At 72.8% G+C, this 99,499-nt stretch carries 89 protein-coding genes (1 of these 89 only partly in view); 56 read left to right on the forward strand and 33 right to left on the reverse strand.

Annotated elements, in window-relative coordinates; genetic code table 11:
• Positions 1 to 178: the beginning of an SSI family serine proteinase inhibitor gene (locus tag V1633_RS02975; protein ID WP_331212562.1), read on the reverse strand. The gene continues 281 nt to the left of window position 1, outside the view; the window shows 178 of its 459 coding nt (coding positions 1-178); it begins with the start codon at positions 176 to 178; its stop codon lies beyond the left edge, outside the window.
• A 279-nt stretch (positions 179 to 457) separates the two neighbouring features.
• On the opposite strand from V1633_RS02975, the gene V1633_RS02980 reads away from it, so the two are divergent.
• The 3 genes from V1633_RS02980 (at position 458) to V1633_RS02990 (ending at position 2,189) form a co-directional block, all read left to right on the forward strand.
• Positions 458 to 1,057, forward strand: a complete 600-nt coding sequence (locus tag V1633_RS02980; protein ID WP_331212563.1) for a hypothetical protein — start codon at positions 458 to 460, stop codon at positions 1,055 to 1,057.
• 25 nt (positions 1,058 to 1,082) lie between these two features.
• Entirely contained in the window at positions 1,083 to 1,784 is a 702-nt protein-coding gene (locus tag V1633_RS02985) for an OmpA family protein (RefSeq protein WP_331212564.1), read from the forward strand.
• Between the two features lie 72 nt (positions 1,785 to 1,856).
• Positions 1,857 to 2,189 carry a putative quinol monooxygenase gene (locus tag V1633_RS02990; protein WP_331212565.1) on the forward strand — a complete coding sequence of 111 codons (333 nt, stop codon included), beginning with the start codon at positions 1,857 to 1,859 and terminating at the stop codon, positions 2,187 to 2,189.
• An 85-nt stretch (positions 2,190 to 2,274) separates the two neighbouring features.
• Here V1633_RS02990 and V1633_RS02995 read toward each other — a convergent pair whose 3' ends face one another.
• Both V1633_RS02995 and V1633_RS03000 read right to left on the reverse strand, forming a co-directional pair.
• Positions 2,275 to 3,105 carry a hypothetical protein gene (locus V1633_RS02995; RefSeq protein ID WP_331212566.1) on the reverse strand — a complete coding sequence of 277 codons (831 nt, stop codon included), beginning with the start codon at positions 3,103 to 3,105 and terminating at the stop codon, positions 2,275 to 2,277.
• Entirely contained in the window at positions 3,102 to 3,482 is a 381-nt protein-coding gene (locus V1633_RS03000; RefSeq protein WP_331212567.1) for a hypothetical protein, read from the reverse strand. Before V1633_RS03000 ends, V1633_RS02995 begins: the two co-directional genes overlap by 4 nt.
• A gap of 83 nt (positions 3,483 to 3,565) precedes the next feature.
• Between V1633_RS03000 and V1633_RS03005 the strand changes: the two genes are divergently transcribed.
• From V1633_RS03005 to V1633_RS03020, 4 genes are all read left to right on the forward strand, one after another.
• Complete coding sequence (locus V1633_RS03005) at positions 3,566 to 4,657, forward strand: tetratricopeptide repeat protein (RefSeq protein WP_331212568.1); 1,092 nt, start codon at positions 3,566 to 3,568, stop codon at positions 4,655 to 4,657.
• Positions 4,658 to 4,691: 34 nt separating this feature from the next.
• Positions 4,692 to 7,133 carry a CHAT domain-containing protein gene (locus tag V1633_RS03010; protein ID WP_331212569.1) on the forward strand — a complete coding sequence of 814 codons (2,442 nt, stop codon included), beginning with the start codon at positions 4,692 to 4,694 and terminating at the stop codon, positions 7,131 to 7,133.
• A gap of 122 nt (positions 7,134 to 7,255) precedes the next feature.
• Positions 7,256 to 8,128, forward strand: a complete 873-nt coding sequence (locus V1633_RS03015; RefSeq protein ID WP_331212570.1) for an LLM class F420-dependent oxidoreductase — start codon at positions 7,256 to 7,258, stop codon at positions 8,126 to 8,128.
• Positions 8,129 to 8,313: 185 nt separating this feature from the next.
• The gene (locus V1633_RS03020) at positions 8,314 to 8,697 is read left to right on the forward strand and encodes a hypothetical protein (RefSeq protein WP_331212571.1); all 384 of its coding nucleotides are present in this window, start codon (positions 8,314 to 8,316) and stop codon (positions 8,695 to 8,697) included.
• A 105-nt stretch (positions 8,698 to 8,802) separates the two neighbouring features.
• On the opposite strand, the gene V1633_RS03025 is transcribed toward V1633_RS03020, so the two are convergent.
• Positions 8,803 to 9,444 carry a TetR/AcrR family transcriptional regulator gene (locus tag V1633_RS03025; RefSeq protein WP_331212572.1) on the reverse strand — a complete coding sequence of 214 codons (642 nt, stop codon included), beginning with the start codon at positions 9,442 to 9,444 and terminating at the stop codon, positions 8,803 to 8,805.
• A gap of 153 nt (positions 9,445 to 9,597) precedes the next feature.
• On the opposite strand from V1633_RS03025, the gene V1633_RS03030 reads away from it, so the two are divergent.
• On the forward strand, positions 9,598 to 10,857 hold the full coding sequence (locus V1633_RS03030) for a DUF418 domain-containing protein (RefSeq protein ID WP_331212573.1): 1,260 nt from the start codon (positions 9,598 to 9,600) through the stop codon (positions 10,855 to 10,857).
• 162 nt (positions 10,858 to 11,019) lie between these two features.
• Positions 11,020 to 11,514 carry a nucleoside-diphosphate kinase gene (locus V1633_RS03035; protein WP_331212574.1) on the forward strand — a complete coding sequence of 165 codons (495 nt, stop codon included), beginning with the start codon at positions 11,020 to 11,022 and terminating at the stop codon, positions 11,512 to 11,514.
• Positions 11,515 to 11,678: 164 nt separating this feature from the next.
• Here the strand turns inward: V1633_RS03035 and V1633_RS03040 are convergent, their stop codons facing one another.
• From V1633_RS03040 to V1633_RS03055, 4 genes are all read right to left on the reverse strand, one after another.
• Positions 11,679 to 12,299, reverse strand: a complete 621-nt coding sequence (locus V1633_RS03040; RefSeq protein ID WP_331212575.1) for a GTP-binding protein — start codon at positions 12,297 to 12,299, stop codon at positions 11,679 to 11,681.
• Positions 12,280 to 12,666 (reverse strand): DUF742 domain-containing protein, encoded by a 387-nt coding sequence (locus V1633_RS03045; RefSeq protein WP_331212576.1) that lies wholly within the window; start codon positions 12,664 to 12,666, stop codon positions 12,280 to 12,282. Before V1633_RS03045 ends, V1633_RS03040 begins: the two co-directional genes overlap by 20 nt.
• A gap of 7 nt (positions 12,667 to 12,673) precedes the next feature.
• A complete protein-coding gene (locus tag V1633_RS03050; RefSeq protein WP_331212577.1) occupies positions 12,674 to 13,093 on the reverse strand; it encodes a roadblock/LC7 domain-containing protein in 420 nt (139 codons plus the stop codon).
• A gap of 72 nt (positions 13,094 to 13,165) precedes the next feature.
• Positions 13,166 to 15,790: a nitrate- and nitrite sensing domain-containing protein gene (locus tag V1633_RS03055; protein ID WP_331212578.1), complete on the reverse strand. Its 2,625-nt coding sequence runs from the start codon at positions 15,788 to 15,790 to the stop codon at positions 13,166 to 13,168.
• A gap of 468 nt (positions 15,791 to 16,258) precedes the next feature.
• Here V1633_RS03055 and V1633_RS03060 point away from each other — a divergent pair, with 468 nt between their 5' ends.
• Positions 16,259 to 16,930: a GNAT family N-acetyltransferase gene (locus V1633_RS03060; RefSeq protein WP_331212579.1), complete on the forward strand. Its 672-nt coding sequence runs from the start codon at positions 16,259 to 16,261 to the stop codon at positions 16,928 to 16,930.
• A 286-nt stretch (positions 16,931 to 17,216) separates the two neighbouring features.
• On the opposite strand, the gene V1633_RS03065 is transcribed toward V1633_RS03060, so the two are convergent.
• On the reverse strand, positions 17,217 to 18,776 hold the full coding sequence (locus tag V1633_RS03065; protein ID WP_407951954.1) for a glycoside hydrolase family 3 N-terminal domain-containing protein: 1,560 nt from the start codon (positions 18,774 to 18,776) through the stop codon (positions 17,217 to 17,219).
• Between the two features lie 183 nt (positions 18,777 to 18,959).
• Here V1633_RS03065 and V1633_RS03070 point away from each other — a divergent pair, with 183 nt between their 5' ends.
• Positions 18,960 to 20,135, forward strand: a complete 1,176-nt coding sequence (locus V1633_RS03070; protein WP_331212581.1) for an ROK family transcriptional regulator — start codon at positions 18,960 to 18,962, stop codon at positions 20,133 to 20,135.
• 224 nt (positions 20,136 to 20,359) lie between these two features.
• On the forward strand, positions 20,360 to 21,949 hold the full coding sequence (locus V1633_RS03075) for a golvesin C-terminal-like domain-containing protein (protein WP_331212582.1): 1,590 nt from the start codon (positions 20,360 to 20,362) through the stop codon (positions 21,947 to 21,949).
• Between the two features lie 63 nt (positions 21,950 to 22,012).
• On the opposite strand, the gene V1633_RS03080 is transcribed toward V1633_RS03075, so the two are convergent.
• Both V1633_RS03080 and V1633_RS03085 read right to left on the reverse strand, forming a co-directional pair.
• Positions 22,013 to 22,999 (reverse strand): ABC transporter permease subunit, encoded by a 987-nt coding sequence (locus V1633_RS03080; protein WP_331212583.1) that lies wholly within the window; start codon positions 22,997 to 22,999, stop codon positions 22,013 to 22,015.
• Entirely contained in the window at positions 22,996 to 24,024 is a 1,029-nt protein-coding gene (locus V1633_RS03085) for an ABC transporter ATP-binding protein (protein ID WP_331212584.1), read from the reverse strand. The genes V1633_RS03080 and V1633_RS03085 overlap by 4 nt, the downstream gene beginning before the upstream one ends.
• 152 nt (positions 24,025 to 24,176) lie before the next feature.
• On the opposite strand from V1633_RS03085, the gene V1633_RS03090 reads away from it, so the two are divergent.
• The gene (locus V1633_RS03090; RefSeq protein WP_331212661.1) at positions 24,177 to 24,974 is read left to right on the forward strand and encodes an ABC transporter ATP-binding protein; all 798 of its coding nucleotides are present in this window, start codon (positions 24,177 to 24,179) and stop codon (positions 24,972 to 24,974) included.
• Positions 24,975 to 25,049: 75 nt separating this feature from the next.
• Here V1633_RS03090 and V1633_RS03095 read toward each other — a convergent pair whose 3' ends face one another.
• Positions 25,050 to 26,033 carry an LLM class flavin-dependent oxidoreductase gene (locus tag V1633_RS03095; protein ID WP_331212585.1) on the reverse strand — a complete coding sequence of 328 codons (984 nt, stop codon included), beginning with the start codon at positions 26,031 to 26,033 and terminating at the stop codon, positions 25,050 to 25,052.
• A gap of 113 nt (positions 26,034 to 26,146) precedes the next feature.
• Here V1633_RS03095 and V1633_RS03100 point away from each other — a divergent pair, with 113 nt between their 5' ends.
• Both V1633_RS03100 and V1633_RS03105 read left to right on the forward strand, forming a co-directional pair.
• Entirely contained in the window at positions 26,147 to 27,055 is a 909-nt protein-coding gene (locus V1633_RS03100; RefSeq protein ID WP_331212662.1) for a ribokinase, read from the forward strand.
• Positions 27,056 to 27,077: 22 nt separating this feature from the next.
• Positions 27,078 to 27,488: a YccF domain-containing protein gene (locus V1633_RS03105; RefSeq protein WP_331212586.1), complete on the forward strand. Its 411-nt coding sequence runs from the start codon at positions 27,078 to 27,080 to the stop codon at positions 27,486 to 27,488.
• A 20-nt stretch (positions 27,489 to 27,508) separates the two neighbouring features.
• On the opposite strand, the gene V1633_RS03110 is transcribed toward V1633_RS03105, so the two are convergent.
• The 3 genes from V1633_RS03110 to V1633_RS03120 form a co-directional block, all read right to left on the reverse strand.
• Positions 27,509 to 28,768 (reverse strand): RNA polymerase sigma factor, encoded by a 1,260-nt coding sequence (locus tag V1633_RS03110; RefSeq protein ID WP_331212587.1) that lies wholly within the window; start codon positions 28,766 to 28,768, stop codon positions 27,509 to 27,511.
• A complete protein-coding gene (locus V1633_RS03115; RefSeq protein ID WP_331212588.1) occupies positions 28,749 to 29,123 on the reverse strand; it encodes a YciI family protein in 375 nt (124 codons plus the stop codon). Before V1633_RS03115 ends, V1633_RS03110 begins: the two co-directional genes overlap by 20 nt.
• A gap of 124 nt (positions 29,124 to 29,247) precedes the next feature.
• Complete coding sequence (locus tag V1633_RS03120) at positions 29,248 to 29,757, reverse strand: mycothiol transferase (RefSeq protein ID WP_331212589.1); 510 nt, start codon at positions 29,755 to 29,757, stop codon at positions 29,248 to 29,250.
• Between the two features lie 177 nt (positions 29,758 to 29,934).
• Here V1633_RS03120 and V1633_RS03125 point away from each other — a divergent pair, with 177 nt between their 5' ends.
• The 10 genes from V1633_RS03125 to V1633_RS03170 are packed head-to-tail and all read left to right on the forward strand — an operon-like array spanning position 29,935 to position 41,770.
• Positions 29,935 to 31,083 (forward strand): LacI family DNA-binding transcriptional regulator, encoded by a 1,149-nt coding sequence (locus V1633_RS03125; RefSeq protein WP_331212590.1) that lies wholly within the window; start codon positions 29,935 to 29,937, stop codon positions 31,081 to 31,083.
• Positions 31,083 to 32,018, forward strand: coding sequence for a carbohydrate ABC transporter permease (locus V1633_RS03130; protein ID WP_331212591.1), 936 nt, complete (start codon positions 31,083 to 31,085; stop codon positions 32,016 to 32,018). The genes V1633_RS03125 and V1633_RS03130 overlap by 1 nt, the downstream gene beginning before the upstream one ends.
• On the forward strand, positions 32,018 to 32,899 hold the full coding sequence (locus V1633_RS03135; protein ID WP_331212592.1) for a carbohydrate ABC transporter permease: 882 nt from the start codon (positions 32,018 to 32,020) through the stop codon (positions 32,897 to 32,899). The genes V1633_RS03130 and V1633_RS03135 overlap by 1 nt, the downstream gene beginning before the upstream one ends.
• A gap of 39 nt (positions 32,900 to 32,938) precedes the next feature.
• On the forward strand, positions 32,939 to 34,231 hold the full coding sequence (locus tag V1633_RS03140) for an ABC transporter substrate-binding protein (protein ID WP_331212593.1): 1,293 nt from the start codon (positions 32,939 to 32,941) through the stop codon (positions 34,229 to 34,231).
• Between the two features lie 2 nt (positions 34,232 to 34,233).
• On the forward strand, positions 34,234 to 35,367 hold the full coding sequence (locus V1633_RS03145) for an ADP-ribosylglycohydrolase family protein (RefSeq protein ID WP_331212594.1): 1,134 nt from the start codon (positions 34,234 to 34,236) through the stop codon (positions 35,365 to 35,367).
• On the forward strand, positions 35,364 to 36,779 hold the full coding sequence (locus V1633_RS03150) for an ADP-ribosylglycohydrolase family protein (protein WP_331212595.1): 1,416 nt from the start codon (positions 35,364 to 35,366) through the stop codon (positions 36,777 to 36,779). The genes V1633_RS03145 and V1633_RS03150 overlap by 4 nt, the downstream gene beginning before the upstream one ends.
• A complete protein-coding gene (locus tag V1633_RS03155; protein ID WP_331212596.1) occupies positions 36,776 to 37,744 on the forward strand; it encodes a ribokinase in 969 nt (322 codons plus the stop codon). Before V1633_RS03150 ends, V1633_RS03155 begins: the two co-directional genes overlap by 4 nt.
• Positions 37,741 to 39,735 (forward strand): SUMF1/EgtB/PvdO family nonheme iron enzyme, encoded by a 1,995-nt coding sequence (locus V1633_RS03160; protein ID WP_331212597.1) that lies wholly within the window; start codon positions 37,741 to 37,743, stop codon positions 39,733 to 39,735. Before V1633_RS03155 ends, V1633_RS03160 begins: the two co-directional genes overlap by 4 nt.
• On the forward strand, positions 39,732 to 40,952 hold the full coding sequence (locus V1633_RS03165; protein WP_331212598.1) for a CaiB/BaiF CoA transferase family protein: 1,221 nt from the start codon (positions 39,732 to 39,734) through the stop codon (positions 40,950 to 40,952). The genes V1633_RS03160 and V1633_RS03165 overlap by 4 nt, the downstream gene beginning before the upstream one ends.
• Positions 40,952 to 41,770: an HpcH/HpaI aldolase/citrate lyase family protein gene (locus tag V1633_RS03170; RefSeq protein WP_331212599.1), complete on the forward strand. Its 819-nt coding sequence runs from the start codon at positions 40,952 to 40,954 to the stop codon at positions 41,768 to 41,770. The genes V1633_RS03165 and V1633_RS03170 overlap by 1 nt, the downstream gene beginning before the upstream one ends.
• Positions 41,771 to 41,861: 91 nt before the next feature.
• Here V1633_RS03170 and V1633_RS03175 read toward each other — a convergent pair whose 3' ends face one another.
• The gene (locus V1633_RS03175; RefSeq protein WP_331212600.1) at positions 41,862 to 42,377 is read right to left on the reverse strand and encodes a hypothetical protein; all 516 of its coding nucleotides are present in this window, start codon (positions 42,375 to 42,377) and stop codon (positions 41,862 to 41,864) included.
• Between the two features lie 476 nt (positions 42,378 to 42,853).
• Here V1633_RS03175 and V1633_RS03180 point away from each other — a divergent pair, with 476 nt between their 5' ends.
• Together V1633_RS03180 and V1633_RS03185 are read left to right on the forward strand one after the other, a co-directional pair.
• Positions 42,854 to 44,056: a cytochrome P450 family protein gene (locus V1633_RS03180; RefSeq protein ID WP_331212601.1), complete on the forward strand. Its 1,203-nt coding sequence runs from the start codon at positions 42,854 to 42,856 to the stop codon at positions 44,054 to 44,056.
• Positions 44,057 to 44,194: 138 nt separating this feature from the next.
• Positions 44,195 to 45,415 (forward strand): cytochrome P450 family protein, encoded by a 1,221-nt coding sequence (locus tag V1633_RS03185; RefSeq protein WP_331212602.1) that lies wholly within the window; start codon positions 44,195 to 44,197, stop codon positions 45,413 to 45,415.
• 31 nt (positions 45,416 to 45,446) lie between these two features.
• Here V1633_RS03185 and V1633_RS03190 read toward each other — a convergent pair whose 3' ends face one another.
• The 6 genes from V1633_RS03190 to V1633_RS03215 form a co-directional block, all read right to left on the reverse strand.
• Positions 45,447 to 46,289: a hypothetical protein gene (locus V1633_RS03190; protein WP_331212603.1), complete on the reverse strand. Its 843-nt coding sequence runs from the start codon at positions 46,287 to 46,289 to the stop codon at positions 45,447 to 45,449.
• Positions 46,286 to 46,867, reverse strand: coding sequence for an RNA polymerase sigma factor (locus V1633_RS03195; protein WP_331212604.1), 582 nt, complete (start codon positions 46,865 to 46,867; stop codon positions 46,286 to 46,288). The genes V1633_RS03190 and V1633_RS03195 overlap by 4 nt, the downstream gene beginning before the upstream one ends.
• 52 nt (positions 46,868 to 46,919) lie before the next feature.
• Positions 46,920 to 47,405, reverse strand: coding sequence for a DUF6232 family protein (locus tag V1633_RS03200; protein ID WP_331212605.1), 486 nt, complete (start codon positions 47,403 to 47,405; stop codon positions 46,920 to 46,922).
• A gap of 53 nt (positions 47,406 to 47,458) precedes the next feature.
• Entirely contained in the window at positions 47,459 to 47,983 is a 525-nt protein-coding gene (locus tag V1633_RS03205; protein ID WP_331212606.1) for a hypothetical protein, read from the reverse strand.
• Positions 47,984 to 48,049: 66 nt separating this feature from the next.
• Entirely contained in the window at positions 48,050 to 49,339 is a 1,290-nt protein-coding gene (locus V1633_RS03210; protein WP_331212607.1) for an amidase domain-containing protein, read from the reverse strand.
• A 210-nt stretch (positions 49,340 to 49,549) separates the two neighbouring features.
• Positions 49,550 to 50,023, reverse strand: coding sequence for a DUF6232 family protein (locus tag V1633_RS03215; RefSeq protein WP_331212608.1), 474 nt, complete (start codon positions 50,021 to 50,023; stop codon positions 49,550 to 49,552).
• 310 nt (positions 50,024 to 50,333) lie between these two features.
• On the opposite strand from V1633_RS03215, the gene V1633_RS03220 reads away from it, so the two are divergent.
• Positions 50,334 to 51,107, forward strand: a complete 774-nt coding sequence (locus V1633_RS03220) for an enoyl-CoA hydratase/isomerase family protein (RefSeq protein ID WP_331212609.1) — start codon at positions 50,334 to 50,336, stop codon at positions 51,105 to 51,107.
• A gap of 42 nt (positions 51,108 to 51,149) precedes the next feature.
• Here V1633_RS03220 and V1633_RS03225 read toward each other — a convergent pair whose 3' ends face one another.
• The gene (locus tag V1633_RS03225; protein ID WP_331212610.1) at positions 51,150 to 52,118 is read right to left on the reverse strand and encodes a helix-turn-helix domain-containing protein; all 969 of its coding nucleotides are present in this window, start codon (positions 52,116 to 52,118) and stop codon (positions 51,150 to 51,152) included.
• Positions 52,119 to 52,319: 201 nt separating this feature from the next.
• On the opposite strand from V1633_RS03225, the gene V1633_RS03230 reads away from it, so the two are divergent.
• Together V1633_RS03230 and V1633_RS03235 are read left to right on the forward strand one after the other, a co-directional pair.
• Positions 52,320 to 56,219, forward strand: a complete 3,900-nt coding sequence (locus V1633_RS03230) for a carboxypeptidase regulatory-like domain-containing protein (protein ID WP_331212611.1) — start codon at positions 52,320 to 52,322, stop codon at positions 56,217 to 56,219.
• Between the two features lie 203 nt (positions 56,220 to 56,422).
• The gene (locus tag V1633_RS03235) at positions 56,423 to 58,042 is read left to right on the forward strand and encodes an acetolactate synthase (RefSeq protein ID WP_331212612.1); all 1,620 of its coding nucleotides are present in this window, start codon (positions 56,423 to 56,425) and stop codon (positions 58,040 to 58,042) included.
• 57 nt (positions 58,043 to 58,099) lie between these two features.
• On the opposite strand, the gene V1633_RS03240 is transcribed toward V1633_RS03235, so the two are convergent.
• Positions 58,100 to 59,035, reverse strand: a complete 936-nt coding sequence (locus V1633_RS03240; RefSeq protein ID WP_331212613.1) for an alpha/beta fold hydrolase — start codon at positions 59,033 to 59,035, stop codon at positions 58,100 to 58,102.
• Positions 59,036 to 59,309: 274 nt separating this feature from the next.
• Entirely contained in the window at positions 59,310 to 60,932 is a 1,623-nt protein-coding gene (locus V1633_RS03245) for a hypothetical protein (protein WP_331212614.1), read from the reverse strand.
• Positions 60,933 to 61,183: 251 nt separating this feature from the next.
• Here V1633_RS03245 and V1633_RS03250 point away from each other — a divergent pair, with 251 nt between their 5' ends.
• Both V1633_RS03250 and V1633_RS03255 read left to right on the forward strand, forming a co-directional pair.
• Positions 61,184 to 62,236: an ATP-binding cassette domain-containing protein gene (locus V1633_RS03250; RefSeq protein ID WP_331212615.1), complete on the forward strand. Its 1,053-nt coding sequence runs from the start codon at positions 61,184 to 61,186 to the stop codon at positions 62,234 to 62,236.
• Positions 62,233 to 63,039: an ABC transporter permease gene (locus tag V1633_RS03255; RefSeq protein ID WP_331212616.1), complete on the forward strand. Its 807-nt coding sequence runs from the start codon at positions 62,233 to 62,235 to the stop codon at positions 63,037 to 63,039. Before V1633_RS03250 ends, V1633_RS03255 begins: the two co-directional genes overlap by 4 nt.
• Positions 63,040 to 63,075: 36 nt before the next feature.
• On the opposite strand, the gene V1633_RS03260 is transcribed toward V1633_RS03255, so the two are convergent.
• From V1633_RS03260 to V1633_RS03275, 4 genes are all read right to left on the reverse strand, one after another.
• On the reverse strand, positions 63,076 to 66,345 hold the full coding sequence (locus tag V1633_RS03260; protein WP_331212617.1) for an AfsR/SARP family transcriptional regulator: 3,270 nt from the start codon (positions 66,343 to 66,345) through the stop codon (positions 63,076 to 63,078).
• Between the two features lie 81 nt (positions 66,346 to 66,426).
• Positions 66,427 to 66,855 carry a PLD nuclease N-terminal domain-containing protein gene (locus V1633_RS03265; RefSeq protein ID WP_331212618.1) on the reverse strand — a complete coding sequence of 143 codons (429 nt, stop codon included), beginning with the start codon at positions 66,853 to 66,855 and terminating at the stop codon, positions 66,427 to 66,429.
• A 27-nt stretch (positions 66,856 to 66,882) separates the two neighbouring features.
• The gene (locus V1633_RS03270) at positions 66,883 to 67,206 is read right to left on the reverse strand and encodes a DUF202 domain-containing protein (protein WP_331212619.1); all 324 of its coding nucleotides are present in this window, start codon (positions 67,204 to 67,206) and stop codon (positions 66,883 to 66,885) included.
• Positions 67,203 to 67,625, reverse strand: coding sequence for a YidH family protein (locus tag V1633_RS03275; RefSeq protein ID WP_331212620.1), 423 nt, complete (start codon positions 67,623 to 67,625; stop codon positions 67,203 to 67,205). The genes V1633_RS03270 and V1633_RS03275 overlap by 4 nt, the downstream gene beginning before the upstream one ends.
• A gap of 11 nt (positions 67,626 to 67,636) precedes the next feature.
• On the opposite strand from V1633_RS03275, the gene V1633_RS03280 reads away from it, so the two are divergent.
• From V1633_RS03280 to gatA, 13 genes are all read left to right on the forward strand, one after another.
• Positions 67,637 to 68,455: a GNAT family N-acetyltransferase gene (locus V1633_RS03280; protein ID WP_331212621.1), complete on the forward strand. Its 819-nt coding sequence runs from the start codon at positions 67,637 to 67,639 to the stop codon at positions 68,453 to 68,455.
• Entirely contained in the window at positions 68,452 to 68,856 is a 405-nt protein-coding gene (locus tag V1633_RS03285) for a hypothetical protein (RefSeq protein ID WP_331212622.1), read from the forward strand. Before V1633_RS03280 ends, V1633_RS03285 begins: the two co-directional genes overlap by 4 nt.
• 335 nt (positions 68,857 to 69,191) lie before the next feature.
• Complete coding sequence (locus V1633_RS03290) at positions 69,192 to 69,971, forward strand: electron transfer flavoprotein subunit beta/FixA family protein (protein WP_331212623.1); 780 nt, start codon at positions 69,192 to 69,194, stop codon at positions 69,969 to 69,971.
• 30 nt (positions 69,972 to 70,001) lie between these two features.
• Positions 70,002 to 70,967 carry an electron transfer flavoprotein subunit alpha/FixB family protein gene (locus tag V1633_RS03295; RefSeq protein ID WP_331212624.1) on the forward strand — a complete coding sequence of 322 codons (966 nt, stop codon included), beginning with the start codon at positions 70,002 to 70,004 and terminating at the stop codon, positions 70,965 to 70,967.
• A gap of 106 nt (positions 70,968 to 71,073) precedes the next feature.
• Positions 71,074 to 72,252, forward strand: coding sequence for a cysteine desulfurase family protein (locus V1633_RS03300; protein WP_331212625.1), 1,179 nt, complete (start codon positions 71,074 to 71,076; stop codon positions 72,250 to 72,252).
• 56 nt (positions 72,253 to 72,308) lie between these two features.
• The gene (mnmA, locus tag V1633_RS03305) at positions 72,309 to 73,418 is read left to right on the forward strand and encodes a tRNA 2-thiouridine(34) synthase MnmA (RefSeq protein WP_331212626.1); all 1,110 of its coding nucleotides are present in this window, start codon (positions 72,309 to 72,311) and stop codon (positions 73,416 to 73,418) included.
• Between the two features lie 103 nt (positions 73,419 to 73,521).
• Complete coding sequence (locus V1633_RS03310; protein ID WP_331212627.1) at positions 73,522 to 74,724, forward strand: low temperature requirement protein A; 1,203 nt, start codon at positions 73,522 to 73,524, stop codon at positions 74,722 to 74,724.
• A 79-nt stretch (positions 74,725 to 74,803) separates the two neighbouring features.
• Positions 74,804 to 75,829, forward strand: a complete 1,026-nt coding sequence (locus V1633_RS03315; RefSeq protein WP_331212663.1) for a methionine synthase — start codon at positions 74,804 to 74,806, stop codon at positions 75,827 to 75,829.
• Between the two features lie 38 nt (positions 75,830 to 75,867).
• Positions 75,868 to 76,236: a VOC family protein gene (locus tag V1633_RS03320; protein WP_331212664.1), complete on the forward strand. Its 369-nt coding sequence runs from the start codon at positions 75,868 to 75,870 to the stop codon at positions 76,234 to 76,236.
• A gap of 127 nt (positions 76,237 to 76,363) precedes the next feature.
• The gene (gene ligA, locus V1633_RS03325; RefSeq protein WP_331212628.1) at positions 76,364 to 78,496 is read left to right on the forward strand and encodes an NAD-dependent DNA ligase LigA; all 2,133 of its coding nucleotides are present in this window, start codon (positions 76,364 to 76,366) and stop codon (positions 78,494 to 78,496) included.
• Between the two features lie 181 nt (positions 78,497 to 78,677).
• Positions 78,678 to 81,053, forward strand: a complete 2,376-nt coding sequence (locus V1633_RS03330; RefSeq protein ID WP_331212629.1) for a putative bifunctional diguanylate cyclase/phosphodiesterase — start codon at positions 78,678 to 78,680, stop codon at positions 81,051 to 81,053.
• 144 nt (positions 81,054 to 81,197) lie between these two features.
• Positions 81,198 to 81,557, forward strand: coding sequence for an Asp-tRNA(Asn)/Glu-tRNA(Gln) amidotransferase subunit GatC (gene gatC, locus V1633_RS03335; RefSeq protein ID WP_331212630.1), 360 nt, complete (start codon positions 81,198 to 81,200; stop codon positions 81,555 to 81,557).
• 5 nt (positions 81,558 to 81,562) lie between these two features.
• Complete coding sequence (gene gatA, locus V1633_RS03340; protein ID WP_331212665.1) at positions 81,563 to 83,038, forward strand: Asp-tRNA(Asn)/Glu-tRNA(Gln) amidotransferase subunit GatA; 1,476 nt, start codon at positions 81,563 to 81,565, stop codon at positions 83,036 to 83,038.
• 22 nt (positions 83,039 to 83,060) lie between these two features.
• Here the strand turns inward: gatA and V1633_RS03345 are convergent, their stop codons facing one another.
• Positions 83,061 to 83,921 (reverse strand): AraC family transcriptional regulator, encoded by an 861-nt coding sequence (locus tag V1633_RS03345; RefSeq protein WP_331212631.1) that lies wholly within the window; start codon positions 83,919 to 83,921, stop codon positions 83,061 to 83,063.
• Positions 83,922 to 84,020: 99 nt separating this feature from the next.
• Between V1633_RS03345 and V1633_RS03350 the strand changes: the two genes are divergently transcribed.
• Together V1633_RS03350 and V1633_RS03355 are read left to right on the forward strand one after the other, a co-directional pair.
• Positions 84,021 to 85,442 (forward strand): pyridoxal phosphate-dependent decarboxylase family protein, encoded by a 1,422-nt coding sequence (locus tag V1633_RS03350; protein WP_407951950.1) that lies wholly within the window; start codon positions 84,021 to 84,023, stop codon positions 85,440 to 85,442.
• Positions 85,443 to 85,584: 142 nt separating this feature from the next.
• Positions 85,585 to 86,232 carry a GNAT family N-acetyltransferase gene (locus V1633_RS03355; protein WP_331212632.1) on the forward strand — a complete coding sequence of 216 codons (648 nt, stop codon included), beginning with the start codon at positions 85,585 to 85,587 and terminating at the stop codon, positions 86,230 to 86,232.
• Positions 86,233 to 86,238: 6 nt separating this feature from the next.
• Here the strand turns inward: V1633_RS03355 and V1633_RS03360 are convergent, their stop codons facing one another.
• Positions 86,239 to 87,078, reverse strand: coding sequence for a metallophosphoesterase (locus tag V1633_RS03360; RefSeq protein WP_331212633.1), 840 nt, complete (start codon positions 87,076 to 87,078; stop codon positions 86,239 to 86,241).
• Positions 87,079 to 87,418: 340 nt separating this feature from the next.
• On the opposite strand from V1633_RS03360, the gene V1633_RS03365 reads away from it, so the two are divergent.
• The 8 genes from V1633_RS03365 to gatB all read left to right on the forward strand — a co-directional run bounded on the left by V1633_RS03365 (position 87,419) and on the right by gatB (position 94,322).
• Entirely contained in the window at positions 87,419 to 87,739 is a 321-nt protein-coding gene (locus V1633_RS03365) for a hypothetical protein (RefSeq protein WP_331212634.1), read from the forward strand.
• 55 nt (positions 87,740 to 87,794) lie between these two features.
• A complete protein-coding gene (locus V1633_RS03370) occupies positions 87,795 to 88,721 on the forward strand; it encodes a WXG100 family type VII secretion target (protein WP_331212635.1) in 927 nt (308 codons plus the stop codon).
• A gap of 56 nt (positions 88,722 to 88,777) precedes the next feature.
• The gene (locus V1633_RS03375) at positions 88,778 to 89,104 is read left to right on the forward strand and encodes a YbaB/EbfC family nucleoid-associated protein (RefSeq protein ID WP_331212636.1); all 327 of its coding nucleotides are present in this window, start codon (positions 88,778 to 88,780) and stop codon (positions 89,102 to 89,104) included.
• A gap of 6 nt (positions 89,105 to 89,110) precedes the next feature.
• Positions 89,111 to 89,728 carry a hypothetical protein gene (locus V1633_RS03380; RefSeq protein WP_331212637.1) on the forward strand — a complete coding sequence of 206 codons (618 nt, stop codon included), beginning with the start codon at positions 89,111 to 89,113 and terminating at the stop codon, positions 89,726 to 89,728.
• 69 nt (positions 89,729 to 89,797) lie between these two features.
• The gene (locus V1633_RS03385) at positions 89,798 to 90,499 is read left to right on the forward strand and encodes a hypothetical protein (RefSeq protein WP_331212638.1); all 702 of its coding nucleotides are present in this window, start codon (positions 89,798 to 89,800) and stop codon (positions 90,497 to 90,499) included.
• A gap of 181 nt (positions 90,500 to 90,680) precedes the next feature.
• The gene (locus tag V1633_RS03390; RefSeq protein ID WP_331212639.1) at positions 90,681 to 91,949 is read left to right on the forward strand and encodes a sensor histidine kinase; all 1,269 of its coding nucleotides are present in this window, start codon (positions 90,681 to 90,683) and stop codon (positions 91,947 to 91,949) included.
• Positions 91,946 to 92,632, forward strand: coding sequence for a response regulator transcription factor (locus tag V1633_RS03395; protein WP_331212640.1), 687 nt, complete (start codon positions 91,946 to 91,948; stop codon positions 92,630 to 92,632). The genes V1633_RS03390 and V1633_RS03395 overlap by 4 nt, the downstream gene beginning before the upstream one ends.
• 184 nt (positions 92,633 to 92,816) lie before the next feature.
• Positions 92,817 to 94,322: an Asp-tRNA(Asn)/Glu-tRNA(Gln) amidotransferase subunit GatB gene (gene gatB / locus V1633_RS03400; protein ID WP_331212641.1), complete on the forward strand. Its 1,506-nt coding sequence runs from the start codon at positions 92,817 to 92,819 to the stop codon at positions 94,320 to 94,322.
• Positions 94,323 to 94,465: 143 nt separating this feature from the next.
• Here the strand turns inward: gatB and V1633_RS03405 are convergent, their stop codons facing one another.
• Positions 94,466 to 96,121, reverse strand: a complete 1,656-nt coding sequence (locus V1633_RS03405; RefSeq protein ID WP_331212642.1) for a metallophosphoesterase family protein — start codon at positions 96,119 to 96,121, stop codon at positions 94,466 to 94,468.
• Between the two features lie 58 nt (positions 96,122 to 96,179).
• Positions 96,180 to 97,370, reverse strand: a complete 1,191-nt coding sequence (locus V1633_RS03410; RefSeq protein WP_331212643.1) for a PQQ-dependent sugar dehydrogenase — start codon at positions 97,368 to 97,370, stop codon at positions 96,180 to 96,182.
• 250 nt (positions 97,371 to 97,620) lie between these two features.
• Here V1633_RS03410 and V1633_RS03415 point away from each other — a divergent pair, with 250 nt between their 5' ends.
• On the forward strand, positions 97,621 to 99,279 hold the full coding sequence (locus V1633_RS03415) for a hypothetical protein (protein ID WP_331212645.1): 1,659 nt from the start codon (positions 97,621 to 97,623) through the stop codon (positions 99,277 to 99,279).
• The last annotated feature ends 220 nt before the right edge of the window (positions 99,280 to 99,499 follow it).

Here is a 99,499-nt window from a genome sequence, read left to right on the forward strand (position 1 = left end):
CCGGCTCGGTCCGCTTGCTGGGGCCGGGGCCCTTGGGGGCGCCGATCACCACCTGGAGTGACGTGACCGCCGGGGCGGCCGGGTCGACGGTGCTGGCGCTGGCGGTGCCGGTGGGGAACCCGGCCACCACGCCGAGTCCCACGACGAGCGCGCCGAGGGCGGCAGCGAGCTTTCTCATCTCTCCTCCGCTCATTGATTTAGATCGATGCAAATACATTAACTCAGCGTTTCGGTAGCGTGTCGCCCCGTTTCGTGGCCGCCGCTGCCGTCGGCGGCCCAGCCGTCGTCGTGACCGTGGTGGTGGTCGTCGCCGTGGTGGTCGCCGCTGTCGGCTCCCCAGTTCGTGCCAACAGGAATTCGCTGGTCAGTAAGGGTGACCTGAGCCTGCCTAGGGTGAGTCCGGTCCGTTCCCGGGTGCCGGGGACCGACCGGCGAACCGAATCAGGGAGGAAAGCCCGTGCGTCTGTCCAGGATGGCCATCGTCGGCGTACTCGCGCTGGCCGTGCTGTCATCGACCGGATGTGGAATTTTCGGCGGCGCCGACGGGGCGAGCGGCTCCGGCTCGGGTTCCGCACCGGCCGGCGGTACGGCCGGCGGTGAACCGGAGCCGCTGGGTGGCATCATCGCCACCCGGGAGATCGAGGTCGAGGAGAGTGGCCGGATCGTCCCGGTCCGGGTCGAGCTCCACCAGCTCCGCCGCGACAACGGTTTTGTCACCGTCAACCTGCGGATGACCAACACCGGCCCGGAGGGCGGGCAGCGCTGGCAGGTCGCGGACGAGTTCGCCGGGGAGACGGTCGGCCACACCATGGCCGGGGTGTCGCTGGTCGACCGGAAGAACCGCAAGCAGTATCTGGTCGCCCGGGTCGACAACCCCGGGGCCGGCCAGAACAACCAGGAGCAGTACCTCTGCTCCGCCGACCTCGCCGGGGTGTTCGTCCAGCCCGGTCAGTCGGTCCAGCTGTACGCCGTCTTCGGTGCCCCGCCGGACGAGGTCCGGGCGGTCGACATCGTGGTGCCGAACGTGCCGGTCTTCGAAAATGTCCCGCTCGGCTGACCGGCGGGCCGGGCGCCCGCCGATCGTGGCACGACCGGCCCCGACCCGGATCGCGGTGCTCGTCGGTGCGGTGCTCGCGATCGAGGTGGCGGTGACCTGCCTCGCCCCGACACCCGCCCACGCGGAGCCGACCGGCCCGGCGTCGACCGGTCCGGGCGGCCTGGTCCTCGCCCGCGCGGAGCCGACCGGCCCGGCGTCACCCGCCAGGGTCGTGCCCGGGCCCGAGCTGCCCGCCGGTGCGCAGGTGGTCGCTCCGGTCGTCGACCTCGCCGTGCCGGCCGTCGGCCTGGCCGCCCCGACCCGGGACATCTACGTGCAGAGCGGTGACCTGGACGGGAACAACCGCGAGGCGGAAACCGACCAACGCGTCGAGCTGACGCTCAACGCCGACGTGCTCTTCCGATTCGGCAGCGACGCGCTGTCGCAGGCGGCCCGGGAACGGCTCACCACGATCGCCGAGCGGCTCCGGACCCAGGCCAGGGGAACGGTGCGGATCGACGGCCACACCGACGCGATCGGCGACGACGCGTCGAACCGGGAACTGTCCCGACGGCGCGCCGAGGCGGTCCGGGACGTGCTCCGCGAGGCGCTGGCCGGTACGGCGCTCGATTTCGAGGTGCACGGGCACGGCGAGAGCCGCCCGGTGGCGCCGAACGTCCGGGACGGCCGGGACAACCCGGCGGGTCGGGCGCGGAACCGGCGGGTCGAGATCCGCTTCGACCGGTGACCGGCCGACCTCACTAGGCTCGGCGGGCGTGACCTGGTCACGTCGCGCGACACGTCGTACGAGGAGAACCTGATGATCTTCATTACCGCGAAGTTCCGAGTGCTGCCGGAGTACGCCGACCGGTGGCCCGAGATCGCCGCCGAGTTCACCGCGGCGACCCAGGCCGAACCCGGCTGCCTCTGGTTCGAGTGGTCCCGCAGCGTGACCGACCCGACCGAGTACGTCCTGGTCGAGGCGTTCCGGGACGGCGACGCCGGTGCCGCCCACGTGCGGTCGGAGCACTTCCGGACGGCGCAGCGGACACTGCCGCCGCACCTGGCCGAGACGCCCCGGATCGTGAACACCACGATCCCGCAGGACGACTGGTCGGAACTCGGCGAGATGGCCGTACCCGAGCGGAACTGAGGTCGTACCCGGCCAGGCGGAGCCGGGCGAGCGACAGGGGCCCCTTCCGGTACCGGAGATGACAGGGAGGGGCCCCTGGCACACCTCAGCCGCCCTTGTGCAGGCGGTCGTCGATCAGGGCGGCCTCCTCCGGGCTGGGCGTGCCGCCCGCGACCGGGACGCCCAGTGCCGAGGCGAGGTCCCGCCAGTGGAGGTCGATCGCCGACTCGACCAGCAGGGCGAGTTCGTCCAGCGCCACCCGCGCCCGACGGACGGCGACGAACATCAGCGCTCCGCCGATCACGGCGCCGGGCCACCAGCCGGCGCCGAGCAGGAGGTACAGCACGGACCAGCCGCCGAGCACCGCGGCGGCGTCGAACCGGCCCCGCGCGTTGCCGACCGGGGCGTGCACCTCGTCGCCGGTGAGCAACCAGACGCGGGGCCAGACCAGGGTGGCGCTGATCCGGTACTGCGCCTGGATCCGGGCCTCGACCAGGCGCAGCCGGTCGCCCATCCAGGTGGGCCGGTGCGGCAGGTACGCCCGTACCGACTCGATGCCGTGTCGCCGGGCGGTGGCCAGCGAGCGCTGGTAGCGGGACCAGCGCCGTTGCCGTAGCCCCAGCCGGGCCGGGAGCAGGTGCCGTTCGCGTAACCAGAACCGTTGGAGCAGGGTCCCCAGGCCGCGGGCGGTGACGCCGAGCAGGCCCGCCGACCCGACGGCGAGAGCGACCTCCACCACCCACCGGACGGGCTGACCGCGCCGCCGGGACACCGCACGTTCGACGGCGGTGACCAGGGCGTCCAGGTCCAGTGCCTGGGCATGGCCCAGGACGATCCCGCACCCGCCGAGCAGCAGCAGGAGGGCGCCGGGCAGCAGGACGCTGACGATCCAGCGGGAGGCGATCCGGTTGCTGATCTCGGTGAGCAGGCCGATCATCGCCGGTCCGGCGTCATCGGCGCGTCGAAGGCCGCGCAGTCGGGCGGGTGTCCCTGCGGATCGCGGCCGGCCGTGCGGCCGCAACGACCCACCGGGCACCGGTAGCTCCCGGTGCCGACCGGTCCGACCGGGGACGGTCCGGGAAGTCCGGCCATCGCGACACCGCCCGGCTCCGACCAGGTACGCCAGGTGGCGGGATCCGCTGTCGCCAGCCACTTCCGGTACGCCGACAGAACCGAGCCGCCGGAACGGACCCGGGCGACGTCCCGGTCGAGCCGCCCCGCCGCGCCGGCCCTGGCCGCCTCCGCCCGCAACGCCGGCAGGTTCTCGCACCACAGACCGAGCGCCTCGTCCTCGCTGGTCACCGATCCGTCCACTGTGTCTCCCGTCCGCCGTCGACCGCCGTGCACCTCCGGATCGGACCATGGTGGCAGACCTGGACAGCGACTAGCATCAACGCGTGGACCGCCGACGGGACGCGCCGCTGCGCGAGCTGCGCGCCCGGCTCGACCGGTTCCTGGCCACCGGGGACGTGGCCGGGTTGTCCGGCCCCGACGTGGACGCGCTGGTCATCGCCGTGAGCACGGAGACCACCGGTGACTCCGCCGACTTCCTCGACGTGGTACTGCTCCTCGGCTGGCTCCGGCTGGGCAGCGAAGGGCTGCTGGCGCCGGGGGCGCCGTTGCCCGACCTGCCCACCACGGCCCAGCTGCTGGCGCCGGTCTACCGCACCGCGCCGCAGAGCCTGCCGACGCTGCTGCTGGTCACCGTGGGACTGCTCACCGGTCAGCCGAACTACGACGCGCCGCAGCGGCTCTTCGGCAGGGCGGTCAACCTGATGACCCACGGCCGGACCACCGGTGACGTGGTGGCGGTGAGCCAGGCGATCAACCTGTTCCTCGACGCGGTCGAGGCGTCGCCCGTCGACAGCGCCGACCGCGCCGGCATCCTGAGCAACGTCTGCCTCGGCTGGCTCACCGTGTACGAGCTCACCAACGACCGGTCCGCTCTCGACCACGCGGTCCGTACCGGGGAGGAGGCGGCCCAGGCACTTCTGTCCACGTCGGAGCACCGGGCCGAGACGCTGAACAACCTCGCCGTCGCCCTGCGTATCCGGACCCACCACACCGGCGACCACGGTGACCTGGACCGGGCCGTCGCACTCTTCGCGGAGTCGGTCGCACGGACCGCACCGGACGACGCCGAACGGGCCGTCCGGCAGAACAACCTCGGGATCGCGTTGGGGGTCCGGTTCGAGCGCCTCGGCCAGCCCGGCGATCTCGACCAAGCGATCACCGCGCTCCAGCAGGCGCTCGACGGCACCGGCCCGCACCGGGCGCAGCGGCCGGGGTTCGCCGGCGACCTCGCCTACCACCACTGGGTCCGCTACCAGCACACCGGTGACCGGACCAGCCTGGACCGGGCCGCCGAACTGTTCGAGGTGGCCGCCACGTCCCGGGACGACGGGTTCCGGCAGCGCGCCCGGGCCTACCTCGACGCCGTCCGGCAGGAGCAGACCAACCACCCGGGCCCGTCCCGGCACCGGCCGTGAGGGTCGGCCGCTGGCCGCGCAGGAGCGGGTACCGGTGACCCCGGCGGAGCGGGAGGACCTGATCAGACAGGCCGAGCAGGCGTACGGAGCGGCGCTCGACAGCGACCTGCCCGACCGGTACCTCCGGGCGGTCGAGGCGCTGCGCCGGGCCCTGACGGTCACCCCGATCGGGCATCCGGACGGCGTCTGGTGCCGGTTGTCCCTGGCCGCCGCCCTGGAGACGGTGTTCCTGCACGCCGCCGAACCGGCCGCGCTGCACGACGCGGTCGCCCTGCTGGACGAGGTGGCGGCGGCACTGCCCAGCGGCGACCCCGAGCGGGCGGTCGCCCTCGCCAATCTCAGCGGCGCGCTGGGCCGACGGTACGGCTACCTCGGCGAGCCCGGCGACCTCACCCGGGCGATCGACCTGGTCCGGGAGGTGCTGGCCGCCCGGCCCTACGACGCCGCACTGCTGGCGAACCTCTGTGTGCTGCTCACCAGGAAGGGTGACCTCGACGAGGCCGTCGACGTCGGCACCCGGGCGGTCGAGTTCGCCCCGCCCGGCACCGTGCAGCGGATCGGCGGGCTGGTCAACCTCGGCCTGGCACGGCGGCACCGGTACCTGCTCCGAGGTGACGTCGAGGACGTCGACGCCGCGATCGACCTGCTCCAAGAGGCGTTGGACCTGACCCCCGGAGAGACGTCCGACCGGGCCACCATTCTCGGCTCCCTGGTCGACGCCTGGCGGGACCGGTTCGGGGCCCGTGGTGACCGGGCCGACATCGACCGGGCGGTCGACGCCGGTCGCCTGCTCGCCCGACTCGGTCCACAGTTCGCCCAGCGGGCCGCCGACTTCCGTACGTCGCTCGGTATCTGCCTGCGGATCCGGGCCGACGCCTACGACCGTCCCGAGGACCTGACCGAGGCGTTGACCCACTGGCGTACCGCCGCCACCTCGACCGGGCCGGTCCGGATGCGCATGATCGCCGCCACGCTGGCCGCGCTCACCCAGAGCGAACGGGGGCGGTTGGCCGAGTCCGTCGAGGACCACGCCACCGCGATCGGGTTGCTGCCGCTGCTCACCTGGCGGGGACTGGACCGGACCGGCCGGGAGAAACTGCTCGGCGAGTATCCGGGGCTGGCACCGGCCGCCGCCGCGTCGGCGATCGCGGCCGGATCGCCCGAACGCGCCGTCGAACTGCTGGAACAGGGGCGCGCGGTGCTGTGGCGCCAACTGCTCGACGCCCGGACCGATCTCACCGCCCTGCGGCAGGCCCACCCCGACCTGGCCACCCGACTCGACCAGGTCCGGCGGCGGCTCGACGATCCGGCGCAGGACGCCGACGAACGCCGTCGGCTGGCCGACGAGTGGGAGCATCTGCTGACCCGGGTCCGGGGGCTGGACGGGTTCGCGCGCTTCCTGCTGCCGACGCCGTACCCCGAACTCGCCGAGGGTGCCGAGGGCGGCCCGGTGGTGATCGTCAATGTCAGTCAGGCCCGCTGCGACGCCCTGGTGGTGATCGGATCCGGGGTACGGGTGATTCCGCTGCCCGCGCTGACCTGGCGGGACGCCGCAGACCGGACGGTGGCCTGCCTGACCGCCGTCGACCGGCTGGTCCGGACCGGAGACCCGACGGCCCGGCAGGCGGTGTTCGCCTGCCTGGAGTGGATGTGGGACAGCTTCGCCCGGGACATCCTGACGGTGCTCGGCCACACCGGCACGCCGGTCGGGCGGTGGCCGAGACTCTGGTGGTCGCCGACCGGGCCGCTCAGCGCCCTGCCGGTGCACGCCGCCGGCTACCACGATCCCGAAGACGGTGCGGGCGGCGAGAGTGTGCTGGACCGGGTCGTGTCGTCGTACACGCCGAGCCTCGGCGCGCTCAGGCACGCCCGGCGCCCCGGCGGCACCCCGGTGGCGGGGCGGCTGCTCGTCACCGCGCTCCCGGACGCACCGCCGTACCTGCCGGCGGCGGGACCGGTCCGGCACGCCCGTACCGAGGTCGACCTGCTGGTGTCGGGGTTTCCGGGACCGTGCGACACGCTCGTCGGAGCGGAGGCCACCACCACGGAGGTCCTCCGTGCGCTGCCGGAGCATCCGTACGTCCACTTCGCCTGCCACGGCGGGCAGAACCTCTCCGAACCCGGAAGCAGCGCCCTCTACCTGTACGACAAGCCGCTCCGGCTCGCCGATCTGGTCCGACTCGACCTCGGCGCGGCCGAACTCGCGGTGCTCTCGGCCTGCGAGACGGCCCGTGGGCGGGTGGACCTGCTCGACGAGGCGAGCCACCTCGGCGCCGCGTTCCACCTGGCGGGGTACCGGCAGGTGGTCGCCACGCTATGGCCGGTGGCCGACCAGATCGCCCCGGAGATCGCCGCCGCGGTCTGCCAGGATCCCCGGGACGCCGCGCGGGTTGTCCACCGCTGCCTCCGTGACCTGCGGCGGCGGTACCCGGACGACCCGATGACCTGGGCCTCGTACCTGCATCTCGGTCGGTGACCGGGCCTGAAGCCGGCCGACGGATGACCCGGTGTACGGGTTCGTGCTGGTCTAGGGTGGTTACGGTCGCCCTCGCCGGTTCACCGGCCGGTGGGTGGCGGCGGAAGGAGCGCCGGACAGCCATGCAACTCGGTCTGCAGATTCCCAACTTCACCTGGCCGAACGGCCCGGCCGGACTCGGCGCCGACCTCGCCGCCGTCGCCCGTACGGCAGACCAGGTCGGCTTCGGCTACCTTGCGGTGATGGACCACTTCTTCCAGATCCGTGGAGTGGGTCCGAGCGAGGCGGAGATGCTGGAGGCGTACAGCACGCTCGGCTTCCTCGCCGCGCACACCGAGCGGGCCACCCTGCTGACCCTGATCACCGGGGTGCACCACCGGCCGCCCGGGCTGCTCGCCAAGACCCTGACCACCCTGGACGTCCTGTCCGGCGGGCGGATGATGGTCGGCATCGGGGCCGGCTGGAACGAGGAGGAGTCGCGCGGTCTCGGTTTCCCGTTCCCGCCACTGGCCGAGCGGTACGAACTGCTCGAGGAGACGCTGCGTTACCTGCTGCAGATGTGGTCGGACGACGACGGCCCGTTCGTCGGCCGTCACGTCCGGGCGGACCGCCTGCTCAACTCCCCACCCCCGCTGACCACACCGCACCCGCCGATCATGATCGGCGGTGGGGGAGAGAAGAAGACGCTGCGGCTGGTGGCGAGGTACGCCCAGGCGTGCAACCTGTTCAACACTCCGGAACTGGAGCACAAGCTCGACGTACTGCGGCGGCACTGCGAGGCCGAGGGTCGGGACTACAACTCGATCACCAAGACCGTGTACCAGTTGCTGGACGTCGGGGACAACGGGGAGAAGACCGGCGAGTTGGTCGAGGAACTTCACCGGCTGCACGATCTCGGTTTCGAGATGGCCATCGGTGCCGTACCGCAGTTGCCCCGGCTGGACGTCCTGGAGCGGATCGGCACCGACGTCATCCCGGTGGTCAGGCAGTTCTAGCCGCCGACGGTCGGCGCCGGTACGGCAGGTCGCGCGACCCCGACGGAGCCGAGGCAACCTCTCGTTTTGCCTTCCGCCGGTCGGTCACGGTGGCAACATCACCTGGTGGAAGGGCACCTCGGAACACCTGGCAGGGGTGCCCCGGCCGCGCCGACCCGGCCCGGCCGGAGGGGAAGGAGACCGCCATGGGCGACATGCGCAGCGGCAGCACCACGAACGACCTGGCCGGCGTCACCGCCACGGACCGGTCCAGTGCGCCCGGCCTGGAACGGGCCGGCGCTCCGGAGGCGGCTGCCCGCTCCGGTTCCAAAACCGGGGCGTTCGGCCAGCGGCTCCGGGGCCGGCCGGTACCGCTGGCGGCAGCGGCGGCTGTCGCGGCGGTGGCCGGCGTGGTGGTCGAGCGCCGGCGGCGGAAAGCCGCCCGGCAGCGGGCCGAGGGCTGGAACGTCGACCGGCTGATCCGGTTGGCCCGCCCGGTGGCCCCGTGGTGGTCAGCGGCGGCCGGCTCGGTACGCCGTGTCTCGGGGTCCCGGTTCGCCCAGAACGCGATGCGCCGGGGACGTTCCTGACCCGGACGTCAGGGGCGCCCACCTCGTGGGCGTGTACGCCGGCACCGCGACCGGCGCGCGGATGGCCGAGACGGTGGTACCCGCCGGCCCGCCGGTCGGCCCGGGTCAGCGGGATCCCGTCGGCTCCGCCGGACGAGGTGGCGGCCGGACCCCGACCGCCGGCAGGATCGCCTGGTCGACGATGGCCGCGAGGAGTCGCCGGTCCGGTAGTTGGCCGTGGTCCGTGGCGTGCTTGAGCACCAGGGCCTCCCCGATGTCGGACACCACCGGGGTTATCAGGGTCGGGTCGAGCTGCCCCCGAGCCGCGTAGTGCAGCAGCACGGTACGGGTGAAGGTGCCGCCCCGGGCGTCGAAGACCCGGGTGTAGAGCGCGTCGACCAGGTCCGGGTGGCGATGCCGTTCCATCATGATCATGACTACCGCGTTGGCTGCCGGCGTGGTCATCCAGGCGACGAGCTGTTCCAGGGCGCGGATCAGATCGCCGCGCAGGTCGTCCGCTCCCGGGGTCGGGGCCTCCTGCGGGTGCGCGTCGTGCAGCGCGTCCAGCAGCAGTTCCCGAGGTGAGGGCCAGCGTCGGTACAGCGAGGTCTTGGCGGTCGCCGCCCGCTTCGCGATGCCCTCCATGGTGAGGCCGCCGACCCCCACCTCGGCCACCTCGGCCAGCACCGCCTCGTGGATGGCCCGGATCAACTCCGCCCCGCGTCGCCGGCCTCGTCCGGCCGCCCCGCCGGGCTCGTTCTCGCGCATGCTGACTCCCGCCGAAGAAACGCTTGCGTATCTTAATGAGCTGCGTTTAGATACGAGTGCGTAGCTTATTTGCTGCTCTTCTTCCGGCGATTGTGCCGGGCGGCCGTCAGACGGCGGCCGCCGAGCCGACCCTTCAGCAGAACGGGGTGGACCATGTCCAGAACCGCCAGTCGCGCGGCGCGGGAGGCGCCACCGACCGCGCAGCCGGCCACGCCACCGACCGTGCCACCGACCGACCGGTCCGGGCCGGTCGTCCGGTCCCTCGCCCCGGACCTCGCCCGGGGAACGATGTTGCTGCTCATCGCCCTGGCCCACGCCCACATGTACCGCTACGGCGAACCGACCGGGTTCCGTGGCTACGCCCTCGACGGCAGCCCGGCCGACCAGGTCGTCGCCCTGCTCCAGGTGCTCTTCGTGGACGGTCGCGCCCTGCCCATGTTCGCCGCGCTCTTCGGGTACAGCCTGGTCCGGCTGGCCGACCGGCGCGCCGCCGCCGGCGAGGACTGGCCGCAGGTACGGGCCCTGCTACGGCGACGCAGCCGGTGGCTGATCGCCTTCGGCCTGGTCCACGCGCTGCTGCTGTTCTTCGGCGACATCCTGGCCACCTACGGGCTGCTCGGACTGCTCCTGGTCGGCATGCTGCGCGCCCGGGACCGTACCCTGCTCCGGGTCGCCGGCCTCTGGACGCTGGTCTTCATGGCCGTCGCCGTCGTACCGCCGTTCGGCGTCATCGAGAACGGGTCGACGCCGCTGCCGACCGGGGTCGAGTCCCCGGTCGAGGCACTCGGCGCCCGGCTGCTCACCTGGACGTTCCTGACCCCGATGCTGGCCCTGGACGTGGTCACGCCACTGCTGCTCGGCATCTGGGCGGCCCGCCGCCGACTGCTCGACGAGCCGGGCCGGCATCGCGCCCTGCTGCGCCGGACCGCCCTGATCGGCATCTCGGTAACCGTGCTCGGCGGCGCCCCGCTGGCCCTCATCGACGCCGGGATCTGGACCGGCTGGACGGCGGCCACCGCCGTACCGGCGTACGTCCTGCACAGCCTGACCGGGATCGCCGGCGGGCTCGGCTACGCCGCGCTGGCCGGACTCGTCGCGCGCCGGAGAGCCGCCGCACCCGGCCGGGTGGTCACCGCGCTCGCCGCCTGCGGACAGCGCTCGCTCACCTGCTACCTGCTCCAGTCGGTGGCCTTCGTGCTGATCTTCGTCCCGTACCTCGGCGGGCTCGGTGGACGGATCGGCGACGCGGGCGCCTCGGCGGTCGCGGTCGGGGTCTGGCTCGGCACCGTGCTGCTCGCCGACGCGATGCGCCGCGCGCACTGGCGTGGCCCGGCCGAGGTGCTGCTGCGCCGGCTCAGCTACCGGTCCGGACGCCCGGCCGGGGAGCGGGAACGGGCCACCGTGCCCGGCTGAGCCCCGCCGGTCGGTGGTCGGTGGCACCGGGACGCCGGATCGGGGCCGACTACTATCGTGATCTCAGCGGCCCGTCGCCGGAGCGTGCGAGGGCCGGATCTCGGGGCAGCCGGACGATCCAACTCGTCAGGGCCCGACCAGTTGATCGAGGAAGGGGCCACGGTGGCGGCCACAGAACGTACTCTTGTCCTGCTCAAACCCGACGCGGTCGCGCGAGGCCTGACCGGGCGCCTGGTGCAGCGGTTCGAGGACGCCGGCCTGAAGATCGTCGGCCTGAAGATGAAGCACATGGACGCGGACTTCACCCGGAAGCACTACTTCGACCTCGAGGAGCGCTTCGGCAAGGGTGTGTACGACGCCACCGCCACCTACATGCAGCAGGGGCCGGTCATCGCCCTGCTGCTGGAGGGGGTCGACGCGGTGGCCAACGTCCGCCGGATGATCGGTACGACCTTCCCGGCCCAGGCCGCGCCGGGCACCATCCGGGGCGACTTCGCGCACATGTCGAAGACGTACGCCGAGGGCACCGGCAAGGCCATCGCCAACCTGGTCCACGCCTCGGGCAGCGTCGACGAGGCGAAGTACGAGGCGCAGCTGTGGTTCGCCGACGAGGAGCAGTTCGACTACCAGACCCTCGCCGAGCGGTACGTCTTCTAGCCCGGAACCAGGCGGGGGGGGGGCGCGCCCCCCCCCCCCCCCGGGGGGGGGGGGGGCGGGGCCGCCCCCCCCCCCCGCGCCCCGGGGGGGGATCGTCTTAAGCCCCGTCACCCCGGGGGGGGCCCGGGCCCCCCCCCCCCGGGGGGGGGCCCCCCGGGCCGGCGTCAGCCGACGGAGGTCCGCCGGGTGGTCCGGTGACTGCGCATCGCGTGTTGGAGGACCGCGATCAGCACATCCTTGCCGGACTCGCGCTCCCGGGCGTCGCAGAGCAGCACCGGTACGCCCGGATCCAGGCTCAGCGCCTGCTTGACCTCGTCGAGCTGGTACCGGCGGGCCCCCTCGAAACAGTTCACCGCGACGATGAACGGTGTGCCGTGCTTCTCGAAGTAGTCGACGGACGGAAAACAGTCGGCCAGCCGTCGGGTGTCGGCGAGTACCACCGCGCCGATCGCGCCCAGTGACAGTTCGTCCCAGACGAACCAGAACCGGTCCTGCCCGGGGGTGCCGAACAGGTACAGCACCAGGTTCTCGTTGATGGTGATCCGGCCGAAGTCCATCGCCACGGTCGTGGTGTTCTTTGCCTCGACCCCGGAAAGGTCGTCGACGCTGACCCCCTCCTCGGTGAGGACCTCCTCGGTCCGCAGCGGCCGGGTCTCGCTGACCGCGCCGACCAACGTCGTCTTGCCGGCCCCGAACCCGCCCGCGATCAAGATCTTGACCGCGGTCGGTACCGCCTCGTCGGACACCCCGGGCCCGTCCTGCCGGTCAGAGTGCGCGTAGCCCATTTATCACCTGTTCAAAGATGCGGTCGTCGGTCAGGACCGGCGTCGGTCGTGGCTCGACGACCCGGACGATGTGCCGTTCGAGCAGGTCGCCGAGGAGCACCCGGACGGTGCCGAGCGGTAGATCCAGATGCGCGGCGACCTCGGCGACCGAGAGCCGCCGCTGGCAGAGCGTCACGATCGCCAGGTGTTCCGGACCGAGCCCGATGTCCCGGCCGGTGACCCGGCGTACCGCGGTCACCTGGGAGATCAGGTCGAACCTGCCGGTCACCGGCCGGGCTCTGCCCCGGGTCACCGCGTACGGCCGCACCACCGGGCCGGCCTGTTCGTCGACCCAGTGCACCTCGGGAGGATCCTCCGGGGCGGTCATGTGGCTGTCATGGTCGGTCGGCCGGTTGCTCGGCCGACCGGCTGGTCGAGGCGAGGTACTTGCCGGCCCGGGTCACCAGCATCGCCATCTCGTACGCGATCAGGCCGACGTCGGCGTCCTCCTCGGCCAGTACGGCCAGACAGGCACCGTGTCCGGCGGCGGTGACGAACAGGAACGCCGAGCGCCACTCGATGATGGTCTGCTGCACCGGACCGCCACCGAACCGCTTGCCGGCACCCCGGGCCAGACTCTGTACGCCGGACGCCACCGCGGCCAGGTGTTCGGCGTCGTCCCGTTCGAATCCCCGCGACGAGGCCATCAGCAGGCCGTCGACGGAGAGCAGGATCGCGTGCTGGGCCTGTTTGACCCGGCCGACCAGGTCGTCGAGCAACCAGGTCAGGTCGAGGTTCGACGCTGTCTTGTGCACGGGTTGACTGTCCCTCTCTTTACCGGTTGTATCGCTGTCCCCGCCACCCGGGTGGGTCGGCTCCGGGTGGAATCAGTGCGGAGGGGCTCCGTCGTCCGGCGGACGGGCCGCGTCGGTGCGCCCGCGTCGGGTGCCCGACTGGTAGGAGCTCATCATCCGGCGGATCTCCTCGGGAGAGCGCGGTTCCTCGTCCTCCGCCGGCTCCGGCTCGGCCTGCTGTTCGCTGTGCCGAAGCGCCGGAGCGAGGTTCGCCTGGCGTACCCGGATGGGCAGCCCGGACGGGGTCAGGCTGGCGTCCGTCTGGTCCCCCGACCGGGCCGTCGACTCCGGCCGGCCGGGCGGCTCGGTACCGACGGGCGGCGGGACGACGGCGGGGCGGGGCGCCGCGAGGTCGGCGGCGGACGACCGGACCGAGGTCGTGCCGGTGGACAGGGTGGGGCCGCCCGTCGGCGGGGTGGTCGAGCCACCCGGTGGGTTCGCCGGGCGGCGGGCCGGTCCTCCCGCGTCGGGTGTGCCCAGGTCGTGGTCCGGATACCGGCCCGGGTCCTGCTCCGGGACGTGCCGCCGTTCCTGTCGGGGAATCCGCGTCGGCTCCCGCCACAGGCCCGGCGTCTCCGGTCCGTCCGCCGCCGCCCGGTCCTGGCCGCCCGGTCCGATCGGCCGCCGGACCCCTCCGCCGGACCCCGGGGCGGTGCCGCCGCCGGGCACTCCGGCCGGGCTCACCGTCCCGGCCGGCTCGGGGCCGCCGAGGGCGCGGACGGTACCGGCGCCACCGACGAGCTGCCGGCTCGACAGGGCTTCGCCGGACACCTCACCGGCCCCCTCGCCGGGCCGGTCGCTGACCAGGCTCAGCGGAATGAGCACCACGGCGGTGGTGCCGCCGTACGGCGACTCCTTTAGCCGGACCTTCACCCCGTGCCGCTCGCTGAGCCGGCTGACGACGTACAGGCCGAGTTGGGCCGCGCCGGCGAGGCTGAACTCGTACTCGCTGGCGATCCGGTCGTTGGCGGCGGCCCGGTCCTCGGCGCTCATGCCGAGCCCACGGTCCTCGATCTCCACGGCGTAGCCGTTCGCGACCAGTTGGCCGCTGACCTGGACCGCGGTGTGTGGTGGCGAGAACGACAGGGCGTTCTCGATCAGCTCGGCCAGCAGGTGGATCACGTCACCGACCGCCCGCCCGGCGAGTTCGACCGGGCCGGCGGGGAGCACCGTCACCCGGGTGTAGTCCTCGACCTCGGCGGCCGCGCCGCGCAGTACGTCGATCATGGGCACGTTACGCCGCCAGGCCCGGCCCGGGGTGGCACCGGAGAGCACGATGAGGTTCTCCGCGTTGCGCCGCATCCGGGTGGCCAGGTGGTCGACCCGGAACAGGTCCTCAAGCTCGTCCGGGTCGTTCTCCCGGCGCTCCATCGAGTCGAGCAGGGTGAGCTGTCGGTGCAGCAGTGCCTGGGTACGCCGGGCCAGGCTGAGGAAGATGTCCCGTACGCTGCGGCGCAGCTCGGCCTGCTCCACGGCGGTCCGGATCGCGGTGGCCTGGGCGACGTTGAACGCCTGCGCCACCTGCCCGATCTCGTCCTTCCCGGCCGCGATCGGCGGTGCCTCCGCGTCGACGTCCACCGACTCGCCGTGCCCGAGTCGGGCCACCAGGTCGGGCAGCCGGTCGTTGGCGAGTCGCAGCGCCGCGAGACGGAGCTGTTCGAGCTGCCGTACCAGCGACCGGGCGGTGTTCACCGAGATGATCACGGCGATCAGACCGAGGACGGCCGCGATCAGCATCCGGACGATGGTCCCGATCGCGCCCGGGGTCGCCGCCCGGACCACCTCGTCGCCACCGGCGATCTGCAGGCGTTGCAGGTCGGCCAGGGCCGGATCGATGGTGGCCCGCCACTGTTCCGCCGGGACGGCGGGACGGCCGCCGGGGCGCCCCCCGGAGACGATACGGTCCTCGGTCGCGTGCAGTTGGGCGGTCGGCCCCTGGGCCACCGCCTGGCGGTACCGGTCCTGGTCGGCCCGGGGCAGTTCGGCCATCGCGCTGTCGGCCAACATCCGGCGCATGCCGATCAGCTGGACGACCCGGGCGTGCTCGGCGGCGGTGAGCCGGTCGGCGGCGTACGCCCCGGTGAGGATCGCGTCCGTCTGGGACGCCAGCTCACGGGCGTTGCTGAACCGGATCAGGTTCTCCACCCGCCGGTCGATGTCGCCGGCGTCGAGGTTGCCCAGCGAGCCGTAGATCCGGTAGATCGTCTCGATGTTGGTGTTGTAGGTCTGCACCGCGGTCGCCCGGTCCACACTCCGGTTGTCGACCGCGGCCCGGCTGCCGGCCAGGGCGTCCAGTGTGGTGAGTGACTCGGCGACCCGCCGCTCCAACTCCGGTCGGGCCGCCAACTCGGCCCACCAGCTCTGTGCCCGCTCCCGGAAGTGCGCCAGGTCCGCGTCGACCGCGCGGCGTGCCTCGGCCAGCCGGTCGGGTGCGGACGGCTCCGGGCTGCCCAGGTGGGCGAGGGTGAGTCGGCGCTCCTCCTGGAGGTGCAGGATCAGGGGCTCCGTCGGCGCGTAGACCCGGGCCTCGAGGGTCTGCACCCACAGCAGGTTCAGCCCGTCCCGAAGGGTGACCCACGCGCCGAACGCCCAGAGCCCGGTCAGCGTGACCAGCAGGGCGACTACCTTGGTACGCAGGCGCGAAGAGCGAAGGCTCATTACACCGTCCCGTGCCGGTCGAAAACGGCTCACCGGCGAATCGGCGGCCATGGCTGTGTCGTGGGGTGCGGTGGCGTGCGGCACGACGATGGGCCCCGGCCGAGCGCATCCACGATCATTGAGTTCCCGGCGCACGCTAGCAGCGCCCGGTGTCCGCCTCAACCCTGGTTTGCGCGGAGATCACCGGATTGCCCCACCGGGGGCGGGCTGGCCTGCGGCTCAGTGAAAAATGGGAATTCATTTCACCCCTCCGGTTCACCGTGGGGTCGTCCAAGTCCAATGAGGAGAATCGTCCGAGCGGCACCGGTGTTCCGCCGCTCGTGCCGATCGGTCGGGGTCGGGCCACCGCGGTGCCCGTCCGCGTCGTGCCGGTCTGGATAGGCTGACCGGTGTCGGCCGGCCGACACCGCAGGCGCGCGTCCCGGCGCCGGGCCGCCGGCCGCGCTCCGGGGGAGGGGTGATGGACGGATGCTCGACCGGCGCCTGCACCACCATCTGGTGACCTGGCTGGGACAGTGGCCAGCCGGACAACCGGTGGACGTGGTCGGTTCCGAACGACGTACCCAGCCGGGCTGGGACGGCGCGACGTACCCGGTGATCGGGGTCGGCACCGCCACCGGGGTTGTGCTCTCCGTACCTCCGGATCGCGCCGCCGCCGTCCGGGCGCTGGGTCGGCCGTCGATGACGGAACTGCTGTCCCGGTTGCCCGACGTGCTCGACCTGCCCGGCTGGACGGGCTACCGGGCGGTGTTCCGCTACACGCTGGCGCCCGCGCCGACCGCCGACTGCGGCGAGTGGGTGGCGGCCGACGACCCGGTGTTGCCGGCCTGGCTGCGGCCCTTCGGCGGGGAGGTGCTCATCGCCCGGGCCGAGGACGGCGGGTACGCCGCCGGGGTCGGGGTGAAGCGCCACGACGGGCACGGCCACGAGCTGGCCGTCGGCACCGAGCCGGCGTACCGGGGGCGGGGGCTGGCCCGGCGGCTGGTGGCCCAGGCCGCCCGGCGGGTACTGGACGAGGGGGCGGTACCGACCTACCTGCACGCCACCGACAACCTCGGCTCGGCGCGGGTCGCCGAGGCCGCCGGCTTTTCCGACCGGGGCTGGTCGGTCTACGGGCTCGCCGAGAAGGACGGGTCCTGAACCGGGCGCGCCGACGACGCGCCGAGCCGCCGGTCGCCGGAGGTGACCTCCCGCGGGGCGGGGGCCCGGCGGGGGCACGGCCCGCGGCCGCGCCCCCCCCGGGGGGGGGGGGCCCGGGGGGGCCCCCCCCCCCGCGTCCTCTCCCAGGCCGAGGTCTCGTACCGAGACGATGGCGGGCCACGACGTGGCACCCGCATCCTGCCGGTAACGCTACGTAGCGTTGTTGTTGCTTACAAGCGTGCGGGAGCATGGTGCGAACTGCCCGTTCGGTCGACTTGACCGGGATTCAGCCGGTGAGGCCGAGTACCTCGGCGGCGGCCCGGCCGTTGGCGTGGCTGGCGCCGTACGTGGTGACGAAGGCCCGTACCCCGGCCGGCCGCCAGGTCGACGGCCAGCCCATCTCGACGACCGTGACCGGGTGCGCGCCGGCCAGTGACTCGACAAGAGCCGGACCGCCCGGCAGTTGGTGCAGACGTCGGCCGACCAGCACGATCGGTCGGTCACCGGCCTGTGCGCGCAGGGCCGCGGCATCGGCCTCGGCGACCACCACCCGGAGCTGCTCGGTGCCGTTCAGGTGTGGTCCGAGTCCCCACGGGACCCGACCCTCGGCGAGGGTGGCGGCGGAGAGGAGTTGCACCACGAGCGGCCTGTCGAGCCCGGTCAGGGCTCCTTCGACCCGTACGGCGCGGCGCGCGGCGGCGTAGCCGAGCTCGTCCGGTACCGGGGCGGCGGCCCGGCGCGGTGCGACCGGGATCGACGAGGTGGCCTGGCCGGGTGGGACGGTGGCAGAGACCGGGACGGTGGTCTCGGCCGGCGGGGTGGCGTCGACCGGCAGGGCCGCGGCGAGCGCGGCGGTCCGGGTCCAGGCGGCGAGCGTGGCGGCCCGTTCGGCGGCCTGCTCGACCCGGCCCACCGCGAGTCGGCCGTCGCGCAGCGCGGCCACGATCTCGGCGGCCACCTCCTCGACCAGTGCCGCGTCGACCTTGGCGCCGATGCAGAGCAGGTCGGCGCCGGCAGCGAGCGCGTGCACGGCGGCCGGCCCGATTCCGCCGGCGGCGACGGCCGCGCCCTTCATCTCCAGCGCGTCGGTGAGCACGGCACCGGTGAAGCCGTACTCGGTGCGGAGCAGGTCGACCAGGACGGCCCGGCTGAAGGTGGCCGGAGCGTCGCCGGTGAGCACGGGTACCCGGATGTGCGCGGTCATGATCACCTTGGCGTCCGCGGCGACCACCGCCGCGAACGGCGGCAGGTCGCGTTTCCGCAGCACGTCGACCGGGACGTCCACGGTCGGCAGTTCCAGATGGGAGTCGGCGACCGTGGCGCCGTGGCCGGGGAAGTGCTTGGCGCAGGCGGCCACTCCGGCCGCCTGCAGGCCCGCGACCGCCGCGCCGGCGTGTGCGGCGACCCGGCCGGGATCGGCGCCGAAGGACCGGGTACCGATGATCGGGTTGTCGTCGGCAGTGTTGACGTCCACGGTGGGGGCGAGGTTGACGGTGACGCCGACGGCCCGGAGTTCGGTGCCGATCGAGTGGTAGACCCGCCGGGTCAGCGTCGGGTCGTCGACCACGCCGAGCGCGGCGTTGCCGGGGTACGGGCTGCCGGTGGCGTGCGCCAGCCGCGTGACGTCACCGCCCTCCTCGTCGATCGCGACCAGTACGTCGGGCCGGGCGTCGCGCAGCGCGGCGGTGGCGGCCGCGACCTGGTCGGGGTGGTCGACGTTCCGACCGAAGAGGGTGTGGCCGGCGAGGCCCTCGCCGACCAGGTCGAGTGCCCAGCCCGGCGGGGTGGTGCCGGGGAAGGCGGCGAGCAGGGTCCGCAGCGCGAGTCGGCGGAGTGCTGGATCGATGGGCACGGTTCCCCCTTTGGTCCCTTCTCCGAGGCCGAGTGTCGCACCGGGGAGAGCCGTCCCGGGGCCGAGTGGCACCGGATCGGCTTACCGCCGTGGGATCGTCGGCCCATTACGCTACGTCTACTCACCCGAAGGTTAGCCTGTTGATTAAGAAAGTTTCTTAAAGTAAGAGGACACCGTATGGCCAGCACCCGGTTGCCCGGAACCCCCCGCCTGCTCCGCGCGCTCAACGACCGTGCGGCGCTGGAGCTGCTGCTCACGAGGGGTCCGCTCACCCGCGCCCAGCTGGGTGAGTTGACGGGGCTGTCCAAGGTCACCGCCTCCCAGCTGGTGGAACGGCTGGAGGAGCGGGGACTGGTCGCCCGGGTCGGCGAACAGGCCGGCGGGCGGGGTCCGAACGCGCAGCTCTACGCCGTACGGCCGGGCACCGCGCACGTGGTCGGGGTGGACGTGGGGCCGGACCGGGTGGTGGCCGCGTGCGCCGACATCACCGGTGAGGTGCGGGCCCGGGTGGAACAGTCCACCCGGGACACCGACGACCCGGTCGGCGTCGTGCACAACGCCGTGGTGCGGGCGGCGACCGAGGCGCAGGCGGAACTCGGCACGGTACGTCGGGTGGTGCTCGGCACCCCCGGCCTGGTCGACCCGGGCACCGGGGACATCACCTTCGCGTTCAACCTGCCCCGCTGGCACCGCGGCCTGCTGGCCGCGCTCCGCGAGGACCTGCACACCCCGGTGCACTTCGAGAACGACGTCAACCTGGCCGCGGTCGCCGAGGCGGAGTCCGGCGCGGCCCGGGGGGTCGACGACTTCGTGCTCGTCTGGCTCGGGGTCGGCATCGGTCTGGCCATCGTGCTGAACGGGCGACTGCACCACGGCAGTACCGGCGCGGCCGGTGAGATCGGCTACCTGCCGGTGCCCGGCGTACCCATTCCCCGGGACGCCGCCCGCCGGGCGAAGCCGGCCTTCGGACAGCTGGCCGGCTCGGACGCGGTCCGCTCGGTGGCCCGGGAGCACGGCTTCCGCGCCGCTTCGGGGGCGGACGCGCTGCGGGCCGCGATCGCGGCGGGCACCGCCGGCGGCCCGGTGCTCGACGAGGTGGCCCGCCGCCTCGCGCTCGGGGTGGCCAGCAGTTGCGTGGTGCTCGACCCGCCGCTGGTGGTGCTGGCCGGCGAGGTGGGTCAGGCCGGCGGCACCGCGCTGGCCGAACGGGTGCAGCACGAGGTCGCCGCCATCACGCTGGTCACGCCGAGGGTGGTGCCGACCGAGCTGACCGAGGAGCCGGTGCTGCGCGGCGCGTTGCGGGTCGCGCTCGACGCGGTCCGGGACGAGGTGTTCGGCTCCACCGTCGGCTGACCGTCGTCCCGCCGCCGGCCGCCGGACCGCCGCGACCTGCCTCCCGGTGACGTCGGCGCAGGTCAACACTGCCGTACGGGTGGATCCACGTCGGCACGGCATGTAGATAGTTTTCACCAATCGTGAGTGCGTTGCAATCTCTCGACATAGAAGATTGTGAGGCTATACCGTACGGCCAACCGGCGCCCCCACCCCCAGGGCGTCATCACTCGGGAGGAGTGACGGTGACCGTTCGGTACCCCCAGCCGCGCCTGAGCCAGCTGCTCGGCGCCACACTGATCGTCTCCCTCGCCATCGGCCTGACCAGCCCGTCAGTCAGCGCCGCCCCGGCGACCGACAGCCTCGCCAGCACCGACACACCCGCCGCCGCCGGCCCACTGGCGACCGCCTTCGACCGGGCGGCGGCCCGGTACGGCGTACCCCGTGACCTGCTGGTGGCGGTCGGCTACGCCGAGACGCACCTGGACGGCCACGCCGGGGCGCCCAGCGCCTCCAACGGGTACGGCGTCATGCACCTGGCCAGCAACCCGAAGGTCCGCACCCTGGACGAGGCGGCCCGGCTGACCGGGCTCGACCCGACGACCCTGCGCACCGACACCGCCGCCAACGTCACCGGAGCGGCCGCCGTGCTGCGGTCGTACGCCGACCAGGCCGGGCTGACCGCCACTCAGCGCGCCGACCTCGACCACTGGTACGCCACGGTCGTCCGGTACGGCGGAGCCAGCACCCCGACCGTCGCCCGGCTCTACGCGGACACCGTCTTCGACCTGCTCGGCACCGGGTTCGACGCGACCACCAGCGGTGGACCGGTCCGGGTCGCGCCCCGCAAGGTCGCCCCGGAGCGGGGTGCCCTGGCCGCCGTCGCCCCGCTCGGTGCGGGCAGCGGCGACGGCGTCGGCGTGATGAGCACCGACTACGGCCCCGCCGCCTGGGCACCGGCGCACGCGGAGAACTACACCGTCTCCAGCCGGGAGTCGGCGTACCCGATCAACTACGTGGTGATCCACGTGACCCAGGGCTCGTACGCCGGCACCATCAGCTGGTTCCAGAACCCGGCGTCCAACGTGAGCGCGCACTACACGATCCGCTCCTCCGACGGCGCGGTGACCCAGTCGGTCCGGGAGAAGGACATCGGGTACCACGCCGGCAACTGGACGTACAACACCCAGTCGATCGGCATCGAGCACGAGGGGTACGTCAACCAGCCCTCCTGGTTCACCGACGCGATGTACCGCTCCTCGGCCGCGCTGACCCGGCACCTCTGCGACCGGTACGGCATCCCGAAGGACCGCAGCCGGATCATCGGGCACAACCAGGTGCCGGGCGCCACCCACACCGACCCGGGACCGAACTGGAACTGGACCTACTACATGCAGCTGGTCACCGGATCGACCCCGCCGCCGAGCTGGTCGGTCACGGTGGACAACACCACCTCGGGGGCGTTCACCGCCAGCGCCAACTGGGGTACGTCCACGTACTCCTCGCAGCGGCACGGCGCCGACTACCGGTTCGCCGACCCGGTCGAGGCGAGCGACCCGGCCTGGTACCGGGCGAACATCCCGACCACCGCGAGCTACCGGGTCGAGGCGTGGTACCCGGACGACCCGGGCTACAACAGCTCGGCGCCCTACATCATCGTCACCCCGAGCGGTAACCAGACCGTCTACGTCGACCAGCGGTCCGGCGGTGGCGGGTGGCGCAACCTCGGCACCTTCACCCTGGCCGCCGGCGACGGCAACAAGGTGGGAGTGAGCCGCTGGACCGGCGGCACCGGCCTGGTGATCGCCGACGCGATCCGGATCAGCCGCGTCTGACCAGGTGCAAGGAAGGGCCCCTTCCTATCGTTTTCGGTGGTACAAGGGGCCCTTCCTCACACCTCAGGCCAGGTCGCGACGCCGGAAGTTGGCGAACGCGGCGCCGGCCACCGCCACCACGAGGAGCAGCAGTACGGCCAGCCCGGTCGGCCACCCGATGGTGTAGAACGGGTCGCAGGACTCCTGCCCCGGCAGCATGTGGCAGTCGGTGGCCCGGTAGAGACGCACTTTGCCGGTGACCCAGGCGAACAGGTAGGTGCTCAACATCAGGTCGTCCGGCCGCGCCGCGCCGATGATGTGCAACACGATCCGCAGCCCGCCCTCCCACACCACGACGTACGCGGCCGCGACGCCGAGCGCCGCCGAGGTGTGCCGGCCCAGGGTGGCAATGGCGAAGCCGAGCACGGTCACCATCAGCACCAGCAGCAGACCCCGGGTGAGCAGGAGGAGCAGGTCGGCCCAGAACGCGGCGTTCGGCGTGCCGGGCATGCCGCGTACCTGCCCGACCAGCCGGAAGGCGCCGAGGTAGACAGTGGAGGCGACCAGCGAGAGCCCGAGTACCGCGCCGAGCAGGGTGCCGAGTTTGCTGCCGAGCACCAGCAGCCGTTGTGGCCGCCACAGCAGCAGGTTGGTCATCCCGCCCGAGGTGAGGTCCGCGCCGATGTAGGAGGCGCCGACCAGGAAGCCGAAGAGACAGAGGAACGCGATGAGGAAGTACAGCAGATCGGTGATCTGACGGTCGAAGACGAAGACCCCGGGGAGGTGGTCCGACGCGTCGATCAGGGCCGGGTCGAGACCCTTGCAGTGGTCCTCGCGTACGGCCGCACCGGGCCTGCCGGCGCCGACACACTGGTCGTACCAGACCTGCGCCTCCTGGCGCCGCTCCTCGGCCAGCACCTCGGCCTGCTGCACCTCCTCCACACTGGGCTGGCGTGAGCTGGCCAGGGTGGCGGTGAGGGTGACGGTGAACGCGGTGACCAGCAGCACCAGCATCAGCTGGACGAACCGGCGCGCGGCGAGTCGGCCGATCTCGGCCCGGACCAGGTTCACCGGTGCGCTCCTTCGTCTGTCTGGTCGTCGGCGGTGACGGTGACCGCGAGCGGATCGTCCCCGGTGGGCCCGGGCAGCGTCGACTCGTCGACCTGGCGCGGCACGCCGGGTACGGGCCGGGTACCGGTCAGCTCCAGGAAGGCGCTCTCCAGGTCGGGGGTGAGCGGGGTCAGCTCGCGTACCCAGAGGTCCTGCTCGCCGAGGAGCTGGCTGAGCCGGGCCGGGTCCTCCACCCCGCCAACGACCAGCTGGTCGGGAAGCCTGCTGACGGTCAGGCCGGCCGCCGTCAGGACCTCGACGGCCCGGTCCTGGTCGGCGACCCGGACCCGGAACTCGCCGTGGTCGAAGCCGGCGAGCACCTCTTCGACCGGGCCGGCGGCCACCCGGCGGCCCTGCGAGATGATCGTCACATGGTCACAGATCTGCTCGATCTCGGCCAGGATGTGGCTGGAGACCAGCACGGTCACCCCGGCGGCGGCGAGGTCGCGCATCAGGTCACGCATCTCCCGGATGCCGGCCGGGTCCAGGCCGTTGGCCGGCTCGTCGAGGATCAGCAGCTCCGGCCCCTTCAGCAGGGCGGAGGCCACCGCCAGTCGCTGTCGCATGCCGAGCGAGTACGTCCTGACCCGCTCGTCGCCCCGGTCGCGTAACCCGACCTGCTCCAGCACCTCGTCGACCCGGTTCCTCGGCACGCCACCGGCGACGGCCAGCAGGTACAGGGTGCGCCAGCCGGTGAAGTTGCCGAAGAACTGGGGACTCTCCACAATGGCCCCGAACCGGGGGGCCACCGCCGGCAGTCGCTGCGGGGTCGGCTCGCCGAACAGGGCCATCCGGCCGAAGTCCGGCCGGACCAGACCGAGCAGGGTCCGGAGCGTGGTGGTCTTGCCGGAACCGTTCGGCCCCAGGAAGCCGTGCACCTGACCGGCCTCCACCAGCATGTCGAAGCCGTCGAGGGCGATCCGTCGACCGTGGCGCAGGCTCGTGAACGACTTGCGTAAACCGGCGATCTCGATCACCGCTGACACCGCACACCTCCGTACGCCGTGACGTCGGACACGGCGTCCCACCCTAAGGTCCGGACGGCGCCCGTGGGGGGCACCGTGGTGCGTGGTTGGATGGCAGGGTGCGTGAAGAGCCCGTTTCCCTCTCCAACGGTGGCCAGACCGCCGGTGCCGACGTGTCACCGCTGAGCCCGGACGTGGTGATCGACCTTCACCGGGTCGGGGTGCAACGCTCCGGCAACCCGCTGCTGAAGGACGTGACCTGGCGGGTGACGGCCGACGAACGCTGGGTCGTACTCGGCCCGAACGGCGCGGGCAAGACGACACTGCTGAACCTGGCGTCCGGCCGGCTGCACCCGACGACCGGGGTGGTGCACGCGCTCGGTGAGCGGATCGGCCGTACCGACCTGGCGGAACTGCGTACCCGGATCGGGGTGACCACGGCGGCGCTGGCCGAGCGGATCCCCGCCGAGGAGCGGGTCCGGGACGTGGTGCTGACCGCGGCCTGGTCGGTGGTGGGTCGCTGGCGCGAGCAGTACGACGCGATGGACGAGGCGCGTGCCGTCGCGCTGCTCGACCAGCTCGGTGTGGCCGGCCTGGCCGAGCGCACGTACGGGACCCTGTCCGAGGGGGAGCGGAAGCGGACGCAGATCGCCCGCGCCCTGATGACCGACCCGGAGCTGCTGCTGCTCGACGAGCCGGCGGCCGGACTGGACCTGGGCGGTCGGGAGGACCTGGTCGCCCGGCTGGCCGAGCTGGCCCACGACGACGAGGCTCCGGCGATGGTGCTGGTCACCCACCACGTGGAGGAGATCCCGCCGGGCTTCACCCACGCGCTGCTGCTCCGCGAGGGCGGCGTCGTGGCGCAGGGGCCGGTCGCGGAGACGATCACCGGGGAGTACCTGTCGAAGACCTTCGGTCTGCCGCTCGTCGTCGACCGGGCCGGGGACCGGTTCGCCGCCCGGGCCGCCTGACCGCCTGACCGCCCCGGCTCAGCCGGTTAGGAAGGGGCCCTTCTACAACAGAAAACGATAAGAAGGGGCCCTTCCTTACACCGTCGCGGCGCGCAGCATCGGGAGCAGCGACTCCGCCGCCAGGGTGATCTGGGCGACCGCCAACGCGGCGTCCCGGGGCGGGATGAAGACCACCGCGTCCGCGCTGGCGTCCCGGAGCCGGGCCACCGCCGCCGCGCACTGCTCCGCGCTGCCGGCCGCGGCGAACCGCTCCAGCCAGTGTTCCGGCAGTGCCTCGGCGAGCGCGGCGACGCCGGGCGACGCGGCCAGCAGCGCGGTGAACTCCTCCACCAGCTCGACATCGGCCGGGGAGAGCGGCCCGCCGTCGACGAACCGGGCGGCGATCTCGCCGCGGGCACTGGCCCGGCCGTCGTCGAAGTCCAGGTGGGCGTAGACGGTGAGCCGGTGGTCGTCGGTCCGGCCGGCCTCCCGGCGCCCCTCGTCGATCAGGCGCCGGGCCCAGCGTACGTAGTCAGGACTGGCACACTCGGCCAGGATGGTGCCGTCCGCCACCCGCCCGGAGAGCCGCAGCGAGTGGGCGTTGCGGACCCCGGTCGCGATCGGAGGCGGCGAATCGGGCGGAAACTCCAGGGCCACCTGGGCGAGGTGGGCGTGCCGGCCGGCCACGGAGACGGTCTCGCCGGCGAGCAGCGCGCGTACCGCCGACACGGTCTCGCCGAGCACCGCCAGCGGGGACGGATGGTCGGCGCCGACCTGGCGTACCCAGTCCGGCATGCCGTGCCCGAAACCGGGCAGGATCCGGCCCGGGAAGAGGCGGGCGAGGTTGGCCAGCTCCATCGCGGCCAGCGCCGGGTTGCGGAACGCCGCCGGCAGGATGCCGATGCCGATCCTCAGGTTCTCGGTCGCCGCCGCGGCCACGGCGGCGGTGGAGATCGCGCCGCCGAAGAAGCAGTCCTCCACCACCCACAGCTCGTCGTACCCCAGCCGTTCCACCAGCCGGGCGTACGCCGGCAGTTGCTCCGGCGGCGTGTCGCAGCGGTACATGACCCCGATCGGCATCTGACCCATATGGTGCAGCCTGCCAGACGGGGCCGGCAGCGGCCCGCTCTAGACTCGATCATTCGCCGGATCGGGAGGTGTCGGTGGAACGGCAACGGCCACGGGTGGTGGTCATGGGCAGCGCCAACATGGACCTGGTGGTGACGACCGGGGTCCTGCCGAAGCCTGGGGAGACCGTCTTCGGCAGCGACTTCGTGATGGTCGCCGGAGGAAAGGGCGCCAACCAGGCGATCGCGGCCAGCCGGGCGGGCGGCGACGGGGCGCTGCTCGGGGCCATCGGCTCCGACTCGTTCGGGGTGACGCTGAAGGCCCGGATCGCCGCCGCCGGGGTCGACACCGAACGGGTCCGGGTGGTGTACGGCGCCTCGGGTGTGGCGGTCATCACGGTGGACGCCGACGGGGAGAACACCATCGTGGTGACCCCGGCCGCCAACTCGGCCCTTGTCGGGCTGAGCGACGGTGAACTGACCGCGGTCCGGGAGGCGGACGTCCTGGTCGCGCAGTTGGAGATCCCGGTCGGCACGGTGACCGAGGCGGCCCGGGCCGCCCGGGAGGGCGGGACCAGGGTGCTGCTCAACGCGGCCCCGCCGCAGCCGGTCCCGACCGAACTGCTCGACCTGGTGGACCTGCTGGTGGTCAACGAGGCGGAGGCGCGGGCGATCACCGGGCAGGGCCGGGAGAACCCGGAGTCGCTGCTCGACGTCGTACCGCGCGCGGTGCTGACCCTGGGCCGGCACGGCGCCTGGTACGGCGAGCGGGACGGCATCAGGATGCACGTACCGGCGGTCAAGGTCGACCTCGTCGACTCCACCGCCGCCGGGGACGCGTTCACCGGCGCCCTGGCGGTCGCCTGGGGCGAGGGGCGGGACCTGGTCGACGCGGTGCACTGGGCGGCCGCGGCCGGCGCCGCCTGCGCCCGCAAGCTCGGTGCCTCGGTGGCGTTGCCGCTCCGGTCGGAGATCGACGAACTCTACGTACCACCGAAGAGGCCCGGTGCGGGCGGCGGCCCGCCGACCGCTTGATCCCGGGGCGCACCATGGGGGCATGGTGCGATTCGTCCTCAATCTCCTCTGGCTGATCTTCGGCAGCGGCATCGCGCTCGCGATCGGGTACGGCATCGCGGCGCTGATCTGTTTCGTGCTGGTGGTGACCATCCCGTTCGGGGTCGCCGCGCTGCGGCTGGCGTACTACTCGCTCTGGCCGTTCGGACGGACCCTGGTGGCCAAGCCCGGCGCCGGCCTCGGCTCGGGGCTGGCGAACGTGCTCTGGGTGGTCCTGGCCGGCTGGTGGCTCGCCCTGGCCCACATCGTCGCCGGTGCGACGCTCTGCCTGACCATCATCGGGATCCCCTTCGGCATCGCGAACTTCAAGCTGGTGCCGGCGGCGTTCTGGCCGCTCGGCCGGGAGGTGGTGGAGGTCGACGACCTGCGGCGGCCGGGCACGACCACGGTCTGAGCGTGCCGGTCGGCGGCGTCTCAGCCGTCGGCCAGGGCGGCTCGGCCGCGCCGGAGGAAGTCCCGCTCGACGGTGTTGCCGGTCAGGTCGGCGGCGGTGTCGTACGCCCGCGCGGCCTCGGCGGTGCGGCCGAGGCGGCGGAGCAGGTCGGCCCGGACGGCGTGGAACAGGTGGTACCTGTCGAGCGCGAGCCCGTCGACCAGGGCGAGCGCCGGACCCGGTCCGTCTACCTCGGCGACCGCCACCGCACGGTTGAGCGCCACCACCGGGCCGGGGACGAGTGCCAGCAGGTGGTCGTAGAGCCGTACGATCTGCGCCCAGTCCGTGTCGGCGGCGGTCCGCGCGTCGGTGTGCACCGCCTGGATCGCCGCCTGCAGCTGGTACGGCCCGGGCCGGTCCCGGCGCAGGCACTGTCGGACGATCCGGTGCCCCTCGGCGACCAGTTGCCGGTTCCAGCGCCGACGGTCCTGGTCGGCCAGTCGCACCAGGGCGCCGTGCGGGTCGGTCCGGCTCGGCCGGCGTGCCTCGACCAGCAGCATCAGCGCGAGCAGCCCGAGCACCTCGGGCTCGTCCGGCATCAGTTCGGCGAGCAGCCGACCGAGCCGGATCGCCTCGGCGCCGAGGTCCTCGCGGGCCAGCCGGTCACCGGAGGTCGCCGTGTAGCCCTCGTTGAAGATGAGGTAGACGACGGCCAGCACCGTCCGGAGCCGGTCCGGCAGTTCCGCCTCGGCCGGAACCCGGTACGGGATGCGCGCCGCCTGGATCTTGCCTTTGGCCCGGACCAGCCGTTGGGCCATGGTCGACTCGGGTACCAGGAAGGCGTGCGCGATCTGCGCGGTGCTGAGGCCGCCGAGCAGACGCAGGGTCAGCGCCACCTGGGCGGCGGGGGAGAGCGCGGGATGGCAGCAGGTGAAGATCAGGCGGAGTCGGTCGTCGCGCACGGGATCCTCCTCGGCGGGCGGCGGTTCGGCGGCGTGCGGCGGGGCGGACCGGAGGTTCTCCCGGTGGAGCCGGTCGGTCGCCCGGTTCCGGGCCGCCTCCCGGCGGAGCCGGTCGATCGCCCGGTTCCGGGCGGTGGTGATGATCCAGCCGGCCGGGCTCGGCGGTGCGCCGTTCTCCGGCCACTGCCGTAGCGCGGTGACGAACGCGTCCTGGACCGCGTCCTCGGCCACCGTGATGTCACCGAGGACGCGGACCAGGACGGCGACCGCGCGGCCGTACTCCGCGCGGAACACCCGTTCGACCTCGTCGACGGAGGTGTCAGGTCGCGGCCGGGTCACAGCTGTCGGCCTCGTCGGCCAGCGGCCGTACCTCGATCGGCAGCAGGCCGATCGCCTCCGCGAGTCGGCGCCCCCACACCAGCGCCGCGTCCAGGTCGGGCGCCCGGACGACGGTGAAACCGCCGAGGTGTTCCTTGCCCTCCGCGTACGGGCCGTCGGTCATCAGCACGTCGCCGTTGTCCATCCGGAGCACCGTCGCGGTGCTCGGCGGATGCAGCCCGCCGCTGAACACCCAGGCCCCGGCGGCCTTCATCTCCTGGTTCAGGACCGCCAGCCGTTCCATGATCGGGTCCAGGATCTCCGGTCCCGGCGGGTCGCCGTCGCCCTGGTAGATGCTGAGCAGGTACTGCGGCACAGCAGGCTCCTTCGGTCGTCGGCCGCCGGCACCGCACCGGCGGCCTCTCACCCTCTGTACGAACGAGGGCGGCTCGGATCGACACGTCCCGGCCGGAATTTTCTCCGGCGTCGTGTCCCGCCGGTCACTCGCCGACCGGGCCGCCGGCCAGTTCGGTCACCACGTCGAGATGCCCCAGGTGGCGGGCGTACTCCTGGAGCAGGTGGAAGAGCACGCGTTCCAGCGGTGGCGGTTGCGCCCCGTCCCAGCGGGGGCCGGGAGCGCCCCGGGTGGACAGGTGGTTGGCCTCCACCACCGAGCGGGTGTGCGCGCCCTGGGTGCGCAGTGCGTCGAGCAGACTCTCCCGGGTCTCCTCCGGTGCCACGTACCAGCGGTCGTCGCGGCGGTCGGCCCACGGGTCGCCGACGTCCCGGCCCTGGAAACCCCACTCGATCCAGCGGAGCTCGACGTGCCGCAGGTGTTTGACCAGTTCCAGCGGCGTCCATCCGGAGGAGAGTCGACTGCGGCGCAGTTCGGCGTCGGGGAGGGCGGAGACCTTGGTCGCCACGGTCTCCCGGAAGTAGTCGAGGTAGCGCAGGAACACCTCGGTGCGCCCGGCCGCCGGGATGGTGGGTTCGGGAAACGGCATTGTCATCCCGCCAGTATCGGAGCCGTCGAACCGGCTCGTCCCGTACGTGCCGCACTGTGCGCAGGCCCGGGTAATGCCGGCTGAACTGCGGAGAAACATTTTCGTAACGAGGTCTTGACGCCTCGCTGACCTGGGAGCAGACTCCCTGGAAACGTTTACAAGTCAGGGGTGGAGGTTCGGTGCATGGGTCGTAAACGTTTACAGCCCACCGCCGACGGCCGGCCGACCGTCCACACGGTGGCCGCCCGGGCCGGCGTCTCGATCGCCTCCGCCTCGCGCGTGCTCAACGGGGTCGGCGGCAGCCCGGAGACCGTCCGCAAGGTCCGCGAGGCCGCGGCCGAGGTCGGCTACGTGCCGAACGCGATCGCCCGGTCGTTGCAGTCGCAGCGCACCGGTCTGGTCGCCCTCGCGGTCGCGGACATCGGCAACCCGGTCTACGTGGCGATGATGCGGGCCGTCGAGGCCGTGGTCGCGGCCAGCGGCCGACAACTGCTGGTGCACGCCACCGGTGGCGACGTCGCGGGCGAGATCTCGCTGCTACGGCGACTGGCCCACCGGTACGTGGACGGCATGATCGTTTCGCCGATCCGGATCACCGACCACCACCTGGAGGCGATGGTGGTCAGCCCGGTGCCGGTGGTGGTGGTCGGCCAACTGCCCGACGACGCGCCGGTCGACAACGTCCGTACCGACTCCCGGGCCGGTGTCGGACTCGCCGTCGACCACCTGCTCGCCGCCGGCCGACGGCGGATCGGCTTCCTGAACGGTCCACTCGACACCGTCCCGGGCGCGGTCCGGGACGCCGGGTTCCGCGCCGCACTGGCCAGCCACGGCATCACCGTCGACGAGAACCTGATCGAGGTCGGCGACTTCCAGTACGCCGCCGGCCGCGCCGCCGCCACCCGGCTGCTCGCCCGGGCCGAACCCGACGCGCTGCTCTGCGCCAACGACCTGATCGCGGTCGGCGCGCTGCACGCACTGCTCAGCGAGGACCGGCGGGTGCCGCAGGACGTGGCACTGGTCGGGATGGACGACACCGAACTGGCCCAGATGGCCTTTCCGCAGCTCTCCAGCGTCTCGCTCGGCTCCGCGGACCGGGGACGCCGGGCGGCCGAACTGCTGCTGGAGCGGATCGCCGAGCCCGACCTCCCGCCCCGACGCGCACACGTCGCGCCGAGTCTGGTGGTCCGCGCCTCCAGCACCCCGGGCGGAACTCCACGGCCGGCCGCACCGAGCCAGCCGGGCGACCCGGTACCGGCACCGGGCCGGACCGCCGGGCTCGCCCGGGCCGCCGGCACGGAACCCGTCACGGCGCCGACGGAGGTGATCTGATGACCACCCTGACCGAGCGACCGGAGGTCGACCAGACCGGCGGGCGGCGCGCGTCCCGGCGCGGGCGCTCCGACCGTACGACCGTCTACCTGCTGCTGCTCCCGTCGCTGCTGCCGGTCCTCATCCTCTCCGTCTTCCCGCTGCTGCGCGGCATCTACCTCGGTTTCACCGACGCCCGCGCCGGACGGAACGTCGAGATCAGCTTCACCGGCCTGGCCAACTACCGGGAACTGCTGCACGACGGGCTGTTCTGGAGTTCGTTCCGGATCGGCCTGCTCTGGGCCTTCTCGGTCACCGTGCTGCAGTTCCTGCTCGCCCTCGGGCTGGCCCTGCTGCTCAACCAGCGGTTGCGGTTCCGTGGGGTGGCCCGGGTGCTGGCCGTGGTCCCCTGGGCGATGCCGCCGGTGGTGGTCGGCATCCTCTGGCGGCTCGTCTACCACCCCGACGCCGGGCTGCTCAACGAGTTCCTGCACCGGATCGGCGCGGACGCGCTCCGGACCACCTGGCTCGGCGACTTCAGCACCGCACTGCCAGCGGTGATCATCGTCGGGGTCTGGGCCGGGATGCCGCAGACCACCGTCGTACTCCTGGCGGGGTTGCAGGGGGTGCCGCGCGAGCTGCACGAGGCGGCCGAGATGGACGGCGCCAACGCCTGGCAGCGGTTCCGCGGCGTCACGCTGCCCTCGTTGATGCCGGTGATCGTCGCGATCACCTCGCTGGACTTCATCTGGAACTTCAACTCGTTCGGCCTGGTCTACGTGCTCACCGCCGGCGGACCGGGCGGCAAGACGATGCTGCCGATGCTCTTCGCCTACGAGGAGGCGTTCCGGTACGGCAACTACGGCTACGCCGCCGCCCTCGGCAACGTGATGGTGGTGATCGTCGTGGCACTGCTCGCGGTCTACCTGCGCCGCCGACTCAGGGAGGCGAACTGATGACGGCCAACCCCACCCTGACCGGGGCGGCATCGAGGCGGAACCGGAAGCGCCGCAACCGGGTCGGCCGGGGACTGCAGTACCTGGCGCTGACCGGATACCTGGTCTTCCTGGCCTTCCCGCTGGTGTGGCTGCTCTCCACCTCGTTCAAGCCGCCGCGCGAACTGGTCAAACTGCACCCGACGCTGATCCCGGACCACCCGACGCTGGCCAACTTCGTGCAGGCCTTCACCGAGCAGGAACTCGGCCGGGCGGCCTGGAACAGCCTCCAGGTCTCGCTCGCCTCGGCGGCGATCACGGTGCTGATCGCGACCCCGGCGTCGTACGCCCTGGCCCGGTTCCGGACCCGGCTCGGCACCGTCGCCCTCGGCTGGGTGCTGCTCTCCCAGCTCTTCCCGTTCGTCCTGCTGATCATCCCGATCTTCCTGGTGCTGCGGCAGGTCGGGCTGGCCAACACGCACGCCGGGCTGGTGCTGATCTACGTCGTGTGGGCACTGCCGTTCGCGCTCTGGATGCTCCAGGGCTTCGTCCGGAACATCCCCCGCGAACTGGAGGAGGCCGCCTCGGTCGACGGTGCCAGCCGGTTGCAGACGCTGCGCCGGGTGATCTTCCCGCTGCTGACGCCGGGCCTGGTCGCGACCGCGCTGTTCGCCTTCATCTCCGCCTGGAACGAGTTCTTCTTCGCCCTGGTGCTGATCAAAACGCCGGAACTGGCGACCCTGCCGGTCGCGCTGGCCCGGTTCGTCGGCATCGAGGGCACCGCCCGGCTCGGCCCGCTCGCCGCGGGTTCCCTGCTCGCCACCCTGCCGAGCCTGGTCTTCTTCGCCTTCATGCAGCGCCGGCTGGCCTCCGGGTCGCTCGCCGGGGCGGTGAAGGGATGAGCACCCCACCACCACCCACCCACCAGGAGGTATGCCCCCATGCTTCATAGCCTCACCCGGCGGCGGGTCCTCGCCGTCGCACTCGCCGGGGTCGTGGGCCTCGGCACGCTCGCCGGCTGCGGCAGCGGCGGTGACGACGAGAGCTCCGGCCCGGTCAAACTGCGGTTCCTCAGCCTGGCCTGGCAGAAGGAGTCGCTGCAGGCCAACAAGGACCTGGTCGCCAAGTGGAACGCCGAGCACCCGGACATCCAGGTCGAGTACGTCCAGGGCGACTGGAACTCCGTACACGACCAGTTGCTGACCTCGTTCGAGGGCGGCGACGCCCCGGACATCGTGCACTACGAGGCGGCCTCGATCGGCGAGTTCAGCAAGCAGGGCTACCTGGCCGACCTCTCCGGGCTGCTCTCCGACGACTTCAAGGGCCAGATCGACAAGGGCGTCTGGGACACCGCGACCTTCGACGGCAAGGTCACCGGCGTGCCGTTCCTGCTGGAGTCGCAGGTGGTCATCGCGAACAAGAAGCTGCTCGACGGTGCCGGGATCACGGTGCCGCCGGCCGACGGCGGCTGGACCTGGGACGAGTTCCAGACCAACGCGCAGAAGCTGACCCAGCCGGGCCGGTACGGCGTCGCCTGGGCACTGAAGTCACCGACGAACCGGGTGCTGAACCTGGCGCTGAACTTCGACGGCAAGTACTTCTACACCGACGGCGGGAAGACCGAGGTCCGGATCGGGGCCCCGGAGACGGAGGTCCCGAAGCGGATCCACGGCATGCTCTACACCGCGAAGTCCGCCGCGCCGGAGGCGTTGGGGATGAGCGGCGCCGACACCCTGCCGGGCTTCTTCGCCGGCAAGTACGCGATGATCCCCGGCTCGGTCTCGCTGCGCCAGCAGATGGTGGAGCAGGCGCCGAAGGACTTCGAGTGGGTGACGCTGCCACCGGTCAGGGGGCTCTCCGCCAACCAGGCCGCCAACCCGCAGACGCTGTCGGTCTCGGCCGACTCGGCGCACCCGAAGGAGGCGGCCCAGTTCCTGGAGTTCTTCCTCAACCCGACCAACATGGCGCAGTTGGCGAAGGGCGACTGGCTGGTGCCAACCGGTAGGCAGGCGAACGAGGAACTGGTCAGGGCGACCAGCGGCAAGCAGGGCTGGGACGTCGCCGCGGACAGCGCCAGGGACCTGACGGCGGCACCGTTCCAGATGGTCGACGGCTACCCGGAGTGGAAGACCAAGTACGCCACCCCGGCGCTGCAGCAGTACTTCGCAAACAAGATCACGCTCGACCAGCTCGCCACGCAGCTGGTCGACGGTGGGAAGCAGGTCCTGAGGTAACCATGGAACTCTTGCTCGACAAGTCGGTCGGCTGCCTGGTCGGCGCCGCGGTGGGCGATGCCCTCGGCGGTGCCACGGAAACGGCGCTGCCCGAGCAGATCCGGGCCCGGTACGGCGGCTGGGTGGAGGGGATCGTGCCACCGTTCCACGCCGACTGGGCCACCGCACGGCCGCTGGCGCCGTACCACAAGGGCGACGGGCACATCACCGACGACACGTTGATGACCCACGCACTGGTGCGGGCGTACCTGCGCAAGCGGGACCACCTCGACGCGTACGACGTGGCGGAACTGCTGGTACCCGACCTGATCGAGCGGGTGGTTTACATCCCGGACCTGGAGCGGGAGGGGGTGACCTTCCACCGGCTCGCCGCCGCGGAGCGGTGGCTGGTCACCCGCCTGCACCACGCACACGTCGACCCGAGGGAGGGCGGCGTCGGCAACATCGTCAACTGTGGTGCCGCGATGTACATGGCCCCGGTCGGCGTGGTGAACGCCGGCGACCCGGCCGCCGCGTACGCCGAGGCGGTGGAGATCGCCGGCGCGCACCAGCACAGCTACGGGCGGGAGGCGGCGGCGGTCTTCGCCGCCGCGGTGGCCGCCGCGATGGCGCCCGGAGCGGCGGTCGGCGACGTGCTGGCCGCCGTGCTGGACCTGGCCCGGGACGGCACCCGGGCGGCGATCGCCGCCGTGGTCAAGCAGGCCGAGGGGTACGCCGACTGGCGCGACGCCATCGCCCCGCTGCGCGCCGCGATGGCGCCGTACGACACGGTGGGGGAGGAGTACCGCAACCCGGGGCTCGGGGCGCGGCGACCCAGCCGCCTGCACGCGATCGAGGAACTGCCGGTGGCCCTCGGCATGCTGGTGGTGGCCCGGGGTGACCTGCGACAGGCGGTGCTCGGGTCGGTCAACTACGGCCGGGACGCGGACTCGACGGCCACCATGGCCGGGGCGATCGCCGGCGCGCTCGGCGGTGCCGCGGCGGTACCGGCCGAGTGGTCCGAGGTGGTCGCCGAGCAGTCCCGGACCGATCTGGTCGAGCCGGCCCGACAGCTCGCCGGGGTGGCGACGGAAATCTTCGCACAGGACCGGGAGCGGTTCGACCGGCGCGCCGAGCGCTTCGCCGGGCTGGCATGAACGGGACCCCGACATACGGGACCGGGGCGGCGGCCGGTGCGGCGGCGCCGATGCGGCTGACCTGGGTGCAGCCGGAGGACCTGCTGCCGCACGAGCTGGCGGCCAGCGCGGACGAGGGCCGGGACGTGTCGGCGATCGCCGCGCGCTGGGCGGCCGCCGGCGGGTCGACGGTGCCGCCGGCCAGCGGGGCATCGGCGGTGCCGGCCGGGCCGGAGCTGCGGCGCCTGGCGGCGGAACTGCTCGACAGCTGTGCCGCGCTGCCGGACCCGGACCCGGCGACGGAGCCGCAGTCGCTCGTCGACATCCGGGCCACCTGGCCGACGGAGTCCGGCCTGCCCACCGGGGCGCCGGAGCCGGACCGGCTGCACGGTGCCTGGCTCGGCCGGGCGGTCGGCTGCCTGCTCGGCAAGCCGGTGGAGAAGATCCCCCGGGAGGGGATCCGGGAGATCCTCACCGCGACCGGGCGGTGGCCGCTGCGCGGCTACTTCACCGCCGCCGGGCTGCCGGTCGAGGTGGCGGCCCGCTGGCCGTGGAACCGGCGCAGCGCGGTGCACAGCCTCGCCGAGAACATCAACGGCATGCCCGAGGACGACGACCTGAACTTCGCCCTGCTGGCGCTGCGGATCCTGGAGACCCGGGGGCCGGAGTTCAGCAGCGTGGACGTGGCCCAGGCGTGGCTGGACTGGCTGCCCGGCGGGCGGGTCTTCACCGCCGAACGGGTGGCGTACCGCAACCTGCTGCTCGGGCTGACCCCGCCGGAGACGGCACGGCGGCACAACCCGTTCCGGGAGTGGATCGGTGCGCAGATCCGTACCGACGTCTACGGCTGGGTCAACCCGGGCCGGCCGGACCGGGCGGCGGAACTGGCGTACCGGGACGCGGCGCTGAGCCACGTCCGGTCCGGGGTGTACGGGGCGCTCTGGGTGGCGGCGATGACCTCCGCCGCCGTGGTCGCCGCCGACGTGGAGACGGTCCTCGACGCGGGCGAGTCGGTACTGCCCCCGGGCAGCCGGTTCACGACCGCGGTCCGGGAGGCCCGGGCGCTGGGCGCGGCCGCTTCCGGCGACGACGACTGGGAGTCGGTGCTGGACGCGCTGTACGCCCGACACGGCCACCTGCACTGGGTGCACGTCCGGAACAACGCCGCCCTGGTCGCCGCCGCCCTGGCGTACGGTCGGGGCGATCTGGTCCGATCGATCTGCGCGGTGGTCAGCGGCGGCTGGGACACCGACTCGACCGGTGCCACGGTCGGCTCGGTCACCGGCGCGTTGACCGGGGCGGCCGGCCTGCCGGCGGAGTGGACCGCACCGCTGCGGGGACGGCTGCACAGCAGCATCGCCGGCTTCGACGGCATCAGCTTCGTCGAACTGGCCGAACGGACCCGACGACTGAGCAGCGAGGAGAATCTGTGATGGATGCCCGAGTTGTGGTGGTCGGCAGTACGAACCTGGACCTGGTGGTGACCGCGCCGAGCCTGCCCCGACCCGGGGAGACGGTGCTGGGCAACGGATTCAGCACCGTACCCGGGGGCAAGGGTGCGAACCAGGCGGTGGCCGCCGCCCGGGCCGGTGCCCGGTGCGCCTTTGTCGGGGCGGTCGGGCAGGACGGTTTCGCCGACCAGCTGCGGGCCAGTCTCGCGGACGCGGGGGTGGACGTACGGCGGCTGCGCAGTGTGCCGGGGCCGTCCGGGGTGGCGTTGATCGCGGTCGACGCCGCTGCCGAGAACCTGATCGTGGTGGCGCCCGGCGCCAACGGGGAACTGACCAGCCTTGCCGACCCGGACCGGGCGGCGGTGGAGGCGGCGGACGTGCTGCTCGCCCAACTGGAGGTGCCGATCGAGGCGGTGATCCAGGCGGCCGGCTGGGCGCGTACCGCCGGTACCACCGTGGTGCTGAACGCGGCGCCGGCCCGACGGCTGCCGGCCGAGCTGCTCGACGTGGTCGACCTGCTGGTGGTGAACCAGGTGGAGGCGGCGGTGATCGCCGGCGCCGACGACGGTGTCGGGCTGGACGGCCTGATGGAGGCGCTGCTCGACCTGGTGCCCCGGGCGGTGGTGACGCTCGGCGCCCGGGGGGTGCGGTACGCGGACCGGCTCGGGCTGCGGTTGTCGGTGCCGTCGCCGACGGTGGAGGCGGTCGACACCACCGCGGCCGGGGACGCCTTCACCGGCGCCCTGGCGGTGGCCTGGGCGGAACGCGGCGGGCCGGTCGACGCGGCGGCGGTGACGGCGGCGCTGGCCTGGGCCTGTGCGGCCGGAGCCGCCTGTGCCCGACGGCCGGGTGCCTCCACCGCACTGCCGACCCGGGACGAGATCGACGAGCTTTTCGCCCAGGCCTGTCCGCAGGCGTCGGCGACCGGCGGAGGAGCGGCGGCATGAGCGAGCGGGTTCCCGTCGCCTTCAACCCGTACGTGCCGAGGCCGATCGACCTGCCGACGGCGGTACCACTGGAACCGGAGGCGGACCTGTCGGTGCTGGACGAGGCGAAGATCTTCGCCGCCCCCGACGACCCGGCGGACTGGCCGGCCTGGCGTGACCGGATCACCCGCTGGCGGGCCGAGGCGCGGCGTCGGCTGGACTACGACGGCCGGCACTACGACGAGATCGCCGGGGACGACTTCAGCGTCTGCCTGGCCTGGCTCTGGGACGAGACGCTCTACGACCACGAGCGGGGGATCTTCACCGTCGACGCGTTCCTGGCGGCGGCGGAACGGGACTTCGGCGGCTTCGACGGGGTGGTGCTCTGGCACGCGTACCCGGTGATCGGGTTGGACGAGCGCAATCAGTTCGACTTCTACCGCCAGGTCCCGGAGCTGCCGGAGGTGGTCCGGACCTTCCAGGCGCGCGGGGTACGGGTCTTCGTCGACTACAACCCGTGGGACGTCGGGACCCGGCGCGAGCCGGGATCGGACGCCGAGGAGGTGGCCGCACTCGCCGGCTGGCTCGGGGTGGACGGGATCTTCCTGGACACCCTCAAGGAAGGGGCCGGCGAACTGCGAAAGAGCCTGGACACGGCCCGTCCGGGTCTGGTCCTGGAGGGCGAGTCGCGGGTGCCGCTGGCCCGGATCGCCGACCACGCGATGTCCTGGGCGCAGTGGTTCGCCGACTCGACCGTGCCCGGGGTGCTCCGGGCGAAGTGGTTCGAGCGCCGGCACATGCTGCACCACACCCGGCGCTGGCACCGCAGCCACCTGGACGAACTGCACTCGGCCTGGTTGAACGGGGCCGGCGTGCTGGTCTGGGAGAGCGTCTTCGGGGTGTGGGTCGGCTGGAACGACCGGGACCGGGCCGTGCTGCGGGCGATGCGCCGGGTGCAGCGCAGCCACGCCGTTTGGTTCCGCTCCGAGGACTGGACACCGCTCGCCGACCACGCCGGCAACGGGGTGTACGCCTCCCGCTGGACGCACGACGGCACCACCCTGTGGACGGTCGTCAACCGGGGTGACCACCATCAGGAGATCTGGCTGGAGAAGTCGGCGACCCGGCCCGGGCACCGGCTCCACGACCTGGTCACCGGAACCCCGCTGACCGAGGAGCGGCGGTCCGACGGCCGGTGGGCGGTCCGTGGCTTCCCGCTGCCGCCGGGTGGGATCGCGGCGGTGGCCGAGGTTCCGGACGGGCGGCCCGTGCCGACGTACGAACCGCCGGTCGGGGAGCCGGACTTCCCGGCCCGGGCGGCGGTGCGGATCCCCGCGCCGGTGGTACGGCGGGACGACGTACCGGCCGGGATGGTGGCGGTCGACGGCGGGCGGCGGGAGTTGCTGGTCCGGTACCGGCTCCGGGAGACCGGACTGTACGGCGAGGCGCCGTACGTCGACGAGTGGAAGCCGCTGCCACCGAGGCTGCACCAGTCGGTGACCCAACGTCGTACCGTCCACCTCGGACGGTTCGCGATCGCCGAGCGGGAGGTGACCAACGCCGAGTACGCCGAGTTCGTCCAGGCCAGCGGCTACCGCCCGGTCCGCCCCGAACGCTGGCCCTGGGCGGACGGCGGCGCCGGTTGGGGTGCCGCCGACGCGCCGGCCACCCACCTGGAGTTGGCCGACGCCCGGGCGTACGCGGCCTGGGCCGGGTTGCGGCTGCCGACCGAGGACGAGTGGCAGGTCGCCGCCGAGGCGGGACTGCTGCACCGGGCCGAGCCGCTGGTGTGGAACCTGACCGAGAGCGAGCACACCGACGGGCGTACCCGGTTCCTGATCCTCAAGGGCGGTGCGGCGTACCGGGCCGAGGGTTCGGACTGGTATCTCGACGGCGGTCCGCAGCCGCCGGAGATGTCGGTCAAGCTGTTGCCGCTCGGCGCCGGCCTCACCCGTTCGCCGTCGATCGGCTTCCGCTGCGCCGTCGACCTGCCGGAAGGAGGCGGCGCATGACCGCCGAGTCCGCCGTGCCGGCCGGGGTGACGCCCGCCGCGCTGGCCGGGGTGAAGGTGGTCGAACTCGCCACCCTGTTCGCCGGCCCGCTCGCCACCGCCTTCCTCGGCGACTTCGGTGCCGAGGTGGTCAAGGTCGAGCACCCGGCGAAGCCGGACCCGTCCCGGGGACACGGGCCGGCGAAGGACGGGATCGGACTCTGGTGGAAGGTGCTCGGCCGCAACAAGCGAACGGTCACCGCGAACCTCGGTGACCCGGCCGGGGCGGAGGTGCTGCGCCGGCTGGTCGCCGACGCCGACGTCCTGGTGGAGAACTTCCGGCCCGGCACCCTGGAACGGTGGGGGATCGGGCCGGCGGAACTCCACGCGGTCAACCCCCGCCTGGTGATCGCCCGGATCAGCGGCTTCGGTCAGGTCGGCCCGTACGCCAGGCGGCCCGGGTTCGGCACCCTCGCCGAGGCGATGAGTGGCTTCGCCGCCGCCACCGGTGAACCGGACGGACCGCCGACCCTGCCGCCGTTCGGGCTCGCCGACTCGGTGACCGCACTGGCGACCGCGTACGCGGTGATGCTGGCGCTGCGGTCCCGGGACGTCAGCGGGGTCGGGCAGGTGGTCGACCTGGCGATCATCGAGCCGATCATGGCGATGCTCGGACCGCAGGTCACCTGGTACGACCAGCTGGGTTACCTGCAGCCCCGACTCGGCAACCGGTCGAACAACAACGCGCCCCGGAACACCTACCGGTGTGCCGACGGTCGCTGGGTGGCGGTCTCGACCAGCGCCCAGAGCATCGCCGAACGGGTGGTACGACTGGTCGGCCGGCCGGAACTGGTCGACGAGCCGTGGTTCGGCACCGGCAGCGGCCGGGCCGCGCACGCCGACGTGCTCGACGCCGCCGTCGGGGCCTGGGTCGGCGCCCGGGACCGCGACGAGGTGGTGGCCGCGTTCGAGAAGGCCGAGGCGGCGGTGGCGCCGATCTACGACGTCCGGGACATCCTGGCCGACCCGCAGTACGCCGCGCTCGGCACCGTGGTCTCGGTGCCGGACGCCGACCTCGGGCCGATCCGGATGCAGAACGTGCCGTTCCGGATGTCGGCGACGCCGGGCCGGATCCGGCACACCGGGCGGCGGCACGGGCAGGACACCGACGAGGTGCTGGCCGGGCTCGGCTTCACCGCCGAGGAGATCGCCGCACTGCGCGCGGGGGGTGCGATCTGATGCCGCTGACCATGCTCTACGTGCCCGGTGACCGACCGGACCGGTTCGACAAGGCGGTCGGCTCCGGTGCCGACGCGGTCATCCTCGACCTGGAGGACGCGGTGGTGGCGGCCCGGAAGGCGTACGCCCGCGACGCGGTCGCCGAGTTCGTCGGCAGCACCCACCGGGTGCCGGTGCACGTCCGGGTCAACGAGCTGACCGGCCCGGACGTCGGCGCCGACCTCGACGCGGTCGCCGGGGCACCGGGACTGGCCGGGCTGCGGCTGCCGAAGGTGGAGTCGGCCGGGTCGGTCCGTCGGGTCGCCGGGCGGGCGTCGGTGCCACTGCATCCGCTGGTCGAGTCGGCGGTCGGCGTCGAGCGGGCGTACGAGATCGCGACCGCCGGTCCGACGGTGGCCTCGCTCGGGCTCGGCGAAGCCGACCTGCGCTCCGATCTCGGGGTGACCGTCGAGGAGGGCCTGACCTGGGTGCGGGGCCGGATCGTGGTGGCCGCCCGGGCCGCCGGCCTGCCGCCGCCGATGCTGCCGGTGTACGCCAACGTCACCGACCTGGCCGGGCTCGCCGAGTCGTGCGCGCTCGGGCGACGGCTCGGATTTGTCGGCCGGACCGCGCTCCATCCCCGGCAGTTGCCGGTGATCGTCGAGGCGTTCCGGCCCGCCGAGGCGGAGGTGTCGCGGGCCCGCGAGCTGCTGGACGCGGTGGCCGAGGCGCAGACCCGGGACTCCGGCACGGTGGTGCTGCCGGACGGCCGGTTCGCCGACCGGGCGATGGTGGCGGCTGCCCGCCGTACCGTCGAACTGGCCGACCGGTACGCGTAGCGGTCGGGACGGGGGCAGTGGTCCGCCCGTCCGGGACGCCCGAGAAGGCCGGTGGGTCGTAGCGTCAGACTCAATCCGTGTCGAGGCGTTGTCAGGTACGGCCGGCGATCGGCACCGAGGTCTCGGCACTGAGTGGCCGGCCGGCGGCGTCGAGCGGCGTGACGAGAAGTGCCGGCTCGGTCGGCCCGGCGACGTGACCTGGCACGAGGAACCTCCGGTCGTACAGGCGCGCCCGTACGGTGGCGCCGTCGTGGGTTCGGACCGAGACCGCGTGGGCGTCGGTCACCGGTACGTCGCCGAGGAAACCGCCGAGAACCTCGTCGACCGTGTACCGGTCGACGTCACCCCAGGCACTGACCGCGCCCGCGTGTCGGCCGTCGACCAGGCTCTCGACGCTCCATGCGGACGGTGCGGTCCAGAGCCGCAGGGTGCGGTCGCCACCCAGGGCCACGGTCTCCGCGGCGACGAATCCGGCGGTCGGCCGCCACGGCTCCGGTGGTGGGGGCGACTCGTAGGAGCCGAAACGTACGACCGCCACGAGCGCCAGGGCGACAGCCGTGAGCCCGACAAAGCTCCGGAGGTTCGAACGGACCACGTCACCGTCCACGCTGCGATTCTCGCCGCCTCAGGCAACTCGGCGCCCGTCGCGCGCCGATCGGTGGAGTCGCGGCTCGTGACATCGACGCGCCACGCCTCGCCCGGATGGCTCGGACTGATCTCCCGACCTGGATGGCCGCCGGCCGGACTGCCAGGTCGCGACGGCGACGGTTGATTGACGGACATCACCGGACGCCGATCCGCCAACTTCGTCGAGCGGACTGCGTCGCGCTGTACCGCAGCACGGTCGCGCCGCGATGTGTCCCGGCACTGGACCGGCAAGACCCGTACCGAATCCGTGCCTGTGGATGTGGATTGACCGGCCGTCGGCTCCCGCTCGACGCCGGCACCTGTCGGGCCGGTATCGACAGGCGGGGTGGCCGAGGTCGAGGATGGACGGGCAGTGGTTACCGGTCCCGACGGAGGACGGTGGGGGCGAGGCCCGGGCCGGGCCGGGTGGCCGGTGCCAGGAAACGGGGGAGGACCGTGTCGACCACAGCCGCCGCCGACCCGTTCGGGTCCGCGAAGGAACTGCACGAGGTGCTGGCCAGGCTGCGCCGGGAGAGCCCGGTGACGGAGATGCCGTTGCCGAACGGGGCCACCGCCTGGCTGGTCACCCGTTACGAGGACGCGCAGCGCGCGCTGGGTGATCCCCGGTTGAGCAAGGCGGTCTCGGCCAGCGGGGTGAACTACCGCAACCTGGTACCGCCGGAAGTGGGGGAGGCGGTGACCCGGCACATGCTGGCCACCGATCCGCCGGACCACACCCGGCTGCGCCGCCTGGTCTCCAGCGCCTTCACCGCCCGCCGGACCGCCGCGCTGCGGCCCTGGATCGAGGAGCTGGCCGAACGGCTGCTGGACGAGATGGCCGGCGCCGAGCAGGTGGACCTGCTGGACGCGTACGCCTATCCGCTGCCCATCCAGGTGCTCTGCCAACTGCTCGGTGTACCCGTCGAGGAGCAGGCGGACTTCCGCGGCTGGGTGAGTGCGATCGTCGCCGGGCCGATGGACGTCCGGGCCTGGCCACCGGCGATCACCGCGATGGTCGGCTACATCGGCGAGTTGCTGGAACGCAAGCGACGCCAGCCCGGGGACGACCTGCTCTCCGCCCTGCTCGCGGTCCGGGACGAGGGCGACCGGCTGACCGACGACGAGTTGACCTCGATGGTCTACCTGCTGCTGATCGCCGGCCACGAGACGACCGCCAACCTGATCGCCAACGGCATGCTGGTGCTGCTCGCCGAACCGGACCGCTGGGCGCGGGTGGTGGCGGCGCCGGAGCTGCTGCCCGGGGTGATCGAGGAACTGCTGCGCTACGAAGGGCCGGTACAGGCGGCGAGTTTCCGTACCACGCTGGAGCCGGTCGAGTTGGGCGGGCAGCTCATCCCGGCCGGTGCCTCGGTACTGGTCTCGCTCGCCTCGGCGAACCGCGACCCGGCCCGGTACGCCGAGGCGGACCAGCTCGTGCTGAACCGTCCGGCGGTGCCGAACCTGGCCTTCGGACACGGTATCCACTACTGCCTCGGCGCGCCGCTGGCCCGGCTGGAGGCACAGGTCGCGTTCCGCGCGCTGGCCCGCCGGTTCCCGGGAATCCGGCTCGCGATCCCGGTCGACGAGGTTGTCTGGCGGCCCAGCCTGCTCATCCGGTGCCTGACCGGGCTTCCGGTCACCCTGAACGGCACACGCTGAGTAGTCGACAGGGTTGCGGGACGTAAAATTCGACATCGACAAACGCGACCGGATGTCGGAAGGATGGACGGGTGCCGGCACGGCGACCCGCGTGAGGCCGGAGCCGGAACGCCACCGACAGCAGAGCGGGGGAAAGCCGTGACGACCGTACCCGTCAGCAATCCGTTCGTCGCCGGCTGGGACCTGCACGAGGTGCTGGGCACATTACGTCGGGACAGCCCGGTGATCGAGATGGCCATGCCGACCGGGAGGACCGCCTGGTTGGTCACCCGGTACGAGGACGCACAGCGGGCGTTGAGCGACCCCCGGTTGAGCAAGGGCATCTCGCCGGCCGGTGGGGTGGAGTACCGGACGTTGGTCTCCGAGGACGTCGAGCGGGCGTTGACCCGGCACATGCTGGCCACCGACCCGCCGGACCACACCCGGCTGCGCCGGCTGGTCGCCGGGCCCTTCGCGCCGCGCCGGGTGGCCGCGATGCGGCCCTGGATCGAGAGGATCGCCGAGCGCCTGCTGGACGACATCCCCGGCGACGCCGAAATCGACCTGCTCGACGCGTACGCGGCGCCGCTGCCGATCCAGGTGATCTGCGAGATGCTCGGCGTCCCGCCGGAGGACCAGTCCGCCTTCCGGGGCTGGGTCACCGCGATCCTCGCCGGCCCGATGAACCTGGCCGACTGGCCGGCCGCCGTGCGGGCCATGGTCACCTACATCCGGGACCTACTCGCGGTGAAGCGGGAGCGCCCCGGCGACGACATGCTCTCCGACCTGCTCGCGGTCCGGGACGAGGGTGACCGGCTCAGCGACGACGAGTTGACCTCGATGGTCTACCTGCTGCTGATCGCGGGGCACGAGACGACCACCAACCTGATCGCCAACGGCATGCTGGTGCTGCTGTCGGAGCCGGAGCGTTGGACGCGGGTGGTGGCGGCGCCGGAGCTGCTGCCCGGGATCATCGAGGAGTTGCTGCGCTACGAGGGGCCGGTGCAGAGTTCGACGTTCCGTACCGCGGTGGAGCCGGTCGAGATCGGCGGTCAGGTGATCCCGGCCGGCGCGACGGTGGTGGTCTCGCTGTCGTCGGCGAACCGTGACGGCGCGCGCTTCCCCGATCCGGACCGGCTCGTCCTGGACCGGCCGGTCATCCCGAACCTGGCGTTCGGGCACGGCATCCACTACTGCCTCGGCGCGCCGCTGGCCCGGTTGGAGGGGCAGGTCGCCTTCGCCGCGCTGGCCCGCCGGTTCCCCGGGATGCGGCTGGCGGTGCCGCCCGACCAGCTGGTCTGGCGGCCCAGCGTACTGATCCGGGGGCTGCACGCCCTGCCGGTCCTGCCGGGTGGAGCCGGACAGCCCGATCAGCCGTGACCCGTTGACACTTCGGGCCGACCCGCCCTGCTCAGTACCCCCAGGGTTCCGCCGGGTGGCAGTCCGGGCCGGCTTTGCCGTAGACGACGTTGCCGTTCGGGTCGGTGTAGCAGCGGTCCTCGCTGCGCCAGTCGAAGAGCAGTTGTCGGGCGATCTCCCGTCCCTCGTGGTCGTAACCGACCAGTTCGGCCCGGCTGGTCACATCCCCGCGGCTCACCAGGCCGAAGGTGCCGTTGGCCAGCCGCGCCGTGGTGTGGCGACCGTCGCCGTGCTCCAGCACCAGCCGGTGCACCCGGCCACTGACCCGGCCGCTCACCGCCACCTCGCCACTGCGGAGCTCGCTGGAGGTGAGCATCATCTGTTGGACCAGGCCGGGCAACCAGTCCCTGGTCCGCCAGTCCGGCTCGCTGCCGACGCCGCCGCTGAACTCCCGGCCGGGGGTCAGGTCGACGCTGCACTCGAAGTACGCCGACTCGGTCAGGAACAGCATCACGGAGTGGTGGGACCGTTGGGCGGCCACCGCGAGGTCGTCCGTGGTGATCGGAATCCGGTGGATCTCGTCGTTCTGCTCCAGGCACCACTCGGTGGCCCGTCGCAGCGTCGGGGAGAGTTCGTCCGCCCCCATCGCCAGCACGGTCGACGCGCTGTTGTCGTCCCGGATCGTCGGCAGCACCGTCAGACCGGCCGCGACGAGGGCGGCCGCCGCGACGACGAGCACCGGTCGTCGTACCCGGGCGGCGACGGGACCGCGCGACCACGGCAGCCCGGCCCGGCCCTCCGGGGGACTGACCGACGCCACCAGGTCGGCGCGCATCCGGGCTGCCCGGCCGCGCGGCAGGTCCCGTTCGGCAGGCGGGTCGAGGATCGTGTTCATCGTTCTGCCTCCTTGTCGTCGTCACACAACAGGCCGGTCAGCCGGGCCCGGGCCCGACTCACCCGCGACCGCACCGCCACCTCGCTGATCCCGAGCACCGTGGCCGCCTCCCGGTACGACACGCCGGACCAGAGGCACAGCGCCACGGCCTCCCGTTCGGCCCGGGGCAGCCGGCGTACGGCGGCCAGGATCTGTTTCATCCGTCGTTCGTCGTCGAGCCGCCCGGCGACCTCGTCGGCCGGGTCCTCGCCGACGTCCCGCTCGGGCGGCATCCGGCGCAGCAGCGCCCGCCACCGTCGCGCCGACCGCCACTCCGTCCGGACGGTGTTGGTGGCCACCACCAGCAGCCAGGGCAGTGCGGAACCGTCGACCAGTCGGGCCTCGCCCCGGCGCCGCCAGGCGACCATGAACGTCGACTGGGTGACGTCCTCGGCGGTCGCCCACGAGCCGGTGAGCCGGAAGGCGTGGTTGTAGACCGTCCGGGCGTACCGGTCGAAGAGTCGGCCGAAGGCGGCCGGGTCGCCGGTCTCGGAGGCTGACCACAGCTCCTGGTCCGGCGGTTGCATCTGGATGGTCACGTTCAACTATGGCCGGCGGGGCCCGACCTGTTGCGGATCCGGACCGAACCGGTCAGCGATCTGCTCCGTGCTGCTCGATGGCGCGTTGCACGGCCCGGTAGATCTGGCCGAACCGGAGCGCGTCGGAGGTCCGGACCAGCATGAGTTCGTGACCGTGGCACTGCACCCAGAGTTCCTGCACCCGGACGCCCCGCTCGTAGGAGCGGTCCAGCCAGCCGAGCGGCAGTTCCAGGAACGGCGTCAGCGCGAACGCGCCGACCACGCAGGCGGCCAGGATCAACGCGGCGAGCTGCCACTGCCCCCGGTCGTGCGCCGAATAGGCGAGGGAGAGTACGCAGATCATCGCGACCAGCGGCGGAATCGAGAAGAGGAAGATGAGGACGCCCCGCCCGAGCAGCCGGGACCGGGTCCGGGCGGTGCCGGGTCCACGGACGTGCCAGACGTACGTCACCTCGGCGATCGGCACCGCGTGCCCGTTGGCGTGAATGGCGGCCGAGGTTACGCGTACCGTGTCGTCCCGGTAATAGAGCGTCACCATTCCAGCAAAGCCTGCCTGTCAACCGTTGTCGAAGGGCTGGGTGGCGGCGCGGCTCACACCTCGTCCAGGACCGTGGCGGCAGCCGGGGCGCTCCGTCCGCCCTTGCAGATCCGGACGACGCCCTCCGGCACGGGGGACAGCAGAGCGTTGGCGCCGGTGATGTCGTAGCCGGGCAGCGGCGCGCCGTCGACCGTGGTCGGCCGATCGTGCGGCCGGGCGAAGACCACCAGGACGGTGCCGACGCCGAGCAGGTCGTTCTCGGTGGGAGTGTCCACTCCGGGCCAGACCACCACCCGCTCCGGCACGCCGGCACCGGCGAGCGTCCCGTCCACCCGGGCGACCAGGCCCCGGGTGGTGGTCACCCCGTCGGTGATGAGCGGCTGCTCCTCGATCGTCGCCCGGAACACCGCCGCCGCCCGGGAGGCGTGCTCCCGGACGGCGGCGGCGGTGGGCGTCGGACACTGCTCGCCACCCTGGGGTGCGGCCCCGGTGAACCCGCAGGCGGTGAGGGAGGCAGCGGTGACGAGTGTGACGGAGGCGGCCGCGACGGCCGGTGCTACGCGTAGACCGGAAGACATCTCGGCCGCCTCCCTCGTCCCATTCGGAAATGGTGAGTGTGATTGTTCAGATGGTAGACCGCTGTCTCAGGTACGCGCGGCCCAGTACGGGCCGTCGTGCTGGGAGATGATGTCCCAGAACGGTTTGTCCTCGGTGTCGTCGCTGTGGTAGCTGAGCAGTGGCCAGCCATCCGTCCCGCGGCCGGTCACCATCATGGTGTGGTCGGGAGAATCGGTTTCCCCGTATCCGTCGATCTCCAACTGCATGACATCGGAAATGAGCAGATCATCGAGGTACGGCATGAAGGTCACCCGGCCGCCGTAGTTGTTCTCGTAGATGTTCCAGTTCGTCGCCCCGCCCCAGGTGTAGGAGTGGATCGGGGTGCAGTCGTTGCAGCGCCAGTACCAGACGTCGTAGTCGTCGTGGTTCCAGAGCACCGCCGGGTAGTCCTCGGAGCCGGCCTCGGCGTACCGGCCGGTCCAGAGGGCCCAGGAGATGAACGTCGTGCAGTCGTTGGTGTCCCGGGTGTAGGTGACCGGGTTGTCCCTCGCGTAGAAGAGGGCGAAGTCGACCATCGCCTGGTAGTTGTAGGGCGGGCCCTCGCCGCCCATCGGCTGCGCCACACGGTCGGGTGCGGGCAGCGGTCGGTCGGCGGGGCGGCCGATGGCGCTCGTCGCGCCGACCCGCTCGGTCTTGTCCGGAGTGGCGCGTTCCGCGTCAGCGGCCGGGACCCGGCGGTTGGCCAGCTTGGTGGCGTCCCCGGCGGCCAGGGCCGTCCGGTTGGCGGCCAGCGAGGCGCGCATGGTGGTGATCCGTTCGGCGATCTCGGCCCGGCGGACCGCCTCCGGGATCCGGGTGACCCGGGTGAGCTGCGCCGCGCTGAACTCGCTCGCCGGGTTTAGCGCGGTGATGTCCGCCAGTCGCCAGCTCTGGTCGACCAGGAGGTACCGCACCTGGTGCCGGGCGGTGTACTGGTATTCCTGCGCCGAACCGGCGTACCGGTAGGTGGTCTCCTCCACCACCTCGGCGCTACGTCGGGTACCGCTGCCGGCGCTCGACACGACGGTGACCGAGGTGTCCACGGAGGTGAACTCGGCGCCGGCGAGTCGCCGGGCATAGTCCCGGTCGGCCTGGACGGCCTGCCGGGCGGCGAGCGTGCCGGCCGCGCTCGGCGCGACCGCCGGTCGGGCGCCGGCCAGCGCCCGGCTCTGGGCGGCCCCGGAGAGCAGGGCCGCGTTCTCGGTGACGAGTACGCCTTCGGCGATACCCGCCAGTTCGGCCGTGGACGGTACCGCGGCGAGCGCTGACGTTGGTGTGAGCAGCACCGCGAAGGCAAGGGTCGCCCCAGCGGCCAGAATGCGCGCGGGTGTGCGCATCGCTAGCATCAAACCTCCCCAGGTTTGTTTTTGGAGTGGCTCGATACTAGCGACGAATATCGATCGTCGACCCACTCCCGGAGGAGGTCGTCGCTGTTAGATGAACGACATTCGCAATACTTGAGATGACCTTGCCGACTTGCTACCGGTCCCGCTCGGACAATCCAGTAACGACAATGGGGAGGCGTGGAAACAGTTTCGGTGCCGGGATTATCGGCGACCCGAGCGGACTGTTCGCTGGTCCACGGCCCGCTCCAGCGCCCGGTAGATCTGCCCGAACCGCAACGCGTCGCCGGTGCTGAGCAGCCGGACCGGTCCGCCCCGCCACTGGGCCCAGATCTCCAACTGGTGGCTGCCCCGGTCGTAACTGCGGTCGACCCGGTCGAGCAGGAAGTCGGCGACCGGGGCGGCGGCCAGTCCGACCAGGACGGAGACCCCGACGATGCCGACCGTGACGGCGAGTGGGGTGTGCAGCCGTACCGCGACCAGCAGACCGAGCGCGGCGGCGACCAGCGGGCCGGCGAGGGCCGCGAGCAGCGCGCCGCGACCGGCGAGGGCACCCCAGCGCCGTCCGGCCCGGACGTGCCACACCCGGTTGATCTCCCGGAGCGGGTACGCCCGACCCGCCACCCGGACCGCCTCCGAGGTGATCCGGACCTGACGGTCGTTGTAGTACGTGGTCATCGCCGTCCCGCCTCGACCAGTTCGACGTGGTGGTGTTGAACGCGGTGCACCTCAACCTGGGAATCCTCGACCCGGTGAGGCTGCACCGTGGTGAATCCCGTACGCGCAGTCAAAGTTACCCTGCCCGGGACAGCGCGAATCCCGGCCCGGGCGGGCCTACCCCCGGACCACCCGTTCGGGTTTCACCCCGGGGTGGGCCGAGCGGCCACCGGCGTGGTCCGGGGTTCGCCCGTGCCGGACGGGCTGGTTGGCCCGGCCGTGTCGAACGCCCGTTAGGGTGAGCCTCGCGACTTCGACGTGGAGGTGGGCGGTGGGCGACTTCGTCCGGGTGGAGATCAACGAGGGCATCGGCACGGTCCGGTTGGACCGGCCACCGATGAACGCCCTGAACACCCAGGTCCAGGAGGAGCTGCGGGAGGCGGGCGGCATCGTCGCCGCCGATCCCGAGGTCCGGGCGGTCATCGTGTACGGCGGCGAAAAGGTTTTCGCGGCCGGCGCGGACATCAAGGAGATGGCCGACATGTCCTACGTGGACATGGCGCAGCGGGCGGCCGACCTGTCCAGTGCCCTCGGCGCGTTCGCCCGGATCCCGAAGCCGGTGGTCGCGGCGATCACCGGATACGCCCTCGGCGGCGGCTGCGAACTCGCGCTGGCCTGTGACTGGCGGGTGGTCGCCGAGGACGCCAAGCTCGGCCAGCCCGAGATCCGACTCGGCATCATCCCCGGTGCGGGTGGCACCCAGCGGCTGGCCCGACTGGTCGGCCCGGCCCGGGCCAAGGAGCTGATCATGTCGGGGCGGATGGTCGACGCGGCCGAGGCGCTGCGGATCGGTCTCGCCGACCGGGTGGTCCCCGCCGACCAGGTGTACGCCGAGGCGGTCGCCATGGTGAAGCCGTACGTCACCGGTCCGGCCCAGGCCCTGCGGGCGGCGAAGCTGGCGGTCGACGGTGGACTGGAGATGGATCTCGCCTCCGGGCTGGCCTGGGAGAGCCAGCTCTTCGCGGCACTGTTCGCCACCGACGACCGCCGGGAGGGGATGGCCGCCTTCGTGGCGAAGCGCAAACCGGACTTCACCGGCCGCTGAGCGCCCGACCGCTCGCGCTGCCCTCGACAGTGCGTGGCCGGGTCAGACCCAGCCGCGGCGTACCGCCTCCATGCCGGCCTGGAACCGGCTCTCGGCGCCGACCAGCGCCATGATCCGGTGCACGTGCCGGTGCACGGTCCGTACGCTCCAGCCCAGCGTGCGGGCGATCGTCTCGTCGGTGGCCCCGCCGGCCAGCAGACCGACCAGTTCGGCGTCCCGCCCGGAGAGGCGGTCGGGTGGGTCCTCCCCGGCCCGGTTGACCGCGACCGCCCGCTCCCAGAGCGCCTCGAACAGTTCACTCACCGCGTCCAGCAGCGACGACGGGTGCACCAGGTAGGCGGCGTCGGTCAGCTGCCCGTCGGCCATCACCGGAATGAGCGCGAGCCGGTCGTCGCAGAGCATCATCTTCATCGGCACGTTGCTGGCCACCCGGGCCCGCTCGCCGTTCTGGATGCCGCGCCAGATCTCCGCCATCCGCCCGGGGATGGCCAGCGCCGACCGGTCGTAGACCACCCGGTAGGTCAGGCCGCGGTCGGTGAGCTGCTGGTTCTCCTCCGGATTGCCGCGCACCGGATTGTCCAGGTAGGGCGGCCGGTCCAGACCCCTGATCTGGGTCCGCGCCTCGCGCTGCAACCGGACGAGGGTGGCCCGGAGGTTCGCCGCGCCCTCGACCACCTCGACGAGTTCGGCGGGGTGGCGACCGGTCGCCTCCCGGCGCCGGACCTCCTCGGCCAGCCGCTCGGCGTGCGTACGCAGGCGCAGCAGGTCACGCTCCTGGTCGGCGATCAGGAGGGTGGCGACCTGGTCCGGTGGCGTGGCCGCGTACCGGGCGGGACGGCCGGGCAGCCGGCTGGCCAGACCGCGGTCGACCAGGCGGCCGAGCGTACGGGTCAGCTGGGCCCGGGAGAGCGCGACATCGCCGAGGAGATCACCGAGGACCGCCTGCCGGCGCCGGGTCAGCGCCTCGTAGACGAGCGCCTCGGGCTCGGACACTCCGACCGCATGCCACATCCGAACCCTCCGTCAGGAACCGGCCAGCTGTCCGGAACATGAACGCACCAGGACATTGTCCGGCCCTTCCGGCGCATGCCAAGATCGCCACCCAATACGTGCCGAGTTCGTGTCAGGGATCACGTACGACCTGGCGACGGGCGCGTCCGTGGCCTCAACGGCGAGGCCGTCCCGTCGTCCCTCTTGGCAAGGAGTCCCTGGATGCGCGTGCCCTCACGACTGGGCGTCCGCTTACCCGTCGCACTCGTCACGGTGGCGCTGCTCGCCGCCTCGCTGGCCGGCACCCCGGCGCAGGCGGATCCAGGGACGGCGCCGAACACGCCGGCCCCGACCTGGGCGCCCCGGCACTACCAGCCGGCCGGCTGCAACACCGCCGAGAAGACCGAGGCCGGCCAGGACGGCCCGTGGGCCCGGTGCTTCGCGGTCGGTCTCTCCACCCCGGACGGTCAACGGGGTCAGGTGCTCTCCGGACCGCCGGAGGGCGCGCTCGGGCCGGCCGACATCAGGTCCGCCTACCAACTGCCCGACGGCGGCGCCGGACAGACCGTCGCCATCGTCGGCGCCTTCGGATACGCCGCCGCCGAGGCCGACCTGGCGGTGTTCCGCGCCCACTACGGGCTGCCGCCGTGCACCACCGCCAACGGCTGCTTCCGGGCGGTGGACCAGGCCGGCGGGACGAACTACCCGGCCGAGGACCCGGACTGGTCGATCGAGACCGCGCTGGACCTCGACGCCGTCTCGGCGGCCTGCCCCGCCTGCGACATCCTGCTCGTCCAGGCCGACAACAACGCCATCGGCAACCTCGGCCGGGCCGTCGACACCGCGGCCCGGCTCGGCGCGGTCGCCATCTCCAACTCGTACGGCGTCGCCGGTGAGATGGCCTTCCAGAACCTCTACCACGCCCACTACGACCACCCGGGCGTCGCCATCACGGTGGCCAGCGGCGACATCGGCAACGTGCAGAGTTTCCCGGCCACCCATCCGGACGTGGTGGCGGTCGGCGGCACGTTGCTGACCCGTGACTCGTCCCCGCGCGGCTGGACCGAGACCGCCTGGGAGAACGCGGGCAGCGGCTGCTCCGCCCTGGAGGCCCGGCCGGCGTACCAGGCCGACATCGACACACACTGCGGGGACAAGCGGGCCACCGCCGACATCTCCGCCACCGCCGCACCGGAGTCCGGGCTCGCCGTCTACAACACCCTCGGCCAGGACGGCTGGGCACAGTGGGGTGGCACCTCACTGGCCGCCCCGCTGCTCGCGGCGATGTACGCCTTGGCCGGCGACCCGCTGCCGGGGACGTACCCGGTGACGTACCCGTACCGCGAGGACAGGGCGGCCGGGCTCTCCGACGTCACCGAGGGCACGAACGGCTTCTGCGGCGACCTGCTCTGCACCGCCGGTCCCGGCTGGGACGGGCCGACCGGACTGGGCACCCCGCTCGGCGTCTCGGCACTGACCCTCGGCGCGACCGGGCAGCTCACCGGCACCGTCACCAGCGCCAGGAACCCGCACGGCCGGAAGCACGGCGGGGTCGACGGGGTGACCGTCACCGCCACCGACGACACAGGGGCCACGTACCACGCGGTCACCGACGAGCGCGGCCGTTACCGCCTGGTCCTGCCGGCCGGCGGGTACGACGTGGTGGCCGCCGAGTTCGGTTACCAGGCGCCGACGCCGGTACGGATCACCGTCGGCGCCGGTGGGGACGTCCGGCGTGACCTCGCCCTGACCGCGCTCGCGACCCGTACCGTGACCGGCACGGTCACCGACGCCTCCGGTCACGGCTGGCCGGTCTACGCCAGGGTCGCCATCGACGGTTATCCGGGAGCGCCGGTCTTCACCGACCCGTACACCGGCCGTTACCAGGTCGAACTTCCGGTCGGAGCCAGCTACACCCTGCGGGTGTCCCCGGTCGACATGCCGGGGTACCTGACCGGCACGGTCACCGCCACGGTCGACGCCCGGCCCGGCGACGTGCGGCGGGACGTGCGGCTCGCCATCGACGCCACGTCCTGCACCGCCCCCGGGTACGTCTGGCGCCACCAGGGCGTCGGCGCGGACTTCACCGGCTGGGCCGGCGGGCCGCAGGACGGCTGGCGGGTCACCGACGACTCCGGCAGCGGCCAGACGTGGCGTTTCGACAACCCCGGCGGCAAGGACAACATGACCGGCGGCGACGGGGCGTTCGCCACCGTCGACACCTGGGCGCAGTCGGGCCGGATCGACTCGACGCTGGTCAGCCCGGCGGTGGATCTGCGGGACGTGCCGGAGCCGGTGATCGGGTTCGACAGCGACTACGCCGCCTCCAACTTCGGCTCGCAGAGCGGGGGCATCGAACTCAGCCTGGACAACGGGGCGACCTGGAGCCAGGTCTTCCAGCTCGCCGGCGCCGACGTCCGGGGGCACGTGGAGATCCCGGTCCCGCAGGCGGCCGGCCGGTCCGGGGTGCAGGTGCGGTTCCGCTACCAGGGTGAGCTCGCCAACTGGTGGCAGCTGGACAACGTCGTCGTGGGCCGTCGGACGTGCGCCGTCGTACCCGGCGGGCTCGTCGCCGGGCAGGTCCGCGACGACAACACCGGTGCGGCGCTGGTCGGGGCCACCGTCGCCGCCGCCGGTCCGGCGGGGCGGGCGACCAGCTTCGACACCTCCGTCGACACCAACCTCGACGACGGCTTCTACTGGCTCTTCGCCGAGGGCGACGGAACGGTTCCGATGACCGTGACCGGCCTGCGCTACGCCGACGCCACGGCGAAGGTCCGGGTCGACCCCGACCGGGTCGTCCGCCGGGACTGGAGTCTGCGGGCCGGCCGGCTGGCCGTCCACACCTCCGACCTGTCGTTCTCCGTCCGGGCCGGTCGCGGCACCTCCCGCCAGGTCCGGCTCAGCAACGACGGTGACCGGCCGCTGCGGGTCAGCCTGGTCGAACAGGATCGCGGCTTCACCCCGGCCGGGGCGGCCACCGCCGGCGGCGACACGGCCCGCTCGTCCGCACCGACACCACCGCAGCCGGCGGCGGACGGCACCGCCTGGGTGGACCTGCCCGACCTGCCGATGCCGGTGGTCGACGGTGTGGTCGCCGACAACGACGGCACGGTGTACGCGGTCGGCGGCGACTCCTACGGCTACTTCATGAAGGAGGGGTACGTCCTCGACCCGCAGGCCCGGACCTGGAACCGCCTCGCCGACCTGCCCGAGGCACGGGCCGGCGCGGTCGGCGGCTTCGTCGACGGCAAGCTGTACGTCGTCGGCGGCCTGGGCCCGGTGGGCGGACCGACGTCCACCACGTACGCCTACGACCCGACCACCGACCGGTGGTCCCGCCGGGCCGACCTGCCCACCCCGACGGAGAGCGCCGCGGCGGCGTCGATCGACGGCAGCCTGTACGTGGTCGCCGGTTGTCCGACCGTAGAGTGCCAGCCGGCGAGCACCCGGGTGTACCGCTACGACCCGGCCGCCGACCGTTGGACCCGGCTGGCCGACTATCCGAAGCCGGTCTCCTACTTCGCCTGCGGTGCCGCCGGTACCGGGCTGGTCTGCGCGGGCGGACTGGAGACGGTGCACGAGTCCGGCCGCTACGTCGACGTCCCCACGAACGAGGTCTTCCGGTACTTCGCCGACTCGGACACCTGGGTGCCGACGACCCGGCTGAACCTGTCGACCTACGGCATGGCGTACGCCAGCGTCGGCGGCAACCTGCGGATCATCGGCGGCGTCAGCGCGGACGAGATCAGTCACCAGGTGCTGGAGTTCAACGCCGACACCGGGGTCTGGTCGCACCTGCCGGACGCCCGGAACGCCCGGAGCCGGGGCGGCGCCGCGTGCGGCATGTACCAGGTCGGCGGCCTGGTGGACGGCGCCACGATGACCACGTCCGCACAGCAGTTGCCGGACTCCGGCTCCTGCGTACGGGGCACGGACGTGTCGTGGCTGTCCACCGACCGGACCGAGTTGACCATCCCGGCCGGGCGGTCGGTCACCGTCATGGTCACCGTCGCCGTCCCGGCCGTCGCCGGGCACGGCGAGTACGAGGCACGGCTGGCGTTCGACACGGACACCCCGTACCGGACCGAGCCGCTGGCGGTGGTGATGAGGCTCCGCTGAACCACCTCCGCTGACCGCGCCCGTCCGGTGGGTGGACCCCCACCGGACGGGCGCGGCCGTTCTCCGGGCGGAAGCGTTCGCGTTGCCCTCCCGGGCTCACCGGTGGCGGCCTGCCCGGCTGTACCGGCCGGTAACCGGCCGGTAGCCTGTGACCCCCGGCACCCCTCGGGTGCCGCCCGGACGGCACGGACGAGGGGAGCGACATGACGGAGCGGATCGAGGGCCACGGCGGCGAACTGGCGCTCGCGGCGGTGCGCGGGTACGGCGTACAGGAGATGTTCACCCTCTCCGGCGGGCACGTCTTCCCGCTCTACGACGCCGCGCACCGTACCGGGTTCCCGATCTACGACGTCCGGCACGAACAGTCCGCCGTCTTCGCCGCCGAGGCGGTCGCCAAACTGCAGCGTCGCCCCGGGCTCGCGGTACTCACCGCCGGCCCCGGCGTCACCAACGGCATCTCCGGGCTGACCAGTGCCTACTTCAACGCCTCGCCGGTGCTGGTGCTCGGCGGTCGGGCGCCCGGCTTCCGCTGGGGCGCGGGCAGCCTGCAGGAGATCGACCACGTGCCGCTGGTCGCCCCGGTGACCAAGCACGCCGCCACCGTGCACAGCCCCGACGAGGTGGTCGGCGCGGTCGCGGGTGCCCTGGATATCGCGCTCACTCCGCACCGGGGCCCGGTCTTCCTCGACCTGCCGCTCGAAGTGATCTTCTCGACCGGGGAGGCCGACCCGGTGGCGCCGGCCGTGCCCGTGCTGGAACCGGACCCGGACGAGGTGGCCAGCGCCGCCCGGCTGATCGCCGGGGCGCAGCGCCCCGTCCTGATCGCCGGCTCCGACGTGTACGGCGGTGACGCCGTCGGGGCGCTGCGGGCCGCCGCCGAGGCACTGCGGGTACCGGTCTTCACCAACGGCATGGGCCGGGGCGCGCTGCCACCCGGACACCCGCTCAACTTCGCCAAGGCCCGGCGGGTCGCGCTCGCCGGTGCCGACGTGGTGGTGGTCGTCGGCACCCCGCTCGACTTCCGGCTCGGCTTCGGCGACTTCGGCGACGCGACGGTGGTGCACGTCGTCGACGCGCCCAGCCAACGGGCCCGGCACGTCGAGCCGGCCGTCAGCCCCGCCGGTGACCTGCGGCTGATCCTGACCGCGTTCGCCGACCACACCGGCGACCGGGCCGACCACGAGTCGTGGATCGCCGACCTGCGGGCCGCCGAGGACGCCGCCCGGGCCAAGGACGCGGCGGCGATGGCCGCCGAGACCGACCCGATCAAACCCGCCCGGGTCTACGGCGAACTGCGTCGGGTCCTCGCCCCGGACGCGGTCACCATCGGCGACGGCGGCGACTTCGTCTCGTACGCCGGCCGTTACCTCGAACCCGCGCAGCCCGGTACCTGGCTCGACCCCGGCCCTTATGGCTGCCTCGGCACCGGCATGGGGTACGCGATGGGCGCCCGGGTCAGCTACCCGGACCGGCAGGTCTGTGTGTTGATGGGCGACGGCGCGGCCGGCTTCTCGCTGATGGACGTCGAGTCGCTGGTCCGGCAGCGGTTGCCGGTCGTGATCGTGGTCGGCAACAACGGAATCTGGGGCCTGGAGAAGCACCCGATGAACGCCATGTACGGCTACGACGTCGCCGCCGACCTGCAACCGGAACTCCGGTACGACCAGGTGGTGACCGCGCTCGGCGGGGCCGGGGAGACCGTGGCGAAGGCGGCCGACCTCGGGCCGGCCCTGGAACGGGCCTTCGACGCCGGGGTGCCGTACCTGGTCAACGTGCTCACCGACCCGACCGACGCGTACCCGCGTTCGTCCAACCTGGCCTGACAGCGCCGCGGCACCCGGCCCGGCGGGCGCACCTTCGCCCGCCGGACCGGGTGTCGGTCAGCTCGGCGGCACCGGGTGCGGCGGGGGCAGGAAACCGTCGACCGCGCGTCGGAACGCGGCCGGCTGTTCCACCCACGGGTGGTGCCCGCACCGTTCGATCACCACCGCCTCACCGGCCGGGAAGAGCTTCGCCAGGGCGACCACCGGTGCGAGTCCGGCGCTGCAGTCCTCGGCCCCGGCGACCACCAGGACCGGGGCGGTGACGTCGGCGAGTCGCTCCGCCAGGTCCGGTGGCGGCTCCACGCTGAAGTACGCCCGGTTCGCCGAATAGCTGTACCGCGCGGTGGCGGCGTGGGCCCGTTCCGTCTCGCCCCAGCGGGCGTAGGCCAGCGGTGCCACCCGCTGCTGCCAGGCGTTGAACCCGGTGTCGTCGAGGACCTCCGGGCCGGCCTCCCAGGCGGCGACGGCGGCGTCGAAGACCGGGTCCCCCCGCCGCCTGTCGCGCATCTCCCCGGTGTCGGAGGGTTCGTCGACCAGATGGCCGGCGGGCGGCGTGACCAGCACCATGCCGGCGAGGTGCCGGGGAAACCGCACCGCGTAGCTGATCGCCAGTCGGGTGGCGGCCGAGTGCCCGAGCAGGAGCAGCCGGTCGAGACCGAGGTGCAGCCGGAGCCGTTCCAGGTCCTCGGCCTGCCGCCAGTAAGAGGCCAGTTCGACGGACGCGGGCAGCGGGGACCGTCCCACGCCGCGCAGGTGCGGCACGATCAGTCGCCGCTGATCGCCCAGCCCGGCCAGGTCGCCGAGATAGTCGGGATGCAGCGCCGCGCCGCCGGCGAGCGCGATGACCGGCAGTCGGCCAGGGTCCGCCTCGTCACCGCGTCGCTCGTCGTCCTGGTGGTCGTCGTCGAGCTGCCCGCTGTCGCGGTGCCGGTCGTCATGGTGCCGCTCGTCGTAGTGGAGGGTCGCTCCGTCGGAGCCGGTGAAGGTGGGCATGTCGTCGCCTTTCGGGATGCCTCGCGGGCGCTCCCGACGGCCACCGTCAGCGGGGCCGTTCAGCCGTGGGGGGAGGGGAGCACCCGGCCGGATACAGCGGTAATGGGTCTCACCTCCTGAGGTCGTACGTGGGCACGGCGGACCCGAACCTACCAGACCGCCGGTCCGCCCGGGAGGACTCCGGGTCAGCAGGACCCCTCCGCTGCCGAGGCGATAGGAAGGGGCCCTTTCTCTACAAAAAGCGATAGGAAGGGGCCCTTCCTTACCGGGCTGCTCAGCGGCCTGGGCCGAAGCGTTCCGATGACCAGAACCAGTCGTCGGGCGGGGCGTCGGTGGCCGACGCGGGGGTGATCGTCAGGTTGCTGACCTGGAGCGGCGGTGTCGGGTCGGTACCGCTGTCGGGGTGGGGATCCGCGAGGGCGGAACGCTGCCGGGGCGGCCCGGCGGCGAGCAGCGGAACCAGCAGGATGCCGAGGACGAGCGGGGCGGCCATGTAGCGGGCCGCCTGCGCGTTGTTGACGACCATGACGGAGAGTTGGTTGCCGAGACTCAGCGCGGCGAGGACCAGCACCGCCCGCTCCCGCCGTTGCCAGGCCAGCAAGCCGACGAACAGGTACGCCAGGTAGGCCCAGGTCGCCCCGCGCCACAGCAGCCACTCCGGACCACTGACCCGGTTGGTGAGGGTGTCCGCCAGCCGGGCGGCGCGTTCACTGACCGGCTGGCTGAAGGCCACCGTCCGTACCTCGGCGGCGTGGAACCGTGGATCCCGCTCCAGATAGATCGGCAACGCCCAGGCCGTCGGGTTGCCGGTCAGCATCCCGGCCGGGGTGGGCCGCCAGGCGACCGAGGCCCGGCACAGCCGCGCCTCCAGCACCGTGCCGGGTGCCCGGCGTACCAGCCGCCACCAGGCGGCGAGCAGTTCCGTCCGGCGGGTCGTGGCGGCCTGACGGTCGAAGTCCGGACTGTAGACCGTCGGATCGACCGTGTAGCAGTTCGCCGAGTTCCGCCAGTGCGTCAGCGGGGCCACCGTCGCCATCAGCGCGGTGTCGGCGGCCGGGAAGTCCTGCGGGCCGGCGTCGTAGCCGACCGCGAGATCGGCGAGGAACGACTCGTAGGCGACGATCGACCCGCTGTCCCGGACGCCGAGGGCGGGCAGCAGCGCCCAGTTGGCGAGCAGCGCGATGGTGGCCGCCAACACCCCGGCCAGCAGTACCCGCAGCGCGGTACCGCGGACCAGTACGGCGACCAGCCCGGTGACGATCACCGCGACCAGGAAGCCGTTCTGCCGGAACAGGCAGACCAGGGTCAGTTCGACCAGCAGGGCACCGAGCAGCCCCCGGGGCGGTGCGGTGCCGCCGGTCGTACGCCGCCGGTCGACCAGCCGGGCCAGGGTGCCGAGCAGGAAGACGTGACAGATGACAAACGGCACGTCCTTCCAGACGCAGACGACAAACGTGCCGACCGGTGGCAGCAGGACGACCGCGACCGCCGCCGTGGCCCAGCCCCAGGCCGGGCCGCCGATACGGCGCAGCCCGGTGACCGCGTACGTCAGACCGGCCGCCAGGCCGAAGCCCTGGGCCAGGGTCAGCGCGCCCACCCCACCGGTGAGCTGGACCGACAGCCAGACCAGCCCGGTGTAGGCGACCGGATGGTGGGTGTTCCAGTTGCCGGTGGTCGCCTGCCAGACGTGGTCGAGGGAGTCCGGACTGAACAGTCCCGGATAGCGGGCCGCCCACCAGAACAGCAGCACCGCCTGGACCAGCAGGTACGTGCCGACACCGAACGGCATCCGGGGCAGTTGGCGTCGTCGCGGGCCGCGTCGTCGCTCCGCCCGGGTCTCCGACCCCGTCGGCCCGTTCGACGGCCGGACCGGTCCGGCGACCACCTCGTGCGCCATCGCGCCCTCTCCTTCGCCTCGGGCGCCGGGAGGCGCGCCGAACAGCGGTACGAGGGGTGCACCGATGGGCCATGGTATGGCCGCCGCCACACCCGGGTCCGCGGAATGTCCGACTCCCGCCGGATTCCGGACCGGGTAACCCACCGGAACCCGTCCTGTCAGGCGGATGTCAGCGCGGTTCGTCCGGTGTCAGCGCCGGGTCAGCCCAGCCGTTCAGGGTGGAGGCCACGGAAACCGATGGGAGAACGTTCATGAGTCACGCCATCCGCGCCGAGGGGTTGGTCAAACGTTTCGGCGCGACCACGGCGCTCGCCGGAGTGGACCTGGCGGTCCGCACCGGCACCGTCTTCGGCCTGCTCGGTCCGAACGGCGCGGGCAAGACCACCACCGTACGGGTGCTCGCCACCCTGCTCCGCCCGGACGCGGGCACCGCCACCGTCGGCGGGTACGACATCCACCGGGAGGCGCACCAGGTCCGCCAGACCATCGGTCTCACCGGCCAGTACGCCTCGGTCGACGAGACCCTCACCGGGGCGGAGAACCTGCTGCTGATCGGCCGACTGCTCGGCATGTCCCGAACCGACGCCCGGGCCCGGGCCCGGCAGCTGCTCGCCGACTTCCATCTCGCCGACGCGGCGGACCGGGCCGCGAAGACGTACTCCGGGGGGATGCGACGGCGGCTGGACCTGGCGGCGAGTCTGGTCGGCCGGCCCCGGCTGCTCTTCCTGGACGAGCCGACCACCGGGCTCGACCCACGCAGCCGTACCGAGCTGTGGGGGATCGTCCGGGACCTGGTCGACTCGGGGGTGACGGTGCTGCTCACCACCCAGTACCTGGAGGAGGCGGACCAGCTCGCCGACGAGGTCGCGGTGGTCGACCACGGGCGGGTGATCGCGCACGGCCCGCCGGAGGAGCTGAAGGCCCGGGTCGGCGGGCAGACCCTGGTGGTACGCCCCGACGACCCGGCCGACGTGCCGGTGCTGCTGGCGGTGCTCCGCGAGGTCACCGGTGCCGAGCCGCAGCTGGCCCAGCAGACCGCGACCGTGGCGGTGAACGGTGGGGACATCCTGCCCGCGGTGGTCCGCCGGCTGGACGAGGCCGAGGTGACCGTCGCCGAACTCGCGCTGCGCGGCGCCAGCCTGGACGAGGTCTTCCTGTCGCTGACCGGTCACCGCGCCGAGGAACCGGACGACGGGCAGCACGACGACCGGGACGACCACCGGGCCGGTGGCACGCGCGGCGGGGACCCGGAACCACAGGGGTCGGGCCCGCGTGGGAACCAGTTGGAAGGAACGTTGGCATGACCACCTTGACGACGGCGACCGCGCTGCCCAACCACCGGGTGGGTCCGCTGGCCGGGCTGCGGCACACCATGACCCTGGCCTGGCGGAGCCTGGTGCAGATCAAACACAATCCGATGGAGCTGATCGACCTCAGCATCCAGCCGCTGATGTTCGTGCTGCTCTTCACGTACGTCTTCGGCGGGGCCATCGCGAACAGTCCGGGCGAGTACCTGCGGTTCATGCTGCCCGGCATCGTGGTGCAGAACGCCCTCTTCGCCACCCTGACCACCGGTTTCGGGCTCAACATGGACCTGACCAAGGGCTTCTTCGACCGGCTCCGAGCGCTGCCGATCGCCCGGTGGGCGCCGTTGGCCGGCCGGATCCTCGCGGACACCGTCAAACAGGCCTGGTCGATCGCGCTGCTGCTCGGGGTCGGGGTGATCCTCGGCTTCCGGGTCGGCACCGGGGTGTTCGGCCTGCTCGGCGCGGTGGCTCTGCTGCTCGCCTTCACCCTGGCCGCGTCCTGGCTGTCGGTGCTGGTCGGGGTCCTGGCCAGCGATCCGGAGAAGGTGCAGGTGTTCGGTTTCGTGGTGATCTTCCCGCTGACCTTCACCAGCAACGCCTTCGTACCGACCGAGAGCATGCCGGGCTGGCTGCAGGCCTGGGTGAAGGTCAACCCGGTCACCACCCTCGCCGACGCGCTGCGGGGGCTGCTGGTCTCCGGCCCGGAGGCGCGGCCGATCGTCACCTCGCTGCTCTGGGCACTCGGGATCGTGGTGGTCTTCGCCCCGCTGGCGGTCCGGGCGGTGCGGCGCCGGGTCTGACCCGTCGGCGCCGCCCGGCCCCTGCCGTACCCGTGGTCAGCCGTCGAGCTGGTTCCGGACCAGATCCGGCAGCGCGGCGGGGGTGACGTCGCTGTTCCGGCCGTGGCTGAACGCCTCGGCGAAGTCCGCCTCCCCGAGCGCCTCGCGGGCGGTCGACTCGACGCGTACGCCGTCGACGCTGGACAGGTCGGCGCCACCCCGGAGGGCGTACGCCGCCCCGAGCAGCAGGGCGGCGGCGGTCGGCCGGCCGACACGCAGCGCCAGGTCGGCGCAGCCGACCAGCACGGTGGCCAGCACCGGGGCGTCGTAGAACTTCAGCGCGCAGACCAGCGCCTGTTCGTGGTGCTTCCGGGCCGTCGGGAGGTCGTCGAGCATGCCGTCCAGGTAGCCGTTCGACGAGGCGAGCATCGCCCGCCACTGCGGGGCCATGGTGCGTTCGGTGATCAGGTCGCCCGCCTGCGTCAGCCGCCGCCGCGCCCCGTCGAGGTCACCGCCGAAGCGGAGCAGTTCGGCGTACATGTGCGCGACGGCGGCCCGGCATTCGGCGTTGCCGATCCGCTCGGCCCGCCGGTCGGCGTCGGCGAGCAGCGTGAACGCCTGGTCGTGGTCGCCGAGCCGCCACCGGTCGTGCGCCAGCGCGGCCTGCATCACCGGCAGGTCCTCGGCGGCGCCGACCACGCGCATCAGTTCCAGTGCCTCGGTACGCAGGTCGGCGGCCCGGGCCGGGTCGCCGCGCCGGCTGGCCAGGTCGCCGAGCGTGGCCAGGGTGTACGCGGCACCCCAGCGTTCCCCGATGGACCGGAAACCGTCGAGCGCGGCCCGGATGTCGGCTTCCGCGGTGTCCAGGGACCGGCCGAAGTTGAGTTCGTGGTGGGCGTGGAACATCCGGTTGACCGCCCGGACCCAGGGGTCCGGATCGGCGAAGCCGGCGACCAGTACGTCCACCGCCGCCGCCGCCGGATTCACGTGGAAGACCACGGAGATCGGTTGGATCAGGCGCAGCAGCGGCTCGTCGGCCTCGTGCCCCTGGGCGGTCCGGACGGCCCGGGCCAGCCACTGCCCGCCCTCGGTGAACCCGCCGATGCTGAGCAGGTTCATCGCGGCCATCAGCTGGGCGACGCCGAGCTGTTCGGCGGGCACCCGGTCGACGTCCGGCAGGGCGAGCGCGGGCATGGCCAGTTCCACCGCCTCGATCCGCAGGCCCTGCGTCCACCAGTACCAGCCGAGGGCCGCGACGAGCCCGACCGACAGGCGGGCGTCGCCGACACCGACCGCCCAGCGCAGCGCGGCATGCAGGTTGTCGTGCTCGGCGTTCAGCCAGCCGAGCCAGCGCAGCTGGTCCGCCCGGCGCAACCCCTTGTCGGCCCGGCCGGCGACGGTCAGGAAGTCGACGGCGTGGCTGCGGCGTACCGCCTCCGCCTCGCCCGCCTCGGCCAGCCGGCGCAGCCCGTACTCCCGGATGGTCTCCAGCATCCGGTAGCGCGGCTCGCCGTCGCCACCCACCACCACCAACGACTTGTCCACCAGCGCCGCCATCCGGTCGAGTACGTCGTCCGGGTGCAACGCCGGGGTGAGCCCGTCGGCGGCGCAGACCCGTTCGACGGCGTCGAGGGTGGCGCCGCCGCTGAACACCGCCAACCGACGCCACAGTGCCCGCTCGGCGTCGTCGAGCAGGTCCCAGCTCCAGTCGAAGATCGCGCGCAGCGTCTGGTGCCGGGGCAGTGCCGTGCGGCTGCCGCCGGTGAGCAGCCGGAACCGGTCGTCGAGCCGGGCCGCGACCTGGGTCGGGGTCATGCTCCGCAGCCGGGCGGCGGCCAGTTCGATGGCGAGCGGCATGCCGTCGAGGGAGCGGCAGATCTGGACCACCGGACCGACGTTCCCGGTGTTGACGGTGAAGTCGGGGCGTACCGCGCGTGCCCGGTCGGCGAGCAGCCGCACCGCCGGGTACGTCAGCGCGGTGTCCGGGTCCGCGTCCGGCGGCGGCAGCGGGAGCGAGTCGACCGGGCAGAGCGTCTCGCCGGTGATGCCCAGCGGCTCCCGGCTGGTGGCCAGCACCCGCAGCCGTGGACAGGCGGCGAGCAGCCGGTCGGCGAGCCGGGCGGCGGCGTCGACGAGGTGCTCGCAGTTGTCCAGCATCAGCAGCATCCGCCGGGTGCCGATGGCGGCGGCGAGCCGGTCGACCGGAGGCGTCTCGGGCGTACCGACCCGGTTGCGCGCGGCGGCCAGCAGGCCCGGTTCCCGCAGGCCGAGCACCTGGAGCACGGTCTGCGGCAGCTCGGCGCCGTCGGTGACCGGGGCGAGTTCGACCAGCCATCCGCCGTCCGGCACCTGACCGAGCAGGGTACGTGCCGACTCGATCGCCAGTCGCGTCTTGCCCGCGCCGCCCGGACCGGTGAGGGTGACCAGCCGTGAGCCGGCGAGGAGCCCGCTGACCCGTTCGATCTCCGGTCCCCGGCCGACAAAACTGGTCAGCGGGGTGGGCAGGTTGTGCGCCGGGGTCGGCGACACCGCGCCGGGCGGGGTCGGGACCGTCGTGCCGTCGGGGTCGCGGCCGGCGGCGGCCGGGCGTCGGGGCGGCGCCGCGTCGCGGAGCAGTTCCAGGTGCAGGGCGGCGATCTCCGCCGACGGCTCGGCGCCGAGGGTTTCGGCGAGGGTGCCGCGCAGCCGGGCGTACGCGGTCAGCGCCTCGGCGGTCCGGCCGGTGTCCCGCAGTGCCCGGATCAGCTGTCCGGCGAACCGTTCCCGGAGTGGGTGGGCCGCGACCAGGGCCCGCAGCTCCGGTACCAGGGCAGCGGCCTCACCGGCGGCGAGCTGGGCCTCGACCCGCTGCTCGGTGGCGGTGAGCCGCAGTTCGTCGAGGCGGGCCGCCGGGGCGCGGGCGAAGTCGGCGTCCGCCACGTCGGCCAGCGCGGGCCCCCGCCAGAGCCGCAGCGCGTCCGCCAGCACGGTCGCCGCGCCGGGCGGATCGGATGCCAGCAGCGCCCGGCCGGTGTCGACCAGGTGCTCGAACCGGGCGACGTCCACCGCGGTCGGATCGACGGCCAGCCGGTAGCCGGTCGGATGCGACTCGACCGGGACGCCGGGTACCGTCCGCCGCAGCCGGGAGACCAGCGCTTGCAGCGCGTTGGCCGCGCCGGCCGGAGGCGTGCCCTCCCAGAGGCCGTCGACCAGTCGGCCGGTGTCGACGATCCGGCCGGGCTCCAGCGCGAGCAGGATCAGCAGCCGGCGCAGTCGGGCGCCACCCACCGTCACCGGTGCCCCGGTGTCGGCGGTCACCTCGAGCGGGCCGAGTACGGCGATCTGCACGTCGTAGATTGTGCCTGGCCGGGTCGGGTCGGCCGGACCGATACGGGTCCGGCCCGGCGCGGGTCGGACCGGTGCCCGGGGTCAGCTTTCCGGCTTGTCGGGCTCTCGGGGCGGGTCGCCGGCCTCCCGGCGGCGAAGTTCCTCTTCCCGGCGCCGCAGGTCCTGCTCCCAACGGTCGAACATCTCGCGGTCCCGCTTCGTCCGGTTCTCGTCCAGCGACCGCAGGAACTCGGGGTCGTCGTCCGGGGCGACCTGGCGGCGTCCACGCCCGACCCCACCGCCGCCCGGCCGGATGCCGCCGGAACTGCCGGCGCTGCCGGGTGCGGGGCGCGGCCGACCGGCGACGAACCAGGCGATCGAGCCGACCAGCGGGAAGAAGAGGATGATCAGGACCCAGGCGATCCGGGGAAGTGCCCGGATCTCGTCCTCCTCCGCCGAGAGGCAGCTGATCAGAGCGACGACGGCCAGGATGAGTTGCCCGATGGCGAGGAGCGCGTAGAGGCGGACCATGTGGCCATGATGACTCACCCGGTCCGCTCAGCGCACCGGCGTCAGCACGAGCAGCACTCCGAGTACCGCGAATCCGGCCGCGACCAGGGCGGTCAGCGGCAGGGTACGCCCGGCGCCGGGTGTCCGGCCGCCGTGTCGGGGCACGGTACCGACCAGTACGGCGAGCCAGCCGAGCGCGGCCAGCGCGACGATCACCGCACCGACGGTGCCCCGGGTCAGGGCCAGCCGGGCGGCGAGCACCGCGACCACGGTGACCGCCAGGGCGGTACGCCGCCACGCCAGCCGGGTCCGTTCCCGGGCCAGCCCGGCGTCCCGCTGGGGGCTGTCCCGGGCACCCGCGCCGCCGGTCACCGGCGCCGCACCGCCTGGACCAGCACGGCGACGACGAGCAGGACGGCGCCGAGGCCGACCAGCAGGGCGAGCAGTGCCGGAAAGCGGGAGGCGGGCAGTTCCTCGCCGAGCCGGATGGCGCGTTCGGTCCGGGCCCAGCGGTCGACGGCGCGGACCGCGACCGCTCCACCGAGCAGCAGCAGCGCGACCGCGAGCGCCTCGCGCAGATGCGCCACCGGCATCGGGGGCAGGAACTGTGCGACCGCGAGGCCGCCGGCGACCAGCGCCAGTCCGGTACGCAGCCAGGCCAGGAACGTCCGTTCGTTGGCGAGCGAGAAGCGGTAGTCGGGGGTCTGGCCCACGTCGCGTAGTTCCTGTGGATCGAACCACCGTCTGATCGCCCGCAGCACGATCACGATTATCCGGTGGACGTGCGGCATAGCCTGGTCTGGTGACTGATCTCGACCCTGATCTGCTGCTCACCGCGTACGACACCCAGCTGCGGGCCCGGCTTCCGGAGCCGGTTCCGGAGGGGGTGACGGTGGACCGGGACGGCCCACTGCTGCGGACCCAGGGACTGGACCGGGGTGGTTTCCTCACCTACCAGCACCTGGACGGACTGCGCGGTGCGGAGTTGGACGAGCTGATCCTGCGGCAGCGGGACCACTTCGCCGCACTGGGCCAGCAGGTGGAGTGGAAGCTGCACGGCCACGACGAGCCGGCCGACCTGCCGGAGCGGTTGCGGGCCGCCGGGTTCGTGCCGGAGGAGCAGGAGACCGTCGTGATCGGTCCGGTCGCGCCGCTGGCGGCGACGCTGCCGGTCCCGCCGGAGGGCGTACGCCTGCGTGAGGTGACCGCCCGGGCGGACCTGGACCGGATCGGTGAGTTCAAGTCGGTGATCTGGGGCGGGGAGGGCGGCTGGCTGGCCGACGCGCTGTCCCGGGAACTCGCCGCCGGCGCGGAACTGGACCAGCCGCCACTGACCGTGGTGGTCGCCGAGACCGACGAGGGTGAGCTGGTCAGTGCCGCCTGGGTGCGGTACGTGTCCGGGACCCGGTTCGCCACGCTGTGGGGCGGGGCGACCCTGCCGCAGTGGCGGCGTCGGGGGATCTACCGGGCGCTGGTCGCCTACCGGGCGCGGTTGGCAGAGGCGCGGGGGTTCAGTCTGTTGCAGGTGGACGCCTCGGACGACAGTCGGCCGATCCTGGGGCGGCTCGGCTTCGTCGCGGTCACCACCACCACCCCGTACGTCTACACTCCCAAACCGTGACGCAGACGCTGACCGACGAGGAACGGGCGGACCTGAAGCGGGCCGCCTTCGGCGCGGTCTTCCTGGTGTCCAACGCCGAACCGGGCGCGCTGTCGATGATCAAGGAGAGCATCGCCGCGTCGAACGCCTTCGCCGACGCCACCGGGCTGGTCCAGGAGGTGCTCACCACCGGTGCTGTGCCACGGTTGCCGAGCGGGCCGGACGACGTCCGCGCGACGGTGCTGCCCGGTCTGCGTCGGGCGATGGAGATCCTGCGGGTGAAGGCGCCGGACGAGGCGACCGGTTACCGCGCGACGGTGCTGGGTGCCACCGAGGAGGTGGCCCGGGCGCACGAGGGGATCAGCCCGAACGAGGCGGCGGTGATCGCGAGCATCCGGGACGCCCTCGATTCCGTCAGCTGACCTTTTGCGGGGCGGGCCCGCTGTCGGTTCTGCGGGCCGTCGCCCCGCCCGCCGTCGGCTCACTCGCCGTCGACCGACCCGCTGTCGGCCGACCTGGGCCGGTTGTGGGTCGGGAGTGCGACGGGCGGTGAGCCGCGTCACTTCGGGAGGTTCCGGAAGACTATGCTACTTGCGGGTAACATAGCCGCGTGGACAGCGTCGTGCCGTGGGCGGGAACGCTGGTCGTCCGCGATGGCTGACCGATCGTTAAGGTAACGGGAGGGCGCCCGGACCCACCGGGCGGCAACGTCGCAGACGGCGGGGATCGCCATCAACAGGAGGGTCGTCGAAGCGCGATGAACATCGTCGTACTCGTCAAGCAGGTGCCCGATTCGAGCATGGACCGCAACCTGCGCAGTGACGACAACACCGTCGACCGGGGGTCGGCAAGCAACGTCATCAACGAGATGGACGAGTACGCCATCGAGGAGGCGTTGCGGATCGGGGAGACGCACGGCGGCGAGGTGACCGTCCTGACCATGGGACCGGCCCAGGCCACCGAGTCGATCCGTAAGGCGTTGCAGCTCGGCGCCGACAAGGCGGTGCACGTGCTGGACGACGCGCTCGCCGGCTCCTGCGCGGTGACCACCTCCAGGGTGCTCGCCGCCGCGCTCGGCCAGCTCAACCCGGACCTGGTGCTCTGCGGCGCCGAGTCGACCGACGGCCGGGTCCAGGTGATGCCGCACATGCTCGCCGAACGACTCGGTGTCGCGGCACTGACCGGCGCCCGCAAGCTGACGATCGACGGCGGCACGCTGACCGTGGAGCGGCAGACCGAGGAGGGCTACGAGGTCGTCACCGCCGCCACGCCGGCCATCGTCTCGGTCTGGGACACCATCAACGAGGTCCGCCTCGCATCGTTCAAGGGCATCATGGCCGCCAAGAAGAAGCCGGTGCAGACCCTCGCCCTGGCCGACCTCGGGGTACCGGCGGCCGAGGTCGGCGCCGCCGGCGCGACCACCGAGGTCCTGGCACACCACCGCCGCCCGCCGCGTTCGGTCGGGCAGCGGATCGACGACGACGGCACCGGCGGCGTCAAGCTGGTCGAGTTCCTCGCCACCGAGAAGTTCGTGTGAGCGGGCTGGAGAGACAGGAGAGGAATGGCCATGGCTGAGGTACTTGTCGTCGTCGAAGCCACCCGGGAGTTCGGCGTCAAGAAGGTCACGCTCGAACTGCTCACCCTCGCCCGCCAACTCGGCAGCCCGTCCGCCGTGGTGCTCGGCGGCCCCGGCGCCGTGGCCGCGCTCGCCGGGCCGCTCGGCGAGTACGGCGCGGAGAAGATCTACGCGGCCGAGCACGAGGAGATCGACGGCCACCTGGTCGCCCCCAAGGCGACCGTGCTGGCCGACCTGGTCCGCCGGGTGCAGCCGGCCGCCGTGCTGCTCGCCTCCAGTCAGGAGGGCAAGGAGATCGCCGGCCGACTCGCGGTCAAGCTGGACAACGGCCTGCTCACCGACGTGTCGGAGCTGACCGCCGAGGGACACGCGACCCAGGTCGTCTTCGCCGGCTCGACCATCGTCACCTCCCGGGTCACCCGGGGGCTGCCGCTGGCGACCCTGCGCCCCAACTCGGTCACCCCGGCTCCGGCACCCGTCGCGACCACGCCCGCCGTCGAGCAGCTCGACGTTGTCCTCGGCGAGGCCGACAAGCTGGTCCGGGTGGTGGAGCGGGTGGCCGAACAGAAGGGCAGCCGGCCGGAGCTGACCGAGGCGTCCGTGGTGGTCTCCGGCGGTCGCGGGGTCGGCAACGCGGACAACTTCAAGCTGGTCGAGGAACTCGCCGATCTGCTCGGCGGTGCGGTCGGCGCGTCCCGGGCCGCGGTCGACTCCGGCTTCTACCCGCACCAGTTCCAGGTCGGGCAGACCGGCAAGACGGTCTCCCCGCAGCTCTACGTCGCTCTCGGCATCTCCGGCGCCATCCAGCACCGGGCCGGTATGCAGACCTCGAAGACGATCGTCGCGGTCAACAAGGACCCCGAGGCGCCGATCTTCGAACTGGCCGATTTCGGCGTGGTGGGCGACCTGTTCAAGGTCGTACCGCAGGCCGCCGAGGAGATCCGTAAGCGCCGGTGACCCGTGCCGTGCCGGTGCTTCCGGCGGAGTCGGTCGGACCACCGGCACAGTGGTCCGACCGGCCGGCCGAACCGGTCGTTCCGGACCTGGCACTAGGCTGGACGCGATGACATACCTGGATCACGCGGCGACCACTCCGATGCTGGACGAGGCACTGAAGGCGTACGTCGCGACCGCGCGCGAGGTCGGCAACCCGTCGTCGCTGCACGCCGCCGGGCGATGTGCCCGCCGCCGGGTCGAGGAGTCCCGGGAGCGGGTGGCCGCCGTACTGGGCGCCCGGCCCTCCGAGGTCATCTTCACCGGCGGCGGTACGGAGAGCGACAACCTCGCGGTCAAGGGCATCTTCTGGGCGCGGCGGGCCGCCGACCCGGCCCGGATCCGGGTGGTCGCGAGCGCCATCGAACACCACGCGGTACTCGACCCGGTGGACTGGCTGGCCCGGCACGAGGGCGCGACCCCGAGCTGGTTGCCGGTCGACGGCACCGGCCGGCTCGACCCGGACCAGCTGGCGGCCGTACTCGACGAACACGGCGCCGAGGTGACACTGGTCTCGGCGATGTGGGCGAACAACGAGGTCGGCACGGTCCAGCCGATCGCCGCGCTCGCCGAGGTCGCCGCAGCGTACGACATCCCGTTCCACACCGACGCGGTCCAGGCGGTCGGCCAGGTGCCGGTCGACTTCGCCGCCAGCGGGGTGGCGGCGCTCACCGTCACCGGTCACAAGCTCGGCGGGCCGGTCGGGGTCGGCGCGCTGCTGTTGGGCCGTGACGTGGCCGCGACCCCGGTGCTGCACGGCGGCGGGCAGGAGCGGGACGTCCGCTCCGGCACCCTCGACGCGCCGGGGATCGTCGCCTTCGCCGCCGCGGTCGAGGCCGCGGTGAAGACCCAGCAGGAGTACGCCGCCCGGGTCGCGGCGCTCCGCGACGACCTGGTCGCCCGGGTCCGGCAGGCGGTGCCGGAGGCGATCTACAACGGCGCCCCGACCGACCGGCTGCCCGGCAACGCCCACTTCTCGTTCCCCGGCTGCGAGGGCGACGCCCTGCTGCTCCTGCTCGACGCGCAGGGGATCGCCTGTTCGACCGGATCCGCCTGCTCGGCCGGGGTGGCCCAGCCGTCGCACGTGCTGCTCGCGATGGGCGCGGAGGACGACCGGGCCCGGTCGTCGCTGCGGTTCTCCCTCGGTCACACCTCGACCGCGCAGGACGTCGACGCGTTGGTCGCCGCCCTGCCCGGCGCCGTGGAGCGGGCCCGCCGGGCCGGTGCGATCAAGTCCGCCCGGAGCTGACGCCGGGAATATCCCGCTGGTCGGGCCGGCTACCCTCGGAGCATGGAGGTGGACCGGTGAGGGTGTTGGCAGCCATGTCCGGCGGGGTGGACTCGGCGGTCGCCGCCGCGCGCGCGGCGGAGGCCGGGCACGACGTGACGGGCGTGCACCTGGCGCTGTCCCGTAACCCGCAGACCTATCGCACCGGGGCGCGCGGCTGCTGCACGCTGGAGGACTCCCGGGACGCCCGGCGTGCCGCCGACGTGATCGGCATTCCGTTCTACGTCTGGGACATGGCCGACCGGTTCCACGACGACGTGGTGGAGACCTTCGTCGCCGAGTACGCGGCGGGTCGTACCCCGAATCCGTGCCTGCGCTGCAACGAGAAGATCAAGTTCGCCGCGGTGCTGGACCGGGCCGTCGCCCTCGGCTTCGACGCGGTGGTCACCGGGCACCACGCCCGGCTCGGCCCGGACGGGTTGCTGCGCCGCAGCGTCGACGAGGCCAAGGACCAGTCGTACGTGCTGGCGGTGCTGACCCGCGAGCAGCTGGACCGGTCGATGTTCCCGCTCGGCGACTCGACCAAGGCCGAGGTACGCGCGGAGGCGGCCCGGCGTGGCCTCGCGGTGGCCGACAAACCGGACTCGCACGACATCTGCTTCATCGCCGACGGCGACACCCGGGGCTTCCTCGCCGACCGGCTCGGCGAGGCCCCCGGCGACGTCGTCGACGCCCGGACCGGTGCCGTCGTCGGCACCCACAGCGGCGCGTACGCCTACACCGTCGGCCAGCGCAAGGGGCTGGCGCTCGGGGTACCCGCCCCGGACGGCCGGCCCCGGTACGTGCTCTCGATCACCCCGAAGACCAACACGGTGACCGTCGGGCCGGCCGAGGCGCTGGAGGTCTCCACCGTCGGCGCCGAGCGCCCGGTCTGGACCGGGGGACCGGCGCCGACCGGCCCGCTCGACTGCCTGGTGCAGTTGCGGGCGCACGGCCAGGTCGTACCGGCCACGGTCAGCCTCGGCGCCGGGACGCTCCGGGCCGAGCTGCACAGCCCGGTCCGGGGGGTGGCGGCCGGCCAGGCGATCGTGGCGTACCGGCCGGACCCGGACGGTGACGTCGTGCTCGGCTCGGCCACCATCAGCGACACCGTCGCCACCGCTCAGGCTCCGGTCGCCACCGGCTGAGCGTCCCGCCCCGTCCCGCCGGCCATCCCTGCCATATCCGGAGCCTCCGGGTGGTCCCGCGTGATACGACTAGCGGGACAAACCACGCGAGGCGGGCGAACTGGTGGCAGGTCAGCGGCCGGGACGGCTCCTGCGGCGGCGGGAGCACCCGCAGGAGCCGTCCTTCCTGGAACTCTTCTTCGACCTGGCCTTCGTCATCTCGTTCACCATGCTGTCGGCGCGACTGGTCCACGACCTCGATTGGCTGAACGGCGTACACACCGCGGCCCTGTTCGTCGCGATCTGGTGGCTCTGGGTGACAACCGCCTGGTCCACCGACTGGTTCAATCCGCACGAACCGCTGATCCGGGGGCTGGTCCTCGCGGTGATGTTCGCGGTGCTGCTGATGACCGGCGCCGTACCGGAGGCGTTCGACGAGCACGGCGTCCTCTTCGCCGGTACGTACGCCGCCGTCCACCTGGGCCGGGCCGCCCTGCTGATTCCGCTCCTGCGAGGGCATCCGGCGCAGCGGCGCACGATGGTTGTCGCCGTCTGGTTCGGCGTCTCCGCCGTTCCGCTGATGATCGGCGCCTTCCTGCCCGACGAGGCCCGGCTGGCCCTCTGGCTGACCGCGATCGCGCTCGACTACGGCGTGGCCGTGCTGGGCTGGCCGCTGCCGCTGCTGGGGCGGTTGGAGAGCGAGCACCTGCAGGTGGTCGGCGTACACCTGGCCGAGCGCTACCAGCAGATCTTCATCGTGGCGCTCGGGGAGATCTTCCTGGTCACCGGGATGGCGTACGCCCAGCAGGGCCTGGACATGCTGCGTACGGTCGCCCTCGCGATGGCGTTCCTCAACGCCGGCCTGCTGCTCTGGATCTACTTCGTGCCGTCGGCCAACCGGCTCGGCCCGGCGCTCGAACGCAACCGGCCCCGAGTGGTGGTGTACGCGGCATACTGCCACGCCGTCATGGTCGGGGCGGTCGTGCTCACCGCCGTCGGCGCGGAGGTGACGCTCGACCATCCGCTCGGGGAGGTCAACGCCGCCTGGTCGGTCGCGATCGTGGGCGGGGCCGCCCTGTACCTCGGCGGTCGGGTGCTGCTCGGCGCCCTGGTGTACGAGCTGTTCCCCTGGCGCAGCCTGACCGGCATGGTCGTGCTGCTCGCCGCCCTGCCCGGGTTCGTCCGGTTGCCCCCGCTGGCGGTGCTCACCGCGGTGAACGTGGTGCTGCTCGTGGTCATCGTCGCGTACCACTACGGCGTCGTGCGGCCCGCCGCCAACGTCGACAGCGCGGACGCCCGGCGTCGACCGGAGCCGGAGCGCCCGTGACAGCCACGCCGACGTCGACCCGTACGCCGGCCGGCGCGGGTGCCGGGGCTAGCCTGCCGGGGTGACCGATGAGCAGCGAGTGGTTGAGGAACAGCGGACGACCGACGAGCGGCGGTGGCCGTGGCCGGCCGGCGCCGCGACCGGCATCGGGTCGATGCCGGGTACCGACATCACCGAGGCCCAGCGGATCGTGCTGGGTGAACTGGCCCTGCCCCATCTGCCCGAACTGCCCGGCCGGGGACCGGGCGCCGACCTGATCGGCCGAGGTGCCGCCCTGCTCGTCGACCTTCCGGTCGAGTTGTACGCCGGCCGTTGGCGGATCGCCGGCGGCCCCGGCCGGGACCTGCGTCGGGCCCTCGACCTCTGGGAACGCGACCTCGACGAGATGACGGAGCAGGCCGGCGAGTTCACCGGCACCTTCAAGATCCAGGCGGCCGGTCCGCTCACCCTGGCGGCCGGGATCGAACTGCCGATCGGGGGCTGGATGCTCCGCGACCCGGGTGCCGTCCGGGACCTCACCGGCTCGCTCGCCGACGGCCTGCGGGAACACGTGGCGCAGGTGCGTCGGCGGCTGCCCCGGGCCACCGTGGTGCTGCAACTCGACGAGCCGTCGCTGCCGGCCGTACTCGCCGGGCGGATCGCGACCGAGAGCGGGTTGGGGGCGTACCGGCCGGTCGAGTCGGCCACCGCGACCGGGCTGCTCGATACCGTCATCTCCGCCGTCGGGGTGCCGGTCGTGCTGCACTGCTGCGCGCCGGACGTACCGCTGGACCTGGTCCGGGCGGCCGGAGCGGCCGGCGTCGCGCTCGACCTGGGTCTGGTCGGCAACCGGCTCGACCCGCTCGGTGAGGCGATCGACGCGGGCCTCGGGCTCTTCGCCGGCGCCGCGCCGACGCTACCGCCGCCGGCCGGTCGGGCACCGTCGTCGGCCCAGGTCGCCGACCGGGTACGACAGCTCTGGGACAAGCTCGGTTTTCCGCGTGCCCAGCTCGCCGAACAGGTGGTGGTCACCCCGGCCTGCGGCCTCGCCGGCGCCACCGACGAGTACGCCCGGGCGGTGCTGACCGCATGCCGGGACGCCGGACGCCGACTCGCCGAGGAGTGAGGTTTGCCCTGTCGCACGATTCGGGCAATATGGCCGACATGATCGGACAACTGCGCAGCGTAGTGATCGACTGTCCGGACACCCGGGCTCTGGCCAACTTCTACGCCGAGCTGCTCGGCCTGCCGCTGACGTACGACGGTGGCGACGACGACGAGTGGATCGTGCTCGGCGGCGGTCCCGGCCAGCCCCGACTCGCCTTCCAGCGGGCGCGCGGGCTGCGGGAGCCGCACTGGCCCGACCCGGACCGGCCGCAGCAGTTCCACCTCGACGTCACCGTCGAGGACATCGAGGAGGCCGAGGCGAAGGTGCTGAAGATTGGCGCCACCCGGCTGCCGGGCGAGGGCGAGGGTTTCCGGGTCTACGCCGATCCGGTCGGGCACCCGTTCTGCCTCTGCTGGGACGACTGACCGGCGGGGCAGGGCACCGACATCGGCCGGGGCTGACTGGTGGCCGGCGCGGATTGTCGACCGGGGGCGCTGTTCCGGTCGGTGCCGCCGGTTACGGTTGCGGGGTAGCCGATCACGGAGGTCGACGGTGTCCGAGGAAGCCATTCCGCAGCAGGTCAGCCCGGAGGAGGCGGCGGCTGCCGGCGAGGAACCGACGGCTGCGGCGCGGGAGCGGCACAACACGCTGAGCGTCGAGATCACCGACCACCAGTACCGCTACTACGTGCTCGACGCGCCGACGATCCCGGACGCGGAGTTCGACATCCTGCTGCGGGAGCTGGAGGCGCTGGAGGAGCGGTACCCGGCGCTGCGTACCCCGGACTCACCCACCCAGCGGGTCGGCGGGACGTTCTCCACGTTGTTCACCCCGGTGTCGCACGCCGAACGGATGATGTCCCTGGACAACGCCTTCACCCAGGAGGAGCTGGAAGCCTGGGTGGAGCGGGTGGGGCGGGACGCGGGCGGTCCGGTCGGCTACCTGTGCGAGCTGAAGGTCGACGGCCTGGCGATCAACCTGACCTACGAGCGGGGACGGCTGGTCCGGGCGGCCACCCGGGGGGACGGGCGGACCGGGGAGGACGTCACCGCCAACGTACGGACCATCCGGGAGGTGCCGGAGCGGCTGGCCGAGGGCCCCGAGACCGCGCCCGAGCTGCTGGAGGTCCGGGGTGAGATCTACTTCCCGGTCGAGGCGTTCGCCGACCTGAACGCCGGGCTCGTCGAGCAGGGCAGGGCGCCCTTCGCCAACCCCCGGAACGCGGCGGCCGGCAGCCTGCGGCAGAAGGATCCCCGGGTCACCGCGAGCCGGCCACTGCGGATGGTCGTGCACGGGCTGGGCGCCCGGGACGGTTTCCAGCCGGCCACCCAGTCCGAGGCGTACGAGACGATGCGGGCCTGGGGCCTGCCGACCAGCGACCGGTGGCGGGTGGTGCCGGACCTGGCCGGCATCCGGGGGTACGTCGAGCACTACGCGAAACACCGGCACGACGTCGAGCACGAGATCGACGGTGTCGTGGTCAAGGTCGACCCGGTGGCGATCCAGGGCCGGCTGGGCTCGACGAGCCGGGCGCCGCGCTGGGCGATCGCCTTCAAGTACCCGCCGGAGGAGGTGAACACCCGGCTGCTCGACATCGACGTCAACGTGGGCCGTACCGGGCGGGTTACCCCGTTCGCGGTGCTCGAACCGGTCCGGGTGGCCGGTTCCACGGTCGCGCTGGCCACCCTGCACAACGCGCGTGAGGTGGAGCGCAAGGGCGTACTGATCGGCGACACGGTGGTGATCCGCAAGGCCGGCGACGTGATCCCGGAGGTGCTCGGGCCGGTGGTGGAGTTGCGCCCGGCCGACGCCCGGCGTTTCGAGATGCCGACCCGTTGCCCGTCCTGCGGTACGGCACTGGCCCCGGCCAAGGAGAGCGATGTCGACATCCGCTGCCCGAACTCCCGGACCTGCCCGGCCCAGGTGCGGGAGCGGATCGTCCACCTCGGCAGCCGGGACGGGTTGGACGTGGAGGTGCTGGGCGAGAAGGCGACGGTCGCGCTGCTCGACTCCGGGGTGGTCGCCGACGAGGGGGACCTGTTCGACCTGGACGAGGAGGGGTTGACCCAGGTGCCGTTCTTCGTCAAGAAGGACGGCACGCTGAGCACGAACGCCGGGAAGATGCTGAACAGTCTCGCCGAGGCGAAGGAACGACCACTCTGGCGGGTGCTGGTGGCGCTGTCGATCCGGCACGTGGGTCCGACCGCCGCCCAGGCGTTGGCCCGGGAGTTCGGTTCGGTGGCGGCGATCGAGGCGGCCAGCGAGGAGGAACTGTCCGCGGTGGAGGGTGTCGGCCCGACGATCGCAGAGAGCCTGCGGGAGTGGCTGACCGTCGACTGGCACCGGGAGGTGCTGGCCAAGTGGGCCGACGCCGGGGTACGGATGGCCGAGGAGCGGGTCGACTCGGGGCCCCGGCCGTTGGAGGGGGTGACGGTGGTGGTGACCGGCACGCTGGCGGCGTACTCCCGGGACCGGGCGGCGGAGGAGGTGCAGGCCCGGGGCGGCAAGCTCAGCGGCTCGGTGTCGAAGAAGACCGACTTCGTGGTGGTCGGGGACAACCCCGGATCGAAGGCGGAGAAGGCGGCGGCGCTGAAAGTGCCTATTCTCGATGAGGCCGGCTTCCGGACGCTGCTCGAGGAAGGACCGGAAGCGGCGGGTAGGGTTGTCATTGGTGACAATGAGTGATTGCAATATCAGCTCTGCGTTAACAAGGGCGGCGGTTGAGATGCGGCGTATTTCAAGTTAGTCACGACTAGACCCGATTCGCGTCTGTCGCCCCCCACGCGAACCGGGTCAGGGCGTTTCATGGGAGGCGCACCGCGCGGCAGTCGGCCGCGCGCCTGGACCGAGAGGCTCGGGAGGTCCCATGGAGGCCGCCGCGCTGCGGAACTCCGTCCCTCCTGGTCGGACGGCACCGTTCTTCGGCTTCGTCGGGACCGTGGTCGCGCTGGCCGTGGTGGTCAGCGTCGCGCCGCTTGCCGCCCTGCCCGCGCAACTGCCCCGGCTGCCGCTCGCGTTCTGGCTGATGGCGGCCCTCGCCGTCGCCTTCGACGCCCGTCCGTTCAGTCCGCACGCCGCGCGGCAGAACCTGGCCGTCTTCCCGTCGATCTGCTTCACCTTCGCGATCACCCTGGAATGGGGCCTCGGCCCGGCGATCGCGGTGCAGGCCGCCGCCGTCGTCGCCTCCGGGCTGCGGATGCGGTACGCGGTCTGGCGGACCGTCTTCAACATCGCCCAGTACGCCTGCGCCCTGGCCGCCGCCGACCTGGTGCTCCGGCTCACGCCCGGCCAGCGACCCGGTACGGCGGAACATCTGCGGCTGCTCGACGTCGCGTTTCTCGTCGGGGCCGGGACCGCGTGGCTGGCCGTCAACCACGGTCTGGTCGCCAGCGCGATCCGGCTCCGCTTCGGTGGCCGGTGGTGGACCCGGGTACGCCAGGGCCTCGGGTTCGAACTGCTCGCCACCGGCTCCCTGCTGCTGCTCGGCCCGGTACTGGTCGCGGCGGCCCGGACCAGCGCGGCGCTGATCCCGATGCTGGTGGTGCCGCTCTACGCGGTCTCCCGGATGGCCCGGCTCTCCGCCGAGCGGGAGCAGTTGGCCCGGCTCGACCCGCTGACCGGGCTGGCGAACCGGAAGGCCCTCCTGGACGAGGTGACCGCCCAGGTCGCGGTGCACGCCGAGCTGGCCGGCAAGGACGCCCCGGGCGGGCGCCGACTCGCCCTGCTGCTGCTCGACCTCGACCGGTTCAAGCACGTCAACGACGCGCTCGGGCACACCGTCGGTGACCGGCTGCTGGTCGAGGTGACCCGACGCCTCCTCCCCGTGGTACGCCCCCAGGACGTCATCGCCCGGCTCGGCGGCGACGAGTTCGCGATCGTCGCGACTCGGCTGGACGGCGTCGACGACGCCCGCCGGCTCGCCGACCAGGTAGTGGGGGCGCTGGCCGAGCCGGTGCCGCTCGACGGGCTGCCGCTCGACGTCGGCGGTTCGATCGGTATCGCGCTCTACCCCGAGCACGGGTCGGACTTCGCCACCCTGATGCGGCACGCCGACGTCGCGATGTACGAGGCGAAACACCGGGGCGACCCGGTCGCGGTCTACGTCGCCGAATCCGACCACAACTCGGCGGAGCGGCTGAGCCTCCTCGCCGACCTGCGTCGGGTGCTGGAGACCGGCGGCGCGAGCGGGGCCGGCGCACGGACCGACGGGACCGACGGGGCCACCGGCGCGGACGACAACACCGCGGCCGGTCCGGACGACAACCCCGCCGACGGCACCGGCGCCGCCTCGGACGTCGGCGACATCACCCTCTACTACCAGCCGCAGGTCAGTATCGACACCGGCGAGGTGGTGGGGGTGGAGGCGCTGCTGCGGTGGCGGCACCCCCGGCGCGGGATGGTCGACCCGGAGGAGCTGATCCGGGTCGCCGAGCAGAGCGCGGTGATGCGGCTGCTGACCCGGCGGGTCGTCGACGACGTGCTGGAGCAGCTCGCCAAGTGGTCGGCCGCCGGCATCGAACTGCGGGCCGCGGTCAACGTCAGCGTCCGCGACCTGCACACCGGGGAGATCGCCGACCAGATCGCCGAGGGCCTCGCCCGCTACGGCCTGCCGCCGTCCCGGCTGCAGTTGGAGATGACCGAGGGGGCGCTGATGGCCGACCCCCGCCGGGTGCTGGCCACCATCTCCCGGCTGCACCGGATCGGGGTGGCGATCGCCCTCGACGACTTCGGCACCGGGTACTCGTCGATGCAGCACCTCCGGCGGCTGCCGCTGGCCGAGGTGAAGGTCGACCGCTCCTTCGTCCTCGGCATGGTGGCCGACGCCGACGACGCGGCGATCGTCCGATCGGTGATCGAGCTGGCCGGTGCGCTCGGGCTGCGGGTCGTCGCCGAAGGGGTGGAGGACGAGCGGACCTGGCGACTGCTGCACGCGGCCGGCTGCGACGTCGCACAGGGCTGGTTCTTCGCCCGACCGATGCCGGCGGAGGATCTGGTCACCTGGTTGGCCCGGTACCGGCCGGTCCGTCCCGGTGCCGGCCCGGCGCGGCCGGAGCAGCGTCCGGCCGCCCCGTCCCGCCAGGTGGAGGCGGTCGTCCGGACCGAACCGACGACGTCCGGTGCGGTCCGGGCCGGTTCGGTGGGCGAGTCGGCTGCGCTGGGTCGGCCCGGTCCGGTCGGCGAGTCGGCGGGCGTGCCGGAGCCGGCCGAGGCGGCGGCACGACTGCATCCCAGCGTCGAGTGAGCCGGCCGGCGGGCTTCGGGGGAGTCGGAGGCGGCGGCGCTCCGGGTCACAAATAGACTCGCTCAGGTCACGGCGCGCGTGTCAGGCTGCGCCACGGAGAGCACGGCGCGAGCCGCGTAGACGTTAGGCATGAAGGGGGCACGGATGTCCGCCATCTCCCGCGAGGAGGTCGCGCACCTGGCGCGACTGTCGCGGCTCGCCGTCACCGAGGAGGAACTGGCGACCTTCGCCGGCCAACTCGACGTGATCCTTCAGGCCGTCGCCCGGGTCGGTGAGGTGGCCGCGGCGGACATTCCGCCCACGTCGCACTCGGTGCCGCTGACCAACGTGCTCCGTGACGACGTCGTGGTGCCCGGCCTGACCCGGGAGGAGGCGCTCTCCGGGGCGCCGGACCGCGAGGACGACCGGTTCCGGGTGCCCCGGATCCTGGACGAGGACGAGCCACCCAGCCCACGTGGCGAGGGGTCGGCGGAGGCCGCGTCCGGTTCGGCAGGGAAGGCGTGAGCACGATGTCCGACGTGACCAGGATGACCGCTACCGAGATCGCCGCCCTCGTCGCCAATGGCGAGGCGTCCGCGGTCGAGGTGACCCAGGCCCACCTCGACCGGATCGCGGCGGTCGACGACCGCGTACACGCGTTCCTGCACGTCGACGCCGACGGGGCGCTGGAGGCGGCCCGGGCCGTCGACGCCCGCCGGGCGGCCGGCGAGGAGCTGGGGCCGCTCGCCGGGGTGCCGGTGGCGGTCAAGGACGTACTCACCACCAAGGGCGTGCCGACCACGGTCGGATCGAAGATCCTGGAGGGCTGGCGCCCGCCGTACGACGCGACCATCGTGCAGCGGCTGCGCGCGGCCGGCACGGTGATGCTCGGCAAGACCAACATGGACGAGTTCGCGATGGGCTCCTCCACCGAATACTCGGCGTACGGGCCGACCAGCAACCCGTGGGACCTGACCCGGATCCCGGGCGGCTCCGGAGGCGGTAGCTCCGCCGCGCTGGCCGCGTACGAGGCGCCGCTGGCGATCGGCTCCGACACCGGCGGCTCGATCCGGCAGCCCGGCGCGGTCACCGGCACCGTCGGCGCCAAGCCGACCTACGGCGGCACCTCCCGGTACGGCCTGGTCGCGTTCTCGTCCTCGCTCGACACCCCCGGCCCGTGTGCCCGGAACGTGCTCGACGCGGCACTGCTGCACGAGGCGATCGGCGGGCACGACTGGCGGGACTCCACCTCGATCCCGCAGCCGGTGCCGGACGTGGTCGCCGCCGCCCGGGCCGGCGCCTCCGGTGACCTGACCGGGGTGCGGCTCGGCCTGGTCACCGAGTTCTCCGGCGAGGGCGCCGAGCCGGGCGTGATGGCCGCCTTCCGGGACGCCGTCGACGCGCTGGCCAAGCTCGGTGCCGAGGTCGTCGAGGTCTCCTGCCCGCACTTCCAGTACGCGCTGCCGGCGTACTACCTGATCTCGCCGAGTGAGTGCTCCTCGAACCTGGCCCGGTTCGACGGGGTGCGGTTCGGGCTGCGGGTCGGCGACGACGGCGTGCACTCGCTGGAGGAGGTCATGTCGCTGACCCGGGACGCCGGCTTCGGCCCCGAGGTCAAGCGGCGGATCATGCTCGGCACGTACGCCCTGTCGTCGGGGTACTACGACGCCTACTACGGGCAGGCGCAGAAGGTCCGTACCCTGATCACCCGGGACTTCACCGCCGCGTTCGAGCAGGTCGACGTCCTCATCTCGCCGACCACCCCGTTCGTCGCGTTCCCGTTCGGGTCGCGTACCTCCGACCCGTACCAGATGTACCTGGCCGACCTGTTCACCATCCCGACCAACCTGTACGGCGGTCCGGGCATCTCGGTGCCGTGCGGACTGTCGGACGGGCTGCCGGTCGGGTTGCAGGTCATGGCCCCGACCATGGCGGACGACCGGATGTACCGGGTCGCCGCCGCCCTGGAGTCGGCGGTCGGCATCCTCACCCCGCCGCAGCTGTAACCGTCGGCGACCGGCTGGTACGTCAGGTGTCGGTGTCCCTGACGTACCGGCCGGGAGTCAGGCCCAGGATCCGCTTGAAGTGCCGGGTCAGGTGCGACTGGTCGTAGAAGCCCGAAACCGTGGCGACCTCGGCGATCGGCAGTCCCGCCCGGAGCAGGGACCTGGCCCGCCAGACCCGGACCTGTGCCTGGTAGGCGTGTGGCGTCACGCCCACCGCCTGCCGGAAGACCCGACACAGGTGGTACGGGCTGAGCCCGGCGACCCGGGCCAGGGTCCGCAGGCTGACGTTCTCGGCCGCGTGTTCCCGCAGGTACTCCGTGCTGACCGCCACCGCCTGGCGTTCCCGGCCCGGCGGCCGGGGTGACCAGGTGCCGACCGCGTACCGGCTGACCAGCAGGACGAGGGTCCGGGCCAGTCGGGACTCCCGTTCGAGCGGGCTCGAACCGGGCAGCTCGGACAGCTGGTGGAAGCGGCGCAGGTGGGCCGCGACCTCCGGGTCCCGCACGACGTCGCCGCCGAATTCGGGCACCGGGGGCAGCACGCCGGGGAACTCCGCGACGATGCCGCGGACGAGCTCCGGGCCGGGGTAGACGGCGCGGTACGTCCACGATTCGTCGGCCGGGGGACCGCCGGAGTGGACCTCCTCCGGGTTGAGCGCGATCAGGTCGCCCGGGCCGATCACGTGGCTGTCGCCCCGGTACCTGGGCGTGGCGACGCCGCCTTCGGTGAGGGCGAGGAAGAACTCCTCGTGCGCGTGTGGCCGGAAGTCGAACTCGGTGAGCGTCGCCCGGAACAGTTCCACGCCGCCGAGATCGCCGGCCCACCACATCCGTGCGTCGTGGGCCTCCCGGTGCTCCGGCGAGGGGCCGGCGACGTCCGCCACCGACCGAATGTAGCCGGGAGCAATTCCGTCCAAGACCCCGACGGCGGCCCGACCCTAGCGTCCTGGTCGGAGTGTCCGTCGACGTCGGAGGAACACATGGTGGCGAAGCAGGACGGCCCGACCGGCCCGTCGGCCGGTGTGGTCGAGGAGCTGTTGAACCGGACGGCGCGGATCGCGACCGACTGGCTGGCCTCGCTCGACCGGCGGCCGGTCGGGGAGTCGGCGAGCGTCGACGAGTTGCGTGCCCGGCTCGGCGGTCCGCTTCCGACCGGGCCGGTCGATCCGCTGGTGGTGGTGGAGGAGCTGGCCCGGGCGGCCGAGCCGGGACTGGTCGCCATCCCGTCGGGTCGCTACTTCGGTTTTGTGATCGGGGGTGGTCTGCCGGCGGCCGTCGCCGCCGACTGGCTCACCTCCGTCTGGGACCAGTGTCCGGGCTTCTACGCGTGCGGCCCGGCCGCGTCGGTGGCCGAGGAGGTGGCCGGTGGCTGGGTCCGGGAGTTGCTCGGGCTGCCGCGTACCGCGTCGTTCGCCTTTGTCACCGGGTGTCAGATGGCCCATCTCACCTGCCTGGCGGCCGCCCGGCACCAGGTGCTCCGCGGCCTGGGTTGGGATGTCGAACAGCGGGGCCTGGCCGGCGCCCCACCCGTCCGGGTCCTGCTGGGGGCACGGCGTCACGTGAGCGTCGACCGTGCCCTGCGGTTCCTGGGGATCGGGCGGGACTCGGTGCGGGTCGTCCCCGCCGACACCGACGGTCGGATCGAGGTGCCGGCGCTGCGTCGGGAACTCGCCGTCGAGGACGTACCGGCGATCGTCTGCGCCCAGGCCGGTGAGGTCAACACCGGCGCCGTCGACGACCTGGCCGGGGTCGCCGACGCCGCCCGTGAGGCGGGGGCGTGGCTGCACGTCGACGGCGCCTTCGGGCTGTGGGCCGCCGCGAGTCCGGCCTTCCGCCATCTGGTGGCGGGTGCCGAGCGCGCCGACTCGTGGGCCTTCGACGCGCACAAGTGGCTGAACGTGCCGTACGACTCCGGGCTGGCCTTCTGCGCGCATCCCGACGCGCACCGGGCCGCGATGACCGCGACCGCCGGGTACCTGGTCCAGGGCGGCCCGGGCCATCCACGGGACGCGATGGACTGGACTCCCGCCTTCTCCCGGCGGGCCCGGGGATTCGCCGTCTACGCGGCACTGCGCTCCCTCGGCCGGCAGGGCGTCGCGGAGCTGGTCGAGCGGACCTGTGGGCACGCCCGGACCTTCGCCGCCGGCCTGGCCGCCGTGCCCGGCTGTCAGGTGCTCAACGAGGTGGTGCTGAACCAGGTGCTCTTCCGGTTCGGCGACGACCGGACGACGGATCAGGTGCTGCGTCGGGTGGTCGACAGTGGTGAGGCATGGATGAGCGGTACGACGGTCGGGGCGGGCCGCGCGATCCGGATGTCGGTGTCGAACTGGCAGACCAGCGACCGGGACATCGCGCGGGCCCTGGCTGCGGTCCAGGCGGCGGCGGTCGGGGTGGGCCGAGGGTGACGGTCGACTGTCGACCGGTAATCGGTAGTGCCGCCTACCGGGTGGCGCAGGTGGGATGTCCCTGGTGGCTGGGCGGTTGAGAGCGCCGATCGGATGTCGAGCATGGAGCCTTCCTGCCACACATGTGCAATAGGCTGTGCGGGTGCGCGACGAGGCTGACAGCGTGCCCGAACTGGTGATGGCCTGGGGACAGGGCTGGACGGTGTGCCGGGCCACCCCTGACCCGGTCGCGGTACCCGGCGGTTTCCGGATCGAGGTGGGCCGGCCGGGTCACCGGGAGCGGACGGTGCTGCACACCTACGACGACGACTCCCTGCGCCGGTTCGGCCGGACGTCGGACCGGCCGGGGACCTGGCTCAAGGTCATGGGCAGTCCGGAGGTGCTCCGCTCCGCACTGCCCGACGGCTGGACCACCACCGCCGTCAACCACCTGATGACGGTGCCGTTCGAGGCGACCTCCGTCGCACCGCCGGCGCCGTACGACCTGCGGGTGCGGACCGACGGCCCGATGGTGCTGGTGACCGTGTCCACGCCGGACGGCACACCCGCCGCCTACGGCCGACTGGCTCCGGCCGGAGAGTTCGGCATCGTCGACCAGGTGGGTACGGCGGACGCGCACCGGCGACGCGGACTGGGCAGCGTGGTGATGCGTGCCCTCGGCGTCGAGGCGACCCGTCGGGGCCTGCGTACCGGGATCCTCGTCGCCACCGAGGACGGGCGCGCGCTCTACCACGCGCTCGGCTGGACGGTGCGGTCGGAGGTCGCGGCGGCGTTCCGCCCGGAGCCCTGAGCCGGCCTACGGCCGAAGCTCGACCGACCTCGGGTCGAGTATCTCCGCGCCGTCGAGGATCAGCGGCGACCACTCCGGTGCCCCGGTACGCCCGTGCTTCGGGTCGATCGCGGTGAAGATCCGTCCGCCGAGACGTACCCGGACGTGCCGGGCGGCCCAGTCGACCACCGCCCGCTGCCGGACCCGGCCAGGGCAACGCCACGTCCGGTCGGCGAAGCGGACCGGCTGGGAATGCCCGTGCACCTGGCCGAACGGCACGAAGCCGCCCCGCGCGTGGTGCTCCAGCCACGGTTCGTGCAGCTCCCAGCCGGCCTCGGCCCAGAGCGGACCGGCGGAGCGGTCCACGATCGACTCGCCGCCCCGGAAGATCAGCGGGGTGGGGCGTTCGTTGAGCCGGCGGGCCGCGCTCGCGGCGGTCGCCGGCTCGCCCAGCGCCCGCCAACAGCCGACGGTGAGGCCGGCATGGGTGACCAGCAGATCCTCCGAGTCGGCGCACCGCAGGGCGACCGCAATCCGCAGCCACCCCTCCACCCACCAGGAGCGGAGCAGTTCGACGTCCGGTTCGGCGAGTCGTTCGGGCCAGAACTCGGCGGCACCGGGCAGGTACTGCGCCTCGTGGTTGCCGGTGAGCTGGATCCACCGGTCCGGCTGGTGGTCGAGGTACCAGCGCACGAGGTCGAGGACCCCGCTGCTGTCCGGGCCCCGGTCGACGAGGTCGCCGACCTGGACCACGGTCACGTCCGGCGGCAGGTTCCGCCCGTCGGCGTCCGCACCGAGCGCGCCGAGCGCCGCGCGTAGCGGTTCCGGATGTCCACCGACGTCACCGATCACGGCCACCCGCGCCATGCGCACTCCTCGTCCGAGCGATCACCACATGGGCACGAGACTAGCCGGTACGCCGCCCCGCCCGGGCCACGGTCGTTGTCCCCACCGGTCAGAATTCGTATACACGAACCATTGCCGGCGGGCGCTGTTCGTCCGCCGTCATTGCCCGGTCCGGGCCGGCATTCCCGCGCGCCGCCATTCCCGGAGCCTGCCGGCGCGGGCTCCATGCCCTGGTGGCGGCTACGGTTGGCGGTCGGGTGACCTCGGTGCGTGAATCCGGGTTGCGGAATCCAGAACTTTTCCGGATTTCCGCCGACAGGTGTGGTGAACCGGCGGTGGACATACATTAAGGTCGTCGTTCATGACTGGCGGCTCAGACGGTTTCACCGTAGACCCGGCGGCTCTGGATGCCTTCGCCAAGACGAGCTACGGGCGAGCGGACGACTTCGAGGAAGTACGCGGACAGTTGCGGGCCGGTGCGGTCGGCCGTTCGTCCTTCGGCATCATGCCCGCCTCCTTCACCCTCTTCGACCAGTACGAGACGTGCCTCGACGAGTGCCTCCAGGCGCTCGCCGACGGGGCGGAGGTGATGGAGGTGATCGCCGACGCGATCCTCGCCGAGCGGGACGCGTACCTGGCCAGCGACAGCGCCGCCGAGGGCCGGTTCCAGACCGGCGGCTGACCGGCCGGTCGGCACCGTCATGACGCGTACAGAGACCACGAGGGGGGATGGCTGAGTGTCGGCCGTCGCGCTGGAACGCAGCAAGACCTATTTCGAGCAGTTCGTCGCCTCGGTGCCGGAGCCGCTGCAGGGCTTCACCCGCACCGTGCTGTCGCCCTTCGAGCAGTTGCTCGAACAGGTCGCCGGTGACCCGGACGACCTGATGCGGGGGGCCGAACGGTGCCTCGCCGCGGCGAATGACGTACTCGGGATCGCCGCGCAGCAGGCGAACGACCGCGCCCGGCTCCAGCCGCCGGCCTGGGGCGGCCAGGCGGCGGAGGCCTTCCAGACCGGCCTGACGAACGTCGAGGAGAGCATCCGGCAACTCGCCGACGGCCTGACCGCCGCGAAGGAGGTGCTGGTCGAGGCGGCGAACGCGGCCGTCGACGCGTTCAACCTGCTCTGTGAGCTGATTCTCGAGTTCCTGACCGCGTTCCTCATCGAGGCGCTCATCGCCGCGGCGGCGGCGTTCCTCAGCTTCGGCGCCTCGATCGCCGCGTTCATCGTCCGTTGGCTCGCCCGGCTGGCCATGACCCTCGGCCGTGGCGCCCGGATCGTCAGCAAACTGGTCCGGATCCTGGTCAAGCTCGCCCGCAAGCTCGACGACGTCAAGGCCCTGCTGACCACCTACCGGAAGCGGGTCATGGAGCTGCGCAAGCTGAAAAAGCAGTACAGCCTCCGGAAACCGGCGGGCCGGTCCGCCGAGGGCATGGCGTTCCGGGCCGAGTACGCCGCCAAGGTCGGCCTGCCCCGGTTCGCCTTCAACCAGGTGTCGCCGGTGAATCTCAGCGGCAAGGGTGGCGCGGTGCTGGACACCGCCGTCGGCATGCACGACATCCGGGACGGTCAGAAGGACCGCAACTACGCCACCGACGGCACGTACCGTGAGGACATCGGGCCGTACGCCAAGAGTGCCCAGGACCTGCTCGACTCGGTGGGCTGACCGCCCGGCAGAACGACCCGTCGCGGTGGGACGGCGGCGGCCAAGGAGGGAACGACGTGGAATACCCCGCGCTGGACCGGTTGGAACAGCTCGCGAACAGCCTGGACAACCTGCAGTACAAGCTGAACAGCCGGGTCGAGGAACTGCGCGCCCGACCGGTCGAGGTGTCGAACGGGAACGACGCCGTACGGGTCGCGGCCGACCACGCCGGACGGGTGAGCCGGGTCGAGGTCACCGCGCGGGCGATGCGGTACAGCCCCGAGGAACTCAGCGCCGAGATCACCTCGACGATCCAGCGCGCCCAGCGGGAGGCGACCAACCGGCTGCAGACCTCGATGCGGGAGGTGCTGGGCAGCGCCGCCGACGACTATCCGCTGGACTGACCACCGATGGGCATGGACCAGCGGCAGCGGTACGACACGGCGGTCGCCCCCCGGCTGGAGCCGGGGGAGCGGATCCTCGCGCTCAGCGAGGTGAAACGCCCACACGGGCTCGCGCCGGCGCCACCGCCCCCGGCACCCCGGCCGCAGTCGGGCGACGGGGCGCGGGTGGCCGCGATGACGGTGGCCGGAGCCGCGCTCAGCGGAGTCGAGTTCGTCGACAACATCGGCGGTGGCGGGCCGACCGACTGGCTGGTGAGGCTCCTCTTCGGACGCGCGGCACGCGGACGACTCGACTCGGTCGCCGCCGACTACCTGCGCGCGGTGCCGACCGACACGAAACTGCTCGCGGTGGTCACCGACCGCCGGCTGCTGGTGGCCCGGATCGGCCGCTCCAACGCGATGTGGCCGTTCGGCGGAGACGGCCGGCCGCTGGTGCCGGCGAAGCTCAAACCGCTCTGGTCGGTCTCCCGGGCGGAGGTGACGGGGGCACGACGGCGCTGGCACCGGCTGCACGGCGCCCGGCTCAGGGTGACCTTTCGGGACGGTTCGTGGCTGGAGTTCACCGGCCCGCTCCGGCTGGGCCGCCGCCGGGCCGCCGAACTGCGCGACGCGCTGACCACCTGAGCACGTCCCGACCGCTACGGTGGTGCCGACAAACGGGTACGGGATTGCCCGTCGCGTCGGGGAGGTGCGATGGCGACCGGTGGTGCGATCCGGGACGACTGGCGGGAGACGTTCGAGACCGAGGCCCGACGGCGCGGCCTGCCGGGTCGGGAGATCGGCGACGCCCTCGTCGAGGTGCGGACGTACTGCGCCGACACCGGCGACGATCCGGCCGACGCGTTCGGTGATCCCGCCGAGTACGCCGCCGAGGTCGCCCGGGGCTGGCGGCCGGTCGACGACACCGGCCCGGTACGTCGCCGACTCCGGCAGGCCACCCTGGTCGGCACCGGCACCCTGGCCGGGGTGATGGCGCTGCTCGCCGGCGTCGACGCGCTCACCCGGGACACCGGAGGTGTGGTCACGCTCGGCCAGCTCGCCTCGATCGTGGCCGGAGCGGCCGGGATCGTGCTCGTCACGGCGCTGCTGCTGCGCACCGCACGGCGGGTCGGTGGCGGACCCGACTGGCGGTTCGGACTCGCCACGGCCGTCGGGATCGCGGTGACGACCTCCCCGCAACTGTTCTGGAGGCAGCCGGTGCTGCACGCCCCGGGCTGGCTGCTGGCCGGCGTCGGGCTGCTGCTGCTCACGCTCGCCTGGTGGCCGCTCGTCTCGGGCCGGCTGTTCGGCCCCGGTGCGGAGTCGGCCGGCGGCGACCGGCTGCGCGTTCTGCTCCGCTGGGGTCTGCCGGCAGCCCTGCTCTGTGTGGTGCTGGTCGCCGTACTGGTCGGGTAGGTCACGAGCCGGTGCCGCACGGTCGGCCACTACTCCGCCCGGAGTACGCGGTGCGCGGCCGGCGTACCCGGATCGGACGGCCGCCGGCCGACGCCGGCACCGGCCCCGCCGCCTAGCGTCGTCGCTGTCGGCTCCTCGGGGGAGGAGCGACCGTCGGCTCTCCAGGTGAGGAGTGATCGGAATGACCTCGACGACCAGCCCCGCCGGTGTCGGATCGACCGGGGCGGCATCGGTGACCGGACGACCGGACCGGTTCGCCGCGACGGACGGCGGTCCGCCGGGGGTGGACCGCAGACCCGGCCGCGCCGACCTCGTCCTGGCCGGGGTGACCGTGGTCGCGGTGCCGGTCGGCACCGTGCTCGGCGGTGCGGAACTCAGCTACGACGGTGTGCTGCCGATGACCACCTGGCTCGTGCTGATGCTGCTGGTCCGCCACCGCTGGCCGGTGACCGCGCTGCTGGCCAGCCTGGCGGTCATCCTGGCGTTCCGGGGTGCCGAGCTGACCAGCGTCGGCTGGGCGTGGCCGGCCTCCGCCGCCTTCTACCTGCTGGTGGCCGGGGAGCGCGACCGGCGGAACGGACTGGCCTGGGCGGTCGGTGCGGGAACCTTCCAACTCCTCTACGCGGTCAACTGGGACTGGACGGTGACCGGACTGGACGGGGCACGGGCGTTCGCCCAGGTCGGTGCGGAGGCGCTCTGGCTCGCGTTGCTCGTCGCCGTCGCGCTCGCGTACCGCAACTGGGAACGGTGGCGCTCGGAACTGGCCGCCGGACTCGCCCGGGCGGCGCACGAGCGGCGGCTGGAGGCGGACCGCCGGGCGGTCGAGGAGCGGCTGCGGATCGCCCGGGAGTTGCATGACGTGGTGGCGCACACGCTCACCGTGGTCGGCGTGCAGCTCCGGGTGGTGGACGAGGCACTGGAGGACTCACCGGAGGAGGCCCGCAAGGCGCTGCGTACCGCGCAGGAGGTCCGGGCCCGGGCGGTGAACGACCTGGGCTCCCTGGTCCGGCTGCTGCGCCAGCCGGACGACCGGGCCGGTACCGACGACGTACCGGCGCCGCAGGCGGACCTGGACGGGCTCGACGACCTGCTGGACCGGACCCGGGGCAGCGGACTGGACGTGGTCGTCGACTCCGTCGGCGGACCGGCAGACCTTCCCGCCCCCGTCGCGCTGGCCGCCTACCGGGTCATCCAGGAGGCACTGACCAACACGGTGCGGCACGCCGGCGCCGGTCGGGTGACGGTGCGGTTGAGGTACACCGCCGAGACGCTGTCCGTCGAGGTCGTCGACGACGGGACCGGCCCCGGCCCGGCGGCGACGCCGGGGCACGGCCTGCGCGGCATGCGGGAGCGGGTCGCCGCGCTCGGCGGCACCTTCGAGGCCGGGGCGGCGGATCCGTGCGGGTACCTGGTCCGGGCGTCCTTTCCGGTGGGACAGTTCCGGTCGTGACCGTCACCGTGCTGCTCGCCGACGACCAGGCCCTGGTCCGGGCCGGGTTCCGCAGCCTGCTCCGGCGCAGTCGTGAGATCGACGTCGTGGGGGAGGCGGGCACCGGCGACGAGGCGGTCCGGGCCGTCCGCGACCTGCGGCCCGACGTGGTGCTGATGGACATCCGGATGCCCGGCCTGGACGGGCTCGCCGCCACCCGGCGGATCGTCGGCGATCCGGAGCTGTCCGGCTGCCGGGTGGTCATCCTCACCACGTTCGAGACCGACGAGTACGTCTTCGCCGCACTGCGGGCCGGGGCGAGCGGCTTCCTCAGCAAGGAGATCGAGCCCGCGCAGCTGCGGCAGGCGGTCGAGATCGTCGCGGCCGGCGAGGCGCTGCTGTCGCCGAGCGTCACCCGCCGGGTGATCGCGGAGTTCGCGCACCGCCCGGTGCCGAGGTACGCCGACGCCGACACCCGGTTGTCGGTGCTGACCGAGCGGGAACGTGAGGTGCTCCGGCTGATCGCCACCGGATTGTCGAACGAGGAGATCGCCCGCCGGTTGTTCATCAGCCCGCTGACCGCGAAGACGCACGTGAGCCGGACGATCGCCAAGCTCGACGTCCGGGACCGGGTCCAGCTGGTGATCCTCGCGTACGAGACGGGCCTGGTCCGCCCGGGTGCCCCCGCCCCGCCACCCGAGTGAGTGCCGGTCGGTGCCGGTCTCCCCGCCCGGGTGTCCCCGCCCGGGTGTCCCCGCCCGGCCGTCGACGTGTCCGTGGCGGGGCGGTGAAACCCGGGCGAGACGTGGCGGGCTGAGCCATTAGGCTGGGACACGTTCTGTTCGGCTGCCACCGGGGGCCGGCTGCCACCCGAGAGCTGGAGTCTTGATGAGCACGACCGTCCTGCCCTCGTACGACGACGTCGTCGAGCGCTACGCCCCGGTGATCGGCCTGGAGACCCACGTCGAGCTGGGGACCCGGACCAAGATGTTCTGCGGCTGCCCGACCGACTTCGGCGGCGAGCCGAACACCCGGGTCTGTCCGGTCTGTCTCGGTCTGCCGGGCTCGCTGCCGGTCGCGAACAAGGCGGCGATCGAGGCGACGATCCGGATCGGCCTGGCGCTCAACTGCACGATCGCCACCTGGTGCCGGTTCGCCCGGAAGAACTACTTCTACCCGGACATGCCGAAGAACTTCCAGATCAGCCAGTACGACGAGCCGCTCTGCGTGGACGGCTGGCTCGACGTCGAGGTGGACGGCGAGACGGTCCGGATCGGGATCGAGCGGGTGCACCTGGAGGAGGACACCGGCAAGACCCTGCACGTCGGCGGCGCCACCGGTCGGATCCAGGGCGCCACCGAGTCGCTCGTCGACTACAACCGGGCCGGGATTCCGCTGGTCGAGATCGTCACCAAGCCGATCGACGGCACCGGGGCGAAGGCGCCGCTGGTCGCCCGGGCGTACGTCACCGAGCTGCGGGACGTGATCCGCTCGCTGGGCGTCTCCGACGTACGGATGGAGGAGGGCTCGCTGCGCTGCGACGTGAACACGTCGCTGTCGCCGGCCGGCTCGTCCGAGTGGGGCACCCGGACGGAGACCAAGAACGTCAACTCGCTGCGCTCGGTGGAGCGGGCGGTCCGTTCGGAGATGCTGCGCCAGGCCAGTGTGCTAGACGGCGGCGGCCGGATCGTGCAGGAGACCCGGCACTTCCACGAGGACAGCGGCGACACCACCTCGGGCCGGTCGAAGGAGACCGCGACCGACTACCGCTACTTCCCCGAGCCTGACCTGGTGCCGCTGGCGCCGGACCCGGCCTGGGTCGCCGAGCTGAAGGCCGCGCTGCCGGAGCTGCCCCGGGTGCACCGGATGCGACTCCAGCAGGAGTGGGGCCTGACCGAGCACGACATGCAGTCGGTGATCAACGCCGGCGCGGTCGAGCTGATCGAGCAGACCGTCGCCGCCGGCACCACCCCCGCCACGGCCCGGAAGTGGTGGCTGGGCGAGCTGTCCCGGCGGGCCAACGAGACCGGTGTCGAGCTGTCGGCGGTCGGGGCGACCCCGGCGCAGGTTGCCGAGCTGCAGCGGCTGGTCGACGACGGCAAGCTCACCGACAAGCTGGCCCGGACCGTACTCGAAGGGGTGGTCGCGGGTGAGGGTTCGCCGAGCGAGATCATGACCGCCCGGGGGCTGGAGGTGGTCTCGGACACCGGTGCGCTCACCGCCGCCGTGGACGAGGCGATCGCCGCCAACCCCGACATCGCGGCCAAGGTCCGGGACGGCAAGGTCGCGGCGGCCGGTGCCCTGGTCGGCGCGGTCATGAAGACCACCCGGGGACAGGCCGACGCCAAGACCGTACGGTCGCTGGTCCTGTCCCGCCTCGGCGTCGAGGGCTGATCCAGGGGCTGGTTCGGAAAGCCGTCCGTCCGACCGCCCCCGGCCGGACCGCCGCTCCGCCGCTCCGCCGCTTCCGTGCGTCAGGTGTTAGGAAGGGCCCCTTCTTATCGCATTTTGTATAAGGAGGGGCCCTTCCTTACACGTCAGCGGGTGGCGGTCGGCGGGGTGACGGTGAGCGGTGCCCCCGGCGTGACCGGTCCACCCGATCCGGTCGGCGGGCCGGGTGCGGTCGACGGGCCGCCGGGAGTCGGCGTGGCCGGGGTCGGCGGACCCTCCTCCCGAACCACGTGCCGCTGCAGGTTGACCTGCGCCTCACCGGTGCCGCCGAGCCGGATGTCGTCGTACGCCTGCAGGGCCCGCTGCTGGTCGAAGTAGAGCACCGACATCGCCAGCGGGGTCGGCTGGTCACCTTCGAGGCCGCGGAGCCCGGCCCCGCCGGTGGAGCCCTGGATCTGCAACTGGGTCGGCACCGCACCCGGCACCTGCGGCAGTTCCCGTACCTCCCGGTTGTGCGTGTGTCCGGCCAGTACCAGCGGTACGACGCCGGAGAGCGCACCGGCCGAGGCCGGATCGTGCACCAACGCGATGTCGACCGGCCTGCCGAAGGCGCGGATCGTCGCCGCCAACTGTTCGCCGGTCTGGGTCACCTGGTTGACGGTCTCCGGCAGGGCGCCGGAGCCGGGCGGTGAGGTCTCCTTGTCCGGGGTGAAGCGGGGGTCGCGGATGCCGGCGATGGTCAGCCCGGCCACCGTGACGATCGAGTTGTCCAGGACGACGGCGTTCGGCTGCCGGTCGACGGCGGCGGCGGTGGCCGCCGAGTCGTGGTTGCCGCGGATGAAGACGTACGGCACCTTGAGCAGGTTGATCGATCCGACGAAGGAGGCCTCGGGTTCGCTGCCGAAGTCGGTGATGTCGCCGGTGTCGATCACCACATCGATCTTGAACTGTTCGACGACGGTCCGGACCACCTGCCAGGCGGACGGGTTCAGGTGCAGGTCGGATACGTGCAGCACCCGTACGCTGCCCTGGGTCTGCTCGAAGATGGGCAGGCTGGAGACGGTGGTGTAGAGCTGGCTGACGTTGCCGACCAGCCGTTGGAGCTGCTCGGCGTACCGGCCGTAGTCGTTGGCGATCCGCCGCACGTCACCGACGATCGCCGGGGCGTTGACCAGCAGACCCTCGTAGCGCGGCTCCTCGATCGCGTCGGGTCGGAAGGTGGCCGCCGCGATGCCGAGACTGCCGCCGGTGATCACCAGGGCGAGGAAGCCGGACCAGGCGACCCGGCGGATCCGGCGGAAGACCAGCGCCGCCAGGATCAGCGTGGTCAGGACGGAGACAGCGACGGTCCGGATGCCGACCCGGATCACGCCGTTCGTCACGTCGGCGACGGCGGACTGGCTGGCCCGGCTGATGCTGGCCGGGTCGTCGATCAACGCCTCGGTGCGGCGCTGGTCGAGCGAGCCGAGCCGGACCGACAGGTGGGCGGGGCCGGTGTGGCTGCCGAGTTCGAGTGCGCCGAGCGGCGGGATGGTCACGGTGGTACCGCCGTCGACCGACGGGGTGATCGCCATCTCGGCCCGGAACGGTCCGATGTCGGTCTCCAGACGCCCGCCGAGCAGCACTCCGACGACGATCCCGACGACGGTGACGGCGAGGATCGACAGCGCGCATCCGACCCGACGGCTGGCGGTGGCGCCGGCCACCCGCCGGCCGCCGCGTACGGCCGCGCGCAGCACGCGGCGGACCGCCGGAGGCTGGTCGCCTCCGGCGGTCCGGGTGTGGTTCCTCCGCCAGTCCATGGTCAATCATCACCTGCCCACTCAACGGTCCGCGGAAACCGCCGCGGTGCGGGCCGGCTCAGCTGCGGCCGGCCGTTCCGCCGGAGAAGACCAGCCGGATGATCCGGTCGTCGTCGGGGGCCGGGTCGCCCCGCCCGTCGTGATTCGAGGTGGAGATCCACAGCGAGCCGTCGGGGGCGACCACGGCGGTCCGGAGCCGACCGAACTCGCCGGTCAGCAGCGGTCGGGGTTGACCGAGCACGCCGCCGGCCGCGGTGAGTTCCACCGTCCAGAGCCGTTCTCCGCGCAGGCACGCCGCCACCAGTACCCGCTCGACGACGGCGGCCCCGGAACAGGAGGACTCCGCGGTGGGCCAGACGACGAGCGGCTCGGCGAACTTGTCGTTGGCGGCGCCGCCGCCGCTGTTCTCCTCCTGGCCCTCGATCTCGGGCCAGCCGTAGTTCTGCCCCGGGCGGATCAGGTTGATCTCGTCCCAGCGGCTCTGTCCGAACTCGGTGGCGTAGAGCCGCTTGTTGGCGTCCCAGGCGATGCCCTGGACGTTGCGGTGCCCGAGCGACCAGACGGGGGAGTTCGGGAACGGGTTGCCGGGTGCCGGTTTGCCGGCCGGGGTGATCCGCAGGATCTTGCCGCCGAGGCTCCTCGTCTGCTGGGCCAGTCCGCGCTCGGAGGCGTCCCCGGTGGTGACGTACAGGTAGCCGTCCGGGCCGAAGGCGAGCCGCCCGCCGTTGTGGATTCCGGAGAGCGGGATGCCGGTGAGGATCGGGGTCGGCTCTCCGTCGAGGGTGAGCTTGGCTACCCGGTTGTCCTCGGCCGTCGAGTAGTAGACGAAGACGGTCTTGTCCTTGTCGTAGGCCGGCGACACCGCGATGCCGAGCAGTCCGCCCTCGCCGGCCGCGTCGACCTCGTCGAGGGTCTGCACGGTGGTCACCTTGAGACCGTCCGGGTCGGACTCCGGACCGACCTTCAGGATCTTGGCGGTGTCCCGCTCGGTGACCAGCGCCCCGCCGTCGGGCAGGAAGGCGATCCCCCAGGGGACCTTCAGGCCCTTCGCCAGCACGGTCGCCGCGATCTGCTGCTCGGCGCCGGCCGCGCTCGGTGTGACCGACGGGGTGGGGAAGGTCGGTGGCTCACCGGCCGGATCCGGTTCCGGTTCGCCGAAGGAACAACCGCCGGTGACGAGCACGGCCGCCGCACAGAGCGCGACCGCCGCGCGTCGACGGCTGAATCTGGGGTACGGGCGAGCGCTCACCCGGCCCAGGGTAGTCGGGACCGCCCGCCCGCCGTCGGTACGCACGATCATTTCACCGGGCATCCCGGTCGGCGCACCGCTCCGTTCGGTCGGCACACCGGTCCGGCCGGCCGGCTGCGGCCCGGTCGACGCCGCCCGACCCGGGTACGGACCGGGAGCAACCACGATGACGCCGGACGAGTGGTGCCGATGGGAGGAACCGGGCGGGTCGCCGGCCGGACAGCCCTTCCCACCTGCGAAACTCCCCGGCATGGCGCTCGTGACCCTGCCGGAGTCGACCGCGTCGACCCGGTGGCGGTTCACCGCCGGTCGGGTCGCCGTCGGGCTCGCCCTGCTCGGGCTCGGCTACCGGCTGGCCATGCTGCTCGCCGAGGTGCCGCCGAGCAACAGCGACGAGGCGGTCACCGGACTGGTGGCGGTCCACGTGGCCCAGGGGCGCGCGTTTCCGCTCTTCTTCTACGGCCAGTACTACATGGGGGCACTGGAGTCGTACCTCGCCGCACCGCTCCTCGCGCTCCTCGGCTCCTCGACCTTCCTGCTGCGGCTGCCGAACCTGCTGCTCTACGCCGCCTTCCTGGCCCTGATGTGGCGGCTCACCCGGCGCCTCTACACCCCGTGGCTGGCGACGTTCACCGTCGGGCTGCTCGCCCTCGGCTCCGACCGGATCCTGAAGAACCAGCTCATCGCGGCCGGCGGCTATCCGGAGATGAACCCGGCCGGTGCGTTGCTGGTCCTGCTCGCGGTCAACCTCGGGCTCGGGGCGGTCCGGCGCACCGGACCGGCGTACGCCGGGTTCGGCCTGGTCGCCGGGCTGACCCTCTGGGACGACTGGCTGGTCCTGCCGTACGTCGGCGTGGCCGGCGGGCTGCTGCTCGCCGCCCGTTGGCGACAGCTGACCGGCCGACCCCGGCTCGCCCTGGGAGCCGGACTGCTGGTCGGCCTCGTCCCGATCGTGGTGCACAACCTGACCGCCGCTCCCGAGCACCGGTCCCTCGCCGTCTACGCCGCGCTGGGCGGCGGAGCGCCCGCCTCCTGGCCGGACCGGCTGGGCGGCGCGATCCTGCTCGGGCTGCCGATGGGGACCGGACTCTGCGATCCTGGCCGGTGCGCGCCCTGGCAGCGGTCCTGGGGAGTCGTCCTCCCCCTGCTGCTGGTCGCCGCGGTGGTACTGGCCGGGCGTGGTCTGCTCCGGGCCGACCAGCGGGCGGAGCGGATCCGGCAGGGTGGCCGGCTGGCGCTGGCGGTCGGCGCCGCGCTGACCCTCTCCCTGTACGCCAGCAGCAGCGCCGCCGCGAACACCCCGGTGGAGAGCGCCCGCTACCTCTCCTGTCTGCTGATCTCGACCCCGGCGCTGCTCTGGCCGCTCTGGTCGGCGCTGACCCGGCCCGGTGACGCCGGGGTCCCCGTGCCCGCCCGCCGGCTGGTCCGCCGGGCGGCGGCGGTACCGCTGGTGGCCCTCGCGGGCACCATGGCGCTGGCCAGCGTGGCCCTGGTCGGTGCGAGTCCGGGGCTTTCCCGGCAGGCGGAGCAGCGGCGGGAACTCGTCACCGCGCTCGACCGGCTCGGCGTACGGCACTTCTACGCCGAGTACTGGACCTGCAACAACATCATCTTCCTGACCCGGGAGCGGATCGTCTGCGGAGTCATTCGCAACGACCTGAGCGTCGGCTGGGACCGCTATCCGGCGTACCCGGAACAGGTCGCCGGGGCGTCCCGGCCGGCCTTCGTACTCCCGGTCGGCTCCGGGCTCAGCGCGGCGGTCCGGGACCGGTTGGCGGGCGTGGACCCGCCGCACGTCGCGCTCACCACGGCCGGGTACGACATCTACCTGCCGGCGGACCGGGTCGACCTGCCACGCCGTCCCGCGTCGGCCGGCGGAGGCCCGGCGGTCCCCGGCGGCCCGGGATGAGCGGTGGCGTCAGGTGTTAGGAAGGGCCCCTTCCTATAGAGCCTGTTTCTGAACCTGGTTGTCGGTGAGGTGGTAGGAGGCTGGTTGGTTCCGGCGTGGCGGCTGGGTATGGTCGCGGGCTCTTGATAGGCAAACGGTTCCTACACCCAAGCCAGTCAAGAGCCCGCGATGTCATTGAACCCTGTCCCGGATGTTGCCGGAAGCCCGCCCGGCGGCGTGT

Source organism: Plantactinospora sonchi (assembly GCF_036422035.1).
Classification (GTDB): Bacteria; Actinomycetota; Actinomycetes; order Mycobacteriales; family Micromonosporaceae; genus Plantactinospora; species Plantactinospora sonchi.

What these genes read in the sequence shown, in the direction of transcription:
- V1633_RS02990 (WP_331212565.1), top strand. Translation starts at nt 1,857, where the DNA reads ATGATCTTCATTACCGCGAAGTTCCGAGTGCTGCCGGAGTACGCCGAC.
- V1633_RS02995 (WP_331212566.1), bottom strand. Translation starts at nt 3,105, where the DNA reads ATGATCGGCCTGCTCACCGAGATCAGCAACCGGATCGCCTCCCGCTGG.
- V1633_RS03015 (WP_331212570.1), top strand. Translation starts at nt 7,256, where the DNA reads ATGCAACTCGGTCTGCAGATTCCCAACTTCACCTGGCCGAACGGCCCG.
- V1633_RS03020 (WP_331212571.1), top strand. Translation starts at nt 8,314, where the DNA reads ATGGGCGACATGCGCAGCGGCAGCACCACGAACGACCTGGCCGGCGTC.
- V1633_RS03025 (WP_331212572.1), bottom strand. Translation starts at nt 9,444, where the DNA reads ATGCGCGAGAACGAGCCCGGCGGGGCGGCCGGACGAGGCCGGCGACGC.
- V1633_RS03030 (WP_331212573.1), top strand. Translation starts at nt 9,598, where the DNA reads ATGTCCAGAACCGCCAGTCGCGCGGCGCGGGAGGCGCCACCGACCGCG.
- V1633_RS03040 (WP_331212575.1), bottom strand. Translation starts at nt 12,299, where the DNA reads ATGGGCTACGCGCACTCTGACCGGCAGGACGGGCCCGGGGTGTCCGAC.
- V1633_RS03045 (WP_331212576.1), bottom strand. Translation starts at nt 12,666, where the DNA reads ATGACCGCCCCGGAGGATCCTCCCGAGGTGCACTGGGTCGACGAACAG.
- V1633_RS03055 (WP_331212578.1), bottom strand. Translation starts at nt 15,790, where the DNA reads ATGAGCCTTCGCTCTTCGCGCCTGCGTACCAAGGTAGTCGCCCTGCTG.
- V1633_RS03060 (WP_331212579.1), top strand. Translation starts at nt 16,259, where the DNA reads ATGCTCGACCGGCGCCTGCACCACCATCTGGTGACCTGGCTGGGACAG.
- V1633_RS03070 (WP_331212581.1), top strand. Translation starts at nt 18,960, where the DNA reads ATGGCCAGCACCCGGTTGCCCGGAACCCCCCGCCTGCTCCGCGCGCTC.
- V1633_RS03095 (WP_331212585.1), bottom strand. Translation starts at nt 26,033, where the DNA reads ATGCCGATCGGGGTCATGTACCGCTGCGACACGCCGCCGGAGCAACTG.
- V1633_RS03100 (WP_331212662.1), top strand. Translation starts at nt 26,147, where the DNA reads ATGGGCAGCGCCAACATGGACCTGGTGGTGACGACCGGGGTCCTGCCG.
- V1633_RS03105 (WP_331212586.1), top strand. Translation starts at nt 27,078, where the DNA reads ATGGTGCGATTCGTCCTCAATCTCCTCTGGCTGATCTTCGGCAGCGGC.
- V1633_RS03120 (WP_331212589.1), bottom strand. Translation starts at nt 29,757, where the DNA reads ATGACAATGCCGTTTCCCGAACCCACCATCCCGGCGGCCGGGCGCACC.
- V1633_RS03125 (WP_331212590.1), top strand. Translation starts at nt 29,935, where the DNA reads ATGGGTCGTAAACGTTTACAGCCCACCGCCGACGGCCGGCCGACCGTC.
- V1633_RS03130 (WP_331212591.1), top strand. Translation starts at nt 31,083, where the DNA reads ATGACCACCCTGACCGAGCGACCGGAGGTCGACCAGACCGGCGGGCGG.
- V1633_RS03135 (WP_331212592.1), top strand. Translation starts at nt 32,018, where the DNA reads ATGACGGCCAACCCCACCCTGACCGGGGCGGCATCGAGGCGGAACCGG.
- V1633_RS03140 (WP_331212593.1), top strand. Translation starts at nt 32,939, where the DNA reads ATGCTTCATAGCCTCACCCGGCGGCGGGTCCTCGCCGTCGCACTCGCC.
- V1633_RS03145 (WP_331212594.1), top strand. Translation starts at nt 34,234, where the DNA reads ATGGAACTCTTGCTCGACAAGTCGGTCGGCTGCCTGGTCGGCGCCGCG.
- V1633_RS03150 (WP_331212595.1), top strand. Translation starts at nt 35,364, where the DNA reads ATGAACGGGACCCCGACATACGGGACCGGGGCGGCGGCCGGTGCGGCG.
- V1633_RS03160 (WP_331212597.1), top strand. Translation starts at nt 37,741, where the DNA reads ATGAGCGAGCGGGTTCCCGTCGCCTTCAACCCGTACGTGCCGAGGCCG.
- V1633_RS03165 (WP_331212598.1), top strand. Translation starts at nt 39,732, where the DNA reads ATGACCGCCGAGTCCGCCGTGCCGGCCGGGGTGACGCCCGCCGCGCTG.
- V1633_RS03170 (WP_331212599.1), top strand. Translation starts at nt 40,952, where the DNA reads ATGCCGCTGACCATGCTCTACGTGCCCGGTGACCGACCGGACCGGTTC.
- V1633_RS03190 (WP_331212603.1), bottom strand. Translation starts at nt 46,289, where the DNA reads ATGAACACGATCCTCGACCCGCCTGCCGAACGGGACCTGCCGCGCGGC.
- V1633_RS03200 (WP_331212605.1), bottom strand. Translation starts at nt 47,405, where the DNA reads ATGGTGACGCTCTATTACCGGGACGACACGGTACGCGTAACCTCGGCC.
- V1633_RS03205 (WP_331212606.1), bottom strand. Translation starts at nt 47,983, where the DNA reads ATGTCTTCCGGTCTACGCGTAGCACCGGCCGTCGCGGCCGCCTCCGTC.
- V1633_RS03210 (WP_331212607.1), bottom strand. Translation starts at nt 49,339, where the DNA reads ATGCGCACACCCGCGCGCATTCTGGCCGCTGGGGCGACCCTTGCCTTC.
- V1633_RS03215 (WP_331212608.1), bottom strand. Translation starts at nt 50,023, where the DNA reads ATGACCACGTACTACAACGACCGTCAGGTCCGGATCACCTCGGAGGCG.
- V1633_RS03225 (WP_331212610.1), bottom strand. Translation starts at nt 52,118, where the DNA reads ATGTGGCATGCGGTCGGAGTGTCCGAGCCCGAGGCGCTCGTCTACGAG.
- V1633_RS03230 (WP_331212611.1), top strand. Translation starts at nt 52,320, where the DNA reads ATGCGCGTGCCCTCACGACTGGGCGTCCGCTTACCCGTCGCACTCGTC.
- V1633_RS03235 (WP_331212612.1), top strand. Translation starts at nt 56,423, where the DNA reads ATGACGGAGCGGATCGAGGGCCACGGCGGCGAACTGGCGCTCGCGGCG.
- V1633_RS03240 (WP_331212613.1), bottom strand. Translation starts at nt 59,035, where the DNA reads ATGCCCACCTTCACCGGCTCCGACGGAGCGACCCTCCACTACGACGAG.
- V1633_RS03245 (WP_331212614.1), bottom strand. Translation starts at nt 60,932, where the DNA reads ATGGCGCACGAGGTGGTCGCCGGACCGGTCCGGCCGTCGAACGGGCCG.
- V1633_RS03250 (WP_331212615.1), top strand. Translation starts at nt 61,184, where the DNA reads ATGAGTCACGCCATCCGCGCCGAGGGGTTGGTCAAACGTTTCGGCGCG.
- V1633_RS03255 (WP_331212616.1), top strand. Translation starts at nt 62,233, where the DNA reads ATGACCACCTTGACGACGGCGACCGCGCTGCCCAACCACCGGGTGGGT.
- V1633_RS03265 (WP_331212618.1), bottom strand. Translation starts at nt 66,855, where the DNA reads ATGGTCCGCCTCTACGCGCTCCTCGCCATCGGGCAACTCATCCTGGCC.
- V1633_RS03275 (WP_331212620.1), bottom strand. Translation starts at nt 67,625, where the DNA reads ATGCCGCACGTCCACCGGATAATCGTGATCGTGCTGCGGGCGATCAGA.
- V1633_RS03290 (WP_331212623.1), top strand. Translation starts at nt 69,192, where the DNA reads ATGAACATCGTCGTACTCGTCAAGCAGGTGCCCGATTCGAGCATGGAC.
- V1633_RS03295 (WP_331212624.1), top strand. Translation starts at nt 70,002, where the DNA reads ATGGCTGAGGTACTTGTCGTCGTCGAAGCCACCCGGGAGTTCGGCGTC.
- V1633_RS03300 (WP_331212625.1), top strand. Translation starts at nt 71,074, where the DNA reads ATGACATACCTGGATCACGCGGCGACCACTCCGATGCTGGACGAGGCA.
- V1633_RS03320 (WP_331212664.1), top strand. Translation starts at nt 75,868, where the DNA reads ATGATCGGACAACTGCGCAGCGTAGTGATCGACTGTCCGGACACCCGG.
- V1633_RS03330 (WP_331212629.1), top strand. Translation starts at nt 78,678, where the DNA reads ATGGAGGCCGCCGCGCTGCGGAACTCCGTCCCTCCTGGTCGGACGGCA.
- gatC (WP_331212630.1), top strand. Translation starts at nt 81,198, where the DNA reads ATGTCCGCCATCTCCCGCGAGGAGGTCGCGCACCTGGCGCGACTGTCG.
- gatA (WP_331212665.1), top strand. Translation starts at nt 81,563, where the DNA reads ATGTCCGACGTGACCAGGATGACCGCTACCGAGATCGCCGCCCTCGTC.
- V1633_RS03360 (WP_331212633.1), bottom strand. Translation starts at nt 87,078, where the DNA reads ATGGCGCGGGTGGCCGTGATCGGTGACGTCGGTGGACATCCGGAACCG.
- V1633_RS03365 (WP_331212634.1), top strand. Translation starts at nt 87,419, where the DNA reads ATGACTGGCGGCTCAGACGGTTTCACCGTAGACCCGGCGGCTCTGGAT.
- V1633_RS03380 (WP_331212637.1), top strand. Translation starts at nt 89,111, where the DNA reads ATGGGCATGGACCAGCGGCAGCGGTACGACACGGCGGTCGCCCCCCGG.
- V1633_RS03385 (WP_331212638.1), top strand. Translation starts at nt 89,798, where the DNA reads ATGGCGACCGGTGGTGCGATCCGGGACGACTGGCGGGAGACGTTCGAG.
- V1633_RS03390 (WP_331212639.1), top strand. Translation starts at nt 90,681, where the DNA reads ATGACCTCGACGACCAGCCCCGCCGGTGTCGGATCGACCGGGGCGGCA.
- gatB (WP_331212641.1), top strand. Translation starts at nt 92,817, where the DNA reads ATGAGCACGACCGTCCTGCCCTCGTACGACGACGTCGTCGAGCGCTAC.
- V1633_RS03405 (WP_331212642.1), bottom strand. Translation starts at nt 96,121, where the DNA reads ATGGACTGGCGGAGGAACCACACCCGGACCGCCGGAGGCGACCAGCCT.
- V1633_RS03415 (WP_331212645.1), top strand. Translation starts at nt 97,621, where the DNA reads ATGGCGCTCGTGACCCTGCCGGAGTCGACCGCGTCGACCCGGTGGCGG.